This window comes from Dietzia aurantiaca, assembly GCF_021033825.1.
In the GTDB taxonomy this organism is placed as follows: domain Bacteria; phylum Actinomycetota; class Actinomycetes; order Mycobacteriales; family Mycobacteriaceae; genus Dietzia; species Dietzia aurantiaca.
Genome location: NZ_JAIFXZ010000001.1, coordinates 454,324 through 542,191 on the forward strand (window position 1 = coordinate 454,324; position 87,868 = coordinate 542,191).

Annotated in this window: 69 protein-coding genes and 1 tRNA gene (1 of these 70 cut by a window edge); 25 read left to right on the top strand and 45 right to left on the bottom strand. The window is 68.5% G+C overall.

What is annotated here, in order from left to right; translation table 11 throughout:
• Nucleotides 1-125 carry the beginning of a class II fructose-bisphosphate aldolase gene (gene fbaA, locus K3888_RS02225; RefSeq protein ID WP_230928582.1) on the bottom strand. The gene continues 919 nt to the left of window position 1, outside the view, so only the first 125 of its 1,044 coding nucleotides appear in the window; its start codon is at nucleotides 123-125; its stop codon lies beyond the left edge, outside the window.
• A gap of 190 nt (nucleotides 126-315) precedes the next feature.
• Here fbaA and K3888_RS02230 point away from each other — a divergent pair, with 190 nt between their 5' ends.
• Entirely contained in the window at nucleotides 316-966 is a 651-nt protein-coding gene (locus tag K3888_RS02230) for a DedA family protein (RefSeq protein ID WP_230928675.1), read from the top strand.
• Here K3888_RS02230 and K3888_RS02235 read toward each other — a convergent pair.
• From K3888_RS02235 to K3888_RS02265, 7 genes are all read right to left on the bottom strand, one after another.
• Complete coding sequence (locus tag K3888_RS02235; protein ID WP_230928583.1) at nucleotides 952-1,947, bottom strand: MsnO8 family LLM class oxidoreductase; 996 nt, start codon at nucleotides 1,945-1,947, stop codon at nucleotides 952-954. The genes K3888_RS02230 and K3888_RS02235 overlap by 15 nt on opposite strands.
• A gap of 18 nt (nucleotides 1,948-1,965) precedes the next feature.
• A complete protein-coding gene (locus K3888_RS02240; RefSeq protein ID WP_230928584.1) occupies nucleotides 1,966-2,655 on the bottom strand; it encodes a TrmH family RNA methyltransferase in 690 nt (229 codons plus the stop codon).
• Nucleotides 2,652-3,407, bottom strand: a complete 756-nt coding sequence (locus tag K3888_RS02245; RefSeq protein WP_230928585.1) for a lysoplasmalogenase family protein — start codon at nucleotides 3,405-3,407, stop codon at nucleotides 2,652-2,654. Before K3888_RS02245 ends, K3888_RS02240 begins: the two co-directional genes overlap by 4 nt.
• 2 nt (nucleotides 3,408-3,409) lie before the next feature.
• Entirely contained in the window at nucleotides 3,410-3,967 is a 558-nt protein-coding gene (gene pyrE, locus K3888_RS02250; protein ID WP_230928586.1) for an orotate phosphoribosyltransferase, read from the bottom strand.
• Between the two features lie 131 nt (nucleotides 3,968-4,098).
• A complete protein-coding gene (locus K3888_RS02255) occupies nucleotides 4,099-5,004 on the bottom strand; it encodes a hypothetical protein (RefSeq protein ID WP_230928587.1) in 906 nt (301 codons plus the stop codon).
• A gap of 30 nt (nucleotides 5,005-5,034) precedes the next feature.
• Complete coding sequence (locus K3888_RS02260) at nucleotides 5,035-5,775, bottom strand: hypothetical protein (protein WP_230928588.1); 741 nt, start codon at nucleotides 5,773-5,775, stop codon at nucleotides 5,035-5,037.
• 86 nt (nucleotides 5,776-5,861) lie between these two features.
• Complete coding sequence (locus K3888_RS02265; protein ID WP_230928589.1) at nucleotides 5,862-6,581, bottom strand: hypothetical protein; 720 nt, start codon at nucleotides 6,579-6,581, stop codon at nucleotides 5,862-5,864.
• Between the two features lie 534 nt (nucleotides 6,582-7,115).
• Between K3888_RS02265 and K3888_RS02270 the strand changes: the two genes are divergently transcribed.
• Nucleotides 7,116-8,585 carry a hypothetical protein gene (locus tag K3888_RS02270; protein ID WP_230928590.1) on the top strand — a complete coding sequence of 490 codons (1,470 nt, stop codon included), beginning with the start codon at nucleotides 7,116-7,118 and terminating at the stop codon, nucleotides 8,583-8,585.
• A 66-nt stretch (nucleotides 8,586-8,651) separates the two neighbouring features.
• Here K3888_RS02270 and K3888_RS02275 read toward each other — a convergent pair whose 3' ends face one another.
• Complete coding sequence (locus K3888_RS02275) at nucleotides 8,652-10,781, bottom strand: type III secretion system chaperone family protein (RefSeq protein ID WP_230928591.1); 2,130 nt, start codon at nucleotides 10,779-10,781, stop codon at nucleotides 8,652-8,654.
• A 60-nt stretch (nucleotides 10,782-10,841) separates the two neighbouring features.
• Entirely contained in the window at nucleotides 10,842-11,726 is an 885-nt protein-coding gene (locus K3888_RS02280) for a sulfurtransferase (RefSeq protein ID WP_230928592.1), read from the bottom strand.
• Nucleotides 11,727-11,848: 122 nt separating this feature from the next.
• Between K3888_RS02280 and K3888_RS02285 the strand changes: the two genes are divergently transcribed.
• Nucleotides 11,849-12,079 (top strand): type II toxin-antitoxin system Phd/YefM family antitoxin, encoded by a 231-nt coding sequence (locus K3888_RS02285; protein WP_230928593.1) that lies wholly within the window; start codon nucleotides 11,849-11,851, stop codon nucleotides 12,077-12,079.
• Nucleotides 12,076-12,462: a type II toxin-antitoxin system VapC family toxin gene (locus K3888_RS02290; protein WP_230928594.1), complete on the top strand. Its 387-nt coding sequence runs from the start codon at nucleotides 12,076-12,078 to the stop codon at nucleotides 12,460-12,462. Before K3888_RS02285 ends, K3888_RS02290 begins: the two co-directional genes overlap by 4 nt.
• A 182-nt stretch (nucleotides 12,463-12,644) precedes the next feature.
• Here the strand turns inward: K3888_RS02290 and clpB are convergent, their stop codons facing one another.
• Nucleotides 12,645-15,197, bottom strand: a complete 2,553-nt coding sequence (gene clpB / locus K3888_RS02295) for an ATP-dependent chaperone ClpB (RefSeq protein ID WP_230928595.1) — start codon at nucleotides 15,195-15,197, stop codon at nucleotides 12,645-12,647.
• Between the two features lie 269 nt (nucleotides 15,198-15,466).
• On the opposite strand from clpB, the gene K3888_RS02300 reads away from it, so the two are divergent.
• Both K3888_RS02300 and K3888_RS02305 read left to right on the top strand, forming a co-directional pair.
• Nucleotides 15,467-16,297, top strand: coding sequence for a hypothetical protein (locus K3888_RS02300; protein ID WP_230928596.1), 831 nt, complete (start codon nucleotides 15,467-15,469; stop codon nucleotides 16,295-16,297).
• Nucleotides 16,298-16,579: 282 nt separating this feature from the next.
• A complete protein-coding gene (locus K3888_RS02305; RefSeq protein WP_230928597.1) occupies nucleotides 16,580-17,662 on the top strand; it encodes a polysaccharide deacetylase family protein in 1,083 nt (360 codons plus the stop codon).
• Nucleotides 17,663-17,693: 31 nt separating this feature from the next.
• Here K3888_RS02305 and K3888_RS02310 read toward each other — a convergent pair whose 3' ends face one another.
• Nucleotides 17,694-18,395, bottom strand: coding sequence for a hypothetical protein (locus K3888_RS02310; RefSeq protein WP_230928598.1), 702 nt, complete (start codon nucleotides 18,393-18,395; stop codon nucleotides 17,694-17,696).
• Nucleotides 18,396-18,606: 211 nt separating this feature from the next.
• Here K3888_RS02310 and K3888_RS02315 point away from each other — a divergent pair, with 211 nt between their 5' ends.
• Nucleotides 18,607-19,398 carry an acetate and sugar kinases/Hsc70/actin family protein gene (locus K3888_RS02315; RefSeq protein ID WP_230928599.1) on the top strand — a complete coding sequence of 264 codons (792 nt, stop codon included), beginning with the start codon at nucleotides 18,607-18,609 and terminating at the stop codon, nucleotides 19,396-19,398.
• Nucleotides 19,399-19,435: 37 nt separating this feature from the next.
• Here the strand turns inward: K3888_RS02315 and K3888_RS17795 are convergent, their stop codons facing one another.
• Nucleotides 19,436-22,894 (bottom strand): DEAD/DEAH box helicase, encoded by a 3,459-nt coding sequence (locus K3888_RS17795; RefSeq protein WP_230928600.1) that lies wholly within the window; start codon nucleotides 22,892-22,894, stop codon nucleotides 19,436-19,438.
• 214 nt (nucleotides 22,895-23,108) lie between these two features.
• Here K3888_RS17795 and K3888_RS02325 point away from each other — a divergent pair, with 214 nt between their 5' ends.
• The gene (locus K3888_RS02325) at nucleotides 23,109-24,380 is read left to right on the top strand and encodes a hypothetical protein (RefSeq protein WP_230928601.1); all 1,272 of its coding nucleotides are present in this window, start codon (nucleotides 23,109-23,111) and stop codon (nucleotides 24,378-24,380) included.
• On the opposite strand, the gene K3888_RS02330 is transcribed toward K3888_RS02325, so the two are convergent.
• A complete protein-coding gene (locus tag K3888_RS02330) occupies nucleotides 24,357-25,418 on the bottom strand; it encodes a DUF368 domain-containing protein (protein WP_230928602.1) in 1,062 nt (353 codons plus the stop codon). The two genes, K3888_RS02325 and K3888_RS02330, sit on opposite strands and share 24 nt — an antisense overlap.
• Nucleotides 25,419-25,572: 154 nt before the next feature.
• Between K3888_RS02330 and K3888_RS02335 the strand changes: the two genes are divergently transcribed.
• On the top strand, nucleotides 25,573-26,250 hold the full coding sequence (locus tag K3888_RS02335) for a hypothetical protein (protein WP_230928603.1): 678 nt from the start codon (nucleotides 25,573-25,575) through the stop codon (nucleotides 26,248-26,250).
• 94 nt (nucleotides 26,251-26,344) lie between these two features.
• On the top strand, nucleotides 26,345-27,688 hold the full coding sequence (locus tag K3888_RS02340) for an FAD-binding oxidoreductase (protein ID WP_230928604.1): 1,344 nt from the start codon (nucleotides 26,345-26,347) through the stop codon (nucleotides 27,686-27,688).
• A 40-nt stretch (nucleotides 27,689-27,728) separates the two neighbouring features.
• Here K3888_RS02340 and K3888_RS02345 read toward each other — a convergent pair whose 3' ends face one another.
• From K3888_RS02345 to gdhA, 11 genes are all read right to left on the bottom strand, one after another.
• Entirely contained in the window at nucleotides 27,729-28,742 is a 1,014-nt protein-coding gene (locus tag K3888_RS02345) for a hypothetical protein (protein ID WP_230928605.1), read from the bottom strand.
• A complete protein-coding gene (locus K3888_RS02350; RefSeq protein ID WP_230928606.1) occupies nucleotides 28,739-29,596 on the bottom strand; it encodes a carbon-nitrogen hydrolase family protein in 858 nt (285 codons plus the stop codon). Before K3888_RS02350 ends, K3888_RS02345 begins: the two co-directional genes overlap by 4 nt.
• Before the next feature lie 113 nt (nucleotides 29,597-29,709).
• The gene (locus K3888_RS02355; protein WP_230928607.1) at nucleotides 29,710-32,334 is read right to left on the bottom strand and encodes an AMP-binding protein; all 2,625 of its coding nucleotides are present in this window, start codon (nucleotides 32,332-32,334) and stop codon (nucleotides 29,710-29,712) included.
• Between the two features lie 80 nt (nucleotides 32,335-32,414).
• Nucleotides 32,415-33,515, bottom strand: a complete 1,101-nt coding sequence (locus tag K3888_RS02360) for an ABC transporter ATP-binding protein (protein ID WP_230928608.1) — start codon at nucleotides 33,513-33,515, stop codon at nucleotides 32,415-32,417.
• A complete protein-coding gene (locus tag K3888_RS02365) occupies nucleotides 33,512-35,002 on the bottom strand; it encodes an ABC transporter permease (RefSeq protein WP_372459514.1) in 1,491 nt (496 codons plus the stop codon). The genes K3888_RS02360 and K3888_RS02365 overlap by 4 nt, the downstream gene beginning before the upstream one ends.
• A 129-nt stretch (nucleotides 35,003-35,131) precedes the next feature.
• Entirely contained in the window at nucleotides 35,132-36,157 is a 1,026-nt protein-coding gene (locus tag K3888_RS02370; protein ID WP_372459515.1) for an iron ABC transporter substrate-binding protein, read from the bottom strand.
• A gap of 66 nt (nucleotides 36,158-36,223) precedes the next feature.
• Nucleotides 36,224-36,652: a heat shock protein transcriptional repressor HspR gene (locus K3888_RS02375; protein WP_230928610.1), complete on the bottom strand. Its 429-nt coding sequence runs from the start codon at nucleotides 36,650-36,652 to the stop codon at nucleotides 36,224-36,226.
• Nucleotides 36,649-37,830, bottom strand: a complete 1,182-nt coding sequence (gene dnaJ / locus K3888_RS02380; RefSeq protein ID WP_230928611.1) for a molecular chaperone DnaJ — start codon at nucleotides 37,828-37,830, stop codon at nucleotides 36,649-36,651. The genes K3888_RS02375 and dnaJ overlap by 4 nt, the downstream gene beginning before the upstream one ends.
• Nucleotides 37,831-37,935: 105 nt before the next feature.
• Complete coding sequence (grpE, locus tag K3888_RS02385) at nucleotides 37,936-38,514, bottom strand: nucleotide exchange factor GrpE (RefSeq protein ID WP_230928612.1); 579 nt, start codon at nucleotides 38,512-38,514, stop codon at nucleotides 37,936-37,938.
• Entirely contained in the window at nucleotides 38,511-40,364 is a 1,854-nt protein-coding gene (gene dnaK, locus K3888_RS02390) for a molecular chaperone DnaK (protein WP_230928613.1), read from the bottom strand. Before dnaK ends, grpE begins: the two co-directional genes overlap by 4 nt.
• A gap of 388 nt (nucleotides 40,365-40,752) precedes the next feature.
• The gene (gdhA, locus tag K3888_RS02395) at nucleotides 40,753-42,102 is read right to left on the bottom strand and encodes an NADP-specific glutamate dehydrogenase (RefSeq protein ID WP_230928614.1); all 1,350 of its coding nucleotides are present in this window, start codon (nucleotides 42,100-42,102) and stop codon (nucleotides 40,753-40,755) included.
• Nucleotides 42,103-42,327: 225 nt separating this feature from the next.
• On the opposite strand from gdhA, the gene K3888_RS02400 reads away from it, so the two are divergent.
• Nucleotides 42,328-43,950, top strand: a complete 1,623-nt coding sequence (locus K3888_RS02400) for a S1 family peptidase (protein ID WP_230928615.1) — start codon at nucleotides 42,328-42,330, stop codon at nucleotides 43,948-43,950.
• Between the two features lie 177 nt (nucleotides 43,951-44,127).
• Entirely contained in the window at nucleotides 44,128-47,319 is a 3,192-nt protein-coding gene (locus tag K3888_RS02405; RefSeq protein ID WP_230928616.1) for a heterodisulfide reductase-related iron-sulfur binding cluster, read from the top strand.
• 124 nt (nucleotides 47,320-47,443) lie between these two features.
• Here the strand turns inward: K3888_RS02405 and K3888_RS02410 are convergent, their stop codons facing one another.
• Nucleotides 47,444-49,261 (bottom strand): flavin-containing monooxygenase, encoded by a 1,818-nt coding sequence (locus tag K3888_RS02410; protein ID WP_230928617.1) that lies wholly within the window; start codon nucleotides 49,259-49,261, stop codon nucleotides 47,444-47,446.
• A 69-nt stretch (nucleotides 49,262-49,330) separates the two neighbouring features.
• Here K3888_RS02410 and K3888_RS02415 point away from each other — a divergent pair, with 69 nt between their 5' ends.
• Nucleotides 49,331-50,422, top strand: coding sequence for a helix-turn-helix domain-containing protein (locus K3888_RS02415; RefSeq protein WP_230928618.1), 1,092 nt, complete (start codon nucleotides 49,331-49,333; stop codon nucleotides 50,420-50,422).
• A gap of 89 nt (nucleotides 50,423-50,511) precedes the next feature.
• On the top strand, nucleotides 50,512-51,765 hold the full coding sequence (locus K3888_RS02420; RefSeq protein ID WP_230928619.1) for a pyridoxal phosphate-dependent aminotransferase: 1,254 nt from the start codon (nucleotides 50,512-50,514) through the stop codon (nucleotides 51,763-51,765).
• 273 nt (nucleotides 51,766-52,038) lie between these two features.
• Here the strand turns inward: K3888_RS02420 and K3888_RS02425 are convergent, their stop codons facing one another.
• The 4 genes from K3888_RS02425 to K3888_RS02440 form a co-directional block, all read right to left on the bottom strand.
• A complete protein-coding gene (locus K3888_RS02425) occupies nucleotides 52,039-53,439 on the bottom strand; it encodes a UDP-glucose dehydrogenase family protein (RefSeq protein WP_230928620.1) in 1,401 nt (466 codons plus the stop codon).
• A 147-nt stretch (nucleotides 53,440-53,586) separates the two neighbouring features.
• A complete protein-coding gene (dcd, locus tag K3888_RS02430) occupies nucleotides 53,587-54,150 on the bottom strand; it encodes a dCTP deaminase (protein WP_230928621.1) in 564 nt (187 codons plus the stop codon).
• On the bottom strand, nucleotides 54,131-54,901 hold the full coding sequence (locus K3888_RS02435; protein WP_230928622.1) for a DUF2470 domain-containing protein: 771 nt from the start codon (nucleotides 54,899-54,901) through the stop codon (nucleotides 54,131-54,133). The genes dcd and K3888_RS02435 overlap by 20 nt, the downstream gene beginning before the upstream one ends.
• A 186-nt stretch (nucleotides 54,902-55,087) precedes the next feature.
• The gene (locus tag K3888_RS02440) at nucleotides 55,088-55,891 is read right to left on the bottom strand and encodes a hypothetical protein (protein ID WP_230928623.1); all 804 of its coding nucleotides are present in this window, start codon (nucleotides 55,889-55,891) and stop codon (nucleotides 55,088-55,090) included.
• Between the two features lie 231 nt (nucleotides 55,892-56,122).
• Here K3888_RS02440 and K3888_RS02445 point away from each other — a divergent pair, with 231 nt between their 5' ends.
• From K3888_RS02445 to K3888_RS02470, 6 genes are all read left to right on the top strand, one after another.
• Nucleotides 56,123-56,416, top strand: a complete 294-nt coding sequence (locus K3888_RS02445; RefSeq protein WP_230928624.1) for a hypothetical protein — start codon at nucleotides 56,123-56,125, stop codon at nucleotides 56,414-56,416.
• Nucleotides 56,417-56,490: 74 nt separating this feature from the next.
• Nucleotides 56,491-56,564: transfer RNA gene (locus K3888_RS02450), tRNA-Gly, on the top strand.
• A gap of 194 nt (nucleotides 56,565-56,758) precedes the next feature.
• On the top strand, nucleotides 56,759-58,219 hold the full coding sequence (locus tag K3888_RS02455; RefSeq protein WP_230928625.1) for a class I adenylate-forming enzyme family protein: 1,461 nt from the start codon (nucleotides 56,759-56,761) through the stop codon (nucleotides 58,217-58,219).
• Between the two features lie 73 nt (nucleotides 58,220-58,292).
• Nucleotides 58,293-60,167 (top strand): DUF3556 domain-containing protein, encoded by a 1,875-nt coding sequence (locus tag K3888_RS02460; protein WP_230928626.1) that lies wholly within the window; start codon nucleotides 58,293-58,295, stop codon nucleotides 60,165-60,167.
• A 10-nt stretch (nucleotides 60,168-60,177) separates the two neighbouring features.
• Nucleotides 60,178-61,599, top strand: a complete 1,422-nt coding sequence (locus K3888_RS02465; protein ID WP_230928627.1) for a phytoene desaturase family protein — start codon at nucleotides 60,178-60,180, stop codon at nucleotides 61,597-61,599.
• Between the two features lie 24 nt (nucleotides 61,600-61,623).
• The gene (locus tag K3888_RS02470; RefSeq protein ID WP_230928628.1) at nucleotides 61,624-62,931 is read left to right on the top strand and encodes a PucR family transcriptional regulator; all 1,308 of its coding nucleotides are present in this window, start codon (nucleotides 61,624-61,626) and stop codon (nucleotides 62,929-62,931) included.
• On the opposite strand, the gene K3888_RS02475 is transcribed toward K3888_RS02470, so the two are convergent.
• Nucleotides 62,928-64,325 carry a hypothetical protein gene (locus K3888_RS02475; RefSeq protein WP_230928629.1) on the bottom strand — a complete coding sequence of 466 codons (1,398 nt, stop codon included), beginning with the start codon at nucleotides 64,323-64,325 and terminating at the stop codon, nucleotides 62,928-62,930. The genes K3888_RS02470 and K3888_RS02475 overlap by 4 nt on opposite strands.
• 237 nt (nucleotides 64,326-64,562) lie before the next feature.
• Between K3888_RS02475 and K3888_RS02480 the strand changes: the two genes are divergently transcribed.
• Nucleotides 64,563-66,401, top strand: a complete 1,839-nt coding sequence (locus K3888_RS02480; protein ID WP_230928630.1) for an acyl-CoA dehydrogenase — start codon at nucleotides 64,563-64,565, stop codon at nucleotides 66,399-66,401.
• 441 nt (nucleotides 66,402-66,842) lie between these two features.
• On the opposite strand, the gene K3888_RS17800 is transcribed toward K3888_RS02480, so the two are convergent.
• On the bottom strand, nucleotides 66,843-68,774 hold the full coding sequence (locus tag K3888_RS17800) for a VanW family protein (protein WP_230928631.1): 1,932 nt from the start codon (nucleotides 68,772-68,774) through the stop codon (nucleotides 66,843-66,845).
• A gap of 246 nt (nucleotides 68,775-69,020) precedes the next feature.
• The gene (locus K3888_RS02490) at nucleotides 69,021-70,334 is read right to left on the bottom strand and encodes an acetyl-CoA C-acetyltransferase (RefSeq protein WP_230928632.1); all 1,314 of its coding nucleotides are present in this window, start codon (nucleotides 70,332-70,334) and stop codon (nucleotides 69,021-69,023) included.
• 125 nt (nucleotides 70,335-70,459) lie between these two features.
• On the opposite strand from K3888_RS02490, the gene K3888_RS02495 reads away from it, so the two are divergent.
• Together K3888_RS02495 and K3888_RS02500 are read left to right on the top strand one after the other, a co-directional pair.
• The gene (locus K3888_RS02495) at nucleotides 70,460-71,809 is read left to right on the top strand and encodes a 3-oxoacyl-ACP reductase (protein ID WP_269074654.1); all 1,350 of its coding nucleotides are present in this window, start codon (nucleotides 70,460-70,462) and stop codon (nucleotides 71,807-71,809) included.
• Nucleotides 71,810-71,815: 6 nt separating this feature from the next.
• Nucleotides 71,816-72,724 (top strand): MaoC family dehydratase, encoded by a 909-nt coding sequence (locus K3888_RS02500; RefSeq protein WP_230928633.1) that lies wholly within the window; start codon nucleotides 71,816-71,818, stop codon nucleotides 72,722-72,724.
• A gap of 658 nt (nucleotides 72,725-73,382) precedes the next feature.
• Here the strand turns inward: K3888_RS02500 and K3888_RS02505 are convergent.
• The 12 genes from K3888_RS02505 to K3888_RS02560 form a co-directional block, all read right to left on the bottom strand.
• Nucleotides 73,383-74,594, bottom strand: coding sequence for an acetyl-CoA C-acetyltransferase (locus K3888_RS02505; protein WP_230928634.1), 1,212 nt, complete (start codon nucleotides 74,592-74,594; stop codon nucleotides 73,383-73,385).
• A 52-nt stretch (nucleotides 74,595-74,646) separates the two neighbouring features.
• Nucleotides 74,647-75,105 carry a MaoC family dehydratase gene (locus tag K3888_RS02510; RefSeq protein WP_230928635.1) on the bottom strand — a complete coding sequence of 153 codons (459 nt, stop codon included), beginning with the start codon at nucleotides 75,103-75,105 and terminating at the stop codon, nucleotides 74,647-74,649.
• Nucleotides 75,106-75,128: 23 nt separating this feature from the next.
• Nucleotides 75,129-75,857, bottom strand: coding sequence for a 3-oxoacyl-ACP reductase FabG (gene fabG / locus K3888_RS02515; protein WP_230928636.1), 729 nt, complete (start codon nucleotides 75,855-75,857; stop codon nucleotides 75,129-75,131).
• The gene (locus K3888_RS02520) at nucleotides 75,748-77,112 is read right to left on the bottom strand and encodes a CaiB/BaiF CoA transferase family protein (protein WP_230928637.1); all 1,365 of its coding nucleotides are present in this window, start codon (nucleotides 77,110-77,112) and stop codon (nucleotides 75,748-75,750) included. The genes fabG and K3888_RS02520 overlap by 110 nt, the downstream gene beginning before the upstream one ends.
• Nucleotides 77,109-78,284: an acyl-CoA dehydrogenase family protein gene (locus tag K3888_RS02525; protein WP_230928638.1), complete on the bottom strand. Its 1,176-nt coding sequence runs from the start codon at nucleotides 78,282-78,284 to the stop codon at nucleotides 77,109-77,111. Before K3888_RS02525 ends, K3888_RS02520 begins: the two co-directional genes overlap by 4 nt.
• Before the next feature lie 167 nt (nucleotides 78,285-78,451).
• The gene (locus K3888_RS02530) at nucleotides 78,452-79,966 is read right to left on the bottom strand and encodes an aldehyde dehydrogenase family protein (protein ID WP_230928639.1); all 1,515 of its coding nucleotides are present in this window, start codon (nucleotides 79,964-79,966) and stop codon (nucleotides 78,452-78,454) included.
• Nucleotides 79,963-80,748 (bottom strand): SDR family NAD(P)-dependent oxidoreductase, encoded by a 786-nt coding sequence (locus K3888_RS02535; protein ID WP_230928640.1) that lies wholly within the window; start codon nucleotides 80,746-80,748, stop codon nucleotides 79,963-79,965. The genes K3888_RS02530 and K3888_RS02535 overlap by 4 nt, the downstream gene beginning before the upstream one ends.
• Nucleotides 80,749-80,752: 4 nt before the next feature.
• Nucleotides 80,753-81,721, bottom strand: coding sequence for an ABC transporter substrate-binding protein (locus K3888_RS02540; protein WP_230928641.1), 969 nt, complete (start codon nucleotides 81,719-81,721; stop codon nucleotides 80,753-80,755).
• A gap of 23 nt (nucleotides 81,722-81,744) precedes the next feature.
• Nucleotides 81,745-82,494, bottom strand: coding sequence for an ABC transporter ATP-binding protein (locus K3888_RS02545; RefSeq protein ID WP_230928642.1), 750 nt, complete (start codon nucleotides 82,492-82,494; stop codon nucleotides 81,745-81,747).
• 32 nt (nucleotides 82,495-82,526) lie between these two features.
• Nucleotides 82,527-83,300, bottom strand: a complete 774-nt coding sequence (locus tag K3888_RS02550; RefSeq protein WP_230928643.1) for an ABC transporter permease — start codon at nucleotides 83,298-83,300, stop codon at nucleotides 82,527-82,529.
• Nucleotides 83,297-84,082, bottom strand: coding sequence for an alpha/beta fold hydrolase (locus K3888_RS02555; protein ID WP_230928644.1), 786 nt, complete (start codon nucleotides 84,080-84,082; stop codon nucleotides 83,297-83,299). Before K3888_RS02555 ends, K3888_RS02550 begins: the two co-directional genes overlap by 4 nt.
• A 120-nt stretch (nucleotides 84,083-84,202) precedes the next feature.
• Entirely contained in the window at nucleotides 84,203-85,105 is a 903-nt protein-coding gene (locus K3888_RS02560) for a LysR family transcriptional regulator (protein ID WP_230928645.1), read from the bottom strand.
• Between the two features lie 242 nt (nucleotides 85,106-85,347).
• On the opposite strand from K3888_RS02560, the gene K3888_RS02565 reads away from it, so the two are divergent.
• Nucleotides 85,348-86,937, top strand: coding sequence for a carotenoid oxygenase family protein (locus tag K3888_RS02565; protein ID WP_230928646.1), 1,590 nt, complete (start codon nucleotides 85,348-85,350; stop codon nucleotides 86,935-86,937).
• A 77-nt stretch (nucleotides 86,938-87,014) separates the two neighbouring features.
• Nucleotides 87,015-87,719 carry an alpha/beta fold hydrolase gene (locus K3888_RS02570; protein WP_230928647.1) on the top strand — a complete coding sequence of 235 codons (705 nt, stop codon included), beginning with the start codon at nucleotides 87,015-87,017 and terminating at the stop codon, nucleotides 87,717-87,719.
• Nucleotides 87,720-87,868: the final 149 nt, after the last annotated feature.

The following is an 87,868-nucleotide window of genomic DNA, read 5'->3' on the forward strand; positions in this document are numbered from 1 at the left end:
GCGAAGCCCTTGATGGCCGCGTTGATGGTCTCCGAGGAGGTGCAGTTGATCGCCGGGTAGGCGAACCCCTCCGTGCGGGCCCGGTCGAGCATGTCCTTGTACTGCTCCGGGGTGGCGATAGGCATTGACGATCCTCCAGATGTCGGTGCTGTGATTGGCCCCATCCTACGAGGTATCGGGAGGTAGCGGGCCCAGGGCCGGTAGTGCCCCCGCGCCTTCAGCGGATTCCCAGGTGCACTGGCATAACCTCGTAGCGTGAATACGCACATCCTGGCCGAACAGGCACAGCACGTGGTGGCCCTGGGCCCCGGCTTCATGGACCCGGAATTCTGGCTTTCCGGAGACGGCCCGTTCGGCAATGCGATCCTGCCGGCCCTGCTCGCCGTGGTGTTCATCGAGTCCGGCCTGCTGTTCCCGTTCCTGCCCGGCGACTCGCTGCTCTTCACCGCGGGCCTGCTCACCCAGCAGGACAGTCCCTTCGCACCGCTGTGGGTCGTTCTGGTGACAGCACCGATCGCCGCGTTCCTCGGCGACCAGGTCGGCTATTTCATCGGCAACCGGTGGGGGCACCACCTCCAGAACCGGCCGGACGGGCGGATCTTCAAGCAGGCGTACATCACCGAAGCCCACGAGTTCTTCGAGAAGTGGGGCCCGGCGACGATCATCCTGTGCCGCTTCGTGCCGATCGTCCGCACATACGCACCGCTGGTCGCGGGTATGGCCGGGATGCGCTACCGGGTGTTCGTCACCTTCAACGTCGTGGGCGCGGTGCTCTGGGCGGCGGGCGTCACCGCACTGGGCGCGTGGCTGGGGCAGTTCACATTCATCAAGGACCACATCGACCTGATCCTCATCGGGATCGTGCTGGTGTCCGTGCTGCCGATGGTCATCACGGCCGGCCCCAAGCTGATCGACCGGATCCGCAACGGGCCCGCTGCCCCGGCCTCTGACCTACCCGGCGAGTAGGCCCGCCAGAGCCGCGTCCGATCGGGCGAGTGCCTCACGGTCGTACATCGACGTTGAGGCCATGACCTCGTCGGCGCTCGTACGCTCAACCAGCGCGGCCAGTTGGGCGGCGACCCGTTCGGCGTCGCCGTAGAGGGTTCCGGCGATCCACTCGTCCATCCGGCGCAGCTGCTGCGGCCGGAACGTCCGGCCCATCACCTCGGCCGGCGAGCGCAACGGCCCGAACGCCCCGGTCTCCCGGGACTCGGCCATCGCCCAGGCCTCCGAGGCCAGCAGCTCGCGCGCGGCGGTGGTCGACTCGGCGACCGCCACCTCGAGGCTCACCACCACGTAGGGCCTCGATGTGGCACCGCCTTGCCGGAAATTCTCGCGGTAGCGCTCCAGCGGGGTCGGGTCGGCGAGTAGCCGGGGCCCGCCCACCACGACGGGCAGCCCCGCCCGTGCCGCGATCTCCAGGCCACGGCCCGTCGCGAGCACGAAGACCGGCGGCGGATTCTCGATGACGGGCAGCGCGGTGACGGGGCCGCGCCCGTACAGGAAGTCCAGAACCGAGCTGATGTCGTGGGTGAAGGCGTCGTCGTCGTACTCCTCGACACCGAGCGCCGCGCGCACCGGCGCGGTGAATCCCAGGGACCGCCCGACGCCCAGGTCGATCCGGCCCGGGTGCAGGGCCTCGAGCATGGCGAACTGCTCGGCGACGATCATCGGGCGGTGGTGGGGCAGCATCACGCCGCCGGTGCCCAGGCGGATGCGTCCGGTGCGCGCCGCGGCGGCCGCGATCAGGAGCTGCGGGCTGCCGCTGGCGATGCCGGGGACCGAGTGGTGCTCGGCCATCCAGAAGCGGTGAAAGCCCAGTTCGTCAGCATGCTCGGCCCGGCGGAGCGTCGCCTCGAGGGCGGCGGCGTGCGGCTCGGCGTGGCGGGTGCGGGACCGGTCCAGCAGCGAGAGGCGGAGCGTGTCCGGCAGGTCGGGGGTGGCCACGGCCCCACCGTAGCGCCGTCAGTTCCGGGGCGCTCCGGCGTGTTCACGGATCCAGGCGTGCATCGCGATGCCGGCGGCGACGCCAGCGTTGATCGAGCGGGTCGAGCCGAACTGGGCGATGGAGACGGTCTGGGCGGCCCGCTGGCGCGCGTCGTCGCTGACCCCGGGCCCCTCCTGGCCGAAGAGCAGGACGCACCCGCGTGGCAGCCGCGCGGTCTCGAGCGGCTCGGCGCCGGGGAGATTGTCGACGGCGACGACTGGCAATCCCTCCGACTCCGCCCACGTCATGAGTTCGGCGACGTCGGCGTGATGCCGAAGATGCTGGTAGCGGTCGGTGACCATGGCTCCTCGGCGGTTCCACCTGCGGCGTCCGATGATGTGCACCTCGGCGGCCAGGAAGGCGTTGGCGGTGCGGACGACCGTGCCGATGTTGGCGTCATGGCCGAAGTTCTCGATGGCCACGTGGAACTGGTGCCGGTGGGTGTCGAGGTCGGCGACGATCGCCTCGCGGCGCCAGTATCGGTACCGGTCGACGACGTTGCGGCGGTCGCCGGCATTCAGCAGGTCGGGATCCCACTGATCACCGGTCGGGCGGGGCCGTCCCGGGTGCTGGATCTCCCACGGGCCGACGCCGACCTGCCCGTCGCCCCACTCGGTCGGCCCGGCAACGTCCTGCCCCGCCGGGCCGGCAGCGTCGGCCGAGTTCACCGCCCGCTTCCGGCGAATCTGGCCGCCGCGGCGGTTCCGGAGAGCATGAGCAGCGCGGCTGTCGCATAGGTGTCGATCACGCCGACGTCCAGCGCGCGGGCCGACAGCGAACCGCCCTCGGCCTTGCGGCGGGCCAGGATCAGGCCGTCGCTCAGCAGGAAAGCCGGCCCGGCCACGGCAAGCACCGATGCCGCCGGCCCGTGCGAACGGTCGACCGAGGTGGCCAGCGCCGACAGGGTGGCCAGGAGCCCGCCGTATGCGGCGAGCGGAGCGTTCTCCTTGCCCTCGGCCAGCAGCACCGCGCCCGCTCCGCCCGCGACGACCCCGTGCACGGCAGCCTGCAATGGCTTGAACCGCAGCCCCGAGCGCAGCATCAGCGAGCCGATCGCCAGGTGCCCGACGCCGAACGCCGCGGCGCCCGCGATCAGACGGCCCTTCGACCGGCTGGCGTGCCCGCCGCCGAGCATGAGGATCACGTCGCCCGTGGTGTAGCCCGCGGCGGTGGCCGACAGCAGCGCCGCGTCAGCGGCGGAAAGCCGCCCCTCGCGCATCGCGATCGCCAGCGCCGCCGGGATGATAAGCGGCTTGCACAGCTTCTCCAACGCACCGAACTGCGTGGCCTTGGCGATCTCCGTGCCGCCGGTGGCCGCGAGGAATGCGGGCCCCTCCGGACGCGAGGTGTCGATCAGGGAATCGACACGTCTCTTCAGCGCCTGCCCCAGGGTGGCGGCGAACGCACTCGTCGTCGTCATCGTCACTCCAATCCCAGGTCGGCCAGGCCCAGCAGGGCCCGGTACTCCACGCCCTCGGCGCGGATCACGTCGTCGGCTCCGGTCGCGCGGTCCACCACGGTGGCCACCCCCACGACCTCGGCGCCCGCCTCACGCAGGGCCTGCACAGCGGTCAGTGGCGAGTTGCCCGTGGTGGTGGTGTCCTCCACGACCAGCACCCGCTTGCCCACGAGGTCCGGTCCCTCCACGCGGCGCTGCATGCCGTGCTTCTTGGCCTCCTTGCGCACCACGCACGCGTCGATCGACCGACCCGGCGCGTGCATGATCGCCGTGGCGACCGGGTCCGCGCCCAGAGTCAACCCGCCCACCGCATCGAACTCCCAGTCCGCGGTCAACTCACGCAGGAGCCGCCCGATCAGCGGCGACGCCTCGTGGTGGAGGGTCGCGCGACGAAGATCGACGTAGTAGTCCGCCTCGCGGCCGGACGAGAGCGTGACGCGACCATGGACAACGGCGAGCTCGGCCACCAGCTCGGCGAGCCTGCGGCGCGCGTCGGGATCGACATCGGGGACGACGGTCATCGGGCTCCTTGAGGTTGGTGCAGCTGACGCTGATGACTCTAGACGGCCCCTCAGACAGACACCGACGGGTCGGCCGCTTCATACGGCCGACCCGTCAGAAGGCCAGCTGGCACCCGTCCTCTGAGTGGCCGTTAGCCCTCGCCGCCGCCACCGGTGTCGGTTTCCTCCCCTCCATCGCCGTTATCGACCCCGTCTTCTCCGCCGTTGTCGGTACCGTTGCCATCACCGTTGTTGCCACCCGCGCCGCTGCTGCCAAGCGATCCCAGCGAACCCGAGCCGAGAGACCCGGTGTTACCGTCCCCCTCATCCACCTCAGCCGGCGGCCATCCCTCCTCGAATGCAGACCAGGCGTACAACTGAGCGTTGCCCTGCGCGGCCGCAGAGTTGGTGCCATTCGCGCACATGGTGAAGTACCCGACCTTGGCATCACTGCGAGGATTAGTCGATGGCGGGCCGAGAGTAACGGTTCTGGTGATATCGGCTCCGTTGTTCAATCTGAACGCGGGAGTTGTCCCGTACAGTCCGCCCACCTTTGCCGCAGTATTGCCCTCCGCGATCTGGGAGCGGAGCGCCACGGCCTCGCCCGCATTTGCTCCCACGCTGCCCTGCGGGAGGAACTGCGACAGTGGCCACAGGTCGACGACCATCGTTCCGGTAGAGCCCAGGACCGACATCGTGATCCGTACGTCCTCAGCCTTGACGTTCTGGAATCGCTGGTAGTACTCAGCCGAGCCTTCTACAACAGTCGCGGTCGAGATCGAACCACCTGGCCGATTCTCCGCATCCTGGTTCGCAGCTTCGCAATAGACATCGAAACCGAGGTTGTTGGCCATCGTGACCTGCGCTGTCCCGGCCTCTCGGTCGACCGAGACGACCTCGACGTCCATACCGGGGTTGTTGACGATCACGGTGCGGCCGTCGCCATTGTCTCCGGGGACGACGGTGACATGTGCAGATGCCGTGCCGGCAACTCCCACTGCGAGAAGGGTGGCCGCCGAGGCTACTGTCAGGCCTTTGAGACCTCTTTGGGTGAACATAAGACTCCTTGGTGGTACGGGCGTGGGCGGTTACGAGCCGAGCGAGCCTGCGCTGAGGCTGCCGGAGCTCCCGGGTTCAGGAACTGGGTTCGGGTCCTCGATGTCTTCAAGGCCCGTGTAGAGGAACCAGTCGTTGGTCTGGACGTTCCGGCACATGAAAATCGCTGCCGCACGCCATTCGCCGCGATCGCCCGTCGCGGAGGGGCCGAGAACTGCGGAGTAGTTCACCGTTTGCTCTGCAGGAACCGAGAACTGCAAGCCGCCTCCGACTCGCGGGTCACCAGTACGCCCGGCAACCTTAGCTGCGTTATGGGCCGTCCGCGTGTCGGTCTCGGACGACCCAATGGCGCTTCCCGAGGGGAAGACGTCGTAGAGCGACCCGAGGGAAACCAAGTCTCCATTGGCGTTGGTGTCTGAAGGACCGGTGAACACCCGAGTGCGGTAGTACTCGATCACCTCGGACGCGACGGCAGCAGTGGTGACCTGGCCGTAGCCGAGTTCCGTAAGCAGGCCATCCCCCAGATTGAACTGCGGGACCTCGCATCGGAAGTCGGTTTCTGTCGAATTCTCGATGGTCCCGGACACCTGGCTCGGGTCGTCGCCCTTCAGATCCACGTTGACGACGAGGGACGTGTCGTCAACCTTGACGACGTAGCCAGCAAATCCGCCGCCGGGCACCTGCGCCATCGCAGGGGTCGCGCCCGCGACGAGGGCAAGAGCGGCTGACGCGGCGAGGGCCCCGCGCGCCGCGCAACGAGTGGAATGGGTCATTTCTCTACTCCTGTCATTCCGACGCCTATGCGGAATCGGGGTGCGTGTGCGTGCTCTGTGCAGGTGATCTCCTGCGCCGTGTGGGTTCAACTTCCGAGACCTGCACTTCCGAGGCTGCCCGTCGAGCCATCAGTGCCGTACGCAGGTTTGATGCCGCCCTCATACGCATGGAAGGCGTAGCGCTGGCCGCCCAGTGCACAGGTCAGGAAGACACCAGTCTGGAAATCTGCGCGTTGCCCTTCCACAGGGTGGTCGAGGCGGACGACGCGTTCGATCGCCTGCTCGGCCGGGATGGCCAGCGGAGACGCCATGACCCCGTAGTGGCCAGCGAGGCGTGCAGCTTCCAGTGCCTCGCCACTCTCGGTTAGTGCTCCCCACTCGGGGTTCATGAACTCGCCTGCGCTACCGAGCTGGGCCTGGACGGAACCGAGCGGGATGGTCTGGTTGCCGATCTGGGGGATCTGCAGGATCAGATCGGCGATCGTCGACTGCGGATACTGCGTATAGAAGTCGACCGACCGAGCGACCACCTCCGCTGTCGTCACCGTCGCCGCGGGTCCGCCATCGAGTCCCGTGCAGCTGATGTTGCTGGAGGTGTTGTTTTGCACGGCGACACGCACCGTGCCGTTCTCCTCGTTCAATGCGTCAACAACAATCTCAACCCGCTGGTCATCCACAGGGAAAACCGTCGTACGCGGATTGTTGCCAGGGATCTGCGCGTTACTCATCGGCGCAGCAGCCACGACGAAGGCTGCAGCGAGTCCGAGCGCCGCGAACTTGGCAGAAAGGTGCCGAGTGGGTGCCATGAATAGTTCTCCTTAAGCGTTGGCGAAGAATCAGTGAGACCGAGCACCACGCTCGACCGGTGCGGGCGTCGATCCGGAGACCAACCCAGTGTGACATGTAGCACAACTCTCCCTCCCCGAATCTGATCTCGATACGGTTACGCGTCGTCACCCCCTGCACGCCAGCACCGGTGGCCACACCAATAACAGGTCTGTTATAGACAGTTCATCAACCGCCTTCTAACTGGGAAGACGCTCTTGCGACTAACTCAGCTTGGCCCAGGAGCCACCCGTTGATGGATTCAGTCGGTGCGTCCAGAAACCTGGTACCAAACAGTGCTGTATGTCACACTCGGTTCGATGTTTGTCGATCACGTGGCCGTCGAGGCGGCCACGAACGGCGCTTTCGGTACGCCCAATCTCGCCCCCAGAAGAGGTAAAGGAAACGACATGTTATTGAAACGTGCTTTGGCGATGATGGCGGGAGCCGCCTTGCCATTGGCCACCACACTCGCTCTCGCTCCGACGGCAACCGCGCAGGCAGACCCGCCGACAGTGACCCATGACGTAGATGTCACGTACAGCTGCAACGCGAACAATGCCAGCAACATCGGCGGGACGAGCCCGTGGACAAACACCGTCACGGTCACCTACCCGGAATCCGTCGCCCCCGGGCAGAACTTCGATGTGACCATCCGAGCCGGTGAAATGAAGCCGACCCAAGCTCGGACCGGCCGTGTCACCTATGACATCCAGACCCCATCCAATGTGACCAATTTGACCTCGGAGATCACGGCGCCGGCGACAGGCTTCAACAGTGGCACCGCCGCACTGGTCACGGTCAACCCGACCACCAAGTTGAACGCTAGTGGGACCGACGTGACGCGCATCTGGGGAGGAACGTCAGCCCGGTTTGGTACGAGTGCGGGCACCAGCACCAACTCGGGCCTCGCCAAGACCTCCAATGCCGCGTTCCATCTGCCGGAGGTCACATTCTCGATGCGGGCGCCACTAACCCCGGGCACCGAGGTCGAATTCGGGCTCCCCGGGGCCGGCGCCGAGCCTCTGACGTACATCGCCGCGAACACCCAGTTCCAGTACACCCGGGGCACTAGCAACACCGGTACCTACGTGGAGTGCATCCCCAGCGCGAACGCCGCGTCTCTCACCAAGACAGTCGTCGCCGACGAGCCAGCTGTCATCCTCGATTCGACTACCCGGATCATCGGCGGCGATCAGACTGCGGACTCTTCGATTCCGGTGCAGTTGCAGGCCCAGGTCGCGGCGCCCTACGCCACTGCGGCTGAGCTCTCGGAGGGCACGGTCACCTTCCGCGATCAGGCCACCAACCTCGTGGTGGGCGCCCCCGTCCATCCCGACGCCTCGGGAATCGCCACAGTTGAGCACCAGTTTCCCCGGATCCCTGACGGTGGAGATGATCAGGTCAGAACCATCATCGCCGAATACTCAGGAGTCCCGGGCAACATCAGCGCGAGCCAGAACGTCATCGCGCTGACTCTGACCGAGAAGCCGACGGTCTTCTGGACCACAAACTTCACCGTCACCGCCAGGGTGGGAACACTGGGAGAGGAATCGCTACCCGTCAACGTCACCGCGGCCTTCGCGCGGCCGACGACGAACTTCCCCGAGGGGACGATGGTCCAGCTCTACCGTGACGCCCTCCCCGTGGGTGAGCCTGTGGCCATGCCACAGACCGGCACCTCGATCGTATTCCCGACCGACGAGATCCCGCGCGGGGAGCGGGCCGGCACCCACCGCTACACCGTCGAGCTGGAGACCATCTGGTACGACTACAACGAGTGGAAGGGCTCCACTGAGAATCCCGCGCTCGTCATCGTGGCGGGAACCGGCGGGGAGATCATCACTCCCGAGCCTGGCCCGGGATCACTGGACATGGGGTCGATCACCGACCCGATCACCGGCAGCCTTTCCGGGTCTATCGGGTACGACATCGCCCCGTTGTCATCGCCCACAGTGATGGGCCTGCTGAGTTCGGCCAGCTGACCGACCCACCTAAAGCCCGAGGGCCCGCCCGCGCATCCAGCGCGGGCGGGCCCTCGGGCTTGTCTGTCAGTCCTTGATGTCGGGCGGGAGCTGCAGACGTGCGGTCTTCTCGACGTCCGGCTCGATGCCGGGCCGCTCCCTGCCCCGAGCGGGCTCGTCCGAATCCGCGGGGCTGCTCTCGTCGGAATCGGTGTCCGCGTCGGAGCCAGCTGACACTTCCTCGTCCCCCTCGCCCGCGGCCTCCGCCCGACGACGCCGCCGCCCCGACGTCTTCATCTCGGACGGATCGATCCCCATCCGAGCCGCGAGCTCCGCCACCGACAGCCGCTGCGTGACCTCGGACGGATCCACATCATCCGCGCCGTGGCGTCCACCCGACTCCTGGCCGGCATCACCGTGGCGCCCGGTCGAGGGCTCGTCGAGGTCCGAACGCCCGTCGATCCGCGCGGCGTCGAAGCGCTCGACCTCGTCGCGGATCTCGTCCTCGTCGTCCTCGGAACCGAGTGGCTTGATGCCCGCCCCGCCGGTGGCTGCGCCCGCGGCCAGCGGGGGAACCGTAGCGTCCTCCGGGTAGGCCTGCCCGATGCCGCGCGTCGGACGTGACAGCGGGGGCCTCGGCTCGAGATGGTCGGCCGCGACGTCGCCGCGTGCCTCCACCGGCGCCGACGGGTTCATGATCTCGTCGAACGGGTCCGATTCCTCGACCGCGAGCTCAACGTCCGCGGCAGCGTCAGTCTCATCCACCGGCTCGGCTGTCCCGGCCGCCCCGGCGTCCTCGGCCGCATCACCGCGGTCGGCCACCACGGGCACGTCCGACAGGTCGCGCGCGGCGGGACGGTCGGGCACCAGCCGCAGGTGGCCGGCCCGCCGGGGCCCGGCCGCCGCGGCGACGGGCATCGTCGAGGTCGGCGCATCGCTCGGAGTGGTGCCCGCCGGGACCGGGCTGGTGGTGGAATCCGCCGGATCGTCGACGACGACGTGGTCCTCCGGGTCCGGCAGCGGGGCGATCCCGTGGGTTCCGGTTCCCACCTCCCCGTCCATGCCCACCGTCGGGTCGGCATCCGGTCCCTCGGCGGAGGCCGGGGCGCCGGGGTCCAGCTCCGCCGGCAGCGCGCGGGCCCTGCCGCCGATCGGCGGGAACGGTGCCAGAACGTCGGCGGCCGCGTGCAGGGCCATCACCACGTCGTCCCAGCCAGCGGGGTCGTCGACTCCGTCGATCGTCGCCGCCACCCACTCGCCTTCGGCCCAGACCCGGCGCACGCTCGGCGGCACATCCCGCATGGATTCGATCAGGCGGTCCCGGTCGATGAGGTCCAGGCGCCCGTAGTCGGTCGTGCGGGCCTCGAACCCGCCGGCGTCACCGGCATCGTGGAATCCCGGCTCGGAGTCGACATCCGGGCGGCTGAGGTCGAGGACGACATCGGAGGCGGTGTCGCGGCGCAGTGCCAGGACGGTACGGCCACCGGTCACACCCATGATCGCCCGACGGCCGCGGAACACCCCGTGGGAGACGGTGCCCAGCGCGCTGAGCCCGCCCGCGAAGTCACCGTGCCGGAACTCGGGAGCCGGGGTGGGGGTGGGAGCGAACTCACGGTCCTCCAGCCAGCGCACGACCGGCGAACCGGCGAGCGGATCCACGGGCTCGGGCTCAAACGGCTCGGGGCCCCGCCTGGTCGCCCTGCGCGTCGGCAGCAGTGCCCGGACGCGGTCGAGAAGTCGCGGCGACGACTCCACCGTCGGCTCGGTCGGGTCCAGCGGAGCGGGAACGGCGACGGACGCAGCAGCGAGGGCCTCATCGTCAGCGGCAGCGTCGGCGTCGGCGGAAGAGGCGGCGAGAGCCTCGTCGGCGGCGTCTGCGACAGGATCGGCCGCGGCTCCCGCAACACGGCCCGCATCGGCTACACGCTGGAACGGAGCGAGCCTCGGCTCGCCCGGCTCCCCTGCCAGCCCGTCGGCCGCGTCACCTTCCCCGGTGAACGGTGCCGAGTGCTCGGCGTTGTCGTCGTCGTCCCGGTCGTTCTCCACGGCGTCGCCGCCGACGCCCCCTGCCCCTTCGCCGGACGACCTCGATCGATCCTGCTCCACCGCCGGCCGCTGAGCGTCGGCACGGCCACGACGCTGCTTCGCGTCCAGACGCAGGATGATGAGCGCCGCCACGAGCAGCACGAGGGCCAGAAGGAACCAGAACAGGACCATGCACCAAAGGGTAGTCAGCCGCGGCGACCCGCCCCCACACCCACCGCGGCGCTGCGGGGCTTAGCGCGGGTTTTCGCCCAGCGCGATCGGGCGCGAACGATCCGCCGACCACTGCGACCACGAACCCGGGTACAACCCGCCCACGTCTAGGCCCGCGACCTCCATCGCCGCCAGCGCGTGGCAGGCGCGGATGCCCGACCCGCAATAGACCACCGCATCCTTGCCCTCCGTCACGCCCGCGTCCGCGAACATCCGGCGGATCTCCTCCGCCGGCAGGAACCGCCCGCGCTCGTCGAGGAATCCGTCCGTGGGCATGTTGATCGCGCCCGGGATGTGGCCCGCGCGCGAGTCCATCGGCTCCGTGCGGCCCGCGTAGCGGTCGCGATGGCGCACGTCGATTAGCACGCCCCGGTCAGGCCATTCGGCAGCCGTGTCGGCGTTGACCGTCCGCATGTGATCGAACTTGAAGGTGAAATCGCCGTACTCGATCGGGTTGCCGGGGCCCACCGCGAGGTCCTCGCCCTCCGCGATCCAGGCCTTCAGACCCCCGTCGAGCAGGGAGACGTTCTCCTTGCCCGCCCAGCGCAGCAGCCACCAGGCGCGGGCGGCGGACATGTTGCCGCTGTCGTCGTAGATCACCACGCGACTGTCGTCGTTGATCCCGATACGGCGCATCGCCTCCTGGAACTCGTCGCGAGGCGGCAGTGGGTGGCGACCCTCGCGCGTGGTGCGCGGACCCGCGAGGGCGGACGACAGGTCCAGGTACTGGGCGCCCGGGATATGGCCGGAGAAATAGTGCTCGCGTCCGTGCGGATCGCCCAGCTGCCACCGCACGTCGATGATCACCGGAGTCGGCAGCGTAGCGACGTCCTCGATGAGCTCGCGGGCCGTGACGAGGAGGGGACTGACCTGGTTGGTGGTGGCGGAGGCGGGATCTGTGGTCACGGGGCCAAGGATAGTCGCGACGACGACGAGGGGTGCCGTTCGGCAGCCGCGGCCACACACCGGGCCCCTATTACCGATGACTTAGTCCAACTTAGTCCGACTTAGTCCGGAACGCTGGCCACATGACGAGCGTGAACATCCACGAAGCGAAGACCCACCTGTCCAAGTTGCTGGATCGCGTCGAGGCCGGCGAGACCATCACCATCGCGCGCGCGGGTAAGCCCGTCGCGGACCTCGTTCCGCATCACAGAACGGACATCGTCTGGGGTGCACTCAAAGGACGGATCGCCTACGAGGACGCCGATCTCATGGGCCCGGACGAGCAGATCATCGCCTCGTTCGACGGGGCGTGAACGCGGTGTTGCTCGACAGCCATCTGGTGCTCTGGCTCATGGATGACAGCCCACAGCTCGGACCGTCAGCGCGCGAGGCCATCACCTCCGCCGCAACGGTCTCGTGTTCGGCAGCCACCTTCTGGGAACTGAGCATCAAGAGCCTCAACGGCAAACTGCAGTTGCCGGCCGATTTCACGCGGGAGGTGCTCCGAGCCGGGTTGGTCGAGTTGCCCGTGTCGTCGGATCACGTCGCCGCCCTCGACCCGGCAGCCCTGCCGCACCGGGACCCGTTCCATCACATGCTCGTGGCGCAGGCCCGGACCGAGGGACTGGCGTTACTCACGGCGGATACCGCGATCCTCTCCGCGGGGCTCCCGTTCACAGTCGACGCACGGAAGTAGCGCGACTCTGAACGACCGGCCGGCCCCCACAGGCGCGGGCCCCGGCGCCCCGACGGGTCGTGAGGTGCCGGAATCGACCGGACACGCGAGGGGCCCGACCACCATCCCCGGGTGGTCGGGCCCCTCGATTCCCACGTGCGATCAGCTCGCGGCCGCTGCGCCTCAGGCGAGGCCGCCGCGCGTCAGGCGAGGCTGAGCGAATCCCCGTCCTCGGCGAGTGAGACGGTGACGGTGTCGCCGTCGCGGATCTCGCCGCCCAGCAGCGCCCGGGCGAGCTTGTCTCCGATGGCCTGCTGGACCAGCCTGCGCAAGGGACGGGCGCCGTAGGCGGGGTCGTAGCCGCGCCGGGCGAGCCAGCCCTTGGCCGCGTCGCCGACCTCGAGGGTCAGCCGCCGCGCCTTGAGGCGTGCCGCGAGCTCGTCGATCTGGATGTCGACGATCGACTCGAGCTGCTCCTCGCTGAGCGGGTCGAAGATCACCACGTCATCGAGCCGGTTGACGAACTCCGGCTTGAAGGCACGCTTGACCGCGTCCATCATCTGCTCCCGCGTACCGCCCGCGCCCAGGTTGGAGGTGAGCACGAGGATCGTGTTGCGGAAGTCGACCGTGCGGCCCTGCCCGTCGGTGAGGCGGCCGTCATCGAGCACCTGCAGCAGGATGTCGAAGACGTCCGGGTGCGCCTTCTCAACCTCGTCGAGCAGGACGATCGTGTACGGCCTGCGCCGCACCGCCTCGGTGAGCTGCCCACCGGCCTCGTAGCCGACGTAGCCCGGAGGAGCACCGACCAGCCGCGAGACCGAGTGCTTCTCGGAGTACTCGCTCATGTCGATCCGGACCATGGCCCGCTCGTCGTCGAACAGGAACTGCGCGAGAGCCTTGGCGAGCTCCGTCTTACCCACGCCCGTCGGGCCCAGGAAGAGGAACGAGCCGGTCGGCCGGTTGGGATCGGCGACCCCGGCGCGAGCCCGTCGGACGGCGTCGGAGACGGCCTGGACGGCCTCGCCCTGGCCCACGACCCGCTTGCCGAGCTCGTCCTCCATGCGCAGGAGCTTCTCCGTCTCGCCCTCGAGCATCTTGCCCACGGGGATGCCGGTCCACGTGGAGACGACCTCCGCCACGTCCTCGGGGCCGACCTCCTCCTTGAGCATCGCGCCCGACGCGGCTTCGGACTCCTCCGCGTCGGCGAGCTGCTTCTCCAGCTCCGGCAGCCGCCCGTAGCGGATCTCGGCCACCCGGGCGAAGTCGCCGTCGCGCTCGGCCTTCTCGGACTCGGTACGCAGCGCGTCGAGCTCCTCCTTGACCTTCTGCACGCCCTCGATGGCGTTCTTCTCGTTCTGCCACCGCGCGGTGAGCTCGGCGAGCTTCTCCTTGGAGTCGGCCAACTCGCCCTGCAGCGCGACGAGCCGGTCCTTGGAGGCCGCGTCGGTCTCCTTCTGCAGCGCCATCTCCTCGATCTCGAGTCGACGCACGATCCGCTCGACGGCATCGATCTCCTCCGGGCGGGAGTCGATCTCCATCTTCAGACGGCTGGCCGCCTCGTCGACGAGGTCGATCGCCTTGTCCGGCAGGAACCGGGACGTGATGTACCGGTCCGAGAGCGTCGCCGCGGACACCAGCGCGGAGTCGGTGATGCGCACGCCGTGGTGCACCTCGTACCGCTCCTTGAGCCCGCGCAGGATGCCGACGGTGTCCTCCACACTCGGCTCCCCGACGAAGACCTGCTGGAAGCGGCGCTCGAGGGCCGCGTCCTTCTCGATGTACTTGCGGTACTCGTCGAGCGTGGTGGCGCCGACCAGCCGCAGCTCACCGCGGGCCAGCATCGGCTTGATCATGTTTCCCGCGTCCATCGAGCCCTCGCCGGTCGCGCCGGCGCCGACGATGGTGTGGATCTCGTCGATGAAGGTGATGATCTGGCCCTCGGAAGCCGTGATCTCGTCGAGGACGGCCTTGAGCCGCTCCTCGAACTCGCCGCGGTACTTGGCGCCGGCGACCATCGATCCCAGGTCGAGCGAGAGCAGCGTCTTGCCCTTGAGCGACTCGGGGACGTCCCCGGCCACGATGCGCCGGGCCAGCCCCTCCACGATCGCCGTCTTGCCGACGCCGGGCTCACCGATGAGCACGGGGTTGTTCTTGGTCCGCCGCGAGAGCACCTGCACGACACGGCGGATCTCCGAGTCACGCCCGATGACCGGGTCGATCTTGCCCTCACGCGCACGGGCGGTGAGATCGGTCGAGTACTTCTCGAGTGCCTGGTACTGATCCTCGGGGTTCTCGGTGGTCACGCGGGTGTTGCCCCGGACCGAGGTGAACGCGGCCTTGAGCGCGTCCGCGGTGGCACCGAGCTCGCTGAGGATCCTGGCCGCGTCGCCGCCCGTGTGCCCGGCGGCGATGCCGACGAGGACGTGCTCGGTGGAGACGTAGGCATCCCCCATCTCTGCCGCGAGCTCCTGCGAGGTACTGATGACGGCGAGCGCGTCGCGGTTGAAGTTGGGTGCGGCCATCCCCGAGCCGGAGGCCTTGGGGTAGCCGGCCACGAGCTCCTTGGCCTGGGTCAGGGCCAACTGCGGATCGATGCCGCAGGCCTGGAGCAGGGGACCGGCGATGCCGTCCTGCTGTTCGAGGAGCGCCACGAGCAGGTGGCCCGGACGAACGTCCGGGTTCCCCGCCGCGGAGGCGGATTGGACTGCGGCCGACAGAGCCGCCTGGGTCTTGGTCGTGGGGTTGAACTGGCTCACCGACCGGTCCTTTCTTCGACGTGTGGTTGAGCGTACTGGAATCAATCCCGGCGCGTTGCCGCTCCGGACAGTCTGTACAACCCGCGTCACCTTGAGTCTATTCCGCTCAAGGTGCGCTGATGATGTGTGAACTCCGCCACGAGTGGGTAAGTTTTCACATCAGGCGCCGCCCCTCCCCTCCCCGGCGCCCGCCCCTCCGCGTCCGCACCCCTCGACAGGCCCCACATGCACCGCACCCGCCCCCGCCGCGCCGCGACTCCGGTCTGCCGATGACCTACTGGCGCCCGCATCCGGCGATCACCGCCGTCGTCTACCTCCTCGCGATCACCGTTCCGATCGCCATCGTCCTGGCGGTGATCGGCTCGTCCCCGACGCTGCTGGAGAAGGTCCCCGAGGAGCACCGCGGGACCGTCGCCGCGTTCGGCGACGGCGCCGCCCGCCTGTCCGGTTCGGACGGGGGGATCTTCGGGTTCGACGACGCAGGCGCCTCGAACTCCACCGTCCAGGGCCTGCCCCTGCCCCGCCACGGCGACTGGTCTCTCCGGCGCCCCGGGGGCTACCCGCCCCCGGCCGGTCTGACCTCCGGAATCGACTACTCCGTCCAGATCTCCGAGGACGGCCACATCACCCACTGGCCGTGCGAGCACGAGATCCCCGTCCGCTCGTTCGATGCGACTCCAGGCAGCGAAGGAGACCTGATCTGGGCGATCGAGACGCTGGCCTTCGCCAGCGGTCTGCCCCTGCGGTACGCGGGCCCGGGAACGGACGACGAGCGGGACGCCGAGGGCGCCATCTCGGTCTTCCACGGGGACCATCCGATGTTCAGCGACCCCGAGGTCGCGGGCGTCGGAGGGGTTGCGGCCTGGCCGCACGGATTGGTGCTGCAGGGCGCGGTCACGCTGCGGCCCGGGCAGGTCACCCCGTACCCCGGCGACCCGTGGAGCCGCAGCCTGACGCTGCACGAGTTGATGCACGCGGTCGGCGTCGACCACGCCGTGCCCTACGGTCCCGAGGTCATGGCGGAACGCCCCGGGCCTTATCCCCCTACGATTCTCGGGGCCGGCGACCAGTTCGCCCTCCACATGGTCGGCTGCCGCTGACCGCCACCGCCACCGACCCCCGAAATAAGGAATCGCTCGCCGTGGCGGCAGGAATGTCAGAGCTGTCGACTATGGTCGTCGCGACGGCGATACACAAGAGACCGGCGCCGCGAGCACTACGGATGGGATGAGATGTCTGAGGCGGGCTTCAACCGGGCTGAGCAGCAGAATTCTCCTCATTCGCCCTCCCGTCGGCGTCCGACGAGTCGTCCCCTATGGAGCCGTCCACTGGGCCCCACTGCCGTCGTCGCGGTTGTCGTCGTCGGCCTCCTCGCGGCCCTGATGGGCCGGCGCCGCACCGCCACAACAAGCCTTCTCTCATGCTTACACCGGACCGCCGGTGCCCATCCCGGGATCGAGGTCGAGGTCGAAGAGACCGACGACGACGAGCTGCCCGTCTCCGGCAGCACGGACACCCGCGGCCCGGCCGGATCGGGGGTCCCCTCCGCGCCCGGGTCCCACGAGGCGTCCGGCGCCCGCGTCGGCACCTACGCGCGGTCGCGTACCCGGCGCCGTCGTCCCGCCACGCGCGTCGCCCTGGCCGCGAGTCTGCTGACGCTGTGCACGGTCGGCTCGGTGATGGTGTCCGGCATCGCGCCCAGCACGTTCACCATCGCGTCGGCGGCCAGCTCCGACATCCCACTGCCGCCGGAGATCGCCGCGATCGTGGAGGAGCCCCGGCCGGACTGCAACGTCCTCAAGTGCGCGGTCCTCACGTTCGACGACGGCCCGGACCGCCACACGACCCCCGCGCTGCTGGACATCCTCGAGTCCCGCGGGGTCCCGGCCAACTTCTTCGTGCTGGGCACGCTCATCGCGGGTAACGAGGACATCATCCTCCGCATGCAGCGGCTGGGGATGGGCGTGGAGAACCACACCTGGGATCATCCCAACCTGACCATGCTCTCCCCCGCCGGCGTGACCGACCAACTGTCCCGGACCAACCAGGAGCTGTCCCGCGTGCTCGGGTACACACCCCGCTACATGCGGCCCCCGTACGGTGCGTGGACGCCCGGCTACACGCCGACCTTCGGGATGCGTCCGGTGCTGTGGGAAGTCGATCCGCAGGACTGGCTGTACCGGAATTCGGCGACCGTCGTGCAGCACGTGGGAGGTCAGGTCGCCCCCGGTGACGTGATCCTGCTGCACGACATCCACCGGTCCTCGGTCGATGCCGTCCCGGGGATCATCGATTCGCTGCACGGCCGCGGGTACACCTTCGTCACACTTGACGACCTCTTTGAGGCGCGGCCCAACTGTCCCGTCGAGTTCTACTGCGCACCTCCGGCGCCCGGCCCGGGAATGGCGGCCCCGCTGCCCGCGCCGCTGGCCGTCACCCCGTCACCGGTCCTGCCCGCCAACTAATAGCAGAGGTGGCGGTAGCGGGCAGGGCGCCTTACCTGGTCAGCCGCCCCTCCACGATGTACTCGCCTGCGGGCGGCTGGTACTCGGCACTGATCCCCGTATCGGATCCCCGGGTGATGAGCCAGGTGCCGGTGGGGTCACATGCGCCGGAGTAGATCTCCTCGCGGTAGACGCGCGCCCCGCCCTGGTCTCCCGTCGGGATAAGAGCGCCCCGACATCCCGAATTCGGGTAGCTCACGCCGGACCCGGCGGACGAGAAGCTCATTCGCACGTCGACCGCGTAGTCAGACTGCCCTGGCCCGCGCTGCACCAATTGGCCACCGTAGTTGCCGGCCGCCGGTGCGATCATGTTCTCCCCTGGCTGCGGCGGTGTGGCCGGCTGGCCCGGCGGCGTCGGCTCCCCGGGCATGTCGGACTCTCCTGGCGTGGTCGGCTCACCCGGTGCGGGGGTCGTGACCGGGTCGCCGGCAGTGGCGGCGCCGTCCTGCTCTGTCCCATCACGCTCCTCATCGGTCGGCGCGGTGGTCTCGGCGGCCGTCGACTGTTCCGCTGCGACCGGAGTGCCGTCCTCGGAGTCACGATCGACCACCAGGAACGCCACGAGCGCGATCAGGGCGCCCGCCAATACCCCGACGAGCAGGAGCATCGGCCCCTTCGACGGCCCACCTCCGCGACGTTCGTCACGGCCACCGGCCACAGCGGCCGGAATCGGTTCACCGCGCCTGTCACCCATGCACGCCTCCTCGACGAGTACTCGGGCACGGCGCCCCGGATCCCGAGTCCCGCGCCCCTCGAACCCCGATCATCGCACTCCTCGCGGCCCTTCGCCCTGTATCCGCATTCGCGTCCGGGCGCGCCCGGAACTATGGACGCCCCCGATCCATCTACGCCCACGCCCGCGCCGAATTGAGAGGACAATGGTGCGCAGCAACGGAGGTGTGCAGATGAGAGACGGCGTCGTCGTGGACATGGGCGGCAGCGGAACCCGGATCGGCGCGGTCGTGGACGGCCACGTCGTACGGGTGCACAGTGCACATGTGGCCACCGCGGAGGATCTCGCGGCGGCCGTCCTCGCCGTGGACCCCGTCCCCGCCGGCGTGGGCGTCTCCCTCAGTGGCAGTGTCGACGCAGACCGGGGCCGGGTCCTGGCCTCGCGCGCAGCGGCCTGGGCCGAGGGCGACCTACGCGCAGAACTCGTCTCCCGCATCGAGGCCCCGGTCTCAGTGATCGGTGACGGCGATGCCCACGCCCTGGCCATGACCCGCCTGCCGAAAGTCCGCTACGGCGGCATCGCGATCTCCCTCGGCGCAGCCCTGGCGTTCGGCGCCCTCAATAGCCACGGCGCGCTCATCCACCCCTGCGGCGTCACCGGTTGGGACATGGGGCACTGGCGGATCGTGGACGACCACACCAACACCGAGGCGTGGTGGGCACTCGGCGGCCACGGCCTCTACGACCTCGAGCGCGAGCACGGCGACGGCGCGGCGGAGCTCTACGCGTACCGACTCGCCTCGTTCCTCGTGGACACCGTGCAGATGTTCCGGCCGCAGACGGTGCTGCTCACCGGCGGGATCGTGGTGGGCCTGGGCGAGGCGTTGCACGGACCCGTCGCCGAGCAGCTCAACACCCTGCCGATCTCCGTGCCGACGCCCCGGGTCGTCTACTCGCCCTCCCGCGACACCGCCCTGTTCGGGGCGGCGGTGGCGGCCGGGCTCGCATTGCCGGAGATGCGCTAGGACCGCCGCGAGCGGTCGTAGCCGGCCCGCAGCACCGCTACTCGAGCAGCCCCCGCAGGTCGTCGGCGGTCAGGGCGGCGGAGAAGTGCTCGCCACTGTCCAGCACGGAGGCGAAGAGCTCGGCCTTGCGCTGCTGGAGTTCCACGACGCGCTCCTCGATGGTGTCGCGGGCGACCATCCGATAGACCAGCACCGGGCGGGTCTGGCCGATGCGGTGAGCCCGGTCCACGGCCTGCGCCTCGGTCGCCGGGTTCCACCACGGGTCCAGCAGGAACACGTAGTCGGCGCCCACCAGGTTGAGCCCCACTCCGCCGGCCTTGAGGCTCAGGCAGAACACCTGCGCCCCGCCTTCGGTGAACTGCCCTACGGCCCCGGCGCGGTCGGTGGTCTTTCCATCGAGGTGCGCCACCGTGATCCCCTCGGCCCGCAGCCGGTCCACGACGGTGTCGAGATAGGTGGTGAACTGACTGAACACCAGCGCGCGATGCCCCTCGGCCACCACCTCACGCAGCGAGGCCACCAGCTCGTCCGTTTTGGCGGACGCGATATGCGCGTGGTCCGGATCGATCAGCGACGCGTCCAGGCAGAGCCTCCTCAGCACGGTGAGGCCGGCGAGGATAGAGATGCGGTTGGCGTCGAAGTCGTCCAGCAACGCCAGCAGTGAGGCCCGCTGCCGGGCGAGCTCGCGGTCGTAGATCCGGCGGTGCGCGGCCGAGAGGTCGACCTCCATCACCGCGTCGGTGCGCGGTGGCAACTCCCCGGCCACCAGTTCCTTCCGACGGCGGAGCAGGAACGGCCGCAGTCTGCGCCGCAGCCGCTGCAGCGCCTCGGCGTCGCCGTTCTTCTCGATGGGGGTGCGGTAGAGCGCCCGGAACTCCTTGGCATCGGGCAGCACTCCCCGGCAGGACAGTGCTGCCACCGCCCAGAGTTCGGTGAGGTTGTTCTCCATCGGTGTGCCGGTGACCGCCAGCAGGAAATCCGCCCGCAGCCCGGCGAGCGCGGCGAAGAGCTTGGACGACGGGTTCTTGGCCTGCTGCGCCTCGTCGAGGAACACTCCCGCCCACGGCACGCCCGCGTACGACTCGGCGTCCAGGCGCAGTACGGTCGCGGAGGTCACCACGATGTCTGCCGCGGCCGCGTCTTCGGCGACCGTGGTGGCGGACTTGGTCTCCGTCGCCGACCGCCGGGCGACCCGCAGGGAGGGGACGAACCTGCGCGCCTCCGCCTCCCAGTTCGGGACGACCGAGGAGGGTGCCACCACGAGGAACGGCCCCGGCGCGGCGTCCTCGGACGCGGCCGCGGTCTCGTGGGCGTGCGCGATGAGCGCCAACGACTGGATGGTCTTGCCCAGGCCCATGTCGTCGGCGAGGATCCCGCCGATCCGGTGCCGCCACAGCATCGCCAGCCAGTTCAACCCGTGCTGTTGGTACTGCCTCAGCTCGGCCTCCAGCATGGCCGGCGCCGGTACCGGCTCAGGGGTGTCGGAGGCCAGCTCGAGCAGTGCCTTGGCGCGGCCGGTGGGCGGGGCCAGGTCGTCTGCCAGTTCGGCCAGGTCCGCCAGCAGTCCCGCCTGCCCCAGGCCGATACGCAGGCCGGTGCCGTCCGGCTCGCGGCCGGCCCGGTCGGCCGACGCCGCGATCGCCTCCTCGAGCAACACCCGTAGTTCGCCGAACCGTTCCAGATCGACCGACACCAAAACGCCGTCGGCGGTGACGAACTCCTCCTGGCCGGTGACCACCGCCTGGAACACCGTCGCGAACGGCACAGGCCGGCCTTCGACGCTCACGGACACCGACAGTCCCAGCCAGTCGATGCCGGATCCGTCCTCCTCTGTTGCCACGGACACGCGCAGCCCCTCGGTGGCCCGCCGGATCTCCGGCACCTCCTCCGCCACGGACACACTGACCCCGTCCAGCGCCTCCAGCGCGGCCACGCCCTCCGCGAGCAGGGACCCGGCGTCCTGACCGGAGACCCGGAATTCACCGATGGCGAACGTCCACCCGTACTCCGTGCCCGCCACCGCCGCGGCCAGGGCGACGCAGGGCTGATCCTCGATACCGAGCACGCCCGCACTCAGGTCCTGCTCGGACAGTGGTTGCCTGCGCCCGGCCTCGGTCCCGTCCGCCATCCGCCACACCTCGACGCGATGCCACTGCAGAACGAGCTCCAGCACGGCGCCCGGCTGTGCCCCGGCACGCGGGCCGGACACACGACCCCGCGGCCGCTCCTGAGCACGTCCCGCGTCGCCGCCGAGGTAGGGACGGATGGTCAGTTCCAACTCCACGCGGGCGAACTCGGGAAGTTCCAGGCGGCCCACGCGGTCGATCACCGGGAAGCGCTCGACCAGGTCGGGAAGGAACTCCGCACAGAACTCGGCGACCGCCTCGTCGGGGATTCTCAACGAGCGCCACCTGCGCAGCCGCTCGGCCACCCCGGGCTCCAGCCGCCCCACCGGGCAGAGCTCCAACACCCGGCCGCTGATCACCGCGACCATGTCCCCGCGCTCACCCACGAGAGCGCCGGGCAGGGGGCGTCCGAACTCGTCGTCGTCACGGTCGTCGTCATGGTCATCGAGGTCGCCGTGGTCGCCGTTGTCGTGGTTGTCCTCGTCGTGGTCGTCGTCACCACCATCCGGGCCGCCGGCACTGTCCCGCGGCACCTCTGCCGCGGCGACCACGACCAGCTCCGACCCGTCCGGACTCCACGTGGTCAATCCGACGCGGCGCGGCGGGCCGGGCCGGACGTCGAGCAGCCCGTCGCCGGGGACGATCTCCACGTCGGCCTCCGCCGCCGTGGCGAACAGGGGCCAGAGCGCGGGCACCTCGGCATCGCACAGATCGAGCCAAACACGGGCCTGACGATGGCTGCGCGCGAGGGCGTCGACGGCCCGGAACCACCCGGACTGCGCGTGAGACATCCCGCCGTCCCATCCGTACCGCAGCTGGTCCCACTCCACACCCGCCGACTTCCAGCGGCCGCCCTTGCCCGGCACCACGATCCGGGCCTTGAGCCGGTTGCCCAGGCCCGGCTGGATGCCACCCGAGCCGTCCCCGAGGTCGGAATCGTCCGCCACCAGCGACAACTGGAGCCCGATCACCGGAGCCTCGACAACACGCGGGTGGTGCATCTCGAGCGACTTCACGGACTCTTGCGCCAGCCTGCGCCACTCCGGGATGTCCGCGTGGTGGCGCCTCTGCTCGCCCACGAACAGCAAGAGCGCCGCGGCATGCTTGCATTTCAGCGCGACCGGACACGAGCAGATCGAGCGGGTGGGCCGGGCCGAACCGTCCGGGTCCGGAGCCGTGAGGTGGACGGTCGTGGAGTACCACCGGGAGCCGCTGCCCCTGACCTCGGCGGTGAACCGACGGTCGTCGGAGTGATAGGAGACGCGCCGGAGCCTGTCCGCGTTCGCGTAACCGCGGGCGCGCCCCAGCGCGGCCGAGCCCACGAAGGACTCGATCTCGGACTCGGGGACCCACACGTCGGACTGGAGCACGCCGCCAGGCTAGAGGACGACGACGACAACGCGACCCGCCGCTGGGCCCCGCGGCCCGTCCCTGTGGAGACGGACGGGGCTGTGGATGGCCGGAGGCTGCAGCCTGTCGGACTGCGGCGCTACTGTGTCGACACCCGGTCGGATCGATCGTGATCCACCATGCTCGATGCACATCCGAGACCGGCCGGTCTCACCAGACTCGCCAGGAGGCTCAATGACCACCCACGGGGGAGAGCCGGTTCCGCTCGCCGCCGCCCTCGATGCGCTGCGCATGACCGGAATGGGGTCCCCCCGCGCCGAATCGCGCCATGGCGAACCGCCCCGCGCCGACGGTGCGGATCCCACCGCCGGGCCCGCACAGGTCGCCGCGCACTGGCCGGACGGGCCCGGTCGAGTTCTCGAGCGCACCGACGCCCTTGCGCTGTCGGAGGTCGAGTGGGATCGGGACGTCGTGTTCGACGCTGTCCGCGAGGTCGCCGCCCTGGCGCACCTCGAGTACACACGAATCCGCCTGATCGAGGACCCGGCCGAGTTCCCCGTGGACCCGGAGGCGTTCGCCGAGCTGCGCCGCGACGAGCGCTCGGAGAACCCCCTGCGCATGGGGTGGGTGCGCCACCTCGGGATCCTGGCCGACCGGCGGCTCGTGCGCCGGCTGCGCGAGTGGACGGCGACGCACAGCCGCACCGCGGACCCGGCCCCGGGCGGAAGCGACGGCCCCGGACACATCGTGAGTGCCTACGCCGAGGCCGGGCGTTGGGTGGAGAACGACGGGGTGTTCGAGGGGATCCTGCTGTCGCCGGTCACCGACCTCGTGGAGGCCTATGTCGGGTTCATGATCGACCAGGGCGCGGCCGGATGGGATCACGACTGGCATCCCCGGGACGGGGTGATCGAGGAGTTCGGGACGGACCTGGAGATCGGCCGGCTCCTGACCGACGCGTTCGGTGCGGGGCTGGGCTATCTCGCGCTGGTGGACGGCGAGATCGCGGTCGCTCGGCGACCGGTCCTGCGTCTACTCGAGGCCCCGGGAGTAGACGGGCGGCCACGGTTTCACCACGAATGCGGACCCGCCATCGAGTTCGCCGGCGGCGCCGGGCTGCACTTCCTCAAGGGTGTCCTCTTCCCGGGCTGGACGCACCGGGCGATCGTCGACGGCGCGCTCACCATGCGGTACCTCCGCGACATGGAATGCCCGGACGTGAGAATCGCCGCGTATTCGTCCATGCCGCCGGCGGCGCTCCTCGACGGCCTCGACCCCGCACTCGTGGACATGGGCGCCGAGGGCACACTGCTGTACCGGATCGACGCCATGCCCGATCATGACCGGCCGGTCTGGTACACGGTGACGACCGACCCGTCCACGAACCGCGAGCGCGGCGAGTTCGTCCCACCCGAGGTGGGAGCACTGGAGTCGGCGGACGCCGCCCGGGCCGCGGCCCTGGGCCTCTCCGTCGAGGACTACCTACGCATGATCCTCGAGGGCTGATCCGTCGGCAGCCCGGCGGGACAGCACGTGCTCGGCGACGATCACCAGGGCCACGAGGATCGCGCCGCCGATCGCGGCGGCCACCACGATGAGCCAGTCGTCGCCGGGGCCGAAAACTGCGCCGACCTCGTCGTCACGCCACGGCCACAGGGCGCGCAGCGAGCCGATCATGAGGCCCACCATGACGATCAGCGTGGGCTTGCGGAAGTCCTCGAGCAGGCGGTCGAGGACCTTGACGAACAGCGCGATCCCCACAAACGCGCCGGCGATGAACACCGCGATGTACGGGATGTTCCGGTCGCTGACGGCGTTCATCGTGGGCACGTACAGGCCCAGCGCCATCAGCAGGAACGAGCCGGACATCCCCGGAAGCACGAGCGCACAGATCGCCACCGCTGCCGCGACGAACACCAACAGGTAGGACGGGTTCTCGATCTCGCCGCGGGGCAGACTGGTCAGGGAGAACGCCAGCACGGCGCCGCCGACCAACAGCAGTGCGAGCACCCACGTTCGTCCCCCCGGGGTCTGGCGGGCCATGCTCCACGGCACGAAGATACTCGCGGCCACCATGCCGAGGAACAGGCCGCTGGAGATCTCCGGCTGGTTCTCGACGAAGTCTCCCAACACGCCGGCCATGGTGAAGACCATGGCGAGCATGCCCAGCGCGAGAAGCCCGAGCAGCCACCAGTCGGCGTGCCGGAACGCGGCCCTGGTCCGGACCGCCCGGCCCTTACCGAGAATCGCCGAGCGCATGCCGTCGACGATGTGCGCGCCGGTGTCGAGCAGACGCGGGTACACGCCCACGACCAGCGCGACCGTGCCACCCGAGATACCCGGGACCAGCTCGGCCATACCGATCAGGGCGCCTCGCAGCACATTGCCGACCGCCTCGACCGGGCCGGGCCGGCCGGGGACGGGGCTGGCGGGATCGAGATCGGAGTCCGCAACGGGGTCGTGGTGCACCGACTCGGCGGGCACGGTGCCGGCGGACATGGCGTCGACGGGCTCGGAGTCGGGACGGGGAGGCTCGACAGACATCCCTCTACCTTCCCCGAAGAACCGCCCGGGCGGCTAACCACCACCCGGTTCGCCGCAGGAAGTGTGACCAACCCGTCACCGCCGAGGCGACTAGAATCGATCTGCAGATCCGCGCCCTCCTCGCGCGCGGGCCGGCGGGAAAGGAGCGTGCGCCATGCCGATGCACTATCCCCCGCTCGCCGACGGCACCTACCGCTACGGCGACGAGCCCCGTCCGCTGCCCTCCCCCGAGCCCGGCCCCGACACGGTGTCGCCGAACGCGCCGCCGCCGACCGTTGCCGGCCTCCCCGGCGATGCACCACCTCCCGCGGCGCCCGCCGGATCCTCCCGCCCGCGCGGAACCGTCGCCGCCGTCGCGATCGTGGGCGGGCTCGCGCTCGTCGTCGTCGCCGTCGTCGGCATGGCACTGTTCGGTCCCGGCGCCGACCGCAGCGGTCCCGCCGACACCATCCGTGGTCCGTTCCCCGGCTCCGGCCCCGCGCAGGCGCCGATCCCCGGCCCGGGCGAGTTCACCGTCGACGGCACGTTCACCGTCGTGTCCACGCCCGCCGACCCCGTCTCCGGCGACCGCGCCGGCTGCGACATGCCCGACTCCCTGTCCGACATCGGCGAGGGCACGCCCCTCACCCTCGTCGAGGACCACACCGGCCGCGAGATCGACGCCCGCCTGGCCTACGACGGCGGCGACCTGTCCTCCTGCATGTTCACCTTCCAGTTCCCCGACGTCACGCCGGACGGCACGCTGTACCTGATCGAGCTCCCCGGCCGCGGCCAGCTGGTCTACACCGAGGACGAACTGCGCGCGGGCGTCGACATCTCGTTGGGCCGGTGAGCCCGCCGCCGCGGCTAAGCTGAAGACCACGCCCGACGACGACAGCCACGGCCAACGGGAGTACCAGACGACGACGTGACGGGAGGCGCATCAGGTGGGCAGCAAGAAGCGCGGACCGGAGGACGCGAGCGGCATGGAGTTCCCGGGCGGCGCGGACCGTGTGGACGACGATTACCGCCTCCCCGACGTCGAGGAGGTCGTCGACGACATCGATCTGGAGCCCTACCTCGATCAGCGCCACGACCCGCTGGCCGGGCCGCTCGACGAGCCCGCCGCCGTCGATGTCTCCGCGCCCCCGCTGCTGGTGCTGCGCGACCTGCTGAACGACGAGCGCTTCCCCGAGATGTTCCACCGCGCGCTACGACACGCCGACCCCGACTTCCGTGAGTTGTTCCCGCGCGACGCCGGGCCGGTGCTGCGCGAGTTCGTGCGGGCGATGTCGTGGGCGCTGGTCACCACCGAGGAGGCACGGGGCGACCGGACGAAGGTCGAGGAGGTCGTCGACTTCGCCCGGCACCTGGGCGCCGACCACCGCAAGCTCGAACTCGCACCCCGGCACCATCAGCGTTTCGGGGAGGCGCTCACCAACACGCTGCGGCATCTCGCCGGGTGGGGCTGGGACGACAGACTGCAGACGACGCTGACCACCGCGTACCGGGTGCTGTCGTCTGCACTTCAGCAGGGAGCCGGACAGGAGGACGGGCCCGCACGCGTCGGCGCGACCGTCGTGGAGGTGCTGCGCCCCACCCGGGACATCGCGGTGGTGCGGCTGATCAGCGACACCATGATCGACTACCACCCCGGCCAGTACCTGAGTGTGCTCACGCCGTACTCGCCCGGCGTGTGGCGGCGGCTGAGCCCGTCGATCCCCTCGAACCCGGCGGGGCAGATCGAGTTCCACGTCCGCGACGTGCCGGGCGGCGAGCTCAGCGGCTCGCTGGTGCGTGGCGTCGGCGTGGGCGACCGATGGGTGCTGGCCCGGCCGCTCGGCATGCTCGAGGTGGACCGCACCGAGCCGTTCCGGGATGTGCTGATGATCGCCGGCGGCACCGGGATCGCGCCGCTTCGCTGCCTGGTGCTGGACATGCTGCGCCACGGCCAGAACCCGCGCGTGCACCTGTTCTACGGTGCCCGGTTCCCCGGCGACCTGTACGACCTGCCGACACTCGTCGACCTCGCGGCCACGTCCCCGTGGCTGACCATCCAGCCGGTGTCGGAGGAGGACGAGGATCCGTGGTGGGCCGGCCCCGCCGAGGAGCTCCCCCGGACGCTGCACCGGCGCCAGACCGGGACCCTCGTCGACGCGGTCACCCGCTGGGGCTCGTGGGCGGACCGCCAGGTGATCATCGCCGGCTCGCCGGACATGCTGCGCGCGACCGTCCGCGGCATGGTGGCCGCCGGCACCCCGCGCGAGAACATCGACTTCGACCGCCCCTGAGGCGCCGCCTCGACGGCCCCTGCCTCAGACGTCGGAAGCCTCAGACGCCGGCGTTGCCGTCAGCTTTGCGGTTCGCGACCGCATCGTCGCCGCCGTCCTCCCCCTCGCCCTCGTCCGGATCGGCGGCCGCGCCGCTGAGCGACCGGCTCGTGGTGGTCGTCGAGGTGCCCGACGTGGTGGTGCCCGACGTGGTGGTGCGGGTCGTCGCGCTCGTCGTGGGGCTGGTCGTGGAGGAGCTCGTCGTGCGACTGGTCGTCACGCCGCAGGGCTGGAACACGCGACGGAACTGGTCCGGCACACCCAGCTGTTCGAGCTGCTCCCGGCACACATCAGAGGCCGGGGCCGCAAGGAATTCCCAGTGGTCCTCGCGCCAGGTGTACAGCTCGCTCTCGCCCCCATCGCGCGTGACCAGCAGGAACTGCGGATCGCACTCGCGCACCCTGGTTCCCTCGCCGAGCTCGTCCGCCACGAAACCCGCAGTGCACCGCTGTGCGGCGGTCGGCGGCCCTGTCGTGGTGGGCGTGGTCGTGGTCGGGGTGCTGCGCGTGGTCGAGGTGACCGTCGACCGGGTGGGCGTCGTGGTGGGCGTGGCGATCTGGTCGTCGCTGTTGCTGCGCGAGGCCAGCCACACCACGGTGCCGGCGACCAGCACCACCGCGAGCAGCGCCGCGACGATCATCCACGGCGTCGGGTTCCGGCCGCCGTCGTCGTCCCGGCCGCCACCGCCCGATCCGGGCCCCTCGGGCGGGACGTCACCGGGCGGCGGGCCGTCGCCGGCCGGGATCTCGCCCGTGGGAGCCGGCCCGCCGGCCGCGATGCCGGCCGTGGGAGTCGGACTGCCGGATTCGTCGCCGTACTGCGACCACGCCGCCGACCCGGGGCCCGACTCGACCGGCGGCAGCGCGCTGGTCGGCGGGTCGGCCGGTGGGAACTGCTGCGTGGGCGGGTCGCCGCCCTCGTTCGCGGCGGGCGGGAACTGTTCGGTGGGAGGATCGGCGGGGCCGTCGCCGTCGCGGGAATCGCCGCCCTCGCGCGGATCGCGCGGTCCGGTCACCGCCCCACCCCCGCGGCCGGCTCTTCGGTGACCCGCCCGTTCGCGAGCACGGGGACCGCCTTCCGTATGCGGCTGACCTCGTCGTCGTCGACCTCCACCACCAGCAGCCCCGAGCCCCGCGCGGCGATCTCCTCACGCACGGTCCCGTCCGGCCCCACGAGCAGCGAGTGACCGATGCCGGTCGGCGCGCCCTTCTTCACCTCGACGCCCTCCACCTCGGGATCCGCCTGGTCCACGGCGAGCAGGAACGTGGTGGCGTCCAGCGCGCGGGCGCCGGCCAGCAACCGCCACTGGTCTACCTTGCCGGGCCCTGACCCCCACGACGCGCTGCACAGCGTCAGGCGCGCGCCGTCGGCCGCGAGGCGCCGGTACTGGCCGGGGAAGCGGATGTCGTAGCAGACGCTGAGCCCGATCCCCACGCCGTCGATGGTCACCACGCGCGTGGTGTCGCCGGGCTCGACCGTGTCGGATTCGGCGAACCCGAACGCGTCGAACAGGTGGATCTTGTCGTAGCCGAGGTGGAGGTCCTCGCCGGCGCCGCCCTCGCCGTCCCCGGCCGGCCCGGTGACCAGGAGGGTGTTACGCACCCTGCCGCCCTCGCCGGGGGTGAACATGCCGACGACGACGACAACCCCGTACTCACGCGCGACCTCGGCCACCGCGGTCGCCCACGGGCCGTCGACGGGTTCGGCGATCTCGTCCAGCCGACCGGCGCCGAATGCGCGCATGGTGGCCTCGGGGAACACCACGAGGCGGGCCCCCCGGCCGGCGGCCTCGGCCACCCGCTCGCGAACCTTGCGCAGATTGTCCTGCGGGTCGCGTCCGGACAGGATCTGGGCGGCGGCGATGCGCACGGCGGGCCTCCTCGTGGGCTGCGGTCGGTTCCGGGGTGGTCCACCCGGGGCCCGACGGGTTTCTGACCAGTGGCCCGCGAACCGGGCGGGGCGCGGTCGAACTGCGCTCGAGGCTACCTGTCTCGGCAGCCGCACTGCCGCCGGTCGGCCACGCGCCGGGTCACCCGCGCGCCGGCCTCCCACAGCCACCACGCGGCGATTCCCACGGCGAGCGACAGCGCGAACGAGAGCCACTCGTGGCCGGCGTCGCGGATCGGCGGGTAGACGAGGAAGTGGGTGAGGTAGATGAATAGTGACGCCGCGGCGAGCGGGGTCACCAGCCGCACGACCGGTCGCGGCAGACGGACGGCCGGGACCCAGATCACGGCCAGCAGGCCGACGATGATCACGAGCTCACGCGAGGGGTGGCCGAACCAGCCGGGCACGCACGCCACCACGACCGCCGTGCAGGCCAGCCGCACCCACACCGGGTTGCCACGCACCTGCTCGGTCCTCGCGATCGCCCAGCCCAGCCCGAACAGCCACAGCACCGCCGGCGCCGAGTACCAGACCATCGGACCACCGCCGAGGTCGATCACGGTGAAGCGCACCAGCAGACCGGCCGCGATGAGCGCGGCAGGGAGCGCGAAGGGATGGCGCCGGTCCAGGCGGCTGACGGCCGGGATCGCCATGAGCGCGGCCACGCCGAGGGTCAGATAGACCGCGGCCTCGATGAACCACATCTGCCACGGGTTCCACCAGCGGTCGTCCGACCACGAGTGCGGGCCGAAGAGGTGCGTGGCCAATAGCGGCGAGTACCAGTGATACCTGCTGGTCAACGGGGTGACGATGAGCAGCCACACGACGGCCGGCACCGCGATCCGCCCGGCAGTCCGCAGGACGCCGAGCGCCCGTTCGCGCGTGTCGGCGGAGTGGAGCCGGAACCGGGCGAGCGAGTAGCCGGCCAGCGCGATCAGGACGTGGGCGCCGCCATAGATCGCGAAGGCACGCGTGTGGCCGCCCACGATCGTGAGGATGAAGACGGCGCGCAGCAGCACAGAGGTGTCGACCCTGGCCCACGCTCGCCACGGCGTCCACCGTGCGGCGGGTGCGGCCGTCGGCGCGGCGGCGAGCGCATCCAATTCGGCGATCGGGCGCAGGTGCCAGTCTCGCGGTAGCCCCGGCACGGTCTCCTCGAGCCTGGTGGACAGGACCACGTAGGTCAACGAGTCGCCGCCGAGGTCGACGAAGGTGGCCTCCGGCGGGCACGAGTCCAACCCGAGCGCGTGGGCGACGAACGCGCTGGGCGTTCCGGCGTCGGATCCGCCGGGCGAGCGGTCCCGCTCGGCGACGAGAGTGCGCAGCGCGGCCTGGTCCACCTTGCCGGAGGAGGTGCGTGGAGGTTCGACGACGAGCACCTCCACCGCGGACGCCGGCAGTCCCGAGGCGGACGCTGCTGCCGACACCAGATCCGGCGTGGACTCCCGGACGACCGCCACGAGCCGGTCCGGCTCGCCGACGCACCAGGCGTCGAATCCCCGGTCGGCCAGGGTGGCCTCGACGCGCCCGAGGTCGATGCGGTGGCCGAAGATCTTGGTCTCGCGACCCATTCGTCCCACGATCTCGACGAGTCCGTCGCTCGCGATCCGGGCGAGGTCTCCGGTGCGCAGTTCGCTCAGTTCGTGGCCGTGTGCCAGGTGGGACGGGGCCACCGCGTAGCCCATCATCACGTTGGGGCCTGTGTACACCAGCTCGCCGGGCTCATCCGGGTCGGCGCCCTCGAGGGTGTCCACCCGGAAGGAACCGCCGGGGATCGCGATGCCGATCGCCCCGGCGCGGCGTCGGGCCAGGTGTGGCGGCAGGTAGCCCATGCGGGCGGTGGCCTCGGTCTGGCCGTACATGACCACGAGGTCGGCACCGCGTCCCTCGAGGTACGCCGCCACGCGACGCACGGACTCGGGGGCCAGTCGGCCGCCCGCCTGGGTGAGGTAGCGCAGGTGCGGGAGTCGGTCGAGCTGATCGAGGCCCACGCGCTCGATGAGCTCGATGGTGTGCGGCACCGCCGCGAAGGTCGTCACCGCCTTTTCCGCCGCGCGGTCCCAGAACTCCGGGGTGGACACCGAGTCGGCGTTGAGCACCACCGAGGCCCCGCGGAGCAGGTGGCTGTGCAGGACCGACAGCCCGTAGCAGTAGTGCGGGGGCAGCGTAGTGATGGCACGGTCCGTGGATTCGATGCGCAGGTACTCCGCGATCGAGCGGGCGTTGGCCAGGACCGCGCGGCGCGACTGACGGACCAGCTTCGGGGCACCGGTGGAGCCGGAGGTGCTCAGCAACAGCGCGAGGTCGGGGTGCAGGTCGTGCTGCGGCGGCGATCTGTGGGCCCCGTCGGGGATCTCCCGGCCGTCGCCGGCGATGATGTCCGGCGTCCATGTGGCGACCAACGCCCCGGTGGCGGCGCCGTCCGGCGGCAGGAGGAGCACGACATGGCCGGCGTCATGGGCAGCGAGGTAGTCGACCAGGAACTCGCTGGTGTTGGCGGCGAGCAACCCGATCATGCGCCGACCGGTGGCCACGTCCGGATAGGCGGCGGCGCGATCGGCCACCCGATGTGCCAGGTCTGCGTAGGTGATCTCACCGTCGAGGGCGACGACAGCGACCGACTCACCCCGTGCAGCCAGCGTGGCGACGATCTCCCGCCGCGCCGGCGGACCGGACGTCTCGAGGGCAGCCCGGGACTGTGCTGCGGGAAGAACCTTCACAGAAGCACTGTATTAGGCAAACCTATCCTCATGAAAATCGTAGATTGCCTGCGCTCTGCACCGGAGCTCTCTCCGTGTGGTCAGCGTCCGCGGACCCGTGCGTCGCCGGCCAGCGAGACGCCCACCTCGTCGTCGACCTCGGGCGCGTCCTGGGGCCGACACCGGGCGACCACCGTGCCCGCACCGGGCACATCGATCTCACACCGGACCGCAGATCCGAGGAACCGCGCGGAGCGGACCACACCGCGCGCCACCGCGTCGTCCGGCGCGCCCAGGATCACCTGCTCCGTCCGCACCGTGAGCGCCACCGGTCCGCCGCCCGGCACGACACCCCCGTCGTCGCGGCCCGACGGTATCGCGATGCGCCCGAGTGCCGTCTCGGCGTAGCTGTCCCGAACCTGCCCGGACAGGTGCACCACTTCTCCGAAGAACTCCGCGGTGCCGTCGTCGGCGGGGTGCAGATACACCTCTCGTGGCCGATCGACCTGCACAAATGCACCGTCGCGCATCACGGCGACGCGATCGGCGAACGAGAGCGCCTCCTCGTGGTCATGGGTCACGAGCAACGCGGTGATCCCGCCGTCGCGCAGGATCTCGCCCACGGCGCTCCTGATCTCGGATCGCAGGCCGGCGTCCAGCGCGGAGAAAGCCTCGTCGAGCAACACCACACACGGCGACTGGGCCAAGGCCCGCGCCACCGACACCCGCTGCTGCTGCCCGCCGGATAACTGGTCAGGTCGGCGCGTGGCCATGTCGGCGTCCAGCGCGACCCGCTCGAGCAGCCCTGCGATCCGGTCCCGGGTCCGCGCCCTGCGTGGCAGACCGAACCCGACGTTCGCGCCCACGCTCAGATGCGGGAACAGCGCACCATCCTGAGGCACGTATCCGATCTGGCGCCTGTGCGCCGGGATTCCGTAGGGCCCGGTGAGTACGCGACCGCCCAGACTGACGCTCCCCGCGTCCGGCTGTTCGAAGCCCGCGATCACCCGCAGCAGAGTCGTCTTACCACATCCCGACGGGCCCACCACGGCCACCGAGCCGCCCGACGGGACGTCCAGGTCGATACCGGCCAGGACAGTGCGGCCGGGGAATGACTTGGTCAGGTTGTGGACGGAAAGCGCTTCGCCACCGGTGGAGGCCGTCCGTTCACAGGACGCCGGAGACGCGTCGCGCGCGCTCACCGTCCACCCGCCGCGGTCTGACGAAGCAGGAGATAGGTCATGGGCGCGGACATCACGATCATGATCATGGCGAAGGGTGCGGCAGCGGCGTAATCCAGGTCCAGCCCGAGCGCCCAGAATCGGGTCGCCAGGGTGCTGGTACCGGCGGGCGAGAGCAGGAGGGTGGCGGTGAGTTCGTTGAGAACCGCGAGGAACACCAGAGCGAAGGCCACCACCATCGAAGGCATCATGCGCCGGATGGTCACCGTGAGGACCGCACGCCACGGCGGGCAACCGAGTGACCGCGCCGCCTCCTCGAGCCGCTCCGGTGCCTGGGCCAGGCCCGCGCGCAGTGTCACGACGGCACGAGGGAGGAACAACAGCACGTAGGCCGCCAGGACCAGCACGACGGTCTGGTAGATCTGCGGCAGCACATGGATGGACACCGTGGTCAGTGCCAGCGCCACCACAATGCCCGGTACCGAGCTCGCGATGTAATTGCCTGATTCGACCAGCCGGGCTGTCGGCCCGGGATAGCGGATGGTCAACCATGCCACGGGCAGCGCCAGCAGCACACAGCCGAGGCCGCCGTAGAACCCGTAGCCGACCGACTGGGCGAACGCCTCGGGCAGATCCGGATTCGCCCACACCTCCGTCCCGCCCACGACGAGCCACCGCCCCACCACGAACACGGGGACGCCGAGCGAGATCACCACCACCGCCAGGGACCCGAGTAGCGCCACCGGGGTCCACCTGCCCAGCCTCACGGGCGGGGTCCGGCGCGCGGCGCCCGCGCCCAGGCGGGCGTACCTGGCCCGGCCGCGGGCGCCTGCCTCCGCCATCAGCAGGGCCAGACACACGAGCACCAGGACACCCGCGAGCACACCGCCCGAGGCCGAGGCGAACGACGACTGGTACTGGTCCACGATCGCCGTGGTGAAGGTGTCGAAGCGGATCATGGAGAACGCGCCGTACTCGGCGAGCAGATGCAGGGCGACGAGCAGTCCGCCGCCGACGACAGCCAGACGCAACTGCGGGACCAGGACGCGGAACACGATGCCCCACCCGTGAACGCCCAGGGATCGGGCCACCTCCTCTTCCGCGGGGTCGATCCACCGCAGCGTAGCGGCCGCAGGGAGATAGACGAGCGGAAAATATGCACAGATCGAGATGAGCACGCCACCGGACAGTCCGCCGATCGACGGATCGATCCCCAGCCAGGCGTAGCTGATGACGAACGCCGGTACCGCCAATGGCGCGGCGAAGAGCACTCCCCAGACCTTCCGGCCGGGCAACGTGGTCCGTTCGACCAGCCAGGCCGCGGCCACACCCAGCACCACGGCGGCCGGGACGGCGACCGCCACCAGCGCGAGGGTGGAGCCGAGAAGCCTCAGGACACGCTCGCGAAACAACAGCTCGGCGACCGCCGACGGACCGATGTCGACGGCGAGCCAGACGATGTACCCCACCGGCAGCAGGAACAGGACCGTGAGCAATCCCACGATCACGGACAGTGCTGGTGGCGGGCGACGCCCCCGCACCCGCGCTGGCGTTCGCCCGGTGCGCGCCGGGGCACCGGGCCGACCGGCCGGGCCGGGTGGCGCTGTGGTCCTCGGGGGCGCGACGGTCGCCACAGATCAGGCCAGACCGAGTGAGATCATCAGATCGGACACCTCCGGGCCGTTGAGGCCTGCCGGGTCGATGTCCGGGGCGTTCAGCTCGGCGAGCGGGACCAGTTCAGGGTTCGCCCCGACGCCCGAGGCGACCGGGTACTCGAAGGAGGAATCCCGCAGGATCTCCTGTCCCTTGGTGGAGGTGATGAACGTCAGAAAGCGCTGCGCTTCCTCGGCGTGCGGGGCGCCCGCGAGCACACCGCCGCCGGACAGGGAGACGAATGACTCCGGGCCCTCGTTTCGGAAGTAGTGCTGCACCACATTCTGCGAGGACTCGCCGGTTCCGGCCTGGTCACCGAAATAGTAGTAGTGGTAGATCACGCCGCCGTCGATCTCACCGGCGTTGACGGCCGCCAGAATGGGTTTGTTGCCCTTGTAGGTCGCGAATGCCCCGTCCGGCCCCTCGAGGGACTCGAGCCAGGCTCGGGTATTCTCTTCTCCGTCGAGTTCGAGCGAGGCGGAGACGATTGCCTGGAAGTCGGCGCCCGCCGGAGCGGCACCCCATCTACCCTGCCAGCGGGGCTCTGCCAGATCGGCAAAAGACTCCGGGAGTTCGGCCTCGGCGACCGCGTCCGGGTTGTAGACGAAGACGGTGGAGCGGGCGGCGACGCCCACCCAGTCGCCGGTGGATGGGCGATACTCCTCCGGGACCTGAGCGAGGGTCTCCTCGGAGACCGGCGCCAGGAGTCCCTCACGGGCGACCATCGACATGGCCGGCGAGTTCTCCGTCAGGTAGAGGTCCGCCCCGGAGGCGTCCCCCTCCGCGACAAGCTGGTTGCCGAGATCGAAGTCGCTACCGTTGCGCAACTCCACCTCGATTCCCGTTTCCTCGGTGAAGGCGTCGGCCCAGTCGCGGGTGAGCGATTCGTGCTGGGCGTTGTAGACGACCAATGCGGCGTCGTCACCTGCGCCGGACAATCCACAGGCAGTCAGAGAGGTGGCCAGCACGGTGGCCAGGGCAACGGCGATGCCGCGGGATCGAAGAATCACGAACGACTCCGGGGGTCGATGTATCAGTATCCCCTGAAATCTAGCATCAGCTTGGTAAGGCTTACCTCAATCACTGTTCCGGTCACGTTCGTGGCGGGGCCGCCAGACCACCACGGAGGTGGAACGCGGCACGTGCACCAACTCGCCGGAGCGGCCGGGCCGCCCCTGCCGTCGCTGCAGGTCGGCGAGCTCGTCGATGAGGTCGGCCACACGACTGCGCAGCGCGTCGACCTGATTGGTCAACTCGATGATCCGCTTGATGCCGGCGAGGTTCACGCCCTCCTCCTGGCTGAGCCGCTGCACCTCGCGCAGCATTGCCACGTCGCGCAGCGAGTAGCGGCGGCCGCCGCCCCGGGTGCGTTCGGGGGTGACGATCCCGAGCCTGTCGTAGGTGCGCAGCGTCTGGGCGTGCAGCCCCGACAGCTCCGCGGCCATGGAGATCACGAGCACGCTGTCGTCGGGACCGAGGTCCTCGACGTCCAGCCGGGGGCTCATGCCGACCCGGCCCAGCCCGACCGCGGATCGAAGCCTGCCGCGCGGAGCGCCTCGTCGTATGCGGCGAGTTCGGCTTCGGCCATCCCGGCGGGGGGCGTGGCCACCCGGAGCGTGACCTTGAGGTCGCCGGTTCCGGACTTGCGTGCGATGCCCCGGCCCCGCACCCGCAGGATCTGGCCGTCCCGCGATCCGGCGGGGACCTTGACGGTCACCCGGCCGGTCAGGGTCGGGACGGACACCTGTGAACCCTGCACGAGCTCGGGGTAGGACACCGGCAGGTCGACCAGTAGGTCCGCGCCGTCGCGCTGGAAGACCGCGTCCTTCTGGACGGTCACCGTGACGTACAGGTCGCCGGAGGGCGCGCCACGGAAGCCGGCCTCGCCCTGTCCGGAGAGCCGGATGCGCTGGCCGTCGGAGACTCCCGCCGGCACCTTGACGTTGATCGTGCGGGTGCGGTCGGTGACGCCGCTGCCTCCGCAGTCGGTGCACGGGTCGTCGATCTTGGACCCGGTACCGCCGCAGTCGGCGCAGGGCTCGGCGAAGCCGAACGCACCCTGGTTGCGCTGGGTGACGCCGGCGCCGTGGCAGGTGCCGCACACCTTGGGGCTGGTGCCGGGCTTGGCGCCGCTGCCGTGACAGGTCAGGCAGGGCGACGCCGAGGAGAGCTTGATCTGGACGGTCTCACCGAGCGCGGCCTCGCGGAACGAGAGCGTCAGCGCGGTCTCCACGTCCTGGCCCCCGCGCGGGCGCTGCGCCCGGGACCGACCGGCCCCGCCGCCGCCGGCGCGTCCCTGGTTGAACAATCCGCCGAACAGGTCGGAGAAGCCTCCGGCCCCACCGGCCGGTCCGCCGCCGCCGAACAGGTCACCGAGGTCGAAATCGCTGGTGGTCGTGTAACCGCCGCCGCCTCCGGGCGCGCTGAAGCCGCCGAACCCGCCCGAGGAGACCTGGGCGCGGAACTCGTCGTACTCCTTGCGCTTGGCCGGATCACCGACGACGTCGTTCGCCTCGCTGATCCGCTTGAACTTCTCCTCGGCCGCGGTGTTACCCGGGTTGGAGTCCGGGTGGTTCTCGCGGGCGAGCTTGCGGTACGCCTTACGGATCTCGTCCTGCGTGGCGGTCTTGGAGACGCCCAGCTCGGCGTAGTAGTCCTTCTCGACCCATTCGCGCTGGCTCACCAGACGCCTCCTTTCTGTCCTGCTCTGTAGTTTCTCAGGTCTGCCGTGGTGTGCAGGTGCGGTCCGCCTGATGCGGGCCGCACCTGCACGTGCCGGTCGCCTCTGTCAGCGGACGATGACCATCGCCGCGCGCAGGGTGCGCTCGCCCATGCGGTAGCCCTTGCGCAGGACGGTGCCGAGCACGGGCTCGCCGCCGTCGGACTCGTCCTGCACGGCCTCGTGCAGGTTCGGGTCGAAGGGGTCGCCCTCCTCGCCGAACTGCTCGACGCCCTGGCCCGCCAGGAGCGCGACCATCTTGTCGGCGAAGGCCTTGAGCGGCCCGTCGGACAGGTCGCCGTGATCGCGGGCGCGGTCGAGGTCGTCCACCACGGGGAGCAGCTCGGAGAGCAGTCCCGCGCGGGCGGCCTCGATGCCGGCCGTACGCTCGCGGTCCATGCGGCGGCGGTAGTTGGCGAACTCCGCCGACACCCGCTGCAGGTCGGCGGTGCGCTCGTCGAGCTGCGCCTGCAGCCCGGACGACGCCTCGTCGACGATCTCTCCCTCGAGCGCACCGTCCCCGCCGGCCGCGGCGGCCTCAGCCGCCGCGGCCTCGTCGGCCACCTCGGCGGCGTCGACGGTCTCGGCGTCGGCACCGGCCCATGCGGCCTTGTCGGTCTCCGGTCCGTCAGCGTGGGGCGAGGTCACTTGGAATCGCTCCCGGTCTCGTCCTCGTCGACGACCTCGGCGTCCACCACGTCGTCGTCATCGGACCCCGCGGATGCGCCCTCCCCGGCCTCGGCGCCCTCGGCCGCGGAGGCCTCGTAGATCGCCTGGCCGACGGCCTGCGCCTCGGTGTTGACCTTCTCGACCGCGGCCTTGATCGCGTCGACGTCCGACCCCTCGAGAGCGGTCTTGGCCTCGGCGATCGCCGACTCGAGCGAGGACTTCTTGTCGGCCGGGATCTTGTCCTCGTTCTCCGAGACGAACTTCTCCGTCTGGTAGATCGTGGACTCGGCCTGGTTGCGGGCGTCCGCCTCCTCGCGACGCTTGGCGTCCTCGGCGGCGTGATCCTCCGCATCCTTGATCATCTGGTCGATCTCCTCCTTGGACAGACCGGAGCCGTCCTGGATGACGATCGTGTTCTCCTTGCCGGTGCCCTTGTCCTTGGCGGTGACGTGGACGATGCCGTTGGCGTCGATGTCGAAGGTCACCTCGACCTGGGGCACGCCGCGCGGAGCGGGGGCGATGCCGGCGAGCTCGAAGGAGCCGAGCAGCTTGTTCTGCGCGGCCATCTCACGCTCGCCCTGGAATACCTGGATCTGCACCGATGGCTGGTTGTCGTCCGCCGTGGTGAAGGTCTCCGAGCGCTTGGTCGGGATGGTGGTGTTGCGCTCGATGAGCTTGGTCATGACGCCGCCCTTGGTCTCGATGCCCAGCGACAGCGGGGTCACGTCGAGCAGCAAGACGTCCTTGACTTCGCCACGGAGCACGCCGGCCTGCAGCGCGGCACCCACGGCGACGACCTCGTCCGGGTTGACGCCCTTGTTGGGCTCCTTGCCCCCGGTGAGCTCCTTGACCAGGTCGGTCACGGCGGGCATACGGGTCGAGCCACCGACCAGGACCACGTGGTCGATCGAGGAGACCGAGATGCCGGCGTCCTTGATCACGGCCTGGAACGGCTGACGGCAGCGATCGAGCAGGTCCTGGGTGATCTTCTGGAACTCGGCGCGGGTGAGCGTCTCGTCCAGGAAGAGCGGGTTCTTGTCCGCGTCGACCGTGATGTACGGCAGGTTGATCGAAGTGGACTGTCCGCTGGACAGCTCGATCTTGGCCTTCTCCGCGGCCTCACGCAGACGCTGCAGGGCCATCTTGTCCTTGGTCAGGTCGATGCCGTTCTGCGCCTTGAACTTCTCGACCAGCCAGTCGACGACCCGCTGATCCCAGTCGTCACCACCGAGGTGGTTGTCGCCCGAGGTCGCGCGGACCTCCACGACGCCGTCACCGATGTCGAGCAGGGAGACGTCGAACGTACCGCCACCGAGGTCGAAGACCAGGATGGTCTGCTCCTGCTCGCCCTTGTCGAGTCCGTAGGCCAGGGCGGCCGCGGTGGGCTCGTTGACGATGCGCAGGACGTTGAGGCCGGCGATCTGGCCGGCGTCCTTGGTGGCCTGACGCTGGGCGTCGTTGAAGTAGGCCGGAACGGTGATCACGGCATCCGTGACGTCCTCACCCAGGTAGGACTCGGCATCCCTCTTGAGCTTCTGCAGCGTACGGGCGCTGATCTCCTGCGGGGTGTAGGTCTTGTCGTCGATCGAATCCGACTTCCAGTCGGTGCCGATGTGCCGCTTGACCGAGCGGATGGTGCGGTCGACGTTGGTGACCGCCTGGTTCTTGGCCGGCTGGCCGACGAGGACCTCGCCGTTCTTGGCGAAGGCGACCACCGAAGGGGTCGTGCGCGACCCCTCGGCGTTGGCGATGACCTGGGCCTCGCCGCCCTCCAGGACCGCGACCGCCGAGTTGGTGGTGCCGAGGTCGATACCGACTGCACGTCCCATGGTGAACTCCTTACTGTTCCCGCGAATGATGACTGCTGTTCAGCGACCCCGACTCAAGTCCGGGGCCCGTCCCTCCACAGTGTGGTGTCCACACTGCCCGCCGTTCGGTGGCGAGTCAACCCGAGTTGAGTCTGGGTCGCTGAGGTTTGACGCTCCGTATAACTGGGAGGCGCAGGATTCCATTCCCGGAGTGAGGCAACTCACACGCAGACCTGCGTCGAACAGACTCAAAGCCGCCCGGGCGAGGCGGACGAGGCCGGGCGCGCACGGCGACAGCGCCGGGAGTGCCGGGCCACCCGCCCCCTGAAATGACGACGACGACGACAACGACGTGGTGGTCGTTGTCGTCGTCGTACTGCCCGTGACCCGGAGGGTCGACGGACTCGGGTCAGATGACGCCCTGGGCCAGCATCGCGTCGGCCACCCGGCGGAACGCGGCGATGTTGGCGCCGGCGATCAGGTCGCCGGGCTGGCCGTACTCCTCGGCGGTCGCGGCGGCGGTCGCGTGGATGTTGGTCATGATGCGGTCGAGCTCGGAGTCGACGCGCTCGAAGTCCCACAGCAGACGGCCGGCGTTCTGCCGCATCTCCAGGCCACTGGTGGCCACGCCGCCGGCGTTGGCGGCCTTGGCGGGGCCGAACAGAATGCCCTTGGCGTGGATGACCTCGATGGCCTCCTCGGTGCAGGGCATGTTCGCGCCCTCGGCGATGAGGCGGCAGCCGTTCTCGGCGAGCGCGCGCGCGGCGTCGCCGTCGAGCTCGTTCTGGGTGGCACACGGCAGCGCGATGTCGCAGTCGACCTCCCACACCGACCGGCCCTCGAAGTAGGTGCAGTTGCCGCGCTCGTCGGCATAGGCCGAGAGGCGCTCGCGGCGCACGTCCTTGATCTCCGACAGCAGGTCCAGGTCGAGGCCGTCCTCGTCCAGCACGTAACCCTGGCTGTCCGAGCAGGCCACGACGGTGGCGCCGAGCTGCGAGGCCTTCTTGGCCGCATAGAGTGCGACGTTGCCCGAACCCGAGACCACGACGCGCGAGCCCTCGAGGGTGAGCCCCGGGCAGTCGCGCAACATCTCGCGGACGAAGTAGACCAGCCCGTAACCGGTGGCCTCGGTCCGCGCCCAGGAGCCGCCGTAGCCGACACCCTTACCGGTGATCACGCCGGCCTCGTTGCGGCCGGTCACCTTGCGGTACTGCCCGTACAGGTAGCCGATCTCGCGACCGCCCACGCCGATGTCGCCGGCGGGCACGTCCAGGTCGGCACCGATGTGGTGGGCCAGCTCCGCCATGAACGACTGGCAGAACCGCATGACCTCGCCGTTGCTCTTGCCGTGCGGGTCGAAGTCGGAACCACCCTTGCCGCCGCCCAGGCCCAGGCCGGTGAGGGCGTTCTTGAACACCTGCTCGAAGCCGAGGAACTTCAGGGTGTCCTCATCGACGGACTTGTGGAAGCGCAGGCCGCCCTTGTACGGACCCAGGTCCGAGCTGAACTGCACGCGGAAGCCGCGCTGGACCTGCACCACGCCGTTGTCGTCCACCCAGGGCACCCGGAAGGAGACCACGCGCTCGGGCTCGATGATGCGCTTGAGGATGCCCCCCTCGACGTACTCGGGGTGCTGGTGCACGACGGGCGCGAGCGACTCGAGGACTTCGTGCACGGCCTGCCGGAAGAGAACCTGTCCGGGATTGCGTCGCACCACTGTGTCGAGAGCCTCGTGGAGTGCGGCGTCTGCGTCGGACATGGGACCTCCGGTCGATATGTATCTGGGGATGACGCGTACGTCGTTGCCGAAGAGGCAGCCTAGCGCCCAGTGGCGAAATTCTTCGACTCAGCCTCTTCTGAAAAATCGCCCAACTAATCCCACTAATCACACGTGTCACACTGGACTCAGTAATCACAGCTCCGTAATCTTGCTCGCGACCGGTCGACCCCTCCAGTCGCTCACCGTGCATCACGGAAGGCCACCATGCGCATCTCTTCGAAACTCGCCGCACTCGGCGCGGCCGCGGCACTCGTCGTCACCGCGACGCCCGCCGGCGCCGAGCCCGCCCCCGCGCCCCCGGCGCCCCCCGCCGCCACCCCGACGGCCCTCCCCGCGCTCGACGGGGCGCTGGGACCCCAGCTGACGTCGCTCGTCGAGGCGCTCAAGCGCGATCTCGGCCTGACGCCCGAGCAGTTCCTCGACCAGGCCGGCGTCGGCCAGCGCCTCGCCGAGGCGCGCCCCGGGTGGGAGCAGAAGTTCCGCGAGGCGTTCGGCGGCGTCTGGCTCGACGACGACGGCACCGGCATCGTCGGCGTGGTCGAGGGAGCGATCGGCGACACACTCCGCGACGAGGCGACCGACGCCGGGTTCACCGTCCGGGACGTGGCGTTGACCACACACGAGCTCGATGCGCGTGAACGACAGGTCGGCGCGATCGTCGAGGGCATGCCCACCGACCTCAAGGAACTCGTCACCGGTGTGCGTGTCGATCCGACCCGCAACGCCGTCGTCGTCACCACCCGTGGCGGTGATGCCGCCCAGCTCGGCACCATCGACTCCCGGCTCCACGACCTCGCCGAGGTCGACATGATCGAGGCCCCCGACCCGGCGTCGGACACCGCGCCGTTCGGGAGCCAGGGCGGCGGGACCGGCTCCGACGGCGAACCGACCACCGACGGACTCACGCCCGCCGCCACCGGTGAGGGCGCGGGCGGCGCCGGCGCGGGCGCCGGACTCGGCGCGCTGACCGGCGGCGACGGCGGCTCGCTCGGAAGCCTGGCACTGCTCAACGACACCGGGTTCATCCCCGAGGGGCCGATGCGCACCATCGTCGAGTTGCTGTCCGGCCTGACTCCCGGGACCGGCTCGATCATCGACGGAATGAACGAGACCGTGCCCAACCCCGACCCGCAGCCCACGCCGCAGGCGCGTCAGCGAGGCCGGACGGACACGTCACCCACGGGCCCGGTCGTGGGCGGCACCGGCTACATGGTCCGCGTTCCAAGCGGTGTGCTCGAGTGCTCGACCGGGTTCAACGGTGAGCTGGACGGCAAGCCCGTCGTCATCACCGCCGCACACTGCGCCGGGGCCGACGGCACCCGCGCCGCCCTCGCCGACGGCGAGGAGTTCGGCACCATGACCGGCACCAAGCGTGAGGCGATCGACACCGCCCTCATCGCGGTGGACGAGGACGCGGCCGAGCGGTTCAGCAACAACCTCGTCAGCGCCGACGGCAATGCGCCCCAGTCGATCATCGGCACCGCCGAGCCCGTCGTGGGCCAGAAGGCCTGCAAGACCGGCTTCCGCACCGGGTTCTCCTGCGGCACCATCTCGCAGGTGGACGCCGACATCGACGTGGCCGGCTCGCGCACCATCGCCGGCGCCTTCACGGTCGACCTGTGCGCCCTCCCCGGCGACAGCGGCGGAGTGGTCTTCTCGGGCGACCGCGCACTGGGCATCTCCAGCGCCTCCAACGTGGCCGACACCGGGACCTGCGCCAACGCCGAGGCGGTGTCCAAGGCCGCCGGGTTCACCCCGCGCCTGTCGGCGGTCCCGATCTCCGACGTGCTCGCCGCGCACCCGGGTCTGACACTGCGCACCAACTGAAACACTGATCGTCACGCGGGCCCCGTCCGCGAGTGGGGAACTCTCAGGTAAGGGAGACCTCAACTCGTGGAACGGGGCCCTTGTGGCATACCTTTGACCTCAACACTGTCGACGGGTGCCTTTAATACGGAAATACGGTGCCCGTGCGTCGAGAAGTGCGACGAAAGGCCGCGAACCATGTCAGGCGTGACCATCACTCTCGGGACGATAGGCGTCCTACTCAGTTTGATCTGCTGGGCCTCCTTCATCGGAGGAGTCTCGCGGATGGTGCGGAGCATCATGCTCGGCCAGAAGGACGGCTTCAATCGATTCGGGCCGGTCTTCGCCCGACTGAAGAACGTCATCGTGGAGGTCGCCGCCCACACACGGATGGCGCGTAAGCGCTCGGTGGGCTTCTTCCACTGGTTCGTCATGGTGGGCTTCATGCTCGGCTCGATCGTCTGGTTCGAGGCCTACATCCAGACGTTCAACCCGCGCGGCGGCTGGCCGTGGCTGTCGGACCAGGTCTGGTACCACGCCATCGACGAGTTCCTGGGCCTGGGCACCGTCATCGGCATTCTGGTACTGATCATCATCCGCCAGGTCAACCAGCGTAAGGGCCTCAACCGGTTCACCGGATCGGACCGCAAGGCCGCCTACTTCGTCGAGGCCGTCGTGCTGCTCGAGGGCCTGGGCATGATCTTCGTCAAGGCCGGCAAGCTCGCCCTGCTGCGCGCCGACGGATACGGCTTCCACTGGAGCACCGACTGGGCCACCGGCCCGCTGTCGACGATCCTGCCCGCCAACGAACTCATGGTCTCGATCTTCGCGCTGATCAAGCTGCTCACCGGCATGATCTGGCTGTACGTCGTGGGCCGCAACATCACCTGGGGCGTCGCCTGGCACCGCTTCTCGGCGTTCTTCAACATCTACTTCAAGCGCGAGGCCGACGGCCGCACCGCGCTCGGCGCGCTCAAGCCCATGACCATGGAAGGCGAGGCGCTGACCATGGAGAAGATCGAGCAGCGCACCGAGGAGGACGAGGACTTCGAGCCCCTCCTGGGCGCCGGCGCGATCGAGGACTTCTCGTGGAAGGGCTGGCTGGACTTCTCCACCTGTACCGAGTGTGGCCGCTGCCAGGAGCAGTGCCCCGCCTGGAACACCGGTAAGCCGCTGAGCCCCAAGCTCATGATGATGGCGCTGCGCGACCACGGCGCGGCCAAGGCGCCGTACCTGCTCGCGGGTGGCAAGACCACGATGGGCGAGGAGACCGGACTGGTCGACGCCGAGGGCAACCCGGACGAGGCCAAGCTGGCGAAGATCCCCGAGGCCGCCCGCATCGAGGCCCAGCGTCCGCTGGTCGGCAGCACCACCGCCGACGTCTCCGAGGACCCGACCCTCGCCGGCATCATCGACCCGGAGGCCCTCTGGTCCTGCACCACCTGTGGCGCCTGTGTCGAGCAGTGCCCCGTGGACATCGAGCACGTCGACCACTTCGTCGACATGCGTCGCTACCAGGTGCTCATCGAGTCGGAGTTCCCGACCGAGCTGGCGGGCCTGTTCAAGAACCTCGAGAACAAGGGCAACCCGTGGGGCCAGAACAACTCCGGCCGCGACGAGTGGATGAACGCCCTCGACTTCGACATCCCGGTCATCGGCTCGGACATCGAGGACTTCTCCGACACCGAATACCTGTTCTGGGTCGGCTGTGCCGGCGCCTTCGAGGATCGCGCCAAGAAGACCACGCAGGCCGTGGCGACGCTGCTGCACACCGCAGGAGTGAAGTTCGCGGTGCTGGGCCAGGGCGAGACCTGTACCGGTGACTCCGCCCGCCGCGCGGGCAACGAGTTCCTGTTCCAGATGCTCGCCGAGCAGAACATCGAGACGATGAACAACGCCTTCGACGGCGTGCCCACCGCGCAGCGCAAGGTCGTCGTGACCTGTGCCCACTGCCTCAACGCACTCAAGAACGAGTACGGCGAGCTCGGTGGCGACTACCAGGTGGTCCACCACACCCAGCTGCTCAACCGCCTCGTGCGGGACAAGCGTCTGGTGCCGGTGGCCCCGATCGACGGCACCGTGACCTACCACGACCCGTGCTACCTCGGCCGCCACAACCAGGTCTACGAGGCGCCGCGTGAGCTCATGGACGGCTCGGGCGTGACCCTCAAGGAGATGCCGCGTCACGGGCAGCGTTCCATGTGCTGTGGCGCCGGTGGCGCGCGCATGTGGATGGAGGAGACGGTCGGTAAGCGCATCAACGTCGACCGTGTCGACGAGGCGCTGTCGACCACGCCCACCAAGATCGCCACGGGCTGCCCGTTCTGCCGCGTGATGCTCTCGGACGGCACCACCGCCCAGACCGACGGCACCGAGATGGAGGGTCAGGTCGAGGTCGTGGACGTGGCCCAGCTGCTGCTGGAGTCCGTCACCCGCGACGGTGGCCTGCCCGAGCCGCGCGAGGCGTCGTGGATCGAGAAGCCCAAGCGTGAGAAGACCTCTGCGCAGAAGGAGGCCGAGCAGGCCGAGCGTGAGGCCGCCGAGGTCGAGCAGGCCGGGGCCACCGCCACGGCGCCGCCCGCCGAGGCCGCCCCGGACAACGAGGTGACCGACAAGGGCGAGGGCGCCGAGGTGGCCGCCGCCGGTACCGCCGGTGCGGTCAGCGCCGCAGCAGCGGGTGCGTCCGTCGCCGATTCGAAGGGCGCGCCCAAGTCGGGCGGCCTCAAGCTCGGTGGTGGCGGCAAGGCGCCCGGCGGGCCGAAGGCTCCCGGTAGTGCCAAGGCCCCGGGTGGTGCCAAGGCCCCGGGAGGTGCCAACGCGGTCGGCGCCGAGGCCCAGTCCGAGGTCAAGGACGCCGAGCGCACCGAGGAGACCCGAGAGGCGGCCCAGGGCGAGGCTCCGGCCACCACCGGCGCCGCCAAGGGCGCACCGAAGTCGGGCGGTCTCTCGCTCGGCGGCGGCGCCAAGGCTCCCGGTGCACCGAAGGCCCCGGGCGGGGCCAAGGCTCCCGGTGCGCCGAAGGCTGCCGCTCCGGCTGCTGCGACGCCCGCCGAGTCCGACGCCCCGGCCCCGGTCCCGGATGCCTCGGCAACCGAGACCGAGTCGGCCAAGCCCGCCAAGCCGACCGTCGGCCTGGGACTGAAGGGGGGAGCCAAGGCTCCCGGTGCCCCCAAGGCTCCGGGGGCTCCGAAGGCTGCGGCCGCTCCGGCGACCGAGGAGCCGACGAAGCCCGAGGCCCCGTCCGAGGCTCCCGAGTCCGCGCAGGCGGAGCCCGCGAAGGCCGACGCCGCCGACGAGGCACCGGCCTCGGAGACCCCGGCCAAGCCCGCTGCGGGCGGGGCGATCCCCCGGTCGAAGAAGTCCGGCGGATACGGCCTCTCGCTCGGCTGACCGACGAGACAACGCAACCGCGGCCCGTGATCAGAACTTCTGATCACGGGCCGCGGTCGTTTCCGGGGCAAACCGGTCGCGAAACGTGAAATCCCGTCGCGATCCTGCAGGCGGCGAGGACCGATCAGCAGGTGTGGTGCGCCTCCTGCACCCGGTACACCGGCGTCGGGATGCCCTCCATCCGCGCCTTGAGCTGCAGCGCGAGGTACTTGGAGTAGTGGCGCGACTGGTGCAGGTTGCCGCCGTGGATCCACAGCTGCTCCACGTTGGTCGGCTTCCACATGTTGCGCAGCTCGCCCTCCCACGGGCCCGGATCGCGCGTCGTGTCGGAGCCGTAGCCCCACACCTTTCCGACCTGATCCGCGACCTCCTGGGACACCAGGTCCACGAGCCACTGGTTCATCGATCCGTATCCGGTGGCGTAGACGATCAGGTCGGCGGGTAGCACGCGCTCGCCGTCGAGTTCGACGCCGTCGGGCAGGATCCGGGTCACCTGTCCGCGCTCGAGGGCCACCTCGCCGTCGATCAGGAGCTGGCTGGCACCGACGTCGATGTAGTACCCCGATCCACGCCGGAGGTACTTCAGGAACAGGCCCGACCCGTCCTCGCCGAAGTCCAGGTCGAACCCGACGTCCCGGAGCTTGCCGTAGAACTCCGCGTCCTTCTCCGCCATCTGGTCGTAGACGGGGATCTGCGCGTCCGGCAACAGCCGGTACGGCCACGAGGCGAACAGCATATCCGCCTTCTCGGTGGTCACGCCGGCCTCGAGCGCCTCCTCCGAGTAGAGGGGACCGAGCGCGAGCGACATCAGCGATTCGCTCCGGGAGATGTGGGTGGACGAGCGCTGGATCATCGTCACGTCCGCGCCGTGATCCCAGAGGGCGGCGCAGATGTCATGGGCGGAGTTGTTGGAGCCGATCACGACGGCGCGCTTGCCCTCGACGTCGCCCTCGCCGGTGAACTCGGACGAGTGCCACTGGTCGCCGGCGAAGTCCTCGGCGCCGTCGAAGTGCGGGATGTTGGGGTAGCCGGACACCCCGAGCGCGAAGACAAGCTGGGTCGGCCTGAGCTCGATCTCCTCGCCCCGCCGGTCGACCCGGACACGCCACGTCGCCGTCGTCTCGTCGAACTCGGCGCCCAGGCACTGCGTGCCGGACCAGTAGTCGATGTCCATGATCGCGGTGTAGTGCTCGAGCCAGTCCCCCACCTTGTCCTTGGCGGGGAACACGGGCCAGTCGTCCGGGAACGGGATGTAGGGAAGGTGGTCGTACCAGACCGGGTCGTGAAGGTGCAGCGACTTGTAGCGCTTGCGCCACGAGTCGCCGGCGCGCTCGTTCTTCTCGATCACGATCGTGGGCACGCCGAGCCGCTTGAGCCGGGCCGCGAGGCCGATCCCGCCCTGACCGCCACCGATGATCACCGCGTAGGGCTGGTCGGTGTAGCCGAGCGATTCCTGCCGCTCGGTCTGCTGCTCGAGCCAGGTCCGGCGGCCGCGGCGGATGACGTGCTCGACGCCCTTGTCGCGGTCGCGGCCCTTCTTCTCCTCGTGCCCCTTGAGCTCCTGCAGCGTGGTGAGCAGGGTCCAGGCCCGTCCGTCGCGCAGTCGCAGGTGGCCCCAGCCGCGACCCGCCGCGGTCTCGAAGTTGATCCACGCCTCGATCACGCCGCCCGACTCGGTGGCCGGGTCCGCGAGCTCCCAGCCGGTGGGGGCGGCCGCGGCGAGCTGGCTGTCGAGCATCTCCCCGATCTCCTCGCGCCCCTCGAGGGTCCGGAGGTTCCAGGTGAAGGACACGAAGTCGCGCCAGCACCCCTCGGCCTCGAACATCCCGGCCGCGCGGCCCGTGTCGCCCGCGCTCAACGCCTCGCCGAACTCCGCCAGCCACGTCTCCACGACCCGGTCGGTGCTGTCGGCCCCCGCGGGTGCTTCCGTCGTCTGTGTCATGCCCACTCCTTCGCTCTGCTGTAGCGTTTTTCATGACGTAGATCACACTGTCTTCCCGAGGGGGTGGCAATGTCGTTGCACTCGACGCTGCGGTTCTCCGACCCCGGAGCCTTCGCGGCCCGCACGATCGAGGCCCACGAGATCGCGCTGGCCGGCGGTCAGACGCCCGATCTGGACTCGCGGGTGCTGCGCGCCTGGCAACGCAGCGGGGACGCCGGAATCTCCCCTGACCAGCAGGCCCCGTGCAGCGTCCTGTCGCGGGAGGAGCTCGCGACCGCACGCGCGATGACGCCGCTGCACCGGGTCGCGGCGGAGGTCGTGGCGTCGGTGGCGGACACCTCGGCCGCCGGGCGACACCTCGTCGTCGTCTCCGACACCCGGGGCCGCGTCCTGTGGCGCGCGGGCAGCGCGCAGGCATTGCGCCGCGCGGACTCGATCGCGTTCGCCGAGGGCGCGGACTGGTCGGAGAAGGGCATCGGCGCCAACGGCATCTCGCTCGCGCTCGAGGCCGGGGCCCTCACCCACGCCACCGCGGGCGAGCACTTCGTCCGCGCCCACCACGGCTGGACGTGTACCGCGAGTCCGATCAGGGATCCGCGGGGGCGGGTCATCGGGGTCCTCGACGTGTCCCACCCGCTGCGGTTCTCGTCGGTGGAGACCGCCGCGCTGGTGCGCTGCGGCGCCCGGCTCGCCGAGTCCCTGCTCGCCGCGCTCCCGTCACCCCCCGGCGCGGCCGACGGTACCGGGTACGACGACGACAACGCCGCCGCCCACGCACCCGGCCACGTCCCGGCCGCCGATCCCAACCCCGTCACCGCGATCCGCCTGCTCGGGTGGAAACCGGCCGTGATCCGGGCGGACGGGACCTCGATCCCGCTCACGCCCCGGCGGGCCGAGTTGGTGGCGCTGCTGGCCTCCCGTGAGGCGTGGTCGGCGCGGGCGCTGTCGGAGGCCCTCTACGAGGACCCGTCCGCCACCACGACGGTGCGCGGTGAGGTGCGTAGGCTCCGCCGGCTCACCGGGCTGTCCATCGAGTCGCAGCCGTACTCGCTGTGCCCGCTCGAGCGCGAGTGTGTGGACTTCCTGCGCGTCGAGCATCCCGACGAGCTCCTCCCGGACTCGGAGATCCCGGCGATCGTCGACCTGCGATACGGGATCTGACCGCGTCGATCCCGCCCGGTCGCCGGGCCCCGCCGCCGACCGGGCACGTGATGCCGGGCACCCGTGCCGAAGTGGCACAATCGGCAGGTATGACGCCTGAGAACCCGGGACGCACGCACCACCAGCCGCGCACGCTCGACCAGTCCTCCAAGCTCAAGGACGTCCTCTACGAGATCCGCGGGCCGGTGCTGGCGCGGGCGAACCAGCTGGAGGCCGAGGGCCACCGGATCCTCAAGCTCAACATCGGCAACCCCGCGCCCTTCGGGTTCGAGGCGCCTGACGTGATCATGCGCGACATGATCGCCGCGCTCCCCCACGCGCAGGGTTACTCGGAGTCCAAGGGCATCCTGTCGGCCCGGCGCGCGATCTTCACGCGCTACGAGCTGGTGCCCGACTTCCCGCGCCTGAGCGTGAACGACATCTTTCTCGGCAACGGCGTGTCCGAGCTGATCACCATGACCATGCAGGCGCTGCTCGACGACGGCGACGAGGTCCTCATCCCGGCCCCGGACTACCCGCTGTGGACCGCCATGACCTCGCTGTCCGGCGGCAAGCCGGTCCACTACCTCTGCGACGAGTCCGACGACTGGAACCCGTCGCTGGAGGACATCGCCGCCAAGATCACCCCGCGCACCAAGGCGATCGTGGTGATCAACCCCAACAACCCGACCGGCGCGGTGTACTCACGCGAGGTCCTGCAGGGGATCGTCGACCTGGCCCGCGAACACAGCCTGCTGATCCTGGCGGACGAGATCTACGACCGGATCGTCTACGACGAGGCCCAGCACACGTCCATCGCCACGCTGGCCCACGACCTGCTGGTGCTGACCTTCAACGGCCTGTCCAAGACCTATCGTGTGGCCGGCTACCGGGCGGGCTGGATGGCGATCACCGGCCCCAAGGCACACGCCGCCGGGTTCCTCGAGGGGCTGGAGTTGCTCGCCTCGACCCGCCTGTGCCCCAACGTGCCGGCGCAGCACGCCATTCAGGTGGCCCTGGGCGGATACCAGTCGATCGACGAACTCATCGAGCCGGGTGGGCGCCTGCACGAGCAGCGTGGCATCGCGTGGGAGAAGCTCAACTCGATCCCCGGCGTGAGCTGTGTGCGGCCGATGGGCGCGCTGTACGTGTTCCCGAAGCTGGACCCGAATGTGCACGAGATCCACGACGACCGCCAGTTCGCCCTGGACCTGCTGGAGCGCGAGCGCATCCTCGTCACGCAGGGCACGGGCTTCAACTGGCCGGACCCGGATCACTTCCGGATCGTGACCCTGCCGCCCGGCCGCGACCTGGGCGTGGCGATCGAGCGGATCGGGAACTTCCTCAGCTCGTACCGCCAGTAGCCCCCTATCGCCTGTAACCCTCATTGAGAAGAGCGTTCCGCACACCCGCTTATCGGCAAACGCGTTCGGAACCCTCTTCTCGACGGGGTGCCGGACCGCCCTGCCCGCCCTTGCCCCGCGATTGGTCGACACTACGGTGAAGCTTGATTGCACCACTGCGAGGAACAGCCCGAAACGTCGCAGTGGCGCCACCAAACCGCGGCAACGCGGCTGGGGTGGCACAGGTCAGGGCAGACGCGACCGGGCCACGCGACCGGGCATACGCAGAGGTGGTCAGACCCGGGCGAGGGCCGCGCTTCCGGCAACGGCAGCCTGCGCTCCTGCGACTGCCCGGGCGTCGGCGGGCGCGGACACGCCCCGGCCCAGAGCCCGGTAGGTCCAGCCCGCCTCACGCCACCGCTCGCCCGGCATGCAGTTGCGGCCGTCCAGCAGGACCCGGCCGCGCGCGACCCGCGCGACCGCGGCCGGGTCCAGCTCCACGAACTCGCCCCACTCGGTGGCGACCAGCACCACGTCCGCGCCCTCGCACGCCTCCAGCGCCGAGTCGGCGTAGGCGAGCGTGGGGAACAGGGCCCGGGCGTTGTCCAGCGCCTGCGGGTCGTACACCACGGCCCGCGCACCCTTGAGCGAGAGCATGCCGGCCACGTTGAGCGCCGGCGAGTCCCGCACGTCGTCGGAGTTCGGCTTGAACGCCGCGCCCAGCACCGCCACGGTCTTGCCGATCACCGTCCCGCCGCACACCTCGGCCGCGAGGTCGACAATCTTGTCGCGTCGCCGCATGTTGATCGTGTCGACCTCTCGCAGGAACGTCAGTGCCTGCGCCGCGCCCAGTTCACCGGCGCGGGCCATGAACGCCCGGATGTCCTTGGGCAGGCAGCCGCCGCCGAAGCCCAGGCCGGCGCCGAGGAACTTGGGCCCGATGCGCGGGTCCATCCCGATCGCGTCCGCCAGTACGGTCACGTCGGCGCCGGCGGCCTCGCACACCTCCGACACGGCGTTGATGAAGCTGATCTTGGTGGCCAGGAACGCGTTGGCGCTCACCTTGACCATCTCGGAGGTGGCCAGGTCCGTGACGATCACCGGGCACGGATCGGATTCCATGATCGGCGCGTACGCCTCGTCGATCAGTGCCCTGGCCGCGCACTCCGGATCGGACAGGCCCACCACGATCCGGCCCGGCCGCAGGGTGTCCTCGACGGCGAAGCCCTCGCGCAGGAACTCCGGATTCCACACCACGTCGACCCGCACGCCGTCAGCCGTGGAGCGGTCGGCGATCTCCTGCAGCCGCACCGCCGTCCCGACCGGCACCGTCGATTTCCCCGCGACCACCGCGTCCCGGCTCACCAGCGGCGCCAGACGCGCCACCACGTCCTCCACGTGCGAGATGTCGGCCGCGAAGTCGCCCTTGCGCTGGGGCGTGCCCACCCCGATGAAGTGAAGATCCGCGAACTCCGCGGCCTCCGCGTAGTCGGTGGTGAAGCGCAGCCGGCCCGACTCGACGTGCCTGGACAGGATCTCGGGCAGGCCCGGCTCGAAGAACGGGACCTCGCCCCGACACAGCCGATCGACCTTGACCGCGTCCACGTCCACCCCGAGCACCTCGTGACCGAGTTCGGCCATGCAGGCGGCGTGGGTGGCGCCGAGGTATCCGGTTCCGAAGACGGTCATACGCATGTCGTCATGCTATCGACCCCGGTCAACCGGTCGGAGGACTCGGAATGACGCGCCGGGCGACGTCCGATGAACTCTCGGCGGCCCCGAACGGCCCCTATCCGCCCAGCCGACGTGCGCGCGGACCACCGGGCCGGCCCCGGCGCGCGGTCACTGGAAGTTGAGGTACGCCTTCGACGCCGTCGGCCCGCGCTGGCCCTGGTACTTGGAGCCCATCGCCGAACTGCCGTACGGGTTCTCGGCGGGGCTGGACAGCCGGAACAGGCAGAGCTGGCCGATCTTCATCCCGGGCCACAGGGTGATGGGCAGGTTGGCCACGTTCGACAGCTCGAGCGTGATGTGCCCGCCGAAACCGGGGTCGATGAACCCGGCCGTGGAGTGGGTGAGCAGGCCGAGCCGCCCGAGCGAGGACTTGCCCTCGAGACGTCCGGCCAGGTCGTCGGGCAGTTCGAGCCGCTCGAGCGTGGCTCCCAGGACGAACTCGCCGGGATGCAGGACGAAGGGATCGCCGCCTGACACCTCGACCAGTTCGGTCAACTCGTCCTGCTGCTGCGCCGGGTCGATATGGGTGTAGCGCGAGTTGTTGAACACGCGGAACCGGTGGTCGAGCCGGACGTCGATGCTCGAGGGCTGGATCAGCGACGGGTCGAACGGGTCGAGCGCGACCCGCCCGTCGGCGAGCTCGGCACGAAGGTCACGGTCGGAGAGCAGCACGATCCAGAGGGTACCGCGGCCCGCCGGCGAGCAACCTGATCTGGGTCCCCAACTCCGCCACCTCGGTGCACGCCTCGGCGAACGGCAGCCGTTGCCGGTGGGTGTTGTCGTCGCGGTCGGTGAACTCGAGGTCCACGCCGGCGCGGTCGATTCCGACGAGCAGCGGTCGCTGCGCGGGCAGGCAGCGGCACACGCGCATGGCGATCCGCGGGACGATCCGGCAGCGCGGATCGTTGAGGTGGTCGAGCCAGTGCCCCTCGAGGTCGGCGAACGGGTCGGGACCCGACGTGGCGAGGTCGTCGGGCTCGATGTCGGTGACGCCGTCGTGGTCGGTGAGGACGATCCGGTCGGCGCGGAGCCGCACCAACGCGAGGTCGCCGCCGACGCCCAGCAGCGACGGGTCGGGGAGGTCCACGGCGATGTGGGTGGCGACGTGGCGCTGCGCGTGGCCGCCGGGCAGTTCGACCCGGCCTTCGACGACGACGACACGACGGCACCGACCGTCCGCGACCCCTCCGAGGATCACGTCCAGGACTTCGAGCCGGGCGTGCAGCCCCCCGGCGGTGATCGCGGCGGAGTCGGCCACCGGGATGACCAGCCAGAGGTCGGCCGTCCCGGGGGCGTGATGCGCCAGCGTCACGGTGGCGGCAGGGTTGCCGGACCCGATGGTCAGCGTTGCCCGGCCACAGCGGCGGAGTGCGGAACCAACGCGCTCGGCGGGTTCGGGGACGGGTCCCACCAGTGATCGCATGGAGTCGAACCCCTCTCGTGGAATCGGTACCCGGCCCGTTCCGGCGCCTCAGGGATTGGCGCCGGAACGGTGCGGGGGCGGGGACGTGACTACCCGCGCCGATCAACTTAGGTAAGGCTCACCTACAACGCAAGGGCTTGGCGGAAACTCAGCAGAAAATTATCCGCGCGGGCCGGTCCGACAGGGTCAGGAATCGAGGAGTTCGAGCTCGGCGCGCAGCGTTTCGGGATCGAGGCAGACCTGCGAGAACGGCACTCGCACGACCTCGCGGAACCCGCCGCCGGCCGAGACCACGTCGAGGTCCAGGCCGCGGCCGTCGACGCCGACGATCCGCGGGTCGGTGCCGGCGATCTGCCGTCCGGCACGCAGCGCCAGACGCGCCGCCCATCCGGCGTCCGCCCCGATCCGGCGGAGCCAGGCCTGCTCGTCCACGCCGATCGGGTCGACGGGCGCCGCGGCGAGCTCGGCGCGGGAGACGAGGTCCACGCCGTCACTGCCGAGGTACGTGATCTCCAGCGGCTGCAACTCGCTCAGGCGCAGGGAACCCGGACCCCCGGACGGGCTCATCGAGCCACCGTCCGCAGCCACGAGACGGCGGCGACGTGCATCGGACGACGCGGTGACGATCCCCGACATCGTGACGATCCCGCGAATGACGGCGCAGTCGTCGTCGCACCCCTCAGGGCGTGCCACCTGCCGGCCGTCCAGCGCGAACGACGGTCGCGGGGCGGCACCACGGCAGCGCCCGGTACAGACGGAGTCCACGATCTCGACGGTCGCGGAGGCACCCACGGCGGCCACGCGGGCCTCGTCCCCGACGGCGCGGGACACGCCGTTGACGTCGACGACGAGGACAACGACGCCGTCGTCACGCACACGTGCCGAACGCAGTGGACGGCGCAGGATCCCGGCCTCGATCCTTCCGGCCGCGCCGCGGGCGAGCACCGTGCGGACACGCTCGGCAATAGGCTGCTGCGTCACGTCGGTCATCGAACACCTCCAGGGCAGGGTGGCATCCGCCGGTCGATACCCCGACCCCTGAAACGGACCGCCCTCCTTATTAAGCGCTCTCGTCGGCCGAAATGCTACCCGCCAGTAACAAACGGGTGCGTGAAACTGGACACATCAACGTCCTCCGCCGGGCGGGCGGGGGACCCCAGGGGCCCCGGCCGCGGCGACCGGATGTGCGCCGACCCCGGCTGACGTGGTGAAATGGGGCGCATGGACGAGTTCAGGGAAGAGCCCTCCAAGTACGTCTGGCGCTGGACCGTGTGGTCGTGGGTCTGCGTCGGACTGGCCGTACTCATCGTGCTGATGGGGATCACCAGCTACATGTCGCTCACCCCGTGGATCATCGGGGCGATCGCGGTGGCCGTGATCGGGGGCATCGGGTTCGGCTTCGTTCCCCGCGCCTCGCTCGACCAGCCCAGGCGGCCCATGACGTCGAGTGCGCGCCGCAAGGCCGCCGCCGCAAAGCGGCAGTCCGCCGAGAAGCCCGGAACCGACGAGAAGTAGGGGCAGCGCGCCCGACCCGCGGCGGTGATCCGCGGCGGGCGGCGTGCTAACCTGAATCAGCCCGAGCGGGCAGTGCCGATGTAGTTCAATGGTAGAACTTCTGCTTCCCAAGCAGACAGCGCGGGTTCGATTCCCGTCATCGGCTCCATGTGATGTCCCGGATCCTCGTTGATCCGGGACATTCGTCATTTGACGGAGCCCTCCCCACGGGGCCGGACCCATTCCGCCCGACCAGTGCACAGTGCACAATATCGACAGTGAACTTCGTCACATCCACTGATGATTGTCCGGCGCCCCGACCGTAGTGTCCTAGGTCACACAGGTCACCGGCGAGGAGTCGATGTGGAGTTCGAGTATCTGTCAGGAGTGTTGGCCGAGCGGTTCGGCGACGCGCCCGCCGTCCGCGACGACAGCACTCAGATGTCGTTCCGCGAACTCGATGATCGAGTGCAGGCCGTGGCCTCCAGGTTCCGCGACCTGGGCGTATCCAGGGGCGATGTCATCGCCGTGATGCTGCCCAATCGGAGCGAGCTGGTTCTGACGATCTTCGCCGCCTGGCACCTCGGTGCGGCGGCCACGCCGATCAACCCGAACTTCACGAGCGCCGAAGCCGATCACCAGATCAACGACGCCGGGGCCGCGCTCGTGGTGAACGCCGGCCCCGACGGGCCCACGGGCGGCCGACCGGCGATTGGCGTCGATGAACTAGAGGCGGCCGCCGGGAGCGGGGTCACGCTCGAGCCCGTCACCCTCCGGGGCGATGACCTGGCGCTGGTGATCTACACCAGCGGGTCCACCGGCCGACCCAAGGGCGTCATGCTCACGCACTCCAACGCCGCGGCGATGTCGGGGTCGATGGCGGACGTGATGGCGATGACGGCCGAGGACCACTGCCTGCTCGTCCTCCCGCTGTTCCACGTGAACGCTCTGATGGTCAGCCTCCTGGCCCCGCTCCGTGTGGGCGCCCAACTCTCGATCATCGGGACCTTCTCCGCGTCCACGTTCTTCGACCGGGTCGAGCAGTTGAGACCCACGTACTTCTCCGCGGTGCCGACCATCTACGCGCTACTGCTGACCCAGGCCGAGGGCCGGAGCCCGGACATGTCCTCGCTCCGGTTCGCCGTGTGCGGGGCGGCCCCGGCGACCCGCGAGCTCCTCGCGGCGGCCGAGGACTTCCTCGGCGCCCCCATCCTCGAGGGGTACGGGCTGACCGAGGCCACCTGCGCCTCCGCGGTCAACCCGATCGACGGACCGCGCAAACCCGGCACGGTCGGCCCCGCGCTCCCCGGCCAGCGCATCCGGATCGTCGACGAGAACCTCGAGGACGTGCCCCCCGGCAGCCCCGGGGAGGTCCTGATCACCGGCCCGATCGTCATGGCCGGCTACCTGAACAATCCGGAGGCCACCGAACAGACCCTCGTGGACGGCTGGGTACGAACCGGTGACGTGGGCGTTCTCGACGCGGACGGCTACCTCTCGATCGTCGACCGGCTCAAGGACATGATCATCCGCGGCGGCGAGAACCTCTACCCCAAGGAGATCGAGTCCGCGATCGGCAGCCTCCCCGGAGTGCTCGAGGTTGCCGTGGTCGGCCGCCCGGACGCGGTGCTCGGCGAGGTTCCCGTGGCGTTCGTCGTCCCCTACCCGGAAGCCGACCTGACGCCGGAGTCCGTGACCACCCACAGTGCCGAGCACCTCACCCGCGTCAAGGTCCCCGTCCACGTGACGATCACCCCGGAATTGCCCAAGAACCCCGTCGGAAAGATCGACAAGCCCGGCCTCCGGGCGTCGCTCGTCACCTGATCCCTCCCCGCGTCCACCCCACAGCCCCCGAGACCAGCCCTTTTCCTCACCCCTGCCCACACAAGGAGTTCCCATGGCGTTCCTCCAGGCCGACATTCCTGATATCGATCCGGAGAAATTCGAATCGATCCCGGTCTTCGAGCGGATGAAGCTACTCGCCCAGCACTGGGTGGACTACGGCTTCGGCGCACCGAAGATCATGCACTCGCTGTATCTGGTCAAGGGCCTGTTCTTCTTCCTCGGCGGATGGCTCGCGATCGGGCTCTCCACGCCGGGCCTGCCGCTGACGGACCTGGGGGCCTGGTGGGGCGAGCTGATCGTCTACCAGAAGGCGATGATCTGGGTCATCCTCTGGTCCGCCACCGGATTCAACGAATCGTGGGGGCCGCTCGCCTTCAAGTTCAAGCCCAACACCGCCGGCTACCGCTACTGGATGCGGACCGGCACGCTGCGGCTTCCGCCGTGGCCGGACAAGGTGCCGTTCACCAGGGGTGACGAGCGCCGGGCCATCGATGTGGCGCTGTACGCCGCCATGCTCGGCACCCTCGTGCTGGGCCTGGTGCTCCCGGGCCAGCAGACCGCGGCTGCCTACAGCGAGGCCGGCCTGGTCCCGGCCTGGCCGTTCCTCACCTACGTGGCGATCCAGCTGGTGCTGGGCCTGCGCGACCGGGTCACGTTCCTCGCGTCCCGACCGGAGCAGTATTCGGTGATCATGCTCGGCTTCGGCTTCCTGACCCTCTACGGCGGCGGCAGCGTGGACATGATCATCGTGGCCAAGATCGCGATGTTCGCCGTCTGGTGGGGCGCGTTCCTGTCCAAGATCGGCTACCACTTCACGCCGACCGTGCAGACGATGCTCACCAACGGCCCGCTGATCAAGTCCAGGGCACTCCGGCGCTCCCTGTACAAGGACGCGCCCAACGACCTCATGCCGACCAGGGTCGCGTGGTTCGCCGCACACGTGATGGGCACGATCGTCGAGTTCGTGGTCCCCATCATCCTGCTGTTCACCACCAACTGGACGGTCGCGGTTCTGGCCGCCGCCTTCATGATGTGCTTCCACGTGTTCATCTACTCGATGTTCGCCCTGGCCATGCCGCAGGAGTGGAACCTCTTCTACGTGTTCGCGACGCCGGTGGTGTTCCTGGGCTTCTTCGCCGGCGACGGCTACGCCCTGTGGGACGCGAGCAGCGTCTGGGTCGTGGTCGCAGCCGCGGTGCTCACGCTCACCCTGCCCATCATCGGCAACTTCCGACCGGACAAGATCTCGTTCCTGATGTCGATGCGCCAGTACGCCGGGAACTGGGCGAACTCCACCATGGCGTTCCGCAACAACGGCTGCGAGGCCAAGCTGGACAACCCGGACTTCGTCACCTCCATGACCTCGCCGAAGCATCAGCTGTCGGCACTGTTCGGCGAGGCCGGCGCCGAGATGTTCCTGCAGAAGACCACCGCGTTCCGCATGATGAACACGCAGGGTCGCGGGCACATGTCGATCTTCCCGGACGTCCTGGACAGCATGGAGAACTACCGGTTCCGCGAGGGCGAGGTCATGTGTACCTTCTTCTCGGGCTGGCAGTTCGGAGACGGCCACCTGTTCGACGAGCGCACCATCGCCGCCGTTCAGAAGCGGTGCAACTTCGAGCCGGGCGAGTTCCTCAGCGTCTGGACCGAGTCGCAGCCGCTCCACAAGAAGACCATCGAGTACCGGGTCATCGACGCGGCGCTCGGTGTGGTGGAGCGGGGTCACTACGACGTCCGGGACGTGGTCAAGGAGCAGCCCTGGCTGCCGAACGGCCCGATCGCCTACACCGTGACCTGGCGGCACCCGGAGTACCTGCCGGCCAGCGAGCGGGCGGCCGCGGACGTGCCCGCCAACCCCGACGCCGAGGGGCCGCTCGCCGACAGGTCCGCCGTGACCCGTCGCGACGAGTCCACGGTGGGATAGAACTGATCCCATGCCCTCAGCAATCATCGTCGGAAGCGGGCCCAACGGTCTGGCAGCCGCGTTGACACTGGCCGCCGGTGGAGTCGATGTGACCGTCCTGGAAGCATCCGACTCCATCGGCGGCGGCACCAGGTCCGGCGAGCTGACGCTGCCGGGCCTGCTGCACGACCACTGTTCCGGCTTCCACCCACTGGCCGTCGACACCGGCTTCAGCCGCCAGTTCGGCCTCGAGAACCATGGCCTGCGCTGGACCCTGCCGGATGTCCAGTACTCCCACCCGCTGGACGGTGGACGTGGTGCGTCGGTGTGGCGGTCGGTGGACCGCACCGCCGGGGAACTGGGCGACGACGACGCCGAGTCCTACCGCCGGATGTTCGGACCGTTGACCCGGCGGTTCCCCCAGATCGTCGACGAGTTCCTGCAGCCGCTGGTTCACGTGCCCAGCCACCCGGTCCCGCTGGCGAGATTCGGTCTGTACGCGGCGCTTCCCGCCGCCCTCCTGGCCCGCCGCTGGGAGTCGGAGGAGGCGCGGGCGCTGTTCGCCGGCGTCGCCGCGCACTCGTTCCGCCCCCTGGGGTCGGTGATGTCGTCGGCGATCGGCGTCGCCCTCGGCACCGCCGCACACCGCTACGGCTGGCCGGTGGCGGCCGGCGGCTCGTCCACCATCACCACCGCCATGGCCGCCCGCCTCGCCGAGTTCGGAGGCCGGATCGAGACCGGCGTCTCCGTTCGGGACCATCGGGAGGTGGGCCGCCCCGACCTGCTCATGCTCAACACCTCCCCCTCCGCAGCCGCCGACATCCTCGGCGGCGACCTGCCCCCGCGGGTCGGCCGTGCCTATCGACGGTTCCGGCACGGCCCCGCCGCGTTCCAGGTGGCGTTCGCCGTGGAGGGCGGGATCCCCTGGGCCCACGAGCCCTCGCGACGTGCGGGCACGGTCCACGTGGGCGGAACGCTTCCCGAGATCGCCGACGCCGAACGGCGGGTCGTGCGCGGGGAGATGCCGGAGCGTCCGTTCATCCTGGTGGGGCAGCAGTCCGTCGCCGACCCGGACCGCGCGAAGGACGACGTCCATCCCGTCGACGCCTACGCCCACGTCCCCGCCGGGTGGACCGGTGATGCCACTCGGACGATCATCGACCAGGTCGAGCGGTTCGCACCGGGCTTCCGGGACCGGATCCGCTCCACCCGGTCGCTGTCGACCCAGCAGATCGAGCAGTACGACCCCAACTTCGTCGGCGGCGACATCGTCACCGGCGCCAACACGCCGTTCCAGCTGGTCTTCCGCCCTCGGGTGGCCCTCAACCCCTACTCCGCGGGGATCCCGGGCGTGTACCTCTGCTCTGCGGCGGCCCCGCCCGGCGCCGGCGCCCACGGGATGGCGGGGTGGAACGCCGCACGCTCCGCCCTGGCGTATCTGGGGTCGCGGTGACTGCGGGCGCAGCACGATGACGTCATGCTGATCACCACGCCGCAGGACCCGGAGCGGCTCCGCGAACTCGCCTGCCGGATCGGGCAGCGGCTCAGCACCGGGACCGCGGAGATCAGTGAGAGCATGACCGCGGCGATCGAGGACGCGGTCGGGGAGCTCGACGACGACGACTTGCGCGCGTCGCTGCATTCCAGCGTGTGCAACAACGTCGACGTCATCGTCAGCCTGCTCGCCACGTCCCGGGAGCCGAAAGACCTGCCCCCGCTCCCGGACGCCGTCCGCTACGCGGTCGAGCTCGCACGCCACGGCGTCCCGGGTGCTCCGCTGCGCCGCGCCTACCACGTGGGTTCGGACACCCTGCTGGCCCACATCTTCGACCAGGTCCAGGAGGTCGAGTGCGAGCCGCACGAGCAATTGCCGCTCTACCACCACCTGGCCGGATGGCTGTATCAGTACGTCGACGAGATCACCCGGACGGTGATCGCCGCCTACGAGGACGAGGTGCAGTCCTCCCACACCCGGGCTGCCCGGTCCATCAACTCACTGGTCCGCAGCACCCTGAATGGCGAGTACACCGACCTCGCCGCGTTCGAGACGACCACCGGATACCGTCTGGACCAGGGCCATCTCGGCTGCCGGGTGTGGATCGACGACTTCGGGTCCGCCCGCGATCAGGAACGCCTGCTGTCGGACGTGGTGCGCGACCTGGCCTCCGGGTTGACGGTGATCCAGCCGCCCCTGACGGTCGTCACCGATCGGGCGACCGCCGAGGTGTGGTTCGGGTGGGATCGTCGTCGTCCCTCTCCCCGCCCTTCCACCGTCGCGCCGATCGCTGCCGCGATCCCGCGCGCACGCATCTCCTTCGGCGCGCCGGCCGACGGCGTCGAGGGATTCCGGAGGACGCGCGCCCAGGCGGCGCAGGCCGCCACCGTCGCGCGCGTGTCCACGTCGTCCGACGCCCACGTGGTCTCGTACGCCGACGACGGGATTCCGGTCATCGCGAGGTTGGCCGAGGACCTGCCCGCCACCCGTCGCTGGGTCGGCGAGGTGCTCGGGTCCCTCGCCCGGGACACCGACGATGCCGCACGGCAGCGCGAGACGATGCGGGTGTTCCTGGAGTCCGCCGAGAACTACTCAGACACGGCCGCGCGGCTGCTCCTGCACCGGAACACGGTCAAGTACCGGCTGACCAAGGCCGAGGAGGAGCTGGGCCGACCACCCGGAGCCCGGCGGATGGACACCCAGCTCGCCCTGGCCACCTGCCACATGCTGGGCGGCGCGGTCCTAGCGCCGACCACGGCGGGCCGGCCGGTCGACCGCGAGACCGACTAGGTCAGCCTGTTGTTGCCCTCCCCGCCGCGGCGGCGCAGGCGCTGGAAACCCGGGATGCCGTTCAGCGCCTCCAGGCAGTTGTTCGCCACCACGAGGATCTCGGACAGCTCCGGCGCCACGGTGTCGAGAGACCTGACCACCGGCAGGACGTCCGTCTCCACCGCCTTGATGATCGCCGGCAGGTTGTCGATCACGTCGAGGACGGCCTCGAAGTCGTCGGAGTCCACGGTGTCGGCGACCCGCCCCACGACCGGCATGAGCTTGGTGGCCACGTCGTCGGCCACCACCAGCAGTTCGGTGACCCGGGTGGCGATGAGCCTGGCCTGATCGGACAGGACGCCCTCCTCGAGGAGCAGCTCCTCCAGGACGGGGCGCACCTCCGCGACGGTGGTCTCCACGAGTTCGAGGACGGGCGTCACGCGCTCCACGAGTTGCTCGGCGTCCCCCACCGTCGAGTCAGCTCGGAGGACGACGCCCTCGGCGGCGCCCACCGTTGAGTCGACCCGCACGACGAGCCCGTCCGCCGAATCCACCGTCGAGTCGACGCGCAGGACGAGGTCCTCGGCGTCGCCGACCGCGGTCGCTACCCGGCGCACCAGCTGCGCGGCATCCCCCACGGTCGAGTCCACGCGCAGCACCAGCCCCTCGGCGGAGCCGACTGTCGAGTCCACCCGCAGCACCAGCTGCTCGGCGGCGCCCACCGCGGAATCGATCCGCAGGACGAGCTCCTCGGCGTCACCGACCGCGGCGCCGACCCGGCTCACCAGCTGCTGGGCGTCGCCCACGGTCGAGTCGACGCGGACGACCAGGCCCTCGGCGTCGGTCACCGCCGAATCCACCCGCACGACGAGCTGCTCGGCGTCGGCCACCGCCGAACCCACGCGCAGCACCAGCCCCTCCGCGTCGGCCACCGCCGAACCCACGCGCAGCACCAACCCCTCGGCGTCGGTCACCGCCGAATCCACCCGCAGCACCAACCCCTCGACGTGGCCGGCAACGGTCTCCACCCGGCCGACGATCGGTTCTACCCTGTCGACCACCGGCTCGACCCTGCTCACCGCGGTCTCGACGCGGGCGACGATCCCTTCCGCCGCACCGACCGCGAGCTCCGCGCGCGTGACGGTCCGGCCGACGCGGGCCACGGTGTCGTCGACCTCGTCCACCGAGTTCGCCGCGGCGAGGATGACCTGATCGACCGCGGCCACCGCGCGGTCGATATTGGCGATGATCGAATTGACCCTCGCCACGATCAGCTCGGCATCCTCCAGCAGGAGCGCGATGCGCGCGGGGATGGACCACATGTACCGCGCGACGCGGATCTCCCACTCGACGAGGCGGGTCGCGGCACCGACGACCGACGACGGACCGGGGAACCTCGGCTGGATATCTGACATATGCCGATGATGCCCCACTCTCACGCTCATCGTGACCAGCACATACGACTCGGCCCGAGGTCTGCGGGATGATCACCGGGAAAACAGAGCCATCCCTCACCTTGGACTGTTTGCTGACAACGCATTAGCATCGATCTTGTTACCGGCGAGTAGGTTCCGGCATGCGGCCGCGACCTGCAGCGTTTCGACCGGCATAACCAAATCCATGACACCGCACTCCGAACGGAGAAGACCGATATGGGTCATTACAAGAGCAACGTCCGGGATCTCGAGTTCAACCTCTTCGAGGTCCTGCGAATCAACGAGGCACTGGACGCCGGCGAGTTCGGCGACATGGACACGGAGACCGCCAAGGGCATCCTCAGCGAGGTTCAGACGCTGACCGAGGGTCCCGTCGCCGAGTCCTTCGCCTCCGCCGACCGCAACCCGCCGGTCTTCGACCCGGAGACCCACTCGGTCTCGATCCCGGCGGACTTCAAGAAGTCCTTCGCCGCCTGGTACGACGCCGGCTACTCGCTCATGGGCCTCCCGGAGGACCTCGGCGGTATGCCGTCCCCGCGCAGCCTGGTCTGGGCGACCGGCGAGATGATGCTCGGCGCGAACCCCGCCGCCTACATGTACTCGGCCGGTCCGTCCTTCGCCGCCGTGATGTACGAGAACGGCACCGAGGAGCAGAAGAAGTGGGCCGCCACCTGCGTCGAGCGCGGCTGGGGCGCCACCATGGTCCTCACCGAGCCGGACGCCGGCTCCGACGTGGGCGCGGGCCGCACCAAGGCTGTCAAGCAGGACGACGGCTCATGGCACATCGAGGGCGTCAAGCGCTTCATCACCTCGGCCGACTCGGACGACATGTTCGAGAACATCTTCCACCTGGTCCTGGCCCGCCCCGAGGGTGCCGGCCCCGGCACCAAGGGCCTGTCGCTGTTCTTCGTGCCGAAGTTCCATTTCGACTTCGAGGCCGGCGAGATGGGCGAGCGCAACGGCGTCTTCGTCACAGGCGTCGAGCACAAGATGGGCCTCAAGGTCTCCACCACGTGTGAGCTGACCTTCGGCGGCCACGGCGTCCCGGCCAAGGGCTGGATGATCGGCGGCGACGAGCTCAACCAGGGCATCCGTCAGATGTTCGACGTCATCGAGCACGCCCGCATGATGGTCGGCACCAAGGCCATCTCCACGCTGTCGACCGGCTACCTCAACGCGCTCGAGTACGCCAAGGAGCGTGTCCAAGGCGGCGACATGACCGAGATGGCCGACAAGAACGCCCCGCGCGTCACCATCACGCATCACCCGGACGTCCGCCGCGCGCTGATCCGCCAGAAGGCGTTCGCCGAGGGTCTGCGCGCCGTGTACATGTACACCGCCGCCCACCAGGACGACACCATCGCCGCGCGCGTCTCCGGCGCCGACGCCGAGCTGGCCCACCGCGTCAATGACCTGCTGCTACCGATCGTCAAGGGTGTCGGCTCCGAGCGTGCCTACGAGCTGCTCACCGAGTCGCTGCAGACCTTCGGCGGCTCCGGCTTCCTGCAGGACTACCCCATCGAGCAGTACATCCGTGACGCCAAGATCGACTCCCTCTACGAGGGCACCACGGCGATCCAGGCGCAGGACTTCTTCTTCCGCAAGATCGCCCGCGACCGCGGCACCGCCGTCGGCCACGTGTCGGCGCAGATCAAGAAGTTCCTGGAGAACGACAACTCGAACGGCGCGCTCGCCGCCGAGCGCGAGCGGCTCGGCACCGCCCTGGGCGATGTCGAGGCCATGTTCGGCACCTGCTTCGAGCACTTGATGGGCTCGCAGGAGGAGCCGAAGCGCCTGTACACCATCGGCTTGGCGTCGGTGCGCGTGCTGATGGCCTTCGGCGACCTGGTCATGGGCTGGCGTCTGCTGGAGGGCGCGGAGGTCGCGCTCGGAGCCCTCGAGGGCGCCGACGACGACGACAAGGCCTTCTACAACGGCAAGATCGCGGCGGCCCGCTGGTTCGCCAAGAACGAGCTCCCGCTGCTGACCGCCACCCGCGGGATCGTCGCCGACCTCGGCAACGACCTCATGGAGCTGGACGAGGCCGCGTTCTGATCTAGACCGCGCCGACGGAGAAGGCGCACGAGCACTCTGAGCGGGCGCGTCCCGGACGGGCCCCGCGCCTGAGCCGACTCTGGGCCCCACGCCACCACGGCGTGGGGCCCACTGTCTTCTGGCCGCCCGCCCCTCAGCCCCGCCACTCAGCCCCGCCACTCAGCTCGCCCCGTCCGCGACCAGGCCGCCCTCGCCCGACCCGCGCGCGGCCCGTCACCGGCAACCCCCACCCCGCCCACTGGTTGCAAGACATCCCATCCCGGCTGCACGACAAATGGTGCGGAATCCACGCCGGAGATCGCACCTGTTGTCAGGCAACTCGCGACGCATGTCGTGCAACCGCGGGGGCTCGGGTCTTGCAACGGCGGTTGCTCAGTCGGGGCGGGGCGCGGGGCGTAAAGGGGTGGGCGTAAGGGGGTGGGCGTACGAGGCCGGGCGCGATCAGTTGCCGGGGAGCCCGGGGATGCCGGGGAGTTCGATGCGCGGCAGCCCCGGGATCTCGAGAGCCGGCGGTCCCGGCGGCGGGGCGTCCTCGCCGGGTGCGGGAGGGGCGTCGTCCCCCCGGCACTCGATCCGGTCGCGGGGCGGGTACGTCGACGAGAAGCTGTCCGAGCTGACCCGGTCATTCCCGCGCATCACCACCCGCGTGATGCTGACGGTGAACCCGTCCTCGCCCGCGGACGGGGTACAGCCGGCCGTGGTCACGACCCGGGTCCGCGGCGGCTGGATGTTGGTGCGCGGGGAGGTCGAGATGCGCACGTCGTACTCGGGCGTACCCCACAGGCGGACGGTCACCGAGCTCGCGCTCGCGGAGGCGTCGATCACCAGCGCGGTGCCCTGCGCGTTGCGGAAGCCCACGTCCGCTGAGGCGGTGGCGTCGCGGCCGACGGGGAAGGCTGCACTGTCGACGCCCCTGGCGGTCCGCTGGATGTCCTGGGCGCCGGCCTGCAGCGCGGCGTTGAACAGGGCCGTGGCCACGGCGTCCGCGGAGGCGTCCCCGGACGCGGTTCCGGCCACCGCCTCCATTGAGAAGCTCTCGCCGGCGGGGATGAAGTGCCCGGCCAGTTCCGCGATCATCGACTGCGCCTGGCCGTTCGCGCCCACCGTCACGGTGAACTCGCCGACGGGTGCGCGGATCCCGGCCTTCTCGGCGTCCGCGGTGCTGAGCTCCGGGTCGCGGCCGACGTAGCTGACGGGCATGACGCGCGGTCCCTCGAGGTCGGTGAGCTGACCCGGCAGCGCCCCGAGCAGTGGCCCCCACTCGATGGTGCGCCCCTGGACGGCGGGCACGACCGTGGCCGTGTCGCCGCTGAACGAGAAGGTGGCGTCCCTGCCTTCCTGCTCGGTCTCCTCCAGCAGTGGCTCGAGGAGCCCCTTGGCGGCATCGGCGTCGAAGCGGGGTTCGAGTTCGGCGCCCTCGCGGACGAAGGACAGGTACTCGCCGATCCGGTCCCTCGGGAACACGACCGGAACCGCATCGGGGTCGTCGCGGACCACCATCTCGATCTCACGCTCGGACGGGTTGGCGCGCGGCTGGCCCGGGGCGGGCGGCGGGACCGGCATCCTGGTGGGGATGGTTTCGGTGGGCGGCTCGGCGCCGTCGGGGCGCAGCCGCGAGGCCAGCAGCGTGACGTCGCGGGATGCGGCGGGCTCGGCCACCTCGCGGATGAGGGCGCGCACCTCGTCGGCGTCGGTCTCGGTCGGCGTGAACTCGACCGGCAGGTCCACACCGTCCTCGTTGAGCCAGTTCTCCAACACCGCGTCGCGCGAGTTCTCGATCTCCAGGCGCTGCCCGTCCAGCGGGATCGCGGAGCGGACCTTCGCCTGGTCGAACCAGATGGCGCCCTCGCGGGGCTCGAAGTCGGCCTGCAGCGCCAGGCGCTCGAGGAAGTTGGTGAGGCGCTCGTCCGGGATAACGCTCGCGATCCCCACGTCGCGGGTCCAGACGAGGCTGATCAGGCGGGTGAACGGGTTGAGCGGCTGTTCGCCCGCGCGGTCGAGGGTTCCCTGCCAGTCGACGGACAAGCCGACCGCCCGGGGGTCCAGTGTCGTCGACACCACGCCGGCGCGCAGGTCCACCTCTTCGTCGACCCGCGGCCCCAACTCCGTGATCAGGCGCTGTTCGGCGTCGACGGTGCGCATCCCACCGACGTTGATCCCCGCGACCTCGGTTCCGCGCGGCACGCGGCCGATACTGTTGACCAGGTCGAACCCGTACAGCACCGCCAGTCCCATGAAGATCCCGACGGCGGTGTAGATCCAGCGTGACCGCACCCGGTACCGGCGGCGATCGGACGCAGCCGGACGAGGGGCCGCACCCTCGATCTCGACGGGGCGGGCCGGGCCGCCGTCGTGGGTGGTGGAATCGTCCACGCGCTCTCACGCTCCTCACGGGTGGCGGCACCGGTCCGGCGGGCCGCCGAGCCGGTCCCTGTGGGATGCCCCACCCGAACCACTGGGTCCACTATGGCGGACCGGTACCGATGAGTGCAGCCCCCGCGCCGAACGCGGGGGCTGCACTCACTCACGGGATCAGCCCGTGACCTGTTGGATCGAGGATACGTTTATCGGACGGTTGACGGGCCCGACGTGCCGGGCCGCGCCGGATCCGCCGCGGCGTCAGCGCTCGACGATCGCGGTGACGCCCTGGCCACCGGCGGCGCAGATGGAGATGAGCGCGCGGCCCGACCCCTTCTCCTCGAGCAGCTTGGCGGTGGCCGCCAGGATGCGCGCACCGGTCGCGGCGAACGGGTGACCGGCCGCCAGCGAGGAGCCGTTGACGTTGAGCTTGCTGCGGTCGATCGAGCCCAGCGCAGAGTCCAGGCCGAGACGCTCGGTGCAGTACTCCTCGGACTCCCAGGCCGCGAGCGTGGCCAGGACCTGCGAGGCGAAGGCCTCGTGGATCTCGTAGAAGTCGAAATCCTGGAGGGTCAGGCCGTTGCGCTCGAGCAGGCGCGGCACCGCGTAGGTCGGGGCCATGAGCAGGCCGTCCGGGGTGCGGCCGTCGTGCCCGTGGATGAAGTCGACCGCGGCGGTCTCGGAGTCCACCAGGTAGGCGCGGACCGGGAGCTTGTTCTCCTTGGCCCACTCCTCGCTGGCCAGCAGCACCGCGGAGGCGCCGTCGGTGAGCGGGGTGGAGTTGCCGGCCGTCATGGTGGCCTCGGTGCCGTGGGCCTCGGCGTCGCGCTTGCCGAAGACGGGCTTGAGCTTGGCCAGCTTCTCGGCCGAGGAGTCGGGGCGCAGGTTGTCGTCGCGCTGCACGCCCAGGTACGGAGTGACCAGGTCGTCCTGGAAGCCGGAGTCGTAGGACGCGGCGAGGTTCTTGTGGCTCTCCGCGGCCAGGGCGTCCTGGTCCTCGCGGGAGACGCCGAGCTCGCGGGCGGTGATGGCGGCGTGCTCGCCCATCGACAGGCCGGTGCGCGGCTCTGCGTTCTGCGGCTGCTCGGGGACGATTGCCTGCGGGCGGATGTCACCGAGAAGCTTGATCCGGTCGAGGTTGGTCTTGGCGGCGGAGACCTTGATGAGGATCTTGCGCAGGTCGTCGTTGACGGCGAGCGGGGCGTCCGACGTGGTGTCGGAGCCGCCGGCGATGCCGGAGTCGATACGGCCCATGGCGATCTGGTCGCCGATCTGGATGGCGGTGGCCAGGCCTGTGCCGCAGGCCTGCTGTACGTCGTAGGCCGGCGAGGAGGAGTCGAGCACGGAGCCGATGACCGACTCACGGGTCAGGTTGAAATCACGGGCGTGCTTGAGCACGGCGCCGGCGGCGACGGCGCCGAGACGCTTGCCCTGCAGGTTGTAGCGGGCGGCCAGGCCGTCGATCGTGGCAGTGAGCATGTCCTGGTTGGAGGCGTCCGCGTACTTGCCGTTCGAGCGCGCGAAGGGGACTCGGTTGCCGCCGACGATGGCGACCTTGCGGGGGCTGGTGGTCACGTGTGTCACTCCCGTTTTTCTTCTCGGTATCCGTTGGCCCAAAGCGCGGCCCAACGAGTATTGTTACTCGGGAGTAAGTTACTTGTCGACCCCGCACTACCGAAACTCCCCAGGAGATGATCGCCATGGCACAGGGCAACCTCGACCTCTACTCCCAGTTCGTCACCTCGGCCCCCGGGTCGTTCATCGCCGGCAAGGTCGGTCTCCCGCAGCCCGAGCAGCTCCGCCGCCACGAGGTGGGCCAGCCCGCGCTCCACGGCCCGGTACTGGTCGGCGGCGAGGGTCGCCTCGTCGAGCCCGTGCGCGAGATGCTGCAGGGCGACTACGAGATCGCCGGCGCGGACGCCGAGGGCAAGTTCGCCGGCCTCGTCTTCGACGCCACGGGCATCCGCTCCCCCGAGGAGCTCAAGGCCCTGTTCGAGTTCTTCAACCCGGTCGTGCGTCGCGTCGCCCGGAGCGGCCGCATCGTGGTGCTGGGCACCACTCCCGATGAGACGGGCGCGGTCGACGAGCGCATCGCCCAGCGCGCCCTCGAGGGCTTCACCCGGTCGCTCGGCAAGGAGATGAAGCGCGGCGCCACCGTGCAGCTGGTGTACGTCTCCGCGGACGCCGACACCGGCGCCTCGGGCCTGGAGTCCACCCTGCGATTCATCCTGTCCGGCAAGTCGGCTTACGTCGACGGCCAGGTGTTCACCGTGGGTGCCGGCGCCGCGAGCGCCCCTGCCTCGTGGGACCGTCCGCTCGAGGGCAAGGTCGCCGTCGTCACCGGTGCGGCCCGGGGCATCGGTGCCGAGATCGCGGCCGTCCTGTCGCGCGACGGCGCGCACGTGATCTGCTGCGACATCCCGGCCGCCGGCGAGTCGCTCGCGGCCACCGCCAACAAGGTCGGCGGCACCTCCCTGCCGCTGGATGTCACGGCCGCCGACGCCGCCGAGGTCCTGGCCCAGCACGTCAAGGACCGTCACGACGGCACGGTCGACATCCTGGTCCACAACGCCGGCATCACCCGCGACAAGACCCTGGCCGGCATGGACGCCGCCCGCTGGGACTCGGTCATGGCCGTCAACCTGATCGCCCCCGAGCGCATCACCGCCGAGCTCGCCGAGAAGGGCGTGCTGGGCGAGGGCTCGCGCGTGGTGGGCGTGTCCTCGATGGCCGGCATCGCCGGCAACCGCGGCCAGACCAACTACGCCGCGTCCAAGGCCGGCGTGATCGGCTTCGTCGACGGCGCCTCCACCGAGCTGGCCTCCAAGAAGGTCACGGTCAACGCCGTGGCGCCGGGCTTCATCGAGACCCAGATGACCGCCGCGATCCCGTTCGCCACGCGCGAGGCCGGCCGCCGCATGAACTCCATGCAGCAGGGTGGCCTCCCGGTCGACGTGGCCGAGGCCATCGCCTACTTCGCCAGCCCCGCCTCCTCCGCCGTCACGGGCAACGTGATCCGCGTGTGCGGCCAGTCGCTGCTGGGCGCGTGATCTGACATGGAGTACAGGAAGCTCCCCGGAATCCCCAACCTGCTGTCGCAGTACGGCAGGGCCGCACTCGGCTCGGTGCCCGTCGTGGGTGGCAGCCGTGACGCCACGTCGCTGCCCGCGAAGGGCGTCGAGGTGTCGGGCGTGAAGGTCGACGTGGCCAACCTGGCCGCGTACACCCGCGTCTGCGGCCTGCGCCTGGGCGACGCCCTACCGCTGACGTACCCGTTCACGCTGTCGTTCCCGTTGACGATGCAGCTCATGCTGGACCCGGGTTTCCCGTTCCCGGCCATGGGGTCGGTGCACCTGCTCAACGAGATCTCGTCCCGCAGCGCCCTGCGCGTCGGTGACGAGCTGTCCATCCGGTCGCACGCCGAGAACCTGCGCGAGCACCCGTCGGGCCTGCTGGTGGACGTGGTCACGGAGATCCGGACGGGCGACGACGACGAGCCCGCGTGGCTCCAGCGTTCCAGCATGCTGTCCAAGCGCCGGACGTCTCTGACCCCGGGCAAGGACGCGCCGCGTCCGCCGAGGCCGGAGCCTCCAACCGCCGAGGAGATCGGCGATCCCACGGTGGTCAAGTCCGTCACCGAGGCACAGATCGCGGAGTACGCGTCCGTATCTGGCGACCGCAACCCGATCCACGTCTCCGGCCTGGGCGCCAAGGCGTTCGGCTTCCCGAACGTGATCGCCCACGGCATGTGGACGGCGGCGACGCTGCTCGGATCGGTCGAGGGCGAGATCCCGGAGCGGGCCCGCTACCGCGTGGAGTTCGGCAAGCCCGTGGTCCTGCCGGCCAAGCTGGGCGTCTACGCGCGGCGTGCGGTGGCCGCGGGCGACCCGGCGTGGACCATCACCGCACGCAACCCCCGCAAGCTGGGCACCGTGCACGCCACGGCGACGCTCGAGGAGCTCTAGCCTCACGCCCCCGCGGTATCCACACCGAACCCCGGTCACCTACTGGCTCATCCGGCAGGTGGCCGGGGTTTCTGTCGGTTGCAAAGCAGTTTGGCAGGTTGCCAAGCCGGGGTCAGTAGCATGCCAGGTTCCTACCCAGCTCGGAGCATTGGCCACTCCATGCACAGGCACTGCGCGCTGGTGCGCCATCGGCCAACCACGCCGCCATCTGGCCCGACGGCGAGGCCAAGAAACCGTACTCCTCCAGCCGGGACACGCACGCCGGTAACTTATATTCTGTAAAGCTGATGTCGGAGTAACGCATCAGCTGAATCGTGCGCCGAACTATCAGCGGCGCCCTCGTGCACCCCTTCAGAGTCGGCTTCTCCCTGCGAAATCGCATCGCCAAGGCCGATGTCACCGCATGAACCCGGAAAGAACGCCGCGCACCGATAGTCGGCCTCGTTGTGGCTATCGAGATGTCATTGAACTGTAAGAATAATCACTCCATCTCGCCTGATGAATCTTGGAAGATAGCCAACCCGACCCGACCACGGAAGGGAATCATCACCTACCGACTCAGCGTTTAATCAGTAGACAGGTCAGTAAGCTGAAGTCACTGCGCGCTCGCACTGTACTGTGGCTGAGCGGGTAAGTCGACGATGGTAGTATTTTTTGACTAAGTCATGCGCTCGAATATTGCGGCTAAGCCTTGGCCGCCCCCGATGCACATCGTTTCGAGTCCGTAACGCCCGTCTCGACGATCGAGTTCTCGCAGCAATGTAGCAAGAATGCGGGCACCGGTCGCTCCGACCGGATGTCCAAGGGAGATACCCGAACGATTCGGGTTGAGGCGTGGATCGTCAGACGCGAGACCCCACGTTCGGGTCACCGCAAGCGCCTGTGCTGCAAACGCCTCGTTGAGTTCGATGACGTCCATATCTGCAAGCGAGAGCCCTAGCCGGGTCAGCACCTTCTCTGTTGCGGGAGCCGGTCCGATGCCCATCGTCCGTGGAGGCACGCCCGCCACCGCCCAGCCAGCTAACCGAGCCAGGGGGCGCAGTTGGAGGCGCGCAGCCATGTCTGAAGTGGTGACAATCGCGATTGCCGCGCCATCATTCTGCCCGCTCGAGTTACCGGCGGTCACGGTCGAGTCAGGGTCCACTTTGGACCGGATTGCAGGTAACTTTGCAAGGGATTCGATGCTCGTATTTGGGCGGGGATGCTCATCGGTGTCGATCTTTAGTGGATCCCCTCTGTGCTGCGGCACTGATATCGGAACTATTTCTTCGGCGAATGCGCCGCTTTCCTGAGCGGCGACGGCGCGCTGGTGAGATTGTGCCGCCAGCGCATCTTGGTCGCCTCTGCTTATGGCAAACTCGGCACGGAGGTTCTCAGCAGTCTCGATCATGCCACCGGGAACTGGGAAGTTTCGCCCCCCGGCTGTGACTCGGGCTCGGGCCAGCCGGTCGCTGAGGGTGACGGATTCGCTCCGAACCCCGTATCGCATTCCTGTGGTGTAAAACTCGGCCTGGCTCAGTAACTCAACGCCGCCAGCTAGGATCAGGTCGCTGTTTCCGGATTGGACTTGCATGACAGCAGTAATAATCGCTTGCAGCCCGGAGCCACACCGACGGTCGACTTGGAGGCCGGGCACGGATTCGCCAAGGCCAGCGTTCAACGCGGCGACGCGGCCGATCGCGGGAGCCTCCCCGTTGGGAGAGGCCTGACCGAGTATGACGTCGTCGATGTCCGCGCCGACTAGGCCGGTGCGAGAGACGATTTCGGCAATGACGGTTGCTGCGAGATCCTCGGGAGCGAGGTCTCGGAATACTCCGCCGAAGCGGCCGACGGGAGTACGAAGCGGTTCGCAGATTACTGCATCGGGCATTGGTGGCTCCTCGAGCCAGGACCGGTCGTTCAAGTATTTATCTGCACGGGGTTCACGGAAGTATCAGCGTTACAGTCTCGGCGGCAAGGGCGGGTTTTTCACCACCGTCGATCTCGACCATATAACCGACCGTGAGAAACATATTCTCGGATTCCGATCGAAAATCTTTGATCGTGGCGATCAAACGTATTCTGTCTCCGGCTCGGACCGCTTGTGGATATCGGATCTTATTGCTGCCATAATTTATACGAGCCGAACCTGCTTCGATTGTGTATAGCTCTGCCGAGAGAGCCGGCAGCAGCGACAGTGTGAGATAGCCGTGGGCTATCGTTGTGCCATAGGGGCCAATAGCTGACCGCTCGACATCGCAGTGAATCCACTGATGGTCGTTTGTCGCGTCGGCGAAAGAGTCGATACGGTACTGGTCGATCGTGAACCACTCAGTCGGCCCAATCTGCTGACCGAGCGCCTCGTGGATCTCAGCGACGCTGGCGAAGGTCCGGAGCGCCATGTTGAATTCTCTCTTTCCTGAGCTCAGATGTGCCTGCCACCAGTCACTTCGGCAACTGTGCCGGTCATGTATGACGACATATCAGATGCGTAGAAGAGCGCCACGGACGCCACCTCCGAAGGCTCGCCGGCTCGCTGCATGGGTATTTCAGCCATTTTCTGGTCCCATGCTTTCTCGGTCATCGCCTCGGTCATCGCGGTCCGGATGAGGCCGGGCTGGATGGCATTGATTCGCACGCCTACGTGCGCCACTTCTTTGGCGGCAGCCTTGGTCAGACCCACTATCCCGGCTTTCGCGGCGGAATAGTTTGTTTGTCCGACGAAGCCCACCTTTCCTGAGATCGATGAGAGATTGATGATTGATCCACCGCTCGCCTCTCGCATGAGTGCAGCGGCTTGGCGAGTTCCGTTCCAGCATCCGCGTAGGTGCACCCTGATGACGTCGTCGAACTGCTCGTCGGTCATGTTGCGCATAGTGGCGTCCCGCGTGATTCCTGCGTTGTTGACCATGATGTCGAGGGAGCCGAAGATGCCGGTCGTCTGGGCAAGCAGGTCGGCCACGTCCTCGGACGAGGCGACGTCGCAGCGGAAACCATGAGCGTCGCCACCCAGCGTCTGCGCTGCGATCCGCGCCTTCTCGCCGTCAAGGTCTCCGATCACCACTCGGGCGCCGTGCCCGGCGAAAGTCTGCGCGATCGCCAATCCGATACCTTGCGCACCCCCGGTGATCACCGCTGTACGTCCTGTCAGCATGTCCCTGCCCTTTCGTAGTTGTGGAGTCTGGCCAGTGCGCCTGCACCGGCGAGTGCACGCTGGCTTGGTGAACCACTCCAGTCGCCACCAGTTCGTGGACGGTGTGGGTGTCCAAGCCGATCTCAGCGAGCAGGTCACGGGTGTGTTCTCCGAGTGCGGGAACCGCACCCATGGCCGCATCGACATCGTCAAAGGTCACCGGAGGGAGCAACGCCTCCACCGTTGCGAACTCGGTTGGGATCGTTCGCCACCGGTTCCGTGCGCGGAGTTGAGGATGGTCCACGGTCTGTCCAACGTCCTTGATCTGCGCCGCGGGTATACCTGCAGCCACGAGTCGGGCGTCGAGCTCTTCGCTCGTCCATCGCGCGGTACGAGCGCCGACTTCCGCGTCACAATCTGAGCGGTTCCGGACGCGTTCGATGTTCGACACAAATCGCGGATCATCGATCAGCTCCGGGGCACCGAGTACATCGCGTGCGAGCGAGCGCCACCCCGATTCGCTCTGCACACCGATTAGTACCTGTCCGTCGCTGGTGGGGTAGGCATCGTACGGGGAGATCGAGACGTGGCTCAGTCCCATCCGTGGTGGCTGCACTCCCGCATACTTGCGGGTGTAGACGGCGTGCCCCATCCACTCGACGGTGGCTTCGAGCATCGACACCTCTACGGCGGCGCCCTCACCGGTTTTGGTTCGACGAAAGAGCGCCGCTAGCACGGCCTGGGCGCAGTACATCCCGGATGCGATGTCTGCGGTCGGGATGCCGGTCTTGACTGGCGTATCGGGGGTTCCGGTGATCGAGATGAGGCCGGCTTCCGCTTGGATCAGCATGTCGTAGGCTTTGCGGTCCTCAAACGGCCCACCGCGTCCGAAACCTGATAGGTCTACGGTGATCAGCTCCGGTTGTTCGGCGCGCAGTGCGCCGGAACCGAGCCCTAGACGTTCGGCAGCTCCGGGCGCGAGGTTCTGTATGAACACGTCAGCTCGGCTGACGAGTCGCCGGACCGCATCGCGTCCGGCGTCCGTCTTCAAATCGATGGCGACCGACTCTTTCCCGCGATTGAGCCAGACAAAATGTGCTCCGGTGCCATGCACCCCGGTGTCGTATCCACGGGCGAGGTCTCCACCGTCGATGCGTTCCACCTTGATAACGCGCGCTCCAAGGTCAGCGAGGTTCCGAGTCGCCAGCGGGGCTGCGACTGCTTGTTCTAGAGCAACAACGGTTACACCGTCTAGCGGAAGACTTGTGCTCGTCATCGATTGGCCTTCTGGGCTGCGCGAACCAATCCCCCACCGATGATCAGTCGCTGGATCTCGCTGGTGCCCTCATACAGTCGCAGTAGCCGCACATCGCGATAGATGCGTTCGACCGGTACCTCTCGCATGTAACCGCTACCCCCGTGTACCTGGACCGCCAAGTCGGCCACTCTCCCCACCATTTCTGTGCAGTAGAGCTTTGCTATCGAGGGGGCCAACCGGCGGTCCTCCCCCGACACCCATTTGGCCGCCGCGTCCCGGACCAGCGCCCGCCCGGCGGAAACGCCGGTCTGTTGATCAGCAAGCATTGCCTGAACCAGCTGAAAGCTCCCGATCGGCGTACCCCCCTGGGTGACTGACGCCGCGTATGCGACCGACTCATCCAGGGCGCGCTGGGCCTGACCGACCGCGAGTGCCGCGATATGTACCCGGCCCCTCGCCAGTGAGGTCATCGCGGCGGAGTAGCCGGCGTCCTCGTTGCCCCCGACCAGGGCAGACGCAGGAACCCGGACGGCGTCGAAGTGGACGTCTGCCGTCCACGAACCTGCTTGACCCATCTTCTTGTCCGGGCTTCCCACCGACAACCCTGGCGCGCCTGATGGCACGAGAAAGACGGCGATGCCGGTGCCGTCTTCGTCCGCCGGTCGCGTTCTGGCGAACACGACGAACAGATCCGCGAGCGGCGCATTGGTGATGAACCGCTTCTGGCCGCTAATGACCCAGTCGTCCCCATCGCGTACCGCCCTCGTGCGTAGGCCTGCCGGATTGGATCCTGCGCCGGACTCGGTCAACGCGAATGACGCGACGATCTCACCGGAGGCGATCCCCTCAAGCCAATCCGCTTTCTGCTCGTCGGTGCCGAATCCGACGAGGACCTGCCCTGCGATTCCGTTGTTCGTGCCGAACATCGAGCGAAGCGCGAGCGAGGTGTAGCCGAGTTCCATCGCGACCTCGACATCTTGCGCGAGGTCGAGCCCCAGCCCGCCCCATTGCTGGGGAATTGCGTAGCCGAACAGACCCATTGCCCGTGCTGCCTCGCGGATGTCGTCCGGGATCGCATCGAGATCGGCGATTTCCGCCTCTCGTGGGACCACCACGTCTCTGACGAAGCGACGAATCTGCGTCACGACCTCGGATAGAACGTCTTCTGGAACATCGGCATTCGTGTTCATAGATCTACTATCACCCACCCATTGTTAATGGTCCAATATCAATTAACCACTTCTGACATAAGGTTCGTGCATATATGAGACCGCGCGTCAGTGGCCGCGCGATGGCTGAAGGGGAACGCAGCGTGCCACGAAGTAGCGCGGCGCCGAGGGTGCCACCGATGTCACCGTCAGATTTCGGTGACCACGGACTCCAGACCGGCTGGCAGCACCACTGTCTTGACCACGGTGTACTCTCTAATGCCCTCGAGGCCCTTCTCGGTGCCGATGCCGGAGGCGCCCCGCCCACCTATCGTCGCCTCGGTACCGCCGCTGGCGCCGTAGCCGTTGATCCAGAAGAACCCTGTGTTGACCTTCCGAGCGGTACGCATCGCGGTCGCCAGATTCGAGGTCCAGCAGCCACCAGCGAGGCCGTACTTCGAATCATTGGCCATCGCGATGGCGTCGTCCGCATCCGTGAATCGTTGGACCACTAACACCGGTCCGAAGATCTCTTCGGTGAGCGCGGAGCAGTTGACCCCTCTCGGTATCTCCAGGATCGTGGGGCGATAGAAAGCGCCCTGAACAGCAGCTGCCGTGCCGCCACACAGGAGGTGAGCGCCCGCCGAGACCGCGTCGTCAACAATCGCCTGAACCCGCTCCACGTCATCACGTGAGACAAGGCAGGCAACCTGTGTCTGCGGGTGGAAAGGGTCACCTACGGCGATTCCCTCAGCTGTTTCAACCAGCTTCGCGATGAACGCCTCAGCGATCGATTCCTGCACTAGCAGGCGTGATCCCGAAAAGCAGCGCTGTCCGGCATTGCGGAAGATGGCGGTCGCAGAACCGGCTACCGCCGCGTCGAACGGCGCATCCTCGTAGACGATGTTCGCGGATTTACCGCCCAACTCCAGCAGCACTTTCTTGAGTTGGCGGGTGGCCTGGGCACCCACGAGTGCACCCACCGTGCTGCTGCCTGTGAACGTCACCATCGTCACCGGCGGCGCGTCGATGATCTGCGACCCCACCGGCGCACCTCCGTGCACGAGGTTGACCACCCCCGGCGGGACGCCTGCCTGTTCGAGGCAGCGGACAAACTCGACAACAGCGAGAGGCGCCTGTTCCGGGGCCTTGGCCACGACTGTGTTGCCCGTGGCCAGCGCTGGAGCGATTTTCATCCCGCAGAAGATGAGCGGTGCGTTAAAGGGCATCACAACGCCCACCACACCAACTGGTTCGATCCAGGTCAGGGCTTCCACGTCACCGCCCTCGGGCAGTGTCGCTCCGAAAAGGCGCGTGGCCCATCCGGCGGCCGAGCGTAAGAACTCGGCACATCCGAGAACGTCTCCCCGAGCACCTGAGAAAGTCTTGCCGTTGTCGAGGGCGACAAGTGTGGCGAGACGATCCAGGCCGGCAACCATCAGCTCTGCGGCATGCTCGAGAATGCGAGCACGGTCGCGCGCCTTCATCGCCGCCCAGGCGGGCTGCGCCTCTTTTGCTGACGCGGCAGCTCGAGTCACTTGGGATGGCGAGGCCGGGCGCAACCAGGCCAGGCAGTCCCCAGTGATCGGCGTCCGAACTTCGAATGGCTCACCGTCTCCGTCGAGCCAGCCACCGGCGATAAACGAGTGCTCGGCTTCCGGAATCTGGGCATCGACCACAGCCCGGTCAAGACGTTCGGCATCCGGTGCGATAAAGCTGGTCACTTCGGATCGACCTTCGACTTGAGACTCCCCGTCGAGCCAGCGATCAACCCACCGTCGACGACGAGTTCCGCACCGCTGATATACGAGGCTCCGTCGCTCAGCAGAAATAGCACTGCCTCGGAGATTTCAGCTGGTTCACCGATTCGTCCGATCGGAATCCGCCCAACTGATTGATCGATTGCGCCTGCAGCTTTCTGCTTGGCGATGAAGTCGGTGTCGACCAGTCCGGGCAGAATGGTGTTTACCCGAATGCCGTGACGCCCCAAGGCCAGCGCGGCACTCTTGGACATCATGCGCACCGCGCCCTTGGTCGCCTGATAGGCGAAAGACACCTCGGACGCGAACTTGCCGAGCGTGGAGGCGATGTTGACGATCGCGCCGCTTCGCGCGTCGACCATATGCGGGGCGACGGTCGCCATGCCGAGCCAGACTCCTACTTGATTGACGCCAATGACGGCGTTCCAGATCTCAGGCGTCGTGTCGAGGACCGTTCCGCCCAGCGAGATCCCGGCATTGTTCACCAAGCCGTCGATGCGTCCATGTCGGTCGATGACATCGGTGACGACCGTGGTCCATTCCTGCGCGTCGGAGACATCCAGGTGGTGAAACGTCGCGTCGAGACCGGCAGTACGGAGCCGGTTGGCCTCTTTCTCACCTCGTTCGCCGTCAACGTCCGTCATCTGCACGATCGCGCCACTGGCGGCCGCCGCTTCAGCGTGCGCGAGTCCTTGCCCACGCCCGGCGCCAGTAATGAGTATCACTCGGTCAGTGAGACTGCTCATGCTTTCAGTCCTCCATTCCAAAGAACTCATTGCCGGGCATCTCGGTGATCACGCCCTGATCGACCATGGCTTGCAGCGTCGCTTTGAGCTCGTCGGCTTCCGGGCCAGGGAAGGCCTTGACATCGAAGTTGATTGCGCCGGACTCGATGAGCTCCTTGACGACGCCTGGCGCTCGGCCTCCTTGCACAGCGCGCTCGTTGACCTGGTCGGCGTGGGCGAGCATCCAGTCAGCCTGCTCTGCGTAGGCGTCCATGAGGCGGTCCGAGACAGACGAGTCAACCTTCTCATCGTTGACTGCTACGACGAACTGGATGAACGGCTTCTTGCCGTTTGCAAGCTCGTCAGCGTCGGCGACGATCCTGACATTGGGAAAGCGCTGTTTGGCCTCAAAAAGCGCCTCTCCCCACCCCATCGCAAAGTCCGCGGTACCGGCTGCGAGTTGCTGGATCGCGGTCGAGGAGCTGTCACCGTTGACTACCTCGTAGTCCGTATCAGCGTCCAGACCAGTCTTGTCGAGAATCTGCAGTTGTACGTTTGACCATGTACCGGTCGTCGACGGCGCGACCATGCGGCGGCCACGTAGGTTGTCCGTGGTCAGCTCGGCCCCCTGGGAGAGCACGGCGGCGTTCGACCTGGCGAATGAACCGGCGAGTCGGATTGGCGCTCCCTGGACGGCGCTGGACGCAAAGGACTCCGGCCCCCCAACCACCGCGTCGACCCGGCCTCGCGATAGGTCCGTGTAGAGGGCTTGGAGGTTCGTGTATTCCTTGTATTCGATGGCGATGTCGCGCTCGGCTAGTAGATCGGCGTTCTCAGCCAGATACTGGCTGGTGAGCGACGTTGTCGCGATGGTTCCGGCGTTCCACTGCCCCAGCACGATGGTGTTGTCGGAGGGATCGGCCTCCCCAGCGGAACATCCGGCGAATGTGACGGCTGTAGCCACCGCGACCACGGCGGACAGAATTTTCTTCATAGGGTTCTCTTCTCGTTTGTAAGTCAGACTTCCGTGGAGCTACCGGGGTCGAGCATGATGTTCTGTATCTCGCGCCTCACCTCAGCAAACTCCGGGGTGCCCACTGGAGCGACATCTCGTACCTGGTATTCCCTCAGAATCTTGGCGGGGCGGCCGAGTAGGATGACCCTGTGGGCCAGATCGAAGGCCTCTTCGATGTTGTGGGTGACGATGATCGACGTGATTTCTTCCTCATCCGCCAGCTCAACGAAATCTTTTCGCAGCGTCTTCGCGGTGACCTCATCCAGTGCGGAGAAGCTCTCATCGAGAAGTACGAAAACCGGCTGGACGGCGAAAGCGCGGGCCAAGGACACTCGCTGACGCATTCCGCCTGATAATTGATTCGGGTAGAGGTCGAAAGAATCCCCGAGGTGCATTTTCTCGAGCCAGTACCTGCCCGCCCGCTCACGCTCACTGCGGCCCTGGCCGAGGATCTCGCCACCGACGCACACATTGTCTAGGGCTGTCCGCCACGGCATGAGACGTGCCTGCTGAAATGCCATACCGATTCGGCCTTGCAGTTTCTTATGCTGCACATACGGATCGAAATTGTCGATCCGGACCGTCCCGCTGGTGGGCGCCATGTTGCCGATCAGCAGGTTAAGAAGCGTGGACTTGCCGGCACCGGTACGTCCGAGGATGGCAATGCGCTCTCCGCGCCGGACTTGGAGGTTCAGGCCTTCCACAGCGAGCAGGTCGCCAAAGTAATGCTGTACCTGATCAAACGAGATCACGGTGTCAGACAAACTTTTTGAATCAGATTGAGTCATCGCACTACCGCCTCGGTACGCCAGCGGAGGATCCGCTTCTCGGCCAGATCTATGATTCGCAGGATGATGAAGTTAATGATCACGAGGATGATGGTCCAGCCAAGGATCATGTCGACCTGGTAGGTGGCTTGCGCCTTGCTGAACTGCTGACCGACACCGTTGCTGGCGCCGATGAGCTCGAAGAACACCAGTAGTTTCAGAGTCATTGCAGCCGTAGAACGCAACGTCATTATGAGCGTGACAAAGGACTGCGGCACCAGCAGGATGCGCAGAACCTGCCAACGGTTCGGGCGGAATTGATCAATCGCCTCAAGTAGGTCCTTGTCCATATCGCGGATGCCTTCGTACACCGCGATGACGAAGAACGGGAAAGCGATCAGAAATGTCGTGAAAAAAATCCGGAGTTCGATATTCTCGATCCACAACACCGCGAGTAAAACCCACGAGAGCGCGGGAATTGCTTGGATGATCGCCGTGACCTGTCGCATGTATCGCCCGAAGTATTGACGAAAGGCGCCCATCAAGAGACCAATAGACCATCCGGCCACTACGGCTGCCGCGAGCGCGACCACGTATCGACCGAGGGTGATAAACAATGGCTCGTACAACGTGGTCACGATTGTCACTACAGACGAAAGAATCTCGCCCACAGTCGGGAAGATGAACCGCGGCAGAGTGAGTGAACCGATCCATAGCAGGAGCAGAAATGTCAGCACAGCCGCCGGAGTAGCCCAGTTTTGTTTCAGGTAGCGACCGGGTTGCCTTATCATCTGTCCACCTCAGCAAGGAACTCGTCTACAAGGGCTGAATAGCGGTCGAAGTCCTCGGCAAACCCATAGTGGCCCACGCCGCTGAGTTCGCGGAATCTCGAGTCAGCAACGAGGTCGTCTATGACCCGCATCCCCGCCGGCGGGCACGCGGTGTCACATTCGCCCGCGATCAATAGCGTTGGCACAGCGAGTTCGCGTAGTGCCGGCCGACCGTCGTACATGGTTAGCGCAGTCAGAGAACGCTCGAAGACGTCGGTGTCCATCTCGGAAATGACCTGCACGACCAGGTCCACGTCTTCGCCCGCAGCTCCAGGCCCCATCATTTTCCGGAGCAGCTTGGGCGCGTACTCGGCCACGGTCATGCCCTGCCGAATGGGATCCAGCCGTTCGTGCAGGAATCGCTCCTGATCCTCTGCCGTACGGGCTTTGAATCCTGCCGATGCTGCCGACAACACCACCCCACTGATAGTTTGCGAGGTCTCATTGACTGCGAGCGGCGCGATCAACGATCCCATCGAATGACCCAGCACCACGTTTCGGCTCGTGCCGAGTGCATCTATCATGCCGATAGCCGCATCAGCAAACCCTTCCACCGTGGCGGACGCCGGCGGAGCGCTTACCCCGTACCCCGGGCAGTCCCAGGCGACAACGCGCCGGCCGCCGTCCGCGAGGTGATCCTGCAAACGCCGAAAGTAGCGCCCATCACCGTATGCACCGTGCAAGAGGAAGACGGTCGTCTCCCCCTCGCCGGCTTCTCGATAGTGCGGAAGCGTAGTAGGCATCGGCGTCATCTCCTGTTCGGTCGGCAGTCACGCTGCATCAGCGCTCCGTGACCTACGACACTTTCAGGAAATGGCCATGCAAGTCCAATACTTATTGGATGGAACAGTTATGCTTGTGGCTTATCGATCCGCGTCGAGAGGGGTAGGTATGGTGGCGCGAGCGACCTCGATCACCGCTCGCAGGGCTGGTGACTCATTGTCCCTACGCCAGGCGAGCGCTGATTCGATTCGCGGCAGCGCGCCGCGCAGGGGCTTGCACACCACTCCGGATCGCCGCAGATGAAGGACGGATGAGACGGTGATGGTGACGCCCACCCCCGCGGCGACTAGATCGAGGATGGTCAGCGAGTCCGGCGCCTCCTGGACAATCCTCGGCGTGAATCCCGCCTCGTGCGTCACTCGGATAAGAGCATCGCGGACGCTGGATCCCCCCGTGCCGGGGAATGTGACGAACGGACTGTCGGCCAAGTCCGCGACGTCGATGCTGTCTTTCTCGGCCAGTGGGTGGTCGGACGGAAGTGCAGCAATCAACGATTCCAGCTGCACGACGAATGTCTCGATCTGTGAATGCTTGACGGGAAGTCGCACGAGGCCGAGATCCATTTTCCGCGAATCAACTCGGTGGATTACCTCGCCGGAGTACATCTGGCCGAGCAGGCTCAGGCGAATCCCCGGGTAGGCGGCGCGGACAGCGCGAGTGACTTGTGGGACCACGTTGTGGGCGCTTGCTCCAGCAAAGCCCAGACTCACCCGACCGACTACACCATCTGGGGCCTGGACAACGAGCTTGGCAGTCTCCACGTCGTCAAGAATGCGCAGAGCAACTGGGAGAAGTTGCTCCCCGGCCTGAGTAAGACTCACGGACCGCGTACTGCGCTGAAACAAGGTGACGCCGAGTTCTTTCTCGAGTGCGGCCACCTGCTGACTCAGTGCCGGCTGCGCAATGTGCAGCTGTGCTGCCGCACGCCCGAAGTGAAGATGCGTGGCCACCCCCACGAACCCCGCGAGGTGTCGAAGTTCCACCCGGCCCCCCTCCTGGCACGACTGCCACTCCAGCCGTGAGATGAACAGGTACGGCGTAACGCGAGCGCCGACCAGCACGCGCACGAGCCATAGGCGCCCGGCCAACACCTTGTGCCAAACATCACAATAGCACACATTGATATCTATATGCAATCAATCGTGTACTTATAGATTCGGTTGTTGCACACTCGCTGTATTGAGCCGCTCGCTCAACATTCCGACGGCGAGGAAGAGAATCTGCGATGTCTGACCACGACCCCCTTTACATCAGCGTCCCTCACGAGCATGAGACCGATAACCCGTTCCTGCAGGGGCCGTTCAAGGCACAACGCAACGAGCTCGATGCGACGCACGACGAGCTCACGATCATCGGAGACGTCCCCAAAGACCTCTTCGGCATGTACGTGCGTAACACGCACAACCAGGCTCAGGCACCCCTGGGCATCTACCATCCGTTCGACGGAGACGGCATGCTGCATGCCATCCGCTTCGAAGACGGCAAGGTCGAGTATCGAAACCGTTTCGTCCGGACGACCGGCTTCCTTGCTGAGCAGGGCGCAAAGAAATCACTATGGCCTGGCCTCCTACAGCCAGGCGACTACCAACGTCGCGGTTGGGGCTCGATGGGAGTAATGAAGGACAACGCGGGCACGGACATCAATGCCCACGCCGGCCACCTCATCGCCTCAATGTCCCAAGGCAGCGAGCCCTGGGCCCTGAGCCCCGACACCCTTGAGACCCACGGAGCGCACGAGTGGGGGCGCCTAGTACCAGACGGTCTCTCGTCCCACTACAAAGTGGACCACGAGACCGGCGACATGATTTTCTTCAACTACCCTGAAAAGTTCCCGCACATGCACTACGGCGTAATCTCCAAGGCCAACAAGCTAGTGCACTACGTGCCCATCGAGCTGCCTGGCGCACGCTGGCCACACGACATGGGTATGACCAAAAACTACTCGATCCTGCATGACCTGCCCTATTTCTTCGACCCCAAGCTGCTCAAGCAGGGCACACGCAAGCTCGAGTTCCACCGCGACATGCCCTCGCGTTTCGGGATCATCCCACGCTTCGGTCGCAGCGAGGACATCCGCTGGTTCGAGACCAAACCCTGCTGGGTGATGCACCTGACCAACTGCTACGAGGACGGCGACTGGGTGATCCAGGACGGCTGCATCTGGGACAACCCGGTCAAGCCGCCGGTGGGCGATAACACCAACGTCTTCGCCAAGATCAGACGTCAACTGGACAAGCACGCCACGCATACGCACATGTACAGGTGGATGTTCAACCTGCGCACCGGCGAAACCCGCGAGTTCTCACTTGACGACGAAGTCACCGAGTTCCCAGTCGTGTCAAGCGACTACAACGGGATCAAGTACCGGTACTCGTACAATTCGCTATTCGTACCGAACGAGTGGCTGATGGCCGGAGTCAAAAAGTACGACCTCGCGACTGGCAATTCCGCGCGCTTCGAATACGGCGAGGGGCGGTTCGGAAGCGAGTCCTGCATCGCACGCGCGGTCGGCGCCTCAGCCGAAGACGACGGCTATCTCATCAACTTCGTGACCGATGTCGGCCAGGACCGATCAGAGTGTCTGATCCTACGCGCTGACGACATCGCCGCCGGGCCCGTCTGTACGATCGTTCTTCCCGAGCGCATCTCAGTGGGCACCCATGCATGCTGGGTGGAGGGTGACCGTCTCGAGGGCGAAAACCGAAATGCTTCCGAGTTGGCAGGCATCGCATATGGCGACTCATTCCGCACAGTCGGGATTGACTCGATCAATACGCCGGAGGCAGCCATCGACTTCGCCGCGACAGAGCAATGATGCGTCCGACACCACCGGAGCGACCAGCTGGTCCGGCAGCCGACGACTCCCCAAAGACCTTCACCTTTCTGCACGGAATGAACAACGACGCCACTGTATGGGCGCCCGTGATCAGATCACTCGATGGACTGGTGAAGCGCTCATTCGCTCCGAACCTCCAGCCACTCAGCTCAGTGGAAGAAATCGCCGACGACGTTGCCGAATCCGCACCTCCAGGAGTGCTGGTGGGGCACTCCTTCGGCGGGGCGGTTGCGATGGCCATGCTCGAACGGAATCCGCGGCTTGTCACTCATTTGTTGCTCGTCGCATCATCGCTTGGAGCGGACACCCCGGAGCAAGCCGACGCACGGCGGAAAAAAGCCGATCGGTTCGATACCGAATCAGACTATATTGACTTCGCCGTGGAACTGATGCCGAAGGTGTACCACCCGACCCACGCTGCCGACACAGCAATGCGAGACGCGCGGCGTCGATCTGTTCGAACGTACGGACTGCAACGGTTCAAAGCACATTCCTACGCCATCGGGAACCGACCTGACCGCACAACTACCGTTCGGAACACCACGGTGCCGATACTGGTGGTCGCGCCAGAATCAGACACCGTGATTCTTCCCGAGCGGCAGGAACAGTTCGCTCGCGATGTGCGTGCCGACTTCCAAGTAGTCGCGAGCGCAGGCCATATGCTGCCCGCGGAGCGCCCAGAAGAACTCGCCGCCGTGATCGAGGACTGGCTGAGAAGAAACTGCGCGGACGACCGCGCACGCACAACGAATTCGTACTGACGGTATCCCGAGAAGCCCCCGGCAAAGGTGCACCACCGACGCCTTAGCCCGCGGCAGGTTAAGCGGAAAGCAGAGTGTATGTCCAGCAAGATCATGACCGCGGCGGAGGCCGTCGCGGATATCCCGGCCGGGGCGTCGATCGCCGCGGG

Bases quoted from the DNA above. Each gene is read 5' to 3' on its own strand.
- K3888_RS02230 (WP_230928675.1), top strand. From the start codon at position 316: ATGGACCCGGAATTCTGGCTTTCCGGAGACGGCCCGTTCGGCAATGCG.
- K3888_RS02245 (WP_230928585.1), bottom strand. From the start codon at position 3,407: ATGACGACGACGAGTGCGTTCGCCGCCACCCTGGGGCAGGCGCTGAAG.
- pyrE (WP_230928586.1), bottom strand. From the start codon at position 3,967: ATGACCGTCGTCCCCGATGTCGATCCCGACGCGCGCCGCAGGCTCGCC.
- K3888_RS02255 (WP_230928587.1), bottom strand. From the start codon at position 5,004: ATGTTCACCCAAAGAGGTCTCAAAGGCCTGACAGTAGCCTCGGCGGCC.
- K3888_RS02260 (WP_230928588.1), bottom strand. From the start codon at position 5,775: ATGACCCATTCCACTCGTTGCGCGGCGCGCGGGGCCCTCGCCGCGTCA.
- K3888_RS02265 (WP_230928589.1), bottom strand. From the start codon at position 6,581: ATGGCACCCACTCGGCACCTTTCTGCCAAGTTCGCGGCGCTCGGACTC.
- K3888_RS02275 (WP_230928591.1), bottom strand. From the start codon at position 10,781: ATGGTCCTGTTCTGGTTCCTTCTGGCCCTCGTGCTGCTCGTGGCGGCG.
- K3888_RS02285 (WP_230928593.1), top strand. From the start codon at position 11,849: ATGACGAGCGTGAACATCCACGAAGCGAAGACCCACCTGTCCAAGTTG.
- K3888_RS02300 (WP_230928596.1), top strand. From the start codon at position 15,467: ATGACCTACTGGCGCCCGCATCCGGCGATCACCGCCGTCGTCTACCTC.
- K3888_RS02305 (WP_230928597.1), top strand. From the start codon at position 16,580: ATGGGCCGGCGCCGCACCGCCACAACAAGCCTTCTCTCATGCTTACAC.
- K3888_RS02310 (WP_230928598.1), bottom strand. From the start codon at position 18,395: ATGGGTGACAGGCGCGGTGAACCGATTCCGGCCGCTGTGGCCGGTGGC.
- K3888_RS02315 (WP_230928599.1), top strand. From the start codon at position 18,607: ATGAGAGACGGCGTCGTCGTGGACATGGGCGGCAGCGGAACCCGGATC.
- K3888_RS02325 (WP_230928601.1), top strand. From the start codon at position 23,109: ATGACCACCCACGGGGGAGAGCCGGTTCCGCTCGCCGCCGCCCTCGAT.
- K3888_RS02330 (WP_230928602.1), bottom strand. From the start codon at position 25,418: ATGTCTGTCGAGCCTCCCCGTCCCGACTCCGAGCCCGTCGACGCCATG.
- K3888_RS02335 (WP_230928603.1), top strand. From the start codon at position 25,573: ATGCCGATGCACTATCCCCCGCTCGCCGACGGCACCTACCGCTACGGC.
- K3888_RS02375 (WP_230928610.1), bottom strand. From the start codon at position 36,652: ATGAGCCCCCGGCTGGACGTCGAGGACCTCGGTCCCGACGACAGCGTG.
- dnaK (WP_230928613.1), bottom strand. From the start codon at position 40,364: ATGGGACGTGCAGTCGGTATCGACCTCGGCACCACCAACTCGGCGGTC.
- gdhA (WP_230928614.1), bottom strand. From the start codon at position 42,102: ATGTCCGACGCAGACGCCGCACTCCACGAGGCTCTCGACACAGTGGTG.
- K3888_RS02400 (WP_230928615.1), top strand. From the start codon at position 42,328: ATGCGCATCTCTTCGAAACTCGCCGCACTCGGCGCGGCCGCGGCACTC.
- K3888_RS02405 (WP_230928616.1), top strand. From the start codon at position 44,128: ATGTCAGGCGTGACCATCACTCTCGGGACGATAGGCGTCCTACTCAGT.
- K3888_RS02410 (WP_230928617.1), bottom strand. From the start codon at position 49,261: ATGACACAGACGACGGAAGCACCCGCGGGGGCCGACAGCACCGACCGG.
- K3888_RS02415 (WP_230928618.1), top strand. From the start codon at position 49,331: ATGTCGTTGCACTCGACGCTGCGGTTCTCCGACCCCGGAGCCTTCGCG.
- K3888_RS02420 (WP_230928619.1), top strand. From the start codon at position 50,512: ATGACGCCTGAGAACCCGGGACGCACGCACCACCAGCCGCGCACGCTC.
- K3888_RS02425 (WP_230928620.1), bottom strand. From the start codon at position 53,439: ATGCGTATGACCGTCTTCGGAACCGGATACCTCGGCGCCACCCACGCC.
- K3888_RS02435 (WP_230928622.1), bottom strand. From the start codon at position 54,901: ATGCGATCACTGGTGGGACCCGTCCCCGAACCCGCCGAGCGCGTTGGT.
- K3888_RS02440 (WP_230928623.1), bottom strand. From the start codon at position 55,891: ATGACCGACGTGACGCAGCAGCCTATTGCCGAGCGTGTCCGCACGGTG.
- K3888_RS02445 (WP_230928624.1), top strand. From the start codon at position 56,123: ATGGACGAGTTCAGGGAAGAGCCCTCCAAGTACGTCTGGCGCTGGACC.
- K3888_RS02460 (WP_230928626.1), top strand. From the start codon at position 58,293: ATGGCGTTCCTCCAGGCCGACATTCCTGATATCGATCCGGAGAAATTC.
- K3888_RS02465 (WP_230928627.1), top strand. From the start codon at position 60,178: ATGCCCTCAGCAATCATCGTCGGAAGCGGGCCCAACGGTCTGGCAGCC.
- K3888_RS02470 (WP_230928628.1), top strand. From the start codon at position 61,624: ATGCTGATCACCACGCCGCAGGACCCGGAGCGGCTCCGCGAACTCGCC.
- K3888_RS02475 (WP_230928629.1), bottom strand. From the start codon at position 64,325: ATGTCAGATATCCAGCCGAGGTTCCCCGGTCCGTCGTCGGTCGTCGGT.
- K3888_RS02480 (WP_230928630.1), top strand. From the start codon at position 64,563: ATGGGTCATTACAAGAGCAACGTCCGGGATCTCGAGTTCAACCTCTTC.
- K3888_RS02495 (WP_269074654.1), top strand. From the start codon at position 70,460: ATGGCACAGGGCAACCTCGACCTCTACTCCCAGTTCGTCACCTCGGCC.
- K3888_RS02500 (WP_230928633.1), top strand. From the start codon at position 71,816: ATGGAGTACAGGAAGCTCCCCGGAATCCCCAACCTGCTGTCGCAGTAC.
- K3888_RS02505 (WP_230928634.1), bottom strand. From the start codon at position 74,594: ATGCCCGATGCAGTAATCTGCGAACCGCTTCGTACTCCCGTCGGCCGC.
- K3888_RS02510 (WP_230928635.1), bottom strand. From the start codon at position 75,105: ATGGCGCTCCGGACCTTCGCCAGCGTCGCTGAGATCCACGAGGCGCTC.
- fabG (WP_230928636.1), bottom strand. From the start codon at position 75,857: ATGCTGACAGGACGTACAGCGGTGATCACCGGGGGTGCGCAAGGTATC.
- K3888_RS02520 (WP_230928637.1), bottom strand. From the start codon at position 77,112: ATGACGAGCACAAGTCTTCCGCTAGACGGTGTAACCGTTGTTGCTCTA.
- K3888_RS02525 (WP_230928638.1), bottom strand. From the start codon at position 78,284: ATGAACACGAATGCCGATGTTCCAGAAGACGTTCTATCCGAGGTCGTG.
- K3888_RS02535 (WP_230928640.1), bottom strand. From the start codon at position 80,748: ATGAGCAGTCTCACTGACCGAGTGATACTCATTACTGGCGCCGGGCGT.
- K3888_RS02540 (WP_230928641.1), bottom strand. From the start codon at position 81,721: ATGAAGAAAATTCTGTCCGCCGTGGTCGCGGTGGCTACAGCCGTCACA.
- K3888_RS02550 (WP_230928643.1), bottom strand. From the start codon at position 83,300: ATGATAAGGCAACCCGGTCGCTACCTGAAACAAAACTGGGCTACTCCG.
- K3888_RS02555 (WP_230928644.1), bottom strand. From the start codon at position 84,082: ATGCCTACTACGCTTCCGCACTATCGAGAAGCCGGCGAGGGGGAGACG.
- K3888_RS02565 (WP_230928646.1), top strand. From the start codon at position 85,348: ATGTCTGACCACGACCCCCTTTACATCAGCGTCCCTCACGAGCATGAG.
- K3888_RS02570 (WP_230928647.1), top strand. From the start codon at position 87,015: ATGAACAACGACGCCACTGTATGGGCGCCCGTGATCAGATCACTCGAT.